This window comes from Pseudoxanthomonas mexicana (assembly GCF_001556105.1).
In the GTDB taxonomy this organism is placed as follows: Bacteria; Pseudomonadota; Gammaproteobacteria; order Xanthomonadales; family Xanthomonadaceae; genus Pseudoxanthomonas_A; species Pseudoxanthomonas_A mexicana_A.
In genome coordinates this window covers 57672-173014 of record NZ_LSIF01000034.1, presented here as the reverse complement: position 1 = coordinate 173014, position 115343 = coordinate 57672, and the positions used below count along the sequence as shown (strand labels likewise).

General features: G+C 66.5%; 106 protein-coding genes and 3 tRNA genes (2 of these 109 cut by a window edge). 39 read left to right on the top strand and 70 right to left on the bottom strand.

Features of this window, described 5'->3' with window-relative positions; genetic code table 11:
• From AX730_RS06320 to tpiA, 27 genes are all read right to left on the bottom strand, one after another.
• Positions 1-5003: the 5' portion of a DUF7507 domain-containing protein gene (locus AX730_RS06320; RefSeq protein WP_198147053.1), read on the bottom strand. It extends 1711 nt beyond the left edge of the window; only the first 5003 of its 6714 coding nucleotides appear in the window; its start codon is at positions 5001-5003; its stop codon lies off the left edge, out of view.
• A 152-nt stretch (positions 5004-5155) separates the two neighbouring features.
• The gene (locus AX730_RS06315) at positions 5156-5782 is read right to left on the bottom strand and encodes a DUF3617 domain-containing protein (protein WP_198147051.1); all 627 of its coding nucleotides are present in this window, start codon (positions 5780-5782) and stop codon (positions 5156-5158) included.
• Positions 5783-6361: 579 nt separating this feature from the next.
• Positions 6362-8470: a polyribonucleotide nucleotidyltransferase gene (pnp, locus tag AX730_RS06310; RefSeq protein ID WP_062353565.1), complete on the bottom strand. Its 2109-nt coding sequence runs from the start codon at positions 8468-8470 to the stop codon at positions 6362-6364.
• A 184-nt stretch (positions 8471-8654) separates the two neighbouring features.
• Positions 8655-8915 (bottom strand): 30S ribosomal protein S15, encoded by a 261-nt coding sequence (rpsO, locus tag AX730_RS06305; RefSeq protein WP_062353563.1) that lies wholly within the window; start codon positions 8913-8915, stop codon positions 8655-8657.
• Positions 8916-9067: 152 nt separating this feature from the next.
• Complete coding sequence (gene truB, locus AX730_RS06300; RefSeq protein ID WP_062353561.1) at positions 9068-10021, bottom strand: tRNA pseudouridine(55) synthase TruB; 954 nt, start codon at positions 10019-10021, stop codon at positions 9068-9070.
• 121 nt (positions 10022-10142) lie between these two features.
• Positions 10143-10514 (bottom strand): 30S ribosome-binding factor RbfA, encoded by a 372-nt coding sequence (rbfA, locus tag AX730_RS06295; RefSeq protein WP_062353558.1) that lies wholly within the window; start codon positions 10512-10514, stop codon positions 10143-10145.
• A 2-nt stretch (positions 10515-10516) separates the two neighbouring features.
• Positions 10517-13165: a translation initiation factor IF-2 gene (gene infB / locus AX730_RS06290; RefSeq protein ID WP_062353555.1), complete on the bottom strand. Its 2649-nt coding sequence runs from the start codon at positions 13163-13165 to the stop codon at positions 10517-10519.
• 142 nt (positions 13166-13307) lie between these two features.
• Positions 13308-14819: a transcription termination factor NusA gene (nusA, locus tag AX730_RS06285; RefSeq protein ID WP_062353553.1), complete on the bottom strand. Its 1512-nt coding sequence runs from the start codon at positions 14817-14819 to the stop codon at positions 13308-13310.
• A gap of 3 nt (positions 14820-14822) precedes the next feature.
• On the bottom strand, positions 14823-15434 hold the full coding sequence (rimP, locus tag AX730_RS06280; RefSeq protein ID WP_062353550.1) for a ribosome maturation factor RimP: 612 nt from the start codon (positions 15432-15434) through the stop codon (positions 14823-14825).
• 169 nt (positions 15435-15603) lie between these two features.
• Positions 15604-15680: transfer RNA gene (locus tag AX730_RS06275), tRNA-Met, on the bottom strand.
• Between the two features lie 122 nt (positions 15681-15802).
• Positions 15803-17266 carry an NADH-quinone oxidoreductase subunit NuoN gene (gene nuoN, locus AX730_RS06270; protein WP_062353547.1) on the bottom strand — a complete coding sequence of 488 codons (1464 nt, stop codon included), beginning with the start codon at positions 17264-17266 and terminating at the stop codon, positions 15803-15805.
• 9 nt (positions 17267-17275) lie between these two features.
• Positions 17276-18787: an NADH-quinone oxidoreductase subunit M gene (locus AX730_RS06265; protein WP_062353544.1), complete on the bottom strand. Its 1512-nt coding sequence runs from the start codon at positions 18785-18787 to the stop codon at positions 17276-17278.
• 59 nt (positions 18788-18846) lie between these two features.
• Positions 18847-21045 carry an NADH-quinone oxidoreductase subunit L gene (nuoL, locus tag AX730_RS06260; protein ID WP_062353541.1) on the bottom strand — a complete coding sequence of 733 codons (2199 nt, stop codon included), beginning with the start codon at positions 21043-21045 and terminating at the stop codon, positions 18847-18849.
• 16 nt (positions 21046-21061) lie between these two features.
• A complete protein-coding gene (gene nuoK, locus AX730_RS06255; RefSeq protein WP_056881218.1) occupies positions 21062-21367 on the bottom strand; it encodes an NADH-quinone oxidoreductase subunit NuoK in 306 nt (101 codons plus the stop codon).
• Positions 21364-22017, bottom strand: coding sequence for an NADH-quinone oxidoreductase subunit J (locus AX730_RS06250; protein WP_062353538.1), 654 nt, complete (start codon positions 22015-22017; stop codon positions 21364-21366). The genes nuoK and AX730_RS06250 overlap by 4 nt, the downstream gene beginning before the upstream one ends.
• 10 nt (positions 22018-22027) lie before the next feature.
• Positions 22028-22516: an NADH-quinone oxidoreductase subunit NuoI gene (nuoI, locus tag AX730_RS06245; RefSeq protein WP_062353535.1), complete on the bottom strand. Its 489-nt coding sequence runs from the start codon at positions 22514-22516 to the stop codon at positions 22028-22030.
• A 3-nt stretch (positions 22517-22519) separates the two neighbouring features.
• The gene (nuoH, locus tag AX730_RS06240; RefSeq protein WP_062353533.1) at positions 22520-23611 is read right to left on the bottom strand and encodes an NADH-quinone oxidoreductase subunit NuoH; all 1092 of its coding nucleotides are present in this window, start codon (positions 23609-23611) and stop codon (positions 22520-22522) included.
• Positions 23608-25842, bottom strand: a complete 2235-nt coding sequence (gene nuoG, locus AX730_RS06235) for an NADH-quinone oxidoreductase subunit NuoG (RefSeq protein WP_062353530.1) — start codon at positions 25840-25842, stop codon at positions 23608-23610. Before nuoG ends, nuoH begins: the two co-directional genes overlap by 4 nt.
• On the bottom strand, positions 25839-27209 hold the full coding sequence (nuoF, locus tag AX730_RS06230; protein WP_062353527.1) for an NADH-quinone oxidoreductase subunit NuoF: 1371 nt from the start codon (positions 27207-27209) through the stop codon (positions 25839-25841). Before nuoF ends, nuoG begins: the two co-directional genes overlap by 4 nt.
• Before the next feature lie 4 nt (positions 27210-27213).
• Positions 27214-27741 carry an NADH-quinone oxidoreductase subunit NuoE gene (gene nuoE / locus AX730_RS06225; protein WP_062353525.1) on the bottom strand — a complete coding sequence of 176 codons (528 nt, stop codon included), beginning with the start codon at positions 27739-27741 and terminating at the stop codon, positions 27214-27216.
• A complete protein-coding gene (locus tag AX730_RS06220; RefSeq protein WP_062353523.1) occupies positions 27738-29042 on the bottom strand; it encodes an NADH-quinone oxidoreductase subunit D in 1305 nt (434 codons plus the stop codon). Before AX730_RS06220 ends, nuoE begins: the two co-directional genes overlap by 4 nt.
• Positions 29039-29779, bottom strand: coding sequence for an NADH-quinone oxidoreductase subunit C (locus AX730_RS06215; RefSeq protein ID WP_062353520.1), 741 nt, complete (start codon positions 29777-29779; stop codon positions 29039-29041). The genes AX730_RS06220 and AX730_RS06215 overlap by 4 nt, the downstream gene beginning before the upstream one ends.
• 42 nt (positions 29780-29821) lie before the next feature.
• Positions 29822-30376, bottom strand: coding sequence for a NuoB/complex I 20 kDa subunit family protein (locus tag AX730_RS06210; protein ID WP_055943825.1), 555 nt, complete (start codon positions 30374-30376; stop codon positions 29822-29824).
• The gene (locus AX730_RS06205) at positions 30367-30723 is read right to left on the bottom strand and encodes an NADH-quinone oxidoreductase subunit A (RefSeq protein WP_055943822.1); all 357 of its coding nucleotides are present in this window, start codon (positions 30721-30723) and stop codon (positions 30367-30369) included. The genes AX730_RS06210 and AX730_RS06205 overlap by 10 nt, the downstream gene beginning before the upstream one ends.
• A 308-nt stretch (positions 30724-31031) precedes the next feature.
• Positions 31032-31116, bottom strand: a tRNA-Leu gene (locus AX730_RS06200).
• 47 nt (positions 31117-31163) lie between these two features.
• Positions 31164-31610 carry a preprotein translocase subunit SecG gene (gene secG, locus AX730_RS06195; RefSeq protein WP_062353518.1) on the bottom strand — a complete coding sequence of 149 codons (447 nt, stop codon included), beginning with the start codon at positions 31608-31610 and terminating at the stop codon, positions 31164-31166.
• Positions 31611-31670: 60 nt separating this feature from the next.
• Positions 31671-32429, bottom strand: a complete 759-nt coding sequence (gene tpiA, locus AX730_RS06190; RefSeq protein WP_062353515.1) for a triose-phosphate isomerase — start codon at positions 32427-32429, stop codon at positions 31671-31673.
• A gap of 109 nt (positions 32430-32538) precedes the next feature.
• On the opposite strand from tpiA, the gene AX730_RS06185 reads away from it, so the two are divergent.
• Entirely contained in the window at positions 32539-33351 is an 813-nt protein-coding gene (locus AX730_RS06185) for an SDR family NAD(P)-dependent oxidoreductase (protein ID WP_062353512.1), read from the top strand.
• A gap of 73 nt (positions 33352-33424) precedes the next feature.
• Here AX730_RS06185 and AX730_RS06180 read toward each other — a convergent pair whose 3' ends face one another.
• From AX730_RS06180 to trpB, 5 genes are all read right to left on the bottom strand, one after another.
• Positions 33425-34363: an isopenicillin N synthase family dioxygenase gene (locus AX730_RS06180; RefSeq protein WP_062353510.1), complete on the bottom strand. Its 939-nt coding sequence runs from the start codon at positions 34361-34363 to the stop codon at positions 33425-33427.
• A gap of 74 nt (positions 34364-34437) precedes the next feature.
• Positions 34438-35787 (bottom strand): phosphoglucosamine mutase, encoded by a 1350-nt coding sequence (glmM, locus tag AX730_RS06175; protein WP_062353507.1) that lies wholly within the window; start codon positions 35785-35787, stop codon positions 34438-34440.
• A complete protein-coding gene (gene accD, locus AX730_RS06170; protein WP_062353503.1) occupies positions 35784-36677 on the bottom strand; it encodes an acetyl-CoA carboxylase, carboxyltransferase subunit beta in 894 nt (297 codons plus the stop codon). Before accD ends, glmM begins: the two co-directional genes overlap by 4 nt.
• 87 nt (positions 36678-36764) lie before the next feature.
• Entirely contained in the window at positions 36765-37562 is a 798-nt protein-coding gene (trpA, locus tag AX730_RS06165; RefSeq protein ID WP_062353499.1) for a tryptophan synthase subunit alpha, read from the bottom strand.
• Positions 37559-38770 (bottom strand): tryptophan synthase subunit beta, encoded by a 1212-nt coding sequence (gene trpB / locus AX730_RS06160; RefSeq protein ID WP_062353496.1) that lies wholly within the window; start codon positions 38768-38770, stop codon positions 37559-37561. Before trpB ends, trpA begins: the two co-directional genes overlap by 4 nt.
• Positions 38771-38868: 98 nt before the next feature.
• On the opposite strand from trpB, the gene AX730_RS06155 reads away from it, so the two are divergent.
• Entirely contained in the window at positions 38869-39753 is an 885-nt protein-coding gene (locus tag AX730_RS06155; protein ID WP_062353493.1) for a LysR family transcriptional regulator, read from the top strand.
• A 1-nt stretch (position 39754) separates the two neighbouring features.
• Here AX730_RS06155 and AX730_RS06150 read toward each other — a convergent pair whose 3' ends face one another.
• The 7 genes from AX730_RS06150 to prmB form a co-directional block, all read right to left on the bottom strand.
• A complete protein-coding gene (locus AX730_RS06150) occupies positions 39755-40387 on the bottom strand; it encodes a phosphoribosylanthranilate isomerase (RefSeq protein ID WP_062353491.1) in 633 nt (210 codons plus the stop codon).
• 22 nt (positions 40388-40409) lie between these two features.
• The gene (truA, locus tag AX730_RS06145) at positions 40410-41210 is read right to left on the bottom strand and encodes a tRNA pseudouridine(38-40) synthase TruA (protein WP_062353488.1); all 801 of its coding nucleotides are present in this window, start codon (positions 41208-41210) and stop codon (positions 40410-40412) included.
• 18 nt (positions 41211-41228) lie between these two features.
• A complete protein-coding gene (locus tag AX730_RS06140; protein WP_062353485.1) occupies positions 41229-42911 on the bottom strand; it encodes a FimV/HubP family polar landmark protein in 1683 nt (560 codons plus the stop codon).
• 86 nt (positions 42912-42997) lie between these two features.
• Positions 42998-44023: an aspartate-semialdehyde dehydrogenase gene (locus tag AX730_RS06135; RefSeq protein ID WP_062353482.1), complete on the bottom strand. Its 1026-nt coding sequence runs from the start codon at positions 44021-44023 to the stop codon at positions 42998-43000.
• 77 nt (positions 44024-44100) lie between these two features.
• Positions 44101-45132, bottom strand: coding sequence for a 2-hydroxyacid dehydrogenase (locus tag AX730_RS06130; RefSeq protein ID WP_062353478.1), 1032 nt, complete (start codon positions 45130-45132; stop codon positions 44101-44103).
• Positions 45125-46228 (bottom strand): chorismate synthase, encoded by a 1104-nt coding sequence (gene aroC, locus AX730_RS06125; protein ID WP_062353475.1) that lies wholly within the window; start codon positions 46226-46228, stop codon positions 45125-45127. Before aroC ends, AX730_RS06130 begins: the two co-directional genes overlap by 8 nt.
• Positions 46229-46368: 140 nt before the next feature.
• Positions 46369-47298: a 50S ribosomal protein L3 N(5)-glutamine methyltransferase gene (prmB, locus tag AX730_RS06120; protein ID WP_062353472.1), complete on the bottom strand. Its 930-nt coding sequence runs from the start codon at positions 47296-47298 to the stop codon at positions 46369-46371.
• A 137-nt stretch (positions 47299-47435) separates the two neighbouring features.
• Between prmB and AX730_RS06115 the strand changes: the two genes are divergently transcribed.
• Complete coding sequence (locus tag AX730_RS06115; RefSeq protein WP_062353470.1) at positions 47436-48089, top strand: SCO family protein; 654 nt, start codon at positions 47436-47438, stop codon at positions 48087-48089.
• On the top strand, positions 48086-48931 hold the full coding sequence (gene asd, locus AX730_RS06110) for an archaetidylserine decarboxylase (protein WP_062353467.1): 846 nt from the start codon (positions 48086-48088) through the stop codon (positions 48929-48931). The genes AX730_RS06115 and asd overlap by 4 nt, the downstream gene beginning before the upstream one ends.
• Positions 48932-48953: 22 nt before the next feature.
• Here asd and AX730_RS06105 read toward each other — a convergent pair whose 3' ends face one another.
• Both AX730_RS06105 and AX730_RS06100 read right to left on the bottom strand, forming a co-directional pair.
• Positions 48954-49463, bottom strand: a complete 510-nt coding sequence (locus AX730_RS06105; RefSeq protein ID WP_157074119.1) for a hypothetical protein — start codon at positions 49461-49463, stop codon at positions 48954-48956.
• Positions 49464-49576: 113 nt separating this feature from the next.
• A complete protein-coding gene (locus AX730_RS06100; protein WP_062353462.1) occupies positions 49577-51157 on the bottom strand; it encodes a transglycosylase SLT domain-containing protein in 1581 nt (526 codons plus the stop codon).
• Positions 51158-51292: 135 nt separating this feature from the next.
• Between AX730_RS06100 and AX730_RS06095 the strand changes: the two genes are divergently transcribed.
• The 3 genes from AX730_RS06095 to greB are packed head-to-tail and all read left to right on the top strand — an operon-like array spanning position 51293 to position 53711.
• Complete coding sequence (locus tag AX730_RS06095) at positions 51293-52795, top strand: helicase HerA-like domain-containing protein (protein WP_062353459.1); 1503 nt, start codon at positions 51293-51295, stop codon at positions 52793-52795.
• A 41-nt stretch (positions 52796-52836) separates the two neighbouring features.
• A complete protein-coding gene (locus tag AX730_RS06090; protein WP_157074118.1) occupies positions 52837-53208 on the top strand; it encodes a copper resistance protein NlpE N-terminal domain-containing protein in 372 nt (123 codons plus the stop codon).
• Complete coding sequence (gene greB, locus AX730_RS06085) at positions 53208-53711, top strand: transcription elongation factor GreB (protein ID WP_062353453.1); 504 nt, start codon at positions 53208-53210, stop codon at positions 53709-53711. The genes AX730_RS06090 and greB overlap by 1 nt, the downstream gene beginning before the upstream one ends.
• 3 nt (positions 53712-53714) lie before the next feature.
• On the opposite strand, the gene AX730_RS06080 is transcribed toward greB, so the two are convergent.
• The 3 genes from AX730_RS06080 to AX730_RS06070 form a co-directional block, all read right to left on the bottom strand.
• Positions 53715-54341, bottom strand: a complete 627-nt coding sequence (locus AX730_RS06080) for a DUF3025 domain-containing protein (protein WP_332307603.1) — start codon at positions 54339-54341, stop codon at positions 53715-53717.
• A gap of 197 nt (positions 54342-54538) precedes the next feature.
• The gene (gene rimO / locus AX730_RS06075) at positions 54539-55900 is read right to left on the bottom strand and encodes a 30S ribosomal protein S12 methylthiotransferase RimO (RefSeq protein ID WP_062353447.1); all 1362 of its coding nucleotides are present in this window, start codon (positions 55898-55900) and stop codon (positions 54539-54541) included.
• A gap of 73 nt (positions 55901-55973) precedes the next feature.
• Complete coding sequence (locus AX730_RS06070; protein WP_062353443.1) at positions 55974-56618, bottom strand: hypothetical protein; 645 nt, start codon at positions 56616-56618, stop codon at positions 55974-55976.
• A 108-nt stretch (positions 56619-56726) separates the two neighbouring features.
• Between AX730_RS06070 and AX730_RS06065 the strand changes: the two genes are divergently transcribed.
• From AX730_RS06065 to pcp, 8 genes are read left to right on the top strand one after another with little or no spacing between them, the layout of a single operon-like run.
• A complete protein-coding gene (locus AX730_RS06065) occupies positions 56727-57386 on the top strand; it encodes a dienelactone hydrolase family protein (protein WP_062353441.1) in 660 nt (219 codons plus the stop codon).
• Positions 57383-57790 (top strand): HIT family protein, encoded by a 408-nt coding sequence (locus AX730_RS06060; RefSeq protein WP_062353438.1) that lies wholly within the window; start codon positions 57383-57385, stop codon positions 57788-57790. The genes AX730_RS06065 and AX730_RS06060 overlap by 4 nt, the downstream gene beginning before the upstream one ends.
• The gene (gene pxpB / locus AX730_RS06055) at positions 57787-58485 is read left to right on the top strand and encodes a 5-oxoprolinase subunit PxpB (protein ID WP_062353437.1); all 699 of its coding nucleotides are present in this window, start codon (positions 57787-57789) and stop codon (positions 58483-58485) included. The genes AX730_RS06060 and pxpB overlap by 4 nt, the downstream gene beginning before the upstream one ends.
• On the top strand, positions 58482-59435 hold the full coding sequence (locus AX730_RS06050; RefSeq protein ID WP_062353435.1) for a 5-oxoprolinase subunit C family protein: 954 nt from the start codon (positions 58482-58484) through the stop codon (positions 59433-59435). Before pxpB ends, AX730_RS06050 begins: the two co-directional genes overlap by 4 nt.
• Positions 59436-59450: 15 nt before the next feature.
• On the top strand, positions 59451-60203 hold the full coding sequence (locus tag AX730_RS06045; protein WP_062353433.1) for a LamB/YcsF family protein: 753 nt from the start codon (positions 59451-59453) through the stop codon (positions 60201-60203).
• Entirely contained in the window at positions 60200-60901 is a 702-nt protein-coding gene (locus AX730_RS06040; RefSeq protein WP_062353430.1) for a DUF969 domain-containing protein, read from the top strand. The genes AX730_RS06045 and AX730_RS06040 overlap by 4 nt, the downstream gene beginning before the upstream one ends.
• Positions 60888-61853, top strand: a complete 966-nt coding sequence (locus AX730_RS06035; RefSeq protein WP_062353427.1) for a DUF979 domain-containing protein — start codon at positions 60888-60890, stop codon at positions 61851-61853. The genes AX730_RS06040 and AX730_RS06035 overlap by 14 nt, the downstream gene beginning before the upstream one ends.
• A 22-nt stretch (positions 61854-61875) precedes the next feature.
• Positions 61876-62529, top strand: a complete 654-nt coding sequence (gene pcp, locus AX730_RS06030) for a pyroglutamyl-peptidase I (RefSeq protein ID WP_062353426.1) — start codon at positions 61876-61878, stop codon at positions 62527-62529.
• 9 nt (positions 62530-62538) lie between these two features.
• Here the strand turns inward: pcp and AX730_RS06025 are convergent, their stop codons facing one another.
• From AX730_RS06025 to apbC, 3 genes are all read right to left on the bottom strand, one after another.
• The gene (locus AX730_RS06025) at positions 62539-63078 is read right to left on the bottom strand and encodes an RDD family protein (protein WP_083537758.1); all 540 of its coding nucleotides are present in this window, start codon (positions 63076-63078) and stop codon (positions 62539-62541) included.
• A 28-nt stretch (positions 63079-63106) separates the two neighbouring features.
• Complete coding sequence (gene dcd, locus AX730_RS06020; RefSeq protein WP_062353420.1) at positions 63107-63679, bottom strand: dCTP deaminase; 573 nt, start codon at positions 63677-63679, stop codon at positions 63107-63109.
• Positions 63680-63770: 91 nt separating this feature from the next.
• A complete protein-coding gene (gene apbC, locus AX730_RS06015; protein WP_062353597.1) occupies positions 63771-64622 on the bottom strand; it encodes an iron-sulfur cluster carrier protein ApbC in 852 nt (283 codons plus the stop codon).
• Positions 64623-65013: 391 nt separating this feature from the next.
• Between apbC and AX730_RS06010 the strand changes: the two genes are divergently transcribed.
• The 6 genes from AX730_RS06010 (at position 65014) to rnfB (ending at position 74060) form a co-directional block, all read left to right on the top strand.
• Complete coding sequence (locus tag AX730_RS06010; protein WP_062353418.1) at positions 65014-67836, top strand: TonB-dependent receptor plug domain-containing protein; 2823 nt, start codon at positions 65014-65016, stop codon at positions 67834-67836.
• Between the two features lie 129 nt (positions 67837-67965).
• Complete coding sequence (locus AX730_RS06005; RefSeq protein WP_083537757.1) at positions 67966-69960, top strand: alpha/beta hydrolase family protein; 1995 nt, start codon at positions 67966-67968, stop codon at positions 69958-69960.
• 308 nt (positions 69961-70268) lie between these two features.
• Positions 70269-70913 (top strand): SEL1-like repeat protein, encoded by a 645-nt coding sequence (locus AX730_RS06000; RefSeq protein ID WP_062353415.1) that lies wholly within the window; start codon positions 70269-70271, stop codon positions 70911-70913.
• 90 nt (positions 70914-71003) lie between these two features.
• Positions 71004-71444: a DUF2147 domain-containing protein gene (locus AX730_RS05995; RefSeq protein ID WP_062353412.1), complete on the top strand. Its 441-nt coding sequence runs from the start codon at positions 71004-71006 to the stop codon at positions 71442-71444.
• A 119-nt stretch (positions 71445-71563) separates the two neighbouring features.
• Positions 71564-73627 (top strand): methionine--tRNA ligase, encoded by a 2064-nt coding sequence (metG, locus tag AX730_RS05990; protein WP_062353409.1) that lies wholly within the window; start codon positions 71564-71566, stop codon positions 73625-73627.
• Positions 73593-74060 carry an Rnf electron transport complex subunit RnfB gene (gene rnfB, locus AX730_RS05985; protein ID WP_083537756.1) on the top strand — a complete coding sequence of 156 codons (468 nt, stop codon included), beginning with the start codon at positions 73593-73595 and terminating at the stop codon, positions 74058-74060. The genes metG and rnfB overlap by 35 nt, the downstream gene beginning before the upstream one ends.
• Before the next feature lie 25 nt (positions 74061-74085).
• On the opposite strand, the gene AX730_RS05980 is transcribed toward rnfB, so the two are convergent.
• The 6 genes from AX730_RS05980 to AX730_RS05955 all read right to left on the bottom strand — a co-directional run bounded on the left by AX730_RS05980 (position 74086) and on the right by AX730_RS05955 (position 81468).
• Positions 74086-75021 (bottom strand): TraB/GumN family protein, encoded by a 936-nt coding sequence (locus AX730_RS05980; RefSeq protein WP_062353403.1) that lies wholly within the window; start codon positions 75019-75021, stop codon positions 74086-74088.
• Positions 75022-75041: 20 nt separating this feature from the next.
• Entirely contained in the window at positions 75042-75980 is a 939-nt protein-coding gene (locus AX730_RS05975; RefSeq protein ID WP_062353400.1) for a DUF1684 domain-containing protein, read from the bottom strand.
• Between the two features lies 1 nt (position 75981).
• A complete protein-coding gene (mutL, locus tag AX730_RS05970) occupies positions 75982-77784 on the bottom strand; it encodes a DNA mismatch repair endonuclease MutL (protein ID WP_062353397.1) in 1803 nt (600 codons plus the stop codon).
• Positions 77785-77849: 65 nt separating this feature from the next.
• Positions 77850-79364: an N-acetylmuramoyl-L-alanine amidase gene (locus AX730_RS05965; protein WP_407071474.1), complete on the bottom strand. Its 1515-nt coding sequence runs from the start codon at positions 79362-79364 to the stop codon at positions 77850-77852.
• Between the two features lie 99 nt (positions 79365-79463).
• Entirely contained in the window at positions 79464-79946 is a 483-nt protein-coding gene (gene tsaE, locus AX730_RS05960) for a tRNA (adenosine(37)-N6)-threonylcarbamoyltransferase complex ATPase subunit type 1 TsaE (protein ID WP_062353392.1), read from the bottom strand.
• A 49-nt stretch (positions 79947-79995) separates the two neighbouring features.
• Positions 79996-81468 carry a bifunctional ADP-dependent NAD(P)H-hydrate dehydratase/NAD(P)H-hydrate epimerase gene (locus tag AX730_RS05955; RefSeq protein WP_062353389.1) on the bottom strand — a complete coding sequence of 491 codons (1473 nt, stop codon included), beginning with the start codon at positions 81466-81468 and terminating at the stop codon, positions 79996-79998.
• A gap of 67 nt (positions 81469-81535) precedes the next feature.
• On the opposite strand from AX730_RS05955, the gene queG reads away from it, so the two are divergent.
• On the top strand, positions 81536-82615 hold the full coding sequence (gene queG, locus AX730_RS05950; RefSeq protein WP_062353386.1) for a tRNA epoxyqueuosine(34) reductase QueG: 1080 nt from the start codon (positions 81536-81538) through the stop codon (positions 82613-82615).
• 5 nt (positions 82616-82620) lie between these two features.
• Here queG and pgi read toward each other — a convergent pair whose 3' ends face one another.
• The 6 genes from pgi to pcnB all read right to left on the bottom strand — a co-directional run bounded on the left by pgi (position 82621) and on the right by pcnB (position 88146).
• The gene (pgi, locus tag AX730_RS05945; protein ID WP_062353384.1) at positions 82621-84132 is read right to left on the bottom strand and encodes a glucose-6-phosphate isomerase; all 1512 of its coding nucleotides are present in this window, start codon (positions 84130-84132) and stop codon (positions 82621-82623) included.
• A gap of 1 nt (position 84133) precedes the next feature.
• Positions 84134-84514: an aspartate 1-decarboxylase gene (gene panD / locus AX730_RS05940; protein ID WP_062353381.1), complete on the bottom strand. Its 381-nt coding sequence runs from the start codon at positions 84512-84514 to the stop codon at positions 84134-84136.
• Positions 84515-84596: 82 nt separating this feature from the next.
• Positions 84597-85439 (bottom strand): pantoate--beta-alanine ligase, encoded by an 843-nt coding sequence (panC, locus tag AX730_RS05935; RefSeq protein WP_062353378.1) that lies wholly within the window; start codon positions 85437-85439, stop codon positions 84597-84599.
• 36 nt (positions 85440-85475) lie between these two features.
• A complete protein-coding gene (gene panB / locus AX730_RS05930; RefSeq protein WP_062353375.1) occupies positions 85476-86288 on the bottom strand; it encodes a 3-methyl-2-oxobutanoate hydroxymethyltransferase in 813 nt (270 codons plus the stop codon).
• Between the two features lie 17 nt (positions 86289-86305).
• Complete coding sequence (gene folK / locus AX730_RS05925; RefSeq protein ID WP_062353372.1) at positions 86306-86797, bottom strand: 2-amino-4-hydroxy-6-hydroxymethyldihydropteridine diphosphokinase; 492 nt, start codon at positions 86795-86797, stop codon at positions 86306-86308.
• A complete protein-coding gene (gene pcnB, locus AX730_RS05920) occupies positions 86794-88146 on the bottom strand; it encodes a polynucleotide adenylyltransferase PcnB (protein WP_062353369.1) in 1353 nt (450 codons plus the stop codon). Before pcnB ends, folK begins: the two co-directional genes overlap by 4 nt.
• A gap of 73 nt (positions 88147-88219) precedes the next feature.
• Between pcnB and AX730_RS05915 the strand changes: the two genes are divergently transcribed.
• The 3 genes from AX730_RS05915 to AX730_RS05905 all read left to right on the top strand — a co-directional run bounded on the left by AX730_RS05915 (position 88220) and on the right by AX730_RS05905 (position 90490).
• A tRNA-Glu gene (locus AX730_RS05915) sits at positions 88220-88294 on the top strand.
• Between the two features lie 160 nt (positions 88295-88454).
• A complete protein-coding gene (locus AX730_RS05910) occupies positions 88455-89120 on the top strand; it encodes a response regulator transcription factor (protein ID WP_062353367.1) in 666 nt (221 codons plus the stop codon).
• On the top strand, positions 89117-90490 hold the full coding sequence (locus AX730_RS05905; protein WP_062353365.1) for an ATP-binding protein: 1374 nt from the start codon (positions 89117-89119) through the stop codon (positions 90488-90490). Before AX730_RS05910 ends, AX730_RS05905 begins: the two co-directional genes overlap by 4 nt.
• A gap of 15 nt (positions 90491-90505) precedes the next feature.
• On the opposite strand, the gene AX730_RS05900 is transcribed toward AX730_RS05905, so the two are convergent.
• The 3 genes from AX730_RS05900 to AX730_RS05885 all read right to left on the bottom strand — a co-directional run bounded on the left by AX730_RS05900 (position 90506) and on the right by AX730_RS05885 (position 93406).
• Positions 90506-91558, bottom strand: coding sequence for an MBL fold metallo-hydrolase (locus AX730_RS05900; RefSeq protein WP_062353362.1), 1053 nt, complete (start codon positions 91556-91558; stop codon positions 90506-90508).
• 43 nt (positions 91559-91601) lie between these two features.
• The gene (locus AX730_RS05895; RefSeq protein WP_062353360.1) at positions 91602-92183 is read right to left on the bottom strand and encodes a GNAT family N-acetyltransferase; all 582 of its coding nucleotides are present in this window, start codon (positions 92181-92183) and stop codon (positions 91602-91604) included.
• A 515-nt stretch (positions 92184-92698) separates the two neighbouring features.
• Positions 92699-93406 (bottom strand): pirin family protein, encoded by a 708-nt coding sequence (locus AX730_RS05885; protein ID WP_062353354.1) that lies wholly within the window; start codon positions 93404-93406, stop codon positions 92699-92701.
• A gap of 303 nt (positions 93407-93709) precedes the next feature.
• On the opposite strand from AX730_RS05885, the gene fdxA reads away from it, so the two are divergent.
• A complete protein-coding gene (gene fdxA / locus AX730_RS05880; RefSeq protein WP_062353351.1) occupies positions 93710-94033 on the top strand; it encodes a ferredoxin FdxA in 324 nt (107 codons plus the stop codon).
• 77 nt (positions 94034-94110) lie between these two features.
• Here the strand turns inward: fdxA and AX730_RS05875 are convergent, their stop codons facing one another.
• Together AX730_RS05875 and dapA are read right to left on the bottom strand one after the other, a co-directional pair.
• Positions 94111-94599, bottom strand: a complete 489-nt coding sequence (locus tag AX730_RS05875) for a hypothetical protein (protein ID WP_062353348.1) — start codon at positions 94597-94599, stop codon at positions 94111-94113.
• 15 nt (positions 94600-94614) lie between these two features.
• Positions 94615-95523, bottom strand: coding sequence for a 4-hydroxy-tetrahydrodipicolinate synthase (gene dapA / locus AX730_RS05870; protein WP_062353345.1), 909 nt, complete (start codon positions 95521-95523; stop codon positions 94615-94617).
• Between the two features lie 181 nt (positions 95524-95704).
• On the opposite strand from dapA, the gene AX730_RS05865 reads away from it, so the two are divergent.
• The 6 genes from AX730_RS05865 to AX730_RS05840 all read left to right on the top strand — a co-directional run bounded on the left by AX730_RS05865 (position 95705) and on the right by AX730_RS05840 (position 100661).
• Positions 95705-96265, top strand: coding sequence for a glycine cleavage system transcriptional repressor (locus tag AX730_RS05865; RefSeq protein WP_062353342.1), 561 nt, complete (start codon positions 95705-95707; stop codon positions 96263-96265).
• Between the two features lie 2 nt (positions 96266-96267).
• Positions 96268-96753, top strand: a complete 486-nt coding sequence (locus AX730_RS05860) for a peroxiredoxin (protein ID WP_062353339.1) — start codon at positions 96268-96270, stop codon at positions 96751-96753.
• Positions 96754-96868: 115 nt separating this feature from the next.
• The gene (locus AX730_RS05855; RefSeq protein ID WP_062353335.1) at positions 96869-98266 is read left to right on the top strand and encodes a PhoH family protein; all 1398 of its coding nucleotides are present in this window, start codon (positions 96869-96871) and stop codon (positions 98264-98266) included.
• A gap of 16 nt (positions 98267-98282) precedes the next feature.
• Positions 98283-98960 (top strand): YoaK family protein, encoded by a 678-nt coding sequence (locus tag AX730_RS05850; RefSeq protein ID WP_062353332.1) that lies wholly within the window; start codon positions 98283-98285, stop codon positions 98958-98960.
• Positions 98961-99003: 43 nt separating this feature from the next.
• Positions 99004-99813 (top strand): bifunctional hydroxymethylpyrimidine kinase/phosphomethylpyrimidine kinase, encoded by an 810-nt coding sequence (gene thiD, locus AX730_RS05845; RefSeq protein WP_062353329.1) that lies wholly within the window; start codon positions 99004-99006, stop codon positions 99811-99813.
• A complete protein-coding gene (locus AX730_RS05840; RefSeq protein WP_062353326.1) occupies positions 99810-100661 on the top strand; it encodes an alpha/beta hydrolase family protein in 852 nt (283 codons plus the stop codon). Before thiD ends, AX730_RS05840 begins: the two co-directional genes overlap by 4 nt.
• Before the next feature lie 6 nt (positions 100662-100667).
• Here AX730_RS05840 and AX730_RS05835 read toward each other — a convergent pair whose 3' ends face one another.
• Positions 100668-101723 carry a diguanylate cyclase gene (locus AX730_RS05835; protein WP_062353323.1) on the bottom strand — a complete coding sequence of 352 codons (1056 nt, stop codon included), beginning with the start codon at positions 101721-101723 and terminating at the stop codon, positions 100668-100670.
• A gap of 116 nt (positions 101724-101839) precedes the next feature.
• Positions 101840-102856 (bottom strand): UDP-glucose 4-epimerase GalE, encoded by a 1017-nt coding sequence (gene galE / locus AX730_RS05830; protein WP_062353319.1) that lies wholly within the window; start codon positions 102854-102856, stop codon positions 101840-101842.
• Between the two features lie 227 nt (positions 102857-103083).
• On the opposite strand from galE, the gene tviB reads away from it, so the two are divergent.
• The 7 genes from tviB to AX730_RS05795 all read left to right on the top strand — a co-directional run bounded on the left by tviB (position 103084) and on the right by AX730_RS05795 (position 110631).
• Entirely contained in the window at positions 103084-104361 is a 1278-nt protein-coding gene (gene tviB, locus AX730_RS05825) for a Vi polysaccharide biosynthesis UDP-N-acetylglucosamine C-6 dehydrogenase TviB (RefSeq protein WP_062353316.1), read from the top strand.
• A gap of 27 nt (positions 104362-104388) precedes the next feature.
• A complete protein-coding gene (locus AX730_RS05820) occupies positions 104389-105396 on the top strand; it encodes an NAD-dependent epimerase (protein WP_062353313.1) in 1008 nt (335 codons plus the stop codon).
• 84 nt (positions 105397-105480) lie between these two features.
• Positions 105481-106107 carry an XrtA/PEP-CTERM system exopolysaccharide export protein gene (locus AX730_RS05815; protein ID WP_062353310.1) on the top strand — a complete coding sequence of 209 codons (627 nt, stop codon included), beginning with the start codon at positions 105481-105483 and terminating at the stop codon, positions 106105-106107.
• Positions 106107-107696, top strand: coding sequence for an XrtA system polysaccharide chain length determinant (locus tag AX730_RS05810; RefSeq protein WP_083537755.1), 1590 nt, complete (start codon positions 106107-106109; stop codon positions 107694-107696). The genes AX730_RS05815 and AX730_RS05810 overlap by 1 nt, the downstream gene beginning before the upstream one ends.
• Positions 107697-107736: 40 nt before the next feature.
• Positions 107737-108480, top strand: coding sequence for a P-loop NTPase family protein (locus AX730_RS05805; protein ID WP_157074117.1), 744 nt, complete (start codon positions 107737-107739; stop codon positions 108478-108480).
• Positions 108481-108502: 22 nt separating this feature from the next.
• Complete coding sequence (locus tag AX730_RS05800; protein ID WP_062353306.1) at positions 108503-109807, top strand: porin family protein; 1305 nt, start codon at positions 108503-108505, stop codon at positions 109805-109807.
• Positions 109804-110631 carry an acyltransferase gene (locus tag AX730_RS05795; RefSeq protein ID WP_062353304.1) on the top strand — a complete coding sequence of 276 codons (828 nt, stop codon included), beginning with the start codon at positions 109804-109806 and terminating at the stop codon, positions 110629-110631. Before AX730_RS05800 ends, AX730_RS05795 begins: the two co-directional genes overlap by 4 nt.
• A gap of 48 nt (positions 110632-110679) precedes the next feature.
• Here AX730_RS05795 and AX730_RS05790 read toward each other — a convergent pair whose 3' ends face one another.
• The 4 genes in view from AX730_RS05790 to AX730_RS05775 are tightly spaced (at most 32 nt apart) and all read right to left on the bottom strand, a layout consistent with a single transcriptional unit that may run on beyond the window.
• Entirely contained in the window at positions 110680-111900 is a 1221-nt protein-coding gene (locus AX730_RS05790; RefSeq protein WP_062353301.1) for a pyridoxal-dependent decarboxylase, exosortase A system-associated, read from the bottom strand.
• The gene (locus tag AX730_RS05785) at positions 111897-113114 is read right to left on the bottom strand and encodes a glycosyltransferase family 4 protein (protein WP_062353298.1); all 1218 of its coding nucleotides are present in this window, start codon (positions 113112-113114) and stop codon (positions 111897-111899) included. Before AX730_RS05785 ends, AX730_RS05790 begins: the two co-directional genes overlap by 4 nt.
• 2 nt (positions 113115-113116) lie before the next feature.
• Positions 113117-114274 (bottom strand): GNAT family N-acetyltransferase, encoded by a 1158-nt coding sequence (locus AX730_RS05780; RefSeq protein ID WP_062353295.1) that lies wholly within the window; start codon positions 114272-114274, stop codon positions 113117-113119.
• A 32-nt stretch (positions 114275-114306) separates the two neighbouring features.
• On the bottom strand, positions 114307-115343 hold the 3' portion of the coding sequence (locus AX730_RS05775; RefSeq protein WP_062353292.1) for a glycosyltransferase. Its footprint extends 127 nt past the window's final position; only the last 1037 of its 1164 coding nucleotides appear in the window; its start codon lies off the right edge, out of view — the gene reads right to left on this strand; it ends in the stop codon at positions 114307-114309.

Genomic DNA, 115343 nt, shown 5'->3' with positions numbered 1-115343 from the left:
GTCACGCGCAGCTGTGCTTCACCGCTGACCACCACGATGGCGTCGGCCGTATCGCAGTTGGTCGGATTCAACACCTCGCAGAGGGTGTACGAGTAACGGTAGGTGCCGGGCGGCGTGCCCACGGCGATGGTCACCGTGCCATCGGGGTTCATCACCAGTCCCGCGCGCGGCGAACTGCCCGGCACCAGCGTGACCTGGCCGATCAGGGCGGGACCGCCGCCCAAGGTGTCGTTGCCCAGCACGCTGGGGGATGTTCCACCCGTGCCGCTGCGGATCGGGACGAACGCATCCTGCTCGGCGTTGATCGCCGTCGCCACCACGGTCAGCGTGACCACGGCATCGTCGCAGTTGTCCGGATTCAGCGATTCGCAGATGCGATAGCCGATGGTGTATACCCCGGCCGGCGTTCCCGCCGGCACGCTCACCACGCCCGATGCCGGATCCAGCACGGGTACCGGACCGCCGTTGATGGAGGTCGCAGGCGTCGTCACCGTGCCGGCGATCCGCGACGGATCCACCGCCGCACCATTGATCACGTCATTGCCGTAGGCGTTGCCGGCCGACGGGTTGCCGCTGGCGCCGTCGACGGCTGCCAGGGCATCGTCCACCGCATTCACCACCGGCAGGATGGCCGTATCGACGCTGCTGGAGGGCGTGCTCACGCCTGGCGGCTGCGTGCCTCCCGGCGGGGTCGGCGGCTGGCCTGCGGCGGTGGCGCTGTTGCGCACCTGGCCGTCCAGCACATCGTCAGGCGTCACGCTGTAGGTCGCGTTCGCCACGACCTTCTCGCCCGGCTGCAGTTGCCCGGCCACGCCCGGCCACGCATAGGTCAGCGCGCTCAGGCCGGCCATCGCGTCGGTCACGGACACGTTCGTCAGGGTCACGTTGCCGGTGTTCTCCACATCGAACTGATAGGTGATCGTGCTGCCTGCGCGATACGGACCAGTCGAAGTGACCGACTTCACCAGCGTCATCGCCGGCACCTGTTCGGTCGCCGTGTCCACCGAGCTCGGCGGGCTGGTGATCGTCGGCGGCGTCGGGCCGCCTGGCGGGGTCGGCGGCTGGCCGCTGACCGTCGCGCTGTTGTGCACGTTGCCCACCGCCACTTCCGCGGCCGTCACCGTATGCATGCCGCTGCAGGTGGTGTTCGCGCCCGGCGCCAGCGTCGTCGCCGCGCACGTGGCCGACGCATCGAGCAGCGCGTCGTTCACCACGACACCCGTCAGGATCACGTTGCCGGTGTTGGTCACCAGGAATTGATAGGCAAGCACGCTGCCTGTGTTGTACGGGCCGGTCGACGTGACCGACTTGACCACCGTCATCGCCGGCAGCTGCTCGGTTGCCGTGTCCACCTCGCCAGGCAGGCTGGTCACCACCGGCGGCATCGGGCCACCCGGCGGGGTCGGCGGCTGGCCGCTGACGGTCGCACTGTTGTGCACGTTGCCCGCCGCGACTTCCACAGCCGTGACGGTATGCGCGCCGGTGCAGGTAGTGCTGGCACCCGGCTGCAGCGTCGTCGACGGACATACCGCCGGTGCATCCAGCTGTGCATCGTTCACCACGATCCCGGTCAGAGCAACGTTGCCGGTGTTGGTCACCGCGAACTGGTAGGCGATCACGCTGCCCACGCCATACGGACCGGTGGAGCTGACCGATTTGGCGATCTGCAGGACCGGCGCCTGGGCGAGAACGTCCGTCGTCACCGGCGTGCTGGTGCAGCCGACCGAACAGCCCGGATCGCCGCCGCCGGTGACGGTCGCGGTGTTGCTCGCGCTGCCCGCGGTGGCCGGCGTGACGTTGATCGTGATTGTCGCCTGCTCACCGATCTGCAGGTCGGCCATGGCCACGGTGCAGGTCACGTCACGACCGGCGATGGCGCAGTTCGGCGTGGCGTTGTTGACCGCGACGTTGGCAGGCACGGTATCGGTCACGATCGCGTCGGCCGTCGCATCGGCAGTGCCGCTGTTGCTGACCACGATGGTGTAGTCGAACGGCACGCCGACGACGGCCGCCGCGGGGCCATGCTTGGTGATGCCCAGGGCGGGCGCACTGATGGTGGTGGTGACGGTCTGGCTGCTGCAGCCGGCAGCGCAATCGGGATCGCCACCGCCGGTGACGCTTGCCGTATTGCCTACGCTGGCGCCCGCGGCCACGGTCGGCGTCACGCGGATCGCGTAGCTCGCCACGTTGCCGGGCGCGGTATGCGACAGCCCTGCGGCGATCGTGCACACCACGGTCTGGCTGCCGGACGGATTCGTCGCGCAACCCGCGGGCAGCGTGCCGATGGCCAGGCCCGCCGGCACCAGGTCGGTGACCGTTGCCGCCGCCGACGTCGCGCCGGTACCAGTGTTGGTCACCGTGACGATGTAGTCGTAAGGCACGCCGACCACGGCGCTCGGCGGGCCGGTCTTGACGATGTCCAGGCTGGACGCGGTGATCGCGGTATCCACCGGCGCACTGACGCAGCTGCCTGCGCTCGCACACGCGGGATCGCCGCCGCCGGTCACGCTGGCGGTGTTCGACACGGTCGTGCTGTTGACGGAGGCCTGCGGCGTTACGGGAATCACGAAGCTCACCGCATTGCCAGGCGACACGTTCGACAGGCCCGCCGCGATCGTGCATTCCACGGTCTGGCTACCCGACGGATTCGTCGCGCAGTTCGCGGGCAAGGCACCGATCGTCAGCCCGGCCGGCACCACGTCCGTCACCGTCGCCGTCGCCGTCGTCGCTGCCGCACCCGTATTGCTTACCGTGATCGTGTAACTGAAAGGCACACCGACGGAAGCCGATGCGGGCGCGACGATCGACGCGGTCTTGGCGATGACCAGCCTCGGCTGGCTGACGAACGCCACGTGGAACGCGCAGTCCTGCGTCACCGGCGTGACGGAGTAGGTGTAGGCACCGGCAGTGGGACCACTCAACGTGGCCTGGCAGGTGTTGGCACCGCCCGGCGTGGTGATCACCGGAACATCGCCGGCGGTGGTTGGGGTGAGCGTGAAGCTGGTGCCCTGCCCGTCTTCGACCACCTGTGGCGACGTGGTGTTGAGCGTGCCGCCGGTGATGCTCGGCGTCACCATCCAGACCGTGGCGAATTCGGCCGTGACCTGCAGGTCCTGTGTGCCCATGCGCACATGGCATTCGTTGCCGGTGACCGTGGTGCAGCCGCCGGTCCACCCCTTGAAGATGGAACCATTGGCGGCGACCGCCGTCAGGTAGGCCTCCTGGCCTTCACCCAGGTTCTCGGAACTGCAGGCCGTCCGCGCCCCTCCGGAGGGACAGGCGTAGACGGCAGGAATGGCATTGATACGCCCGGTACCTGCGCCGATCGTGTTGGCGGTGAGCAGGTGCTGCGCGGCACTGACCGGCGTACTGATGCCGTCGGTGTTGTTGGCCGAGACGCTGTCGGACATGCCCGCAGGCGGCGCCACGCTGACCACGGTCACGACCGGCGTGCCGGCCGCCGTGGCGGTGATGCCGGTGACGGTGTAGACCAGCGACTGGCCGACCGGCAGGCTGGCGGTCGCGGTCGCGATGGGGCCAGAGCCGCTGCTGGTCGCGCCGCAGCTGGCGGCGCTGCCACCGGGCACGCTGCAGGTCCAACCCGCTGTACCCGTCGCACCACTCAGGGTCTGCGACAGCGTTACGCCGTTGGCATCGACGGGACCGTTGTTGGTCACCGTGACCGTATAGGCTACCGCCCCCCCCACCAGATAGGAGGGCACGCTGCCATTGCTGACGCTGACGCCGAGGTCAAGCAACGTCGTCGCCGCGGGCGAAATGGTGGCCTTGACGAGCGGTCCGATGAAAGGACTCACCGTGTTCGCACGAACGTCGTAGTCACCGTTGTTGATGACGTTGTTGGGCCCCGTCGTAGCGGCGCCTGCGGGCACGGTGAACGTCACCGGGAAACTGCCGCCGGCGCCGGCCACGAGATCGCCCACCGGGCATTCGATGTAATCGCCCCGCGGCGCGGTGCCGGTGAACGGGCCCGTGCACGTCGCCGGCCAGCTGCCCGGCACAAACGTCAGAGGCAGACCGTTCTCGGTGAACGGTGCGGCGAGCCGGACCGTTGAACCCAGCGCATAGACGCCGGAGTTGTTGACGTAGTTGTAGGTGTAGGTGACTTGCTGGCCGGGCTTTGTCGTCGACGGACCGACGGCGGCCACGCTGAGGCCCGGCATCTTCGAGCCGAACACGTCCATATAGACTTGGGCGGTGTGATTGGCGGCGCCGGCAGAGCAGTTGGCCACGTAGACCTTCAGCCGTATCTGATCGCCCACGTCCAGGCGACCGTTGCCCGGCGAGATGTCGAAGCCCTGCCAGTTGGTGAACTGGTAGTTGTTGGAGCCCATCGAGTACTGCTGCCAGGGGATGCCCGGCTGGTTCGAATAATTGAACGTATGGAAGAGCTGTGTATCGCCTTTGGTGAGGTTGATGACCTCGACGAAGAAGAACGGCTGCTGGCCTGCAGGATGGTTGGGGTTGTTGAGGACAGGTGCCATCGCGAAGCGCAGATGGACCTTGCCGTCGACCGGGTCGACGTCGCTCAACACCATGGTCGCTTCCTGCTCCATCGCGTAGGCAGCACGTGCGCCGTCACCGCCGAGTTGGGAGGACGCCGCGCCGGAGAACGGATAACGGGCGCCATTGCCACCGGTGTTGGCCGCGACGCCTGCGGTGGTCAGGATGCGGAGATTGCCGCCAAACGCAGTGTTGAGCGTATTGGTGCTGGGATGGGTTTCTTGTACGGCACCCAGCGTCAGCTGGCTGCTATTGGTCGGCGGCACCGTTGTCAGCGCGTTGCTCGAGCGGGTGTAGCGCTCCAGCTTCCACTCGGAGAAGCTCTGCGCCTCGAAGCCACCGTTCTTGATCTGCGCGTGTACCGTCGGGACGAACAACGCCAGCAGCGCCATCAATGCGAACGCAGCGAAGACGCCGCTCCTGCCTTTCCGTCGATCGGTCGTCCCGACCCGTCGTCCCTGTAGTGCCGCGGTAATCTGCATGATCCGTCCCGTTCTGAAGGCAAAAAGGCTAGAAAGCGACACGGGCGATAGCCGTGATGCTTGTGCAATAAGTGGTAGACATGGCGCCATCCCCATATGGCAAGGCAGATGGCACGGGGCGTTGCACGGCCCATCCACGACGCGGACGCCGCTCAATGCGCGTGCTCGCTTGCACGACGTGCGTCGTCCACCGTGTTCACCGTGATGCCGTTCGGCAGCACCATGTCACCGGCGCGCTGGCCGGGCTTGCAGCGCCCCAGCCAACGTCCTTCGAACGGCACCGATGCGGTGTTGCCCGAGGGCGTGCCTGGATGCTGGACGCGGTACGTCCCGTCGTAACGGGTCTGCATGTTGCCGCGGAGGGTCAGCTGCATGTCCGAACGCTGCCCGTGGGTCTGGCAGACGGTGCTGACATCGTGGGTCCCACCCGCGGCGTTCTTCTTGACCGTGATGCGCTGGCATCCTTCCCGTGCGGGAAGGAGGAACAGGGGAACGATGCGCTCCGCCTTGGCGTCGGTGCACTGGAGCACCGTCATCGCGGGTTGCACGCGGCCGCCCGCACCCGAGGGCGCGTGGGCCTGTAGCGTGACTTCCCACAGGCCGGCCTTGCGCACCGGCAGGTCTGCGTAGGGATTGGCGTGGACGCCGGTGGCCCGCACGGCGCCCGGCAGCAATGCCAGCGCGATCAGCAGAGTGAACAACCCGCGCGCGCAGGCGGAAGGTTGGGTGTACGCCGCGCGCACCACGCCGGCCCCGGCGCGCGCGAGCGTGCCTGACATCGCATCCATCAATTTCCCCAGGGTTCCCGAAAACCCGTTCGTTGCCGCCATCGCCTGGACTAGCCGGACGAATCCCCATTACGCGTCCACCGCGACTACCCGGCGCGGCCACTTCGCCAACTCGAGAAAGGCAGCTTTCCCCACTGCATTTCTTCGACCTTCTCTTGTTCCTTATCGGCGGACCGACCCGAAACTGAAATTCGAATTTCCCAAATTCTGTGAAGCGCATAGCCTCGTGCAAGTCCGGTGCCAGAACGACAGCGCCGCACTGCGGCGACGGCAGATGGCAACGATGCGGGTGCGCGGGAAGGACGGGAATACCGGGGATTCCCGTGCAACAGCACGGCTCGGATGCGGCCAAACCCGCCTGCGCTCAGCAAGTACGGAACCGGCGCACGGAGACCGCCTCGTGTGCGGAAGCCAGAAAAATGGCGCGCCCTCCGACAGGGGGCTGACGCGCGCGACGGGATGCAGGGCGGACAGGTGCGGGCGCGATCGGCCGCAGCGGGGCAACAAGTGACCCGAAGAAAAAGCGGGCCGAAGCCCGCTTTTCCGTCACGCATCGCGATGTCGCGCGGCTTACTCGGCCGACACGCCTTCGCCTTCTTCCACGGCCTTGATCGACAGGCGGATGCGGCCCTGCTTGTCGACTTCCAGCACCTTGACCTTGACCACGTCGCCTTCCTTCAGCGCGTCGCTGACCTTCTCGACGCGGTCGTTGGAGATCTGCGACACGTGCACCAGGCCGTCCTTGCCCGGCAGGATGGTGACGAACGCACCGAAGTCCATGATCTTGGCGACCTTGCCTTCGTAGATGCGGCCCGGCTCGACGTCGGACGTGATCTGCTCGATGCGGGCCTTGGCGGCCTGGCCGGCAGCGCCGTTCACCGAGGCGATGGTGATGGTGCCGTCGTCCTGGATGTCGATCTGCGTGCCGGTTTCCTTGGTGATCGCCTGGATCACCGAACCGCCCTTGCCGATCACTTCGCGGATCTTGTCGGGGTGGATCTTGATGGTGATCAGGCGCGGCGCGAACTCGCTCAGCTCCTGGCGCGGTGCGGTCATCGCATGGGCCATCTCGCCCAGGATGTGCAGTCGGCCGGCCTTCGCCTGCGTCAGCGCCTGCTTCATGATCTCTTCGGTGATGCCTTCGATCTTGATGTCCATCTGCAGCGCGGACACGCCGTTGGCGGTACCGGCGACCTTGAAGTCCATGTCGCCCAGATGGTCTTCGTCACCCAGGATGTCGCTCAGCACGACGAAGTCGTCGCCTTCCTTCACCAGGCCCATCGCGATGCCCGCGACCGGTGCGGTGATCGGCACGCCGGCATCCATCAGCGCCAGCGAGCTGCCGCAGACCGAGGCCATCGAGGACGAACCGTTCGACTCGGTGATTTCCGAGACCACGCGGATCGTGTACGGGAAGGCTTCCATCGTCGGCATCACGGCGAGCACGCCGCGCTTGGCGAGGCGGCCGTGGCCGATCTCGCGACGCTTCGGGCCCATCATGCGGCCGGCTTCGCCCACCGAGAACGGAGGGAAGTTGTAGTGGAACAGGAAGTGGTCCTTCCACTCACCGCCGACGGCGTCGATCACCTGGCCGTCACGGGCGGTGCCGAGGGTGACGGCGACGATCGCCTGCGTCTCGCCACGGGTGAACAGCGAGGAGCCGTGCACGCGCGGCAGCACGCTGACCTTGGAGGAGATCGGACGCACCTGGTCCAGCGCACGGCCGTCGATGCGGACCTTGGTCTTCAGGACCGAGGCGCGCATGGTCTGGTATTCCTGCTCGCTGAATTCCTTCGACAGGTCGCCGGTGCTCCACGCATTGGTTTCCGCCTGCGGGGCCAGCGTACCGATGATGGCCTTCTTCAGGCTGGAGATGGTGTCGCGGCGCTCGATCTTGTCGCGCACCTGGAACGCGCCGGCGAGGCTGTCGCCCACGGCGGTGCGCAGGGCGGCGATCAGGCCTTCGTTCTTGGCCGGCGGCTGCCAGTCCCACTTCGGCTTGCCGGCCTCGGCGACCAGCTCGTTGATCACGGCGATGACCTTCTGCATCTCGCGGTGACCGAACATCACGGCGCCCAGCATCACGTCTTCCGACAGCTCGGCGGCTTCGGATTCGACCATCAGCACGGCGTTGGCGGTACCGGCGACGACGAGCTCCAGCTTGGAGTCCTTCAGTTCGCTGACGGTCGGGTTCAACACGTATTCGCCGTTGACGTAACCGACCTTGGCGGCACCGATCGGGCCATTGAACGGCGCGCCGGTCAGGGCGACGGCGGCGGACGCACCGATCAGCGCCGGGATGTCACCGTCGATGTCCGGGTTCAGCGACATCACCGTGGCGATGACCTGCACTTCGTTGCGGAATTCTTCCGGGAACAGCGGACGCAGCGGGCGGTCGATCAGGCGGGAGATCAGCGTCTCCTTCTCGGTCGCGCGACCTTCGCGCTTGAAGAAGCCACCCGGGATGCGGCCGCCGGCGTAGAACTTCTCCTGGTAATCGACCGTCAGGGGGAAGAAGTCCTGGCCTTCGCGGGCCGACTTCGCGGCCACGGCGGTGACCAGCAGCACGGTGTCATCGAACTTGACGACGACGGCGCCGCCGGCCTGGCGGGCGACTTCGCCGGTTTCCAGGGTGACCTGGTGCTTGCCGTACTGGAAGGTTTTGGTGATTTTTGCCACGGGGGTTTCCTTGGGATGCCTTGTGCGGGTTGGACCTCACGCGACCCATGTCGCATGTGGCTGGCCGGATGCGTCCGGCCGGTGTTGCTGAGGGAGGCGGGCCCGGTGCGGCCAGCGGATGCAGCGCATTCCGTTCCCTGAAATGCAAACCGCGGCGCATCTCTGCGCCGCGGTCGGGGGTATATCAGCGACGCAGACCGAGCTTTTCGATCAGGGTCTTGTAGCGCTCGTTGTCTTTCTTCTTGAGGTAGTCAAGCAGGCTGCGGCGGCGGTTGACCAGCTGCAGCAGACCACGGCGGCTGTGGTGATCCTTCTTGTGGGTCTTGAAGTGGCCGCTGAGGTGCTCGATGCGAGCGGTGATCAGGGCGACCTGCACTTCCGGGGAGCCGGTGTCGTTGGTGCCACGGGCGTTGTCGGCAATGACTTTCTGGGTATCGATGGACATGCTTTCTCTCTGTTGATGCGTGGCCTGCAGGAACGCGGGTGTCCTCCGCGCGCACCGCCTGGCTCGCCGTTGGTGAAGCCGGGAAAATGACAGACATGCCGGTATAAAACCGGCGGCGTAGTGTAGCCGCCGGGTCCTTGTGAAACAAGGTTTTATTGACTCTTTTCGGCCTTGACCGTGGTACCGGCGACCGCCCAGGCGAACAGGCGCTGCGGCGACAGCGTGCCATCGGCAGCCACCGTACCCAGCCCAACCACCCGTCCCTCCGGCCCATGCACGGCGACCGGGCCATCGCTGACGGAGTGCCCCGGCAACCGCTGGCCCTGGGCCAACCGGCGAACGCCGACGGCATCGACATCGACGCGGGGGAAGCCAGCAAGGCCGGCCTCGATGGGCAGCAGGCAAGCGTCGAGCGCAGCTTCGCCACCCTGTTCAGCCAATGTCTGCAGGGCCTCCAGCGTATACATGCGCGGCTGCCTGAATGGATCGACCCAGAGGCGCCGCAGCGCACCGACATGGGCACCGCACCCCAGCGCTTCGCCAAGGTCGCGCACCAGGCTGCGCACATAGGTGCCGGAGCCGCATTGCACCCGCAGCGACAGCTGTCCGGAGGCGATGTCGAGAATCTCGATGCCGTGGACCTCGACGTCGCGCTCGGGCGCCTCGATGACGTCCCCGCGGCGGGCCTTCGTGTACAGCGGCTCTCCCCCCTGCTTGAGCGCCGAATAGATCGGGGCCCGCTGGCGGATGCGACCTTTCAGCGATGCCAGTGCCGCTTCGAGGGAGGCAACGTCCAACGGCGGGACCGCGCGTTCGCGCAGCGGCGCGCCTTCGGCGTCATCGGTATCGGTCGTGGTGCCGAGCACCGCCACCGTGTCGTACGCCTTGCCGGACCCCAGCAGCAGGCCGGCGATCTTGGTGGCCTCGCCGAAGCACAGCGGCAGCAGGCCGGTGGCGAGCGGATCGAGACTGCCGGTATGCCCGCCCTTTTCCGCCCGGAACAGGCGCCGCGCGACCTGCAAGGCCGCGTTCGAGCTCATGCCCTGCGGCTTGTCCAGCAGCAGCAGGCCATCCAGCGGACGGAATTTGAGCTTTGGCAGCGACATCGGTGCGCGCGCATTCCTTGGTGAGAGCGGGCGTTATGCCCCGCATCGAGTCCGCGCCCGCGATGCTGTTGTACCGGTGCCGTCTACGGCACGAAGCCGACGATGGGCGCGCGGTAACGCCTTACGCGTTGTCGTCGTCGGCCGGCGGTGGCGGCAGGTCGCGCAGCAGGTTCTCGATGCGTTCGCCGCGATCGACGGAGTCATCGTAATGGAAGTGCAGTTCGGGCACGTGGCGCATCTTCACGCGCCGCGCCAGCTCCATGCGCAGGCCCCAGGCCAGTTCCTTCAGGCCCTTGACGGCCTCGGCGGACCGTTCCTGCATCAGGGCGGTGACGAACACCTTGGCGTGCGCCATGTCGCGACTGACTTCGACGTCGGAGACACTGACCGACGGCAGGCCGTGCTCGCGCACGGCCTCGTGCACCAGCGTACCCAGCTCGCGGCGGAGCTGGGCAGACACGCGGTCGGTGCGATGGAACGACTTGGTCGGCATGATCAGAGCGTGCGCTGGACTTCGATGCGCTCGAAGCACTCGATCTGGTCGCCCGGCTTGACATCGTTGTAAGCCTTCACGCCGATGCCGCACTCGGTGCCGTTGCGGACTTCGTCGACGTTCTCCTTGAAGCGGCGCAGCGATTCCAGTTCGCCTTCGAAGACCACGGTGTTGTCGCGCAGCACGCGAATCGGCTTGTTCCGCTTCACCGTGCCTTCGATGATCATGCAGCCTGCGACCGCGCCGAACTTCGAGCTGCGGAAGACGTCGCGGACCTCGGCGATACCGATGATCTCTTCGCGGATCTCCACGCCCAGCAGGCCGGATGCCACCTGCTTCACCTGGTCGATCACGTCATAGATGATCGAGAAGTAACGCATGTCCACGCCGTTGGCTTCGACGATGCGACGTGCGGACACGTCCGCACGCACGTTGAAGCCGATGACGGTGGCCTTGGAGGTGACGGCGGAGTTGGCGTCGGATTCGGTGATGCCGCCCACGCCGGCGTGGATGATGTTGATGCGGATCGATTCGTTGGACAGCGCGGTCAGCGAGTGACGCAACGCTTCCACCGAACCCTGCACGTCGGCCTTGATGATCAGGTTGAGGCTGAGCTGGCCTTCGCCCTTGCCCAGCTGCGCCATGATGTCTTCCATGCGGCTGCCGGCGGACTGCCCCAGGCGCGACTCGCGACGCTTGGTATCGCGCTGCTGGGCCACGTCCTTGGCCAGCCGTTCGTCGGCGACCACGACGAAATCATCGCCCGCCTCCGGCACGCCCGACAGGCCGAGCACCTGCACGGGAATGGACGGTCCGGCGGAATCCGGCTGCTTGCCGGTCTCGTCGAAAAGCGCGCGCACGCGGCCGTACTGCACGCCGCACACCAGGTAATCGCCCTTCTTGAGCAGGCCCTGCTGCACCAGCACGGTCGCGACCGGGCCACGGCCCTTGTCCAGCGAGGACTCGATGACGGTACCGCTGGCGCGGCCATCGGGCACGGCCTTGAGCTCCAGCACTTCGGCCTGCAACGAAATGGCGTCCAGCAGGGCGTCGACGCCCTGGCCGGTCTTGGCCGAAACTTCGATGAACTGCGTATCGCCACCGAACTCTTCGGCGACGACGTCGTGGGCCAGCAATTCGTTCTTGACGCGCAGCGGGTCGGCACCGGACTTGTCGATCTTGTTGACCGCCACGATCAACTGCACGCCAGCCGCCTTGGCCTGCTGCACCGATTCGACGGTCTGCGGCATGACGCCGTCATCGGCCGCGACCACCAGCACCACGATGTCGGTCAGCTTGGCGCCACGGGCACGCATCGCGGTGAACGCGGCATGGCCGGGGGTATCGAGGAAGCTGATGACGCCCTTGCCGGTTTCGACGTGATAGGCGCCGATGTGCTGGGTGATGCCGCCTGCTTCGCCGGTCGCGATCTTGGTACGGCGGATGTAGTCCAGCAGCGAGGTCTTGCCGTGGTCGACGTGGCCCATGATGGTGACCACCGGCGGACGCGCGACCTTGTCGCCCTGCTGCTCTTCCGAATGCGCCAGCAGTTCGTTCTCGACGTCGTTGGCGTCGGCGTGCACGGCCTTGTGGCCGAGCTCTTCGGTGATCAATGCCGCGGTGTCGTGATCGATGGACTGGGTGATGGTGGCCATCACGCCCATCTTGAACAATGCCTTCACCACGTCGCCGCCCTTCAGCGCGAGCTTCTGCGCGAGGTCGGCCACGGTGATGGTCTCGCCGATCGCCACTTCGCGCACGATCGGCGCGGTCGGACGCTCGAAACCGTGCGCACCACTGCCGCCGCGGCTCTGCTCATGGCGGCGCTGCTGCGGCTTGGGCTTGCCGCGCGAGGCGCCGCGGCGCGCACGGTCAGCGGCGGACAGGTGCAGCTGGCCGGCGAAACGGCTGGTGTTGTCGTCATCTTCGACGCCCGCGACCATCGCGTGCGAGCCACGGGTCTTGTGCTTGGCGGCCGCAGCATTGCGGTCGTCGGTGCGCGGCGGATCCTTGCGCACGACCAGCTTCGGCACATGATGACCGGGCGTGGCCGGCTTGGCCGGGCGCGCGGGCTCGTCGCCATCCACGGCGACCGCACCGGCCGCCAGTGCAGCGGCCTCGGCATCGGCCTGCGCGCGTGCGGCTTCGGCCTCGGCACGGACGGCAGCCTCTTCCTGGCGACGCTGCTCGAGTTCTTCGGCACGCTTGGCATCTTCCCGCGCCAGGCGCTGCTGCTCATCGAGATTGCGCTGGCGGGATTCCTCCAGCTTGCGCAGGATATCGGCGCGTTCCGGATCGGCTTCGTTCTGCCAGTTGGTGCTGACGGATTCGGCGTCGGTCGGCTTCACGTACGTGCGCTTCTGGCGCACTTCCACGTTCACCGTGGTCTTGCTGCGACCCGCGGCGACGGTGACTTCCTGCACCTTGCGACGGTTCAGCGTGATCTTCTTGGACGCAGCATCATCCGCGGGCGCATCGCTCTTGCCGTGCGAACGCTTGAGGAAGCCGAGCAGCTTCACTTTTTCCATGCTGGTCACGACCTGGTCGGGACCGCTGAAGCTCATGCCGGCCTCGGCCAACTGCTCCAGGAGTTTCTCGACCGGCGTATTGACCAGTTCAGCGAGCTTGCGGATGGTGGTTTGCTGCGACATTCGGATCCTAGTTTGGGTGCTGCGCCCCCCCGGTGGTGGAGGGGCAACCCTGTTCAAGAGGGGGAATTCTAAGCCCTGCGGGTGCCAGGGCGGTGTTCATGGGTGACTCATGCGCCGGGTTCCATGCGGGCCCGGGCGGCGCTCATGCGCCGCGCTCCAGGCGAGCGATCTCTTCGGCACGGGCGGCCAGGATCAGCGTTGCGGCGCGACCCTCGTCCAGACCCTCGATGCCGAATTCGACCACTTCGTCGGCGGCCAGGTCGGACAGGTCCTCGCTGGTGCGGACGCCGTGCGAGGCCAGCGCGAACGCGGTCTCCTCGTCCATGCCATCCAGCGCCAGCAGATCGTCGGCCGGGTGGTTTTCTTCCAGGCCTTCTTCCTCGGCCAGCGCCTCGTTCAGCAGGGCATCGCGGGCACGCGAACGCAGTTCCTCGACGATGTCCTCGTCGAAACCCTCGACGGCCAGCAGTTCGCCGACCGGCACGTAGGCGATTTCCTCGACCGTGCTGAAGCCCTCGCTGACCAGGATGGCGGCGATTTCCTCGTCCACTTCCAGCTTGTCCATGAACAGCTGGCGGGCGATGGCCTGTTCGGCCTCGCTCTTGGCCTGCACCTGGTCGGCGGTCATGACGTTGAGCTGCCAGCCGGTAAGGCGGCTGGCCAGGCGCACGTTCTGGCCGCCCTTGCCGATCGCCTGCGCCAGGCGGTCTTCCGCCACGGCCAGGTCCATCGAGTGCTTCTCTTCATCGACGATGATCGACTGCACTTCCGCCGGCGCCATCGCGTTGATGACGAAGGTGGCCGGGTTGTCGTTCCACAGCACGATATCCACGCGCTCGCCGTTGAGTTCGTTGCTCACGGCCTGCACGCGCGAACCGCGCATGCCGATGCAGGCACCGATGGGATCGGTGCGCGTGTCATGCGCCAGCACGGCGATCTTGGCGCGGTCGCCCGGGTCGCGTGCACAGGCCTTGATCTCGACCAGGCCCTGGCCCACTTCCGGCACTTCCAGCTTGAACAGCTCGATCATGAATTCCGGAGCGGCGCGGCTGATGAACAACTGCGGGCCGCGCGGTTCGTAGCGCACGTCGAACAGATAGCCGCGGACACGGTCGCCGGCGCGCAGCACGTCGCGCGGGATGCCCTTGTCCTTCGGAATGAAGGCCTCGGCGTTGCCGCCCAGGTCCACGTAGATGTTGCCGCGCTCGGCACGCTTGACCACACCGGTCACCAGCTCGCCCACACGATCCTTCCAGGCGTCGACCACCTGCGCGCGCTCGGCTTCACGCACGCGCTGCACGATCACCTGCTTGGCAGCCTGCGCGGCGATACGCCCGAAATCGGGGTTTTCGATCTTTTCTTCGATCCAGTCGCCGACTTCGGCGCCTTCGGCCTCGTCCTCAGCGTCCATCAGGCGGATCTGGCGGTCCGGCGATTCCATCACCACGTCGTCGGCCACCACTTCCCAGCGACGGAAGGTTTCGTAGCTGCCGTCCTTGTGATCGATCGTGACGCGCACCTGCACGTCCTGGTCGAGGTAACGCTTCTTGGCGGCGGACGCCAGGGCAGCCTCGATGGCATCAAAGATGACTTCGCGCGGCACGCCCTTTTCATTGGCCACCGCATCCACGACCAGCAACAGTTCCTTACTCATTGATCACTCCGCGCGCGGCTTGCGGGCCGCCGGTTGGTTGGGTTTTTTCTTGGCTTTCTTGGCAGGAGCGCGCTTGGCGTCCGCTGCCTTCTTGGCACCGGTGCGGCCGCCACCGGGTTTTTCGGGTGCCAGGCCCAGTGCGGCCCAGTCCGGGACCAGTCGCCCCTTGTCGATATTGTCGAACGCCACCGTCATTTCGGTATCGTCGAACGCAAACACGATGCTGTCGCCTTCGATGCGGCTGATCGTGCCCTGCAGGCGACGACGACGGTCCTGCGGCAGCTTCAGCACGACCTTCGCCGACTCGCCGACGAAGCGCGCGTAGTGCGCCAGCTGGAACAGCGGCCGGTCCACGCCCGGCGATGACACTTCCAGCGTGTAGTTGCCGGTGATCGGATCCTCGACGTCCAGCTGCGCGGACACTTCACGGCTGACCGCTTCGCAGTCTTCGATATTGACGTGGCGCGTGGCGCGCTCCGCTTCCTGCACGTCGATGTACAGGCGCACCGTGGCGCCGCCGGGCGCCGGCAGGTATTCGATGCCGAGCAATTCCACGCCCAGTGCCTGGACGGTGGGTGCCAGCAGGTTGGCGATGTCGTTGGCCTTGTCGCTCACGGATTCGCTGCCGATGTGTGGTGGTGCCGTGCGTGCCGCTGAAACAAACAAGGGGCCCGATGGGCCCCTTGTCCGATACGCTGGATGTCGGTACAACGACGGGAACATGCGTCGTTGCGTGCCCAGGTTTTCCGTCGGCCGCCTGCACTCAGGCGACGTCGGTCAAACATGGTAGCGGGGGCAGGATTTGAACCTGCGACCTTCGGGTTATGAGCCCGACGAGCTGCCAGACTGCTCCACCCCGCAGCAGAAGCGAAATTATGATGAAGACGCCGGTGCATTGCAAGCCTTGTCATGCACCAACTTGAAACATCGCGCTCATCGCGCGCCGCCGAGTCGTCGCTCGGCGCCCCCCGTACCGTGGATCTTCAGCCGGCGAAGGCCAGCTTGCACCACGCCATGATCGGATTCCAGGCCACACCCAGCACCAGCAGGGCCAGCGCATTCACGCCGAACACCAGCGGCACCACGCGATCGGCACGCGGCGGCGGAATTTCCCCGACCGGTTCGTCGAAGTACATCACCTTGATCACGCGCAGGTAGTAGAAGGCACCAATCACCGCGCACAGCACACCAACGATGGCCAGCCACAGGAAGCCGCCATTGACAGCCGCGCCCAACACCACCAGCTTCGCCCAGAAACCGAGGAACGGCGGCACGCCGGCGAGCGACGCCATCACGCACAGCACCAGGCCGGCCTGCCAGGGGTTGCGCGCATTCAGGCCCTTGAAGTCGTCGATCCTGTCGGCCTCGAACCCCTGCCGCGACAGCACGATGATCGCGCCAAACGCTGCGGCCGACATGATGGCGTAGCTGATGCCGTAGAACAGCGCGGCGGAGTAACCCACTTCCCCGCCACCGGCGAAGCCGACCAGCAGGAAGCCGACATGGGAGACCGTCGAGTACGCCAGCATGCGCTTGAGGTTGGTCTGCGCGATGGCGATGACGTTGCCGATCACCAGCGACGCGGCCGCCAGGCCGGCCAGCAACCACTGCCACTGCTCGGCCGCCGGACCGACACCGTCCTGCAGCAGGCGGAACGCCATGCCGAACGCCGCCAGCTTGGGGGCGGCACTGATGAACATCGTCACCGGCGTCGGAGCGCCCTGGTAGACGTCGGGCAGCCACATGTGGAACGGCGCGGCACCGAGCTTGAACGCGACGCCCGCCACCATGAACACCACACCGGTGAGCAGCAGCATGCGCTGCTCGCCACCGTCGCCCAGCGCCGTACCCGTGGCTTCGAAGATCGCCGGCAGGTGCAGCGAGCCGGTTGCACCGTAGACCAGCGACATGCCGTACAGCAGCAAGCCCGAGGCCAGAGAACCCAGCACGATGTACTTCATCGCCGCTTCCGTCGACAAGCCGTCATCGCGGTTCAGGGCCACCAGCGCGTACGAACACAGCGCCAGCAGTTCCAGGCCCAGGTAGACCATCACCAGGCTGCCGGCGGACACCATCATCATCATGCCCGCGGTGGCGAACATCACCAGCACCGGCGCCTCGCCCGGATACAGGTTGCGCTCGCGCAGGTAGGGCCAGCCGTAGACCAGCGACAACGCGCTGACCGCGACGATCACGACCTTGCTGACATCGGCCAGCGTGTCGCGCACGAACATGCCGCTGAACACGGTGCCCTGCCCGCCCACGCCCGTCGCCAGCATCCAGACGACGGCGACCATGACGGCCAGCGCAATGGCATGGGTGATGAAGCGGCGGGAATTGTCGAGGAACAGGTCCAGCATCAACAGCGCGAACGCGCCCCCGATCAGGGTCAGCTCGGGCAGCAGCGGCTGCAGGTCGGCGGCGGAGATGGGCATCGGCGTCGTCATGGTTCTTCCTTACAGCTTGCTGTTGGCGAGCTGCATCGCCAGTTGCGCGATCGACGGTTCCATCAGGTCGGTCAGCGGCTTGGGATACACGCCCAGCGCCAGCACGCACACGGCGAAGCCGCCGAGCACCAGCGCTTCGCGCAGCGACACGTCCTTGAGTTCGGCCACGTGCGCGTTGGCCACGTCACCGAGGATGACGCGCTTGACCAGCCAAAGCGTATAGGCGGCGCCGATCACCAGCGTGGTCGCGGCGAAGAACGCGATCAGCGGATGCTGCTGGAAGCTGGCCAGGATCACCATGAACTCGCCGACGAAACCGCTGGTGCCCGGCAGGCCGGAATTGGCCATGCCGAACAGGATGAAGAACGCGCCGAACCACGGCATCGTGTTGATGACGCCGCCGTAGTCCTTGATCATGCGGGTGTGCATGCGGTCGTAGAGCACGCCGACGCAGGTGAACATCGCGCCGGAGATGAAACCGTGGCTGATCATCTGCACCATGGCGCCCTGCAGGCCGAGGCGCGCACCGTCCAGATTGCCGTAGTCGCGCACCAGGCTGAAGGCGATGAAGATACCGAGGGTCACGAAGCCCATGTGCGAGACCGACGAATAGGCGATGAGCTTCTTCATGTCGTCCTGCACCAGCGCCACCAGGCCCACGTAAACCACGGCGATCAGCGACAGCACGATGACGAACATGGCCCACTCGTGACCGGCGTCCGGCACGATCGGCAGGCTGAAGCGCAGCAGACCATAGCCACCGATCTTCAATGCGATCGCCGCCAGGATGACGGAACCCGCGGTCGGCGCTTCCACGTGCGCATCCGGCAGCCAGGTGTGCACCGGGAACATCGGGATCTTGACGGCGAAGGCGATCAGGAACGCGAAGAACAGCCACGTCTGCTCCTTGCTGGTGAGCGCCATCGCGTACAGGTCGGCCAACTGGAAGCTGCCGCCCTTGATGTACAGGTAGACCAGGCCGACCAGCATCAACACCGAACCGAGGAAGGTGTAGAGGAAGAACTTCAGCGACGCGTAAATGCGGCGCGGACCACCCCAGACACCGATGATCAGGAACATCGGGATCAGCATCGCTTCGAAGAAGACGTAGAACAGCATCGCATCGCTGGCGGCGAAGATGCCGTTGGTCAGGCCTTCCAGGATCAGGAACGCCGCCACGTACTGGGCCACGCGCTTGCTCACCGAACCCCACGCGCCCGCCAGCGTCAGCACGGTGATCAGCGTGTTGAGCAGCAGCAGCGCCACCGCGATGCCATCGGCACCCAGGTTGTAGTGGATGTCGAAGCTCGGGATCCAGGCGTGGGTCTCGATGAACTGCAGGCTCGGGTTCGCGTAATCGAAGCCGGTCAGCAAGCCGATGCTGACGACGAACGTCAGCACCGCGATCGCCAAGCCCAGCCAGCGAGCGGCATTCGCGTGCGCATTGCCCACGGCAAGCACCAGCGCACCGCCCAGGATGGGTAGCCAGATCAGAACACTAAGCAGGGGCCAGTTCGACACGTTGTGGTATCCGTTGAGTTCTTCGCCAGGACGTCCGCGGGAGCGGCTACGTCAGGTCGTTACTGCCAAAACTTGATGACGACGCCCAGCAGCAGGATCAGGCCGACGATCATCGCGAATGCGTAGTGGTACAGGTAGCCGGACTGGGTCTTGCGCAGCAGCTGCGCGCCCAGGTCGACCAGCTTCGCCGTGCCGTTCACCGCAGCGCCGTCGATCACGTGCGTGTCGAAAGCCCGCGACGCCTTGCCCAGCTTCACGCCACCGCCGGCGAACCCGTTGATCCACAGGTGGTCGGCCCAGTACTTCTTGTCCAGGATGTTGGTCAGGAAGGCGCCAGCGGTGCTCTGACGCGCCTTGCTCGCCAGGTCAGGCCTGAACAGGTACAGGAAGGTCGCCAGGGCGAAGCCTGCCAGCGCGAGGAAAAACGGCGGCATCGTCATGCCGTGTAAGGCAAACTCCCAAGGGCTGTGGAAATCGGCCTTCAGCGCCATCACGGTGTCGCGCGGCGACAGGGCCACGCTCGAATCGATACGCAGGAAGTCGATCGCGCCCTGGAAGAACGGCGTAGCTTCTTGACGACCCGTCCAGTCGGTGCCAAACAGCATCGGCCCGATAGTGAAGAAGCCGATGAGGATCGACGGAATCGCCAGCAGCACCAGCGGCACCGTCACCACCCACGGCGACTCGTGCGGTTCGTGCACGCCATGGTGGCCATGATCGTCATGCGTGGCACCGTGAGCGTGGTCGGCATGTGCGTCGCGGAAGCGTTCCTTGCCATGGAACGTCAGGTACAGCAGGCGGAAGCTGTAGAAGCTGGTCACGAAGACCCCCAGCAGGACAGCCCAGTAGCCGTAAGTCGCGATCCATTCGCTCGGCCCCTGGATATTCTGTGCGGCCATCATGCCCATTTCGGCCACTTCCTTGCCGACTTCGTTCGCCACCTTCTGGTGATGCTTGGCGGCCTCGATGATGGTGTCCTTCGAATAGAAGCCTGAGAAGAACGGTGTTCCGACCAGGGCAAGCGTACCGATCAGGCTGGTGATCCAGGTGATGGGCATGTACTTGCGCAGGCCACCCATCTTCCGCATGTCCTGCTCGTGGTGCATGCCGATGATGACCGAGCCAGCCGCCAGGAACAGCAGCGCCTTGAAGAAGGCGTGGGTCATCAGGTGGAACACGGCTGCCGAGTACGCCGACACACCCAGCGCCACCGTCATGTAGCCCAGCTGCGACAACGTGGAGTACGCGACGACGCGCTTGATGTCGTTCTGCACGATGCCGATGAGACCGGTGAACAGCGCCGTGGTCGCGCCGATGAACAGCACGAAATCCAGCGCCGTCTGCGACAGCTCGAACAGCGGCGACATGCGCGCCACCATGAAGATGCCGGCGGTGACCATCGTCGCCGCATGGATCAGCGCCGAGATCGGGGTCGGACCTTCCATCGAGTCGGGCAGCCATACATGCAGCGGTACCTGCGCCGACTTGCCCATGGCACCGATGAACAGGCAGATGCAGGTCAGCGTGGCCATCGACCAGATCACCGGCTGGTCGAGCAACTGGGTGGTGTGACCGAAGAAGGTGACCGCGCCAGACCAGACGGGCACTGCCTTGCCTGCCAGCAACGATGCATTGGCGAATACGGTCGCGTAGTCCAGCGTGCCGAACATGAGCAGCACGCAGCCGATGCCGAGCAGGAAGCCGAAATCGCCCACGCGGTTGACCAGGAACGCCTTCATGTTGGCGAAGATCGCCGTCGGGCGCTTGAACCAGAAACCGATCAGCAGGTACGACACCAGGCCCACCGCTTCCCAGCCGAAGAACAGCTGCAGGAAGTTGTTGCTCATCACCAGCATCAGCATGCTGAAGGTGAACAGCGAGATATAGCTGAAGAAGCGCTGGTAACCCGGGTCCTCGGCCATGTAACCGATCGTGTAGAGGTGGACCAGCAGCGACACGAAGGTCACCACGACCATCATCATGGCGGTCAGCTTGTCGATCATGAAACCGACGTGGCCGCTGATGTTGCCCACTTCGAAGAAGGTGTACAGGTTCTCATTGAACGGCGACGCGCCCTGCGCCACCAGCTGGTACAGCACCCAGCACGACAACGCGCAGCTGGTCGCCACGCCCAGGATCGTCGCCGTGTGGGCGCCGGCGCGACCGACGAAGCGGCCGAACAGGCCAGCGATGATGCTGCCCAGCAGCGGCGCCAGCACGATGGCCAGCAGCACGTTCTTGGAGAGGAGGACTTCCATACCGGTCATCGGTGCATCAGCCTTTGAGCGTGTCGACTTCGGCCACGTTGATCGTGCGCCGGGTGCGGAACAGGGTGACCAGGATCGCCAGGCCGATGGCGGCCTCGGCCGCGGCCACGGTCAGGATGAAGAAGACGAAGATCTGGCCGGCCGCATCACCCAGCTCGCGCGAGAACGCGACGAAGTTGATGTTCACCGACAGCAGCATCAGTTCGATCGACATCAGCAGCACGATGACGTTCTTCCGGTTGAGGAAGATGCCGGCCAGACTGATGCAGAACAGCACGGCGCCGAGCGCCAGCAGATGGCCTACGGAAATCATGGCTTGCCCTCCCCTTCCACCGGCGCACTGGCCGGCGTTTCGCGCACCGGCTTCTCGGCCGGCATCGACACCATGCGGATGCGGTCGGCTGCCTTGACCCGCGACTGCTCGGCAGGATCCTGCGTCTTGATGCCGGTGCGCTTGCGCAGCGTGAGCATCACGGCGGCGACCACGGCCACGGTCAGGATGATGGCCGCGAATTCGAACGGCAGCAGGAACTCGGTGAACAGCGTGCGTGCGAGCCAAGCGGTGTTCGACACGTCGGCGGCAGCGGACGCGGCGTTGTCCGGGAACGGCGCCGCCATGCGTGCCTTGATACCGATCAGCACCAGCATCTGCGCCAGCATCACCACCGCGACCAGCAGGCCCACGGGCAGGAACCTGACCCAGCCTTCACGGATCGCGACGATATCGATGTCGAGCATCATCACCACGAACAGGAACAGCACCATCACCGCGCCCACGTAGACGAGGATCAACGCCACGCCGAGGAACTCCGCGCCCACCAGCAGCCAGATGCAGGCCACCGAGAAGAACGTCAGGATGAGGCACAGCACGGCATGCACCGGGTTGCGCACGCTGATCACCGCGCCGGCGGCGACGACCGCGACGGTGGCGAAGGCGTAGAAACTGATCAGGACCCAATCCATTCTTCGGACCTCAGCGGAAAGCGGCGTCGGCGGCGCGGCGTTCGGCGATCTCGGCTTCCAGCCGGTCGCCGATCGCCAGCAGCTGCGGCTTGGTGACGATGTTCTGCCCGCGCTTGTCGAAGTGGTACTCCAGCACGTGCGTTTCCACGATCGAGTCCACCGGGCAGCTTTCCTCGCAAAAACCGCAGTAGATGCACTTGAACAGGTCGATGTCGTAGCGCGTGGTGCGGCGGGTGCCGTCCTCGCGCGGGGCCGAGTCGATGGTGATCGCCAGCGCCGGGCACACCGCCTCGCACAGCTTGCACGCGATGCAGCGCTCCTCGCCGTTCGGATAACGGCGCAGCGCGTGCAGGCCACGGAATCGCGGCGACTGCGGGAACTTCTCCATCGGGTACATCAGCGTGTACTTCGGCTTGAAGGTGTACTTCAGCGTCAGCCACAGGCCCTGCAGCAGTTCCAGCAGCAGCAGGCTCTTGAAGTAGTGCACAACCTTGCTCATGTCTTACACACCCTTCTCGAACACGCCGAAGAACACCATCAGCGCCGTCACCGCGATCCACACGATGGTCAGCGGGATGAACACCTTCCAGCCCAGGCGCATGATCTGGTCGTAGCGATAGCGCGGGAAGCTGGCGCGGAACCAGATATAGGCGCTCGCGAAGAACAGCACCTTCAGCAGCAGCCACGGCCAGCCGCCCACCCATATCCAGTTGATCCACGGCGACACGTCGGCCGTGATCCAGCCCTGCAGCGGGCTCAGCCAGCCGCCGAGGAAGAACAGCGACACCAGGAAGCTGACCAGGATCATGTTGGCGTATTCGGCCAGGAAGAACAGCGCGAATGCCGCACCCGAATACTCGACCATGTGGCCGGCGACGATTTCCGATTCGCCTTCCACCACGTCGAACGGCGAGCGGTTGGTCTCGGCGACGCCGGACACCCAGTACACGATGAACAGCGGGAACAGCGGCAGCCAGAACCACTCGAGGAAGCCGGAGTCACCGGCCTGCGCCATCACGATGTCGGTGAGGTTGAGGCTGCCGGCGGCGATCAGTACGCCGACCAGGGCGAAGCCCATCGCGATCTCGTAGCTGACCACCTGCGCGGCCGAGCGCATGGCGCCGAGGAAGGCGTACTTCGAGTTCGACGCCCAGCCGGCGATGATGATGCCGTACACGCCCAGCGAGGTCATCGCCAGCAAATACAGCAGGCCGGCATTGGCGTTCGACAGCACCAGCTGGTAATCGAACGGCACCACCGCCCACGCGGCGAACGCCGGCGCCAGCGTGATCAGCGGCGCCAGGATGTACATCGTCTTCTGCGCGCTGCTGGGCTGGATGATTTCCTTGAACAGCAGCTTGAAGACGTCGGCGAAGGCCTGGAAGATGCCCATGCCCACGTACATCGGCCCATGGCGCACGTGCATCCAGCCGATCAGCTTGCGTTCCCACACCACGTAGAACGCGACCGAGATGATCACCGGCATGGTGATGACCAGGATCTTCAGCACGATCCACAGGATCATGCCGATGTCGCCCAGCCCGAAGAACCACTCGCGCAGGGGACCGACCGCATTGATCAGCAATTCGTTCATGCGCCCACCACCGTGACACGTCCGGCACCCAGCGGCGCCGTGGCCCCGTAGCCGCTCTCGATCCAGGCGACGCCCGCGGCAACGCGGGCATCCACCACCACCGGCAACGCAGCCGTGCCGATGCCGTTGCCGACCTTCGCCATCTGGCCCTCGGAGACACCGGCAGCCTGCGCGTCGGCAGGGTTCAGCACGATGCGGTCGCCGACATTCAGCGGATGCGCCTGCAACGCTTCGGCGCGGCGGACGGTACCGTCGGTGCGGTAGATCGCTGCGGTGACGGCGAGTTCCAGGCCCTGTCCGTTGATGGCCGGCGCAGCAGACTTCACCACCGCGACCGTCCTGGCGCCGGCGACGGCATCACGCGCACCTGCGATATCGGTGAACTCGAAACCGGCCAGCTGCAGCTCGCCACCCAGGGCGCGCAGCACCTTCCAGCCGTCGCGGGCTTCGCCCGGCAGCTTGCCGGCGGCCTGCGTGCGCTGGTCCTTGCCATCCAGATTGGTCAGCGTTGCGTCGATTTCGGGCAACAGGCCGATCGGCAGGATCACGTCCGCCACGTCGCGCGTGGACTTGCAGGCGAAGTGGCTGAAGGCCACGACCTTGGCCGACGCCAGCGCGCGGCTGGCGGCCGGCGTATCGGCGAAATCCAGGCCAGGCTCGATGCCGTAAATGACATAGGCATTGAGGGGCTCGGCGAACATGCCGGCCACGTCGCGACCGGTCGGCAGCACGCCATGACGGGCCAGGCCGACCGCGTTCGCACCCTGCGGGATGCGGCACAGCGACGCGCCGGTCGCACCCGCGAACTCCGCGGCAGCAGCGCGCAGCACGGCAGCCTGCGGGTGGTTCTCGACGATGCCGCCGACGATCACGACGGCGCGGTTCGCGACCTTGGCGACGTCGCGCAACGCGGAGGCGTTCAACGCGTCACCAAGCTTCGACGGCGCGACGATGTGCTTGCCGGCGATGCCGAAGGCGAAGTCGAAGTCGACCGGGTTGACCACGTGCACCTTGGCGCCCGTGCGGACAGCCTTGCGGATGCGCTGGTGCAGCAGCGGCAGTTCGTGGCGCAGGTTGGTGCCGAACAGCACGATGACGTCGGCCTGCTCGATCTCCGCCAGCGGCAGCGCGAACGGCTCGGCGACGGCGCCGTCGGAAAAGTCGCGGTTGTTGATGCGGTGATCCAGGTTGCCGGTATCGAGGCCAGCGGCCAGTTTCGCCAGCAGGCCACCCTCCTCGTTCGAGACCGCCGGATGCACCAGCATGCCGAGGCTGTCGCCGCGGTTGGCGCGCAGGATCCCGGCGGCAGCGGCCAGGCCTTCGGCCCAGGACACCTCGCGCCATTCGCCATCGACTTTCTGCAGCGGCTTCACCGCGCGGTCGTCGGCGTACAGGCCCTGGTGCGAATAGCGGTCGCGGTCCGACAACCAGCACTCGTTGACCGCCTCGTTCTCGCGCGGCACGGTGCGCAGCACCTGGCCACGGCGCGAGTGGTAGAACACGTTGGAACCCATCGCGTCGTGGAAACCGACGGACTCGCGCGCGATCAGTTCCCACGGACGCGCGCGGAACTGGAACACCTTGTTGGTCAGCGCGCCCACCGGGCACACATCGATGACGTTGCCGGAAATCTCGGTGGTCAGCGGCTTGCCGTCGTAGGTGCCGATCTGCAGGTTCTCGCCGCGGTACATGCCGCCCAGCTCATACGTGCCGGCGACGTCCGCGGTGAAGCGCACGCAGCGCGTGCACTGGATGCAGCGGGTCATCTCGGTGGCGACCAGCGGACCGATGTCCTCGTCCGGCACCACGCGCTTGCGTTCCTGGAACCGGCTGACCGAACGGCCATAACCCAGCGACAGGTCCTGCAGCTCGCACTCGCCGCCCTGGTCGCAGATCGGGCAGTCCAGCGGGTGGTTGATCAGCAGGAATTCCATCACGTTGCGCTGCGACTTCAATGCCTTGTCGCTGCGCGTGGCGATCTTCATGCCGTCCATCACCGGCGTGGCGCAGGCCGGCGCCGGCTTCGGCATCTTCTCGACTTCGACCAGGCACATGCGGCAGTTGGCCGCGATCGGCAGCTTCTCGTGGTAGCAGAAGCGCGGGATCGGGATGCCGGCCTTGTCGGCGGCCTGGATGATCATCGAACCCTTCGGTGCCGCCATCTCCACGCCGTCGATGAAGACGGTCACGTGGTCTGGCGGCAGGTTGGCATTCACGGGCTGCGCACTCACGCGGCCACCTCCAGGTTGGAACGGACCACCGTGCCGTCGCGCTCGTCGTCGACGAGGAACCGCTTGTTGACGATCGCGTATTCGAATTCGTGCCAGAAGTGACGCAGCATGCCCTGCACCGGCCACGCGGCGGCTTCGCCGAACGCGCAGATGGTGTGGCCTTCGATCTGGCCTGCGGCCGCGCGCAGCGTCTGCAGGTCCTCGATCGTCGCCTTGTGCTCGGCCACGCGGGTCAGCATGCGGTACATCCAGCCAGTGCCTTCACGGCACGGCGTGCACTGGCCGCAGCTTTCCTTGTAGTAGAAGCGCGCGATGCGCTGGCAGGCACGCACCATGCAGGTGGTGTCGTCCATCACCACGACGGCGCCCGAGCCCAGGCCGGAGCCGGCCTTCTGGATGCTGTCGTAGTCCATCGTCAGGCCCATCATCACCTCGCCCGGCAGCACCGGCATCGAGGAGCCGCCCGGGATGACGGCCTTGAGCGTGCGGCCTTCGCGCATGCCACCGCACAGCGCCAGCAGGTCGGCGAACGAGGTGCCCAGGCGGATCTCGTGGTTGCCCGGATTCGCGACGTGGCCGGAGACCGAGAAGATCTTGCAGCCGCCGTTGTTGGGCTTGCCCAGGTTCATGAACCACTCGGCGCCGTTGCGCACGATCGCCGGCACCGACGCATAGGTTTCGGTGTTGTTGATCGTGGTCGGCTTGCCGTACAGGCCGAAGTTGGCCGGGAACGGCGGCTTGAAGCGCGGCTGGCCCTTCTTGCCTTCCAGCGACTCCATCAGTGCGGTTTCCTCACCGCAGATGTAGGCGCCCGCGCCAAGCGCGTTGTACAGGTCGATGTCCACGCCGGAGCCGAGGATGTTCTTGCCCAGCCAGCCGTGCTTGTAGGCCTCGGCGGTGGCTTCTTCCAGGTGCTCGAACGGCTCGTGGTGGAACTCGCCACGCAGGTAGTTGTAGCCCACGGTCGAGCCGGTGGCGTAGCAGGCGATCGCCATGCCCTCGATCACCGAATGCGGGTTGTAGCGCAGGATGTCGCGGTCTTTGGCGGTGCCCGGCTCGGATTCGTCCGAGTTGCAGAGGATGTACTTCTGCATGTCGCCCTTGGGCATGAAGCTCCACTTCAGGCCGGTGGGGAAGCCCGCGCCGCCACGGCCGCGCAGGCCGGACTGCTTGACCATCTCGACCACGTCGGCCGGCGGGATCTTCTCTTCGATGATCTTGCGCAGCGCGGCGTAACCGCCGGTCTTCAGGTAGTTCTCGTACGACCACGGCTTGTCGAAATGCAGCGTGGTGTAGACGGCCTGGTGCTCCTTGGGAGCGGGACCGACCGGGCCGTAGCCTTCGGAATAGTGGGAATGGCCTGCCATGCGCTTACTCCAGCCCGTCCAACAGCTCGTCGACCTTCGCCGGCGTCAGCTTCTCGTGGTAATGGCCGTTGATGACCACGACCGGCGCGCCGCAGCAGGCGGCCACGCATTCTTCTTCGCGCTTGAGGTAGACGCGGCCGTCGGCCGTCGATTCGCCCAGCTTGCAGCCGAGCTTCTTCTCGGCATGTGCGACCAGATCCTGCGCACCGTTGAGCCAGCAGCTGATGTTGGTGCAGAAGGCGACGTTGTTGCGGCCGACCTTCTCGGTCTCGAACATCGAATAGAAGCTGGCGACTTCGTACGCCCACACCGGCGGCAGATCCAGGTACTTGGCGACCGCGGCGATCAGCTCGTCGGTCAGCCAGCCATCGTTCTGCTCCTGCGCGGCATGCAGGCCCTGCAGCACCGCCGAACGCTTGCGGTCCGGCGGGAACTTGGCCAGCCAATGATCGATGTGCGCGCGCGTCCTGTCGCTCAACGCCACCAGCGGATCGACGTTCTGCGCCGCTTCGAAATTACCCGTGGCCCTCATCGGTCCACCTCACCAAATACCAAGTCATAAGTGCCGATCATCGCGACGACGTCGGGGAGCATGTGGCCGCGCACGATCTCGTCCATGGAGGACAGGTGCGCGAAGCCCGGCGCGCGCAACTTCACGCGGAAGGGCTTGTTGGCGCCGTCGGACACCAGGTAGCAGCCGAACTCGCCCTTCGGCGCCTCGACCGCGGCGTAGGTCTCGCCAGCCGGCACGCAATAGCCTTCGCTGAAGAGCTTGAAGTGATGGATCAGCGCTTCCATGTCGTCCTTCATCTCCTCGCGGGAGGGCGGCGCGACCTTGAAGTTCTGCACCATGACCGGGCCCGGGTTGGCCTTCAGCCACTTCACGCACTGTTGCACGATGCGGTTGGACTGGCGCATCTCGGCGACGCGGACCAGGTAGCGGTCATAGCAGTCGCCGTTGACGCCGACCGGGATGTCGAAATCCACCACGTCGTATTTCGCGTACGGCTGTTTCTTGCGCAGGTCCCAGGCGATACCCGAACCGCGCAGCATCGCGCCGGTCATACCCAGCGCGTGCGCCTGTTCCGGCGACACCACGCCGATGCCGACGGTACGCTGCTTCCAGATGCGGTTGTCGGTCAGCAGCGTCTCGTACTCGTCGACGCGCTTCGGGAATTCGTTGGTGAAGTCTTCCAGGAAGTCGAGCAGCGAGCCTTCGCGCGCCTGGTTGAACTGCTTCAGCGCCTTGCCCTTGCGCCAGGGCGATTCCTTGTACTTCGGCATGCGGTCCGGCAGGTCGCGGTAGACGCCGCCCGGACGGTAATACGTGGCATGCATGCGCGCGCCGCTGACCGCTTCGTAGCAGTCCATCAGCTCTTCGCGCTCACGGAACGCGTACAGCATGACGGCCATCGCGCCGAGGTCGAGCGCGTTGGAGCCGATCCACATCAGGTGGTTCAGGATGCGGGTGATCTCGTCGAACATCGTGCGGATGTACTGCGCGCGTTCCGGCGCCTCGATCCCCATCAGGGTTTCGATGGCACGCACGTACGCATGCTCGTTGCACATCATGGATACGTAGTCGAGGCGATCCATGTAGCCGATCGACTGGTTGAACGGCTTGGATTCGGCCAGCTTCTCGGTGCCACGGTGCAGCAGGCCGACATGCGGGTCGGCTCGCACGATGGTCTCGCCGTCCATTTCCAGGATCAGGCGCAGCACGCCGTGCGCGGCCGGATGCTGGGGACCGAAGTTCAATGTGTAGTTGCGGATCTCCTGCTTGCTTTCGGCAGGATTGCTGGCGAACGCGACGCCGGATTGCGGATTGCTCATGCCTTGCCCTCGCGCGCGGCCGCCTGTGAAGCGGCGAGTTCGCCGGCGGCGGTCTGGTAGCGGGCGTCGTCGCGGATCACGCGCGGCACGCCGACGCGCGGCTCGACCGAGGTGACCGGCTCATACACCACGCGCTTCTTCTCTTCGTCGTAGCGGACTTCGACGTTGCCGATCAGCGGGAAGTCCTTGCGGAACGGATGACCGACGAAGCCGTAGTCGGTCAGGATGCGGCGCAGGTCCGGATGGCCTTCGAAGATGATGCCGTAGAGGTCGAACGCCTCGCGTTCGAACCAGTTCAGGCCCGGCCACACGTCGCACAACGACGCGACCACCGGCAGGCCATCATCCGGCGCGAAGCAGCGCACGCGCACGCGACGGTTGTGCTGGTAGGACAGCAGGTGCAGCACGACGGCGAAGCGGTTCGGGCGGGCGGCGTCGCGCGGACGCTGGTCCCAGTTGAAACGGCCCGGACCGAAGCCTTCGACGCCGCGACTGAAACCCTCGGACGACACGTCGGCGGTGTCCCACTCGGCGCTGCCGTAGCCCAGGTAGTCCACGCCACTGACGTCGACGGCCTGTTCGAAACCGAACTCGTCGCGCAGCGCCAGGCAGACCGCATGCCAGGAGGCAGACGGCACTTCCAGGGTGACTTCGCCACGCGGCTCGGCGAGGCTGACCGTGGCGTCCGCAAAGCGGGCGCGCAACTGGTCGGTGAAGTTTGCAGCTTGCTCAGCCATGGGGCGTGGCGTGCTCTAGAAAGGATTCGGGGGAAAGGAGGATCAGCGCGCGATGGTCTGCGTGCGCCAGATCTTCTTCTGCAACTGCAGGATGCCGTACACCAGCGCTTCGGCCGTGGGCGGGCAACCCGGCACGTACACGTCCACCGGCACCACGCGGTCGCAACCGCGCACAACGGAATACGAGTAATGGTAATAACCGCCGCCGTTGGCGCAGCTGCCCATCGAGATGACCCACTTCGGCTCGGGCATCTGGTCGTAGACCTTGCGCAGCGCCGGGGCCATCTTGTTGACCAGCGTGCCGGCCACGATCATCACGTCGGACTGGCGCGGCGACGGGCGGAACACCACGCCGTAGCGGTCCAGGTCCAGGCGCGAAGTGCCGGCGTGCATCATCTCCACCGCACAGCAGGCCAGGCCGAAGGTCATCGGCCACATCGAACCGGTACGCGCCCAGTTCATCAGCGCATCGACGCTGGTGGTGACATAGCCCTTTTCCAGCAGCGGGTTGTCGCCTTCGGGGCGCAGGATGTCGTCCACCCGCCCTTCCGGGATCGGGTTGTTCATCAGACGGTCGACGGTCTGGATCACTCCCATTCGAGCGCTCCCTTTTTCCAAACGTAAATGAAGCCGAGGAACAGCATGCCCACGAACAGGCCCATCGTGACCAGCGCACGCGGACCCAGTTCCTGGAACACCAGCGTCCACGGAACAATGAAGATGATTTCCAGATCGAAGACGATGAACTGGATGGCGATCAGGTAGTAGCGCACGTCGAACTTCATGCGCGCGTCTTCGAAGGCTTCGAAGCCGCATTCGTACGGGGACAGCTTCTGGGCGTCGGGACGACGCGGGCCGAGGAAGCGACCCGCCACCATCAGCGCGATGCCGATGCCGGTGGCGACGATCAGGAACAACAGGGTGGGCAGGTAATTGGCCAGCACTCGCTCGTCTCTTCTTGTCCTATCCGCCGGCACGCAGCTCTGCGGCACGGCATGAATGGGGCTCTCGTCACCCGCCCGGCCGTGGCATCCGCCGCGACCGGCCCGGTGGCGAAGCCGTCCGGGCCCACCTTCCGCGGGAGCCCTTCCGCAACACGTACCGGGCACCCGATGAATCGGCGGGATTGTAACGGTTTGTGAACTCGCTAGTAAACGATTACGCGCGCGTATCGCCGCAGTCGGCAAAAGAAAAAACCCGCCGGAAGGCGGGTTTTTCATCGCGGAACGACGTGACCGTCGACCGCTGCGGTTGGTGCCCAAGAGGGGACTCGAACCCCTACGACTTTCGCCGCTACCACCTCAAGGTAGTGCGTCTACCAATTCCGCCACCTGGGCTTTGAAACGTATGCGACGCGTTGCGCGCGCCGCCATTGTAGCCGGGCTCAGCCGCCCTGCGGCGGCGTTACCGGCGGCTGCTCCGCGGCGGGCGCGGCGCCCTGCGGTGCGGCCGGCACGCTGTCAGCCGGCGCGGGCGCAGGCTGGATCGGCGTGCTGGGTACGGTCGACGGCTTCGGCAGCTCACCCGCGGGTGCCGCTGGCGCGGCCGGCAGCTCGGACATCACGCCAAGGTTCTGCTGGGTGGTCGGGCGCGCACTGTGCGTCGCATACCAGGCCATGAACAGGCTGATGCCGAAGAACGCGATAGCCAGCCACTTGGTGCTCTTGGACAGGAAGTTGGACGCGCCGCGCGCGCCGAACACCGTACCGGAAGCGCCGCCGCCACCGAAGCCCGAGCCGGCCTGCGCGCCGGAACCCCGTTGCATCAGCACCAGCGCGATGATGGCGATGGCCACCAGCACGTACACCACATTCAGGATCAACATCCACATTTGGAATCAGTCTCAACCGGTTGAGTCGTCCGACCCCGAAGAGGCCGGTCTTGCCGGGGGCTATCCCCGACCGGCCGCCGCCTGCGCGATGGCCAGGAAATCCCGGGCGACCAGTGATGCGCCACCCACCAGCCCTCCATCGACATCGGGCTGCGAGAACAGTTCCGCGGCGTTGTCGGGCTTCACGCTGCCGCCGTACAGGAGGGGCAACGAGCCGGCGATTCTAGCATCGCGTGCGGCCACTTCGCCACGGATGAACGCGTGCACGGCCTGGGCCTGGGCCGGCGTGGCCGTCAGGCCGGTGCCGATCGCCCAGACCGGCTCGTACGCGACCACGGCATTCTCGAAGGCCTGGGGACCGGCCAGGTCGAACACCGCCTGCAACTGCTTCTGGATGCGGAACTCGGTCTGCCCGTCCTTGCGCTGCTGCTCGGTTTCGCCCACGCACAGCACCGGGATCAGGCCGGCGTTCTTGGCGGCGACGAACTTCTTCGCCACCAGTTCGCTGCTTTCGTTATGGTACTGCCGTCGCTCGGAATGCCCGACCAGGCCGTAGCGCGCGCCTACATCCAGCAGCATCGCGGCACAGACTTCACCGGTGTAGGCGCCCTTCTCGTTGCTGCTGACGTCCTGTGCGCCGAAGGCCACGCCACGGTTGGCGTAATGCTCGATCAGCTCGCCCAGATAGGGAAGCGGCGGCAGGATCAGCAGGTCCACCCCGTCCAGCGGCAAGCCTGCAACCAGTTCATCCATCAGCGCCGTTGCAAAACCGCGAGTGCCATGAAGCTTCCAGTTGCCGGCCACGAGCTTGCGGCGCATAAGACCAATTCCTGTCCAGTTCGAGGGCGCGCAGTCTAGCCGATGTTGGGCGGTACACCTATCTGCCGCGCTATCGTGCCGGCATCCCCTCGCCCGCTCTGGAGCCGCCATGCCCGATACCACCCCTGCCCCGTCGACCGGCTATGCCCTGGTCACCGGCGCCTCCAGTGGTATCGGCGAGCAGATCGCACGGGAGTATGCGAAGCGCGGTGTCCCGCTGGTGCTGACGGCCCGGCGTGCCGACCGCCTGCAGGCCTTGGCGGCAGAACTGCAGGCGCAGGTGCCGGTGGAGATCGTGGCGGCGGACCTGGCCGACCCCGGCGCACCCGCGGCCTTGGTGGCCGAACTGGAACATCGGGGCCTGCAGATCCGGATCCTCGTCAACAACGCCGGCTATGGCGTGCCGGGCCGCTACCGCAGCAGCGCCTGGGCCGACCATGCCGCGTTTCTCCAGGTCATGGTGACCGCTGTCGGCGAACTGACGTGGCGACTGCTGCCCTCCATCCGCGCCTCGGGCCAGGGCCGCATCCTCAACGTGGCGTCGTTCGCCGCGTTGATGCCGGCGGCGGATGGCCAGACGCTGTACGCACCGGCCAAGGGCTTCCTGCTGAAGTTCAGTGAGGCGCTGGCGCTGGAGAACGCCGACCGTGGCGTGCACGTCACCGCGCTGTGCCCGGGCTTCACCTATTCCGAGTTCCATGACGTCACCGGGACGCGGTCACGCATGCGGGTGTCGCCGACGATGTGGCTGCAGGCGGCGGACGTGGCGCGTGCCGGTATCGACGGCAATGAGCGCGGCGATGTACTGGTAGTGCCCGGCTGGCGCTACCGGCTGCTGCACGCCATCGTGAAGGTGCTGCCGCACCGGCTGGCGCTGGGCATGATGGCGCGCAACTCGCGCAAAGTGCGGCCGCTGGACTGAGACCACGCCCTGAAACGCATGACGCCGGAACTCCCGGCGTCGTGTGTCGCGCGACGGCGGGCCTGGGCCCGCCCTATTTCAGCTTGATCTCGCGCAGGCGCTCTTCCAGGTAACCCTGTGCCGTGATCGGCTCCGGGTAGCGTGTCGGGTTCTCCGGCGTGATCGTGGACGGCAGCACGTCGATCAGGAAATCCGGATTCGGGTGCAGGAAGAACGGCACCGAATAACGCGGCTGGCGCGCCTGTTCGCCCGGCGGATTGGTCACGCGGTGCGTGGTCGACGGATATACATGGTTGGTCAGGCGCTGCAGCATGTCGCCGATGTTGACCACGATGGTGTCGGCGTCCGACGTGAACGGCACCCACTCGCCCTGCTTCGACCGCACTTCCAGGCCGGCCGCGCTGGCGCCGACGAGCAGCGTGATCAGGTTGATGTCTTCATGGGCACCGGCGCGCACGTTCGGGATGTCGTCGGCGGTGATCGGCGGGTAATGGATCGGACGCAGGATCGAGTTGCCTGAATCGGTCTTGTCGGTGAAGTAGGTTTCCGGCAGGCCGATGTGCAGCGCCAGCGCCGACAGCACGCGCGAACCCAACTGGTCCAGCGCCTCATACAGGCCATAGCCATGCTCGCGGAAGCCGGGGACTTCGTCGGGCCACAGGTTCGGCGGCATCACGTCGCGGTACTTGGAGTCGTCCGGGATCTCGCGACCGATGTGCCAGAACTCCTTCAGGTCGAAATGCTTGGAGTCTTTCGCGGTTTCCACGCCGAACGCCGTATAGCCACGGGCGCCGCCGCTGCCTGGTAGGTGATAGCGCGTCTTGGCGTCGTCGGGCAGTGCGAAGAAGCGCTTGAACACGTCGTAGGCCGCATCGATCCGCGCCTGCGGGATGCCGTGGTTGCGGATGCCGGCGAAACCCCATTCGCGATACGCGGCGCCGAGTTCGGCGACGAAGGCCTCGCGGTCGGTATCGAAACGGGTGATGTCCAGCGTGGGGATTCGGGCACTCATGCAATCTGCTCTAACAAGGGAAAGGCGCGGGAGGCCGTAGGACCGTCACCGCGCCGGAAGTTCAGTGGTCCGGCTTACGCCGCGGCAGCGGCGCGCACGGCCTCGGCCAGGGTTTCCAGCGTGTTCTTCACCAGCGCGTCGTCGTCCGCCTCGACGGTGACGCGCACCACCGGCTCGGTGCCGGACGGCCGCAGGAACGCACGCCCGCGCCCGGACACCGCCGCCTGCGCCTGCGCCAGTGCGGCCTGCACGCTGGCCGCCTCGGCCGGACGCGCGCCGTTGGCCAGCTTCACGTTGATGGTCTTCTGCGGCAGCATCGTCAGGCCTTCCAGCGCACCACGCAGCGTCACCTTGCCGCGCTTCAACGCCTCCAGCACCTGCAGCGCCGCGATGATGGCATCGCCGGTCGTCGTGCGGTCCAGGCACAGCAGGTGGCCGGAGGCTTCGCCACCGAGCACGGCGTTACCCTCGACGAGCGCCTGGTGCACGTAGCGGTCGCCGACCTTGGTGCGGACGAACGGAATCTCGAGCTGGCCGAGCGCGCGTTCCAGGCCGTAGTTGGTCATCAGCGTGCCGACCACGGGGCCGCGCAGGCGTCCGATGGTCTGCCAGTCGCGCGCCAGCAGGTAGATCAGCTGGTCGCCGTCCACCGGCGTGCCCTGCCCGTCCGCCATCAGCACCCGGTCGCCGTCGCCGTCGAAGGCGATGCCCAGGTGGGCGCCGGTCTCCCGCACTTTCGCGGCCAGGTTGTCGATGTGCATGGAGCCCACGCCATCGTTGATGTTGATGCCGTTCGGCTCCGCGCCGATGGTGACCACGTCCGCGCCCAGTTCGCGGAACAGCAGCGGCGCGATGTGGTACGTCGCGCCATGTGCGCAATCCAGCACCAGTTTCATGCCCTTGAGGTCGAAGCGGCGCGGCACGCTGGCCTTGCAGAATTCCATGTAGCGGCCGACCGCGTCGCGCGTGCGGATCGCCTTGCCGAGCTTTTCGGATTCCGCGGTGAAGAACGGCGCGTCCAGCGCGGCTTCGATCGCCAGTTCGGTGGCGTCGTCGAGCTTCTCGCCCTCGGCCGAGAAGAACTTGATGCCATTGTCGTAGTGCGGATTGTGCGAGGCGCTGATGACGATGCCGGCATCGGCACCCAGCGTACGGGTCAGGAAGGCGACCGCCGGCGTCGGCATCGGACCCATCAGCTGCACATCGGCGCCCGCGGCAACCAGACCGGCTTCCAGCGCGGCTTCGAACATGTAGCCGGAAATACGCGTGTCCTTGCCGATCACCACCACCGGACGGGTGTCACCGGCCTTCTCGCACAGCACGCGACCCAGGGCATTGCCCAGCCGCAGGACGAAATCCGCCGAGATCGGGCTGGTGCCGACGCGGCCCCGGATGCCATCGGTACCGAAATACTTGCGGCTCATGCGGTCACCAGTTCGCTGTCCTCGGGCTTGGGCTGTCGCATCATCAACGCCAGCAGGTCCGCCAGGCGGTCACGCAACTCGCGACGGTCGCAGATCTGGTCGATCGCGCCATGTGCCACCAAGAACTCGGAGCGCTGGAAACCCTCCGGCAGCGTCTCGCGCACGGTCTGCTCGATCACGCGCGGGCCGGCGAAGCCGATCAGCGCTTCCGGCTCGGCCAGGTTGATGTCGCCCAGCATCGCGAAGCTGGCCGACACGCCGCCGGTCGTGGGGTGCGTCATCACCGAGATGTACGGCAGGCCGGCTTCGCGCAGGCGACCCAGCGCGGCCGACGTCTTCGCCATCTGCATCAGCGAGAACAGACTTTCCTGCATGCGCGCGCCGCCGCTGGCGGAAAAACACACGAACGGCGAACCGATCTCCAGCGCCTTCTCCGCGCCCAGCGAGAAGCGTTCGCCGACCACAGAACCCATCGAGCCGCCCATGTAGGCGAAATCGAAGGAACTGGCGACCAGGTCGCGGCCCTTCAGCGTGCCCTGCAGCGTGATCAGCGCGTCGCGCTCGCCGGTGCTCTTCTGCGCGGCCTTGATGCGGTCGGCGTACTTCTTCTGGTCCTTGAACTTCAGCACGTCGGTCGGGCCGAGCGTGGCGCCGATTTCACGCGTGCTGCCCGGGTCGAACAGGGCCGCCAGACGCGCGCGGGCACGGATCGGCATGTGGAAGCTGCACTTCGGGCAGACCTCCAGGTTCTCTTCCAGCTCCGGCCGGTACAGCACCGCGCCGCAGCGATCGCACTTTTCCCACAGTCCTTCCGGAACGCTGCGTTTGCTCTTGCCCGCGTTGCCTTCGGTGCGGATGCCCGACGGCATCAGTTTGCTGAGCCAGCTCATGCGTGGTCTTGCTGCCTGCCCCTGGCGGGGCCTCATGGATTAGCGCGGCAGTTTAGCTCAGTCGTCCATGCACAGCCGTACGGTGGCTCAGCCGTCCAGCGCCGCCCTCAGCGGGGCCAGGAACGCGGCTGCCCGCACCGGGGCATCGCTGCCGGCCTCCGCCAATGCGGCCACCAGCGCACTACCGACCACGACGCCATCGGCATCGGTCGCCATCGCGCGGGCGCTGTCGGCGTCCTTGATGCCGAAACCGGCCACCACCGGCACGCGTGACCCGGTCCGCAGCAGCTTCAGACGTTCGCCCGCCGCTGCTGTGTCCAGTCGCTCCGAGGCACCGGTGACGCCGGCGAAGCTGACGTAGTAGAGATAGCCCTGCGCGGTGTCGCACAGCATCCGCAGGCGCTCGGGCGAGGTCGTCGGCGACGCCAGCGCGATCAGGGCCAGCCCTTCCCGGTCGAACACCGCGCGCGTCTCTTCGGCCTCTTCCGGCGGCAAGTCGACCAACAGCACGCCGTCGACACCGGCGGCGACCGCCTCGCGCGCGAAACGCTCGGCGCCGTGGATCTCGACCGGGTTCAGATAGCCCATCAGCACGATCGGCGTACCGTCGTCCTGCTGGCGAAATACCTCGACCGCCTCCAGCACGTAGCGCAGGCCGGCCCCGCGCGCCAGCGCGCGCTCGGAGCTGCGCTGGATGACCGGACCGTCCGCCATCGGGTCGGAGAACGGCACACCCAGTTCGATGACATCGGCGCCGGCCGCGACCAGCGCATGCATCACCGGCACGGTCGATTCCAGCGACGGATCGCCGGCGGTGATGAACGGCACCAGCGCCTTGCGGCCCGTGGCTTTCAGTTCGGCGAATTTCGATTCGAAGCGGTTCACAGGCTGATCCCCTCGCGCGCGGCGATCGTGTGCACATCCTTGTCGCCGCGGCCGGACAGGTTGCACAGCACCAGCTGGTCCTTGGGCAGCTCGCGCGCCAGCTTGATCGCCTGGGCGACCGCATGGCTGGATTCCAGCGCCGGCAGGATGCCTTCGGTGCGGGTCAGGCGATGGAAGGCGGCGAGTGCTTCGTCATCCGTAATGCCGACGTACTCGGCTCGGCCGCTGTCCTTCAGGAAAGCATGTTCCGGCCCGACACCCGGGTAATCCAGGCCGGCGGAGATCGAATGCGTTTCGATGATCTGCCCGTCGTCGTCGCAGATCACGTAGGTGCGGTTGCCGTGCAGCACGCCCACGCGACCAGCCGACAGAGACGAGGCGTGACGGCCGGTCTCGATGCCGTCGCCCGCGGCTTCGGCACCGACGATGCGCACACCGGGATCGTTGAGGAAGGCGTGGAACAGGCCAATGGCATTGCTGCCGCCACCGACGCAGGCAGTGATCGCGTCCGGCAGGCGGCCGTAGTCGGCCAGCATCTGCGCCCTCGCCTCGCGACCGACGATGGCGTTGAAGTCGCGCACCATGCGCGGATACGGGTCCGGACCGGCGACGGTGCCGATGATGTAGAACGTGTCGTGCACGTTGGTCACCCAGTCGCGCATCGCTTCGTTCAGCGCATCCTTCAGCGTGGCCGATCCGCTGGTCACCGGCACCACCGTCGCGCCGAGCAGCTTCATGCGGTAGACGTTGATCTTCTGCCGCTCGATGTCGGTGGCACCCATGTAGACCACGCATTCCAGGCCGAGTCGCGTCGCGACGGTGGCACTGGCGACGCCGTGCTGGCCGGCGCCGGTCTCGGCGATGATCCGCTTCTTGCCCATCCGGCTGGCCAGCAGCGCCTGCCCGATGGTGTTGTTGATCTTGTGCGCGCCGGTGTGGTTCAGGTCTTCGCGCTTGAACAGGATCTGCGCGCCGCCGACGTCGCGGCTCAGGCGCTCGGCGTGGTAGATCGGACTGGGCCGGCCGACGTAATGCTTCAGATCCTTGTCGAACGCGGCGATGAAGGCCGGATCGACCCGCGCCGCGTCGTAGGCGGTCGACAGTTCCTGCAGCGGCCCGATCAGGGTCTCGGCGACGAAGCGACCGCCGTGCCGGCCGAAATGGCCGCGGGCGTCAGGATAGGCGTGATAGTCGGCGGGTGCGGCCATGGCGGGTCGGATAGGAACGGATGAGCCGTCACTCTAGCGCACAGGTTCCACCCGTGAAATCGATGAAATATCACCGATCCGTGACTTAAACTCACGCCATGTCCCGCCCCCTGCCCCCGCTCAATGCCCTGCGCGCCTTCGAGGCCGCTGCCCGCCTCGGCAGCGTCAGCCGCGCCGCTGGCGAACTGCATGTCACCCACGGCGCGGTCAGCCGGCATATCCGCACGCTGGAAGCCGCGCTAGGCCGGCCGCTGTTCGTCCGCGACGGGCGCGGCCTGGCGCTGACCGCCGACGGCCAGCGCCTGCGCGACCTGGCGGGCGATGCCTTTTCGACGCTACAGACCGGCTGGGCGGCGCTGCAGCGCGACCGGCGTCCCGCCGCTTTCGTGCTGGGCTGCCCGGGCAGCCTGTTGGCGCGCTGGGTGATCCCGCGGCTGGAACGGTTGGCAATCGACCTGCCCACATTGACGGTGCATCTGTCGGCACAGGAAGGCGGCTTCGACGATGCACTGACCGGACTCGATGCCGCGCTGTTGGTCGGCGAAGCGCCCTGGCCGTCGGGTTGGGACGTTTATCCGCTGGGTCCGGAGCGGATCGGCCCCGTGGTCAGCCCCCGCCACGCCGGTTTCGCGAAGCTGGAGCATGCGCCGCCCGGTGTGCTTGCAGGCGAAGCCGTGCTGCATACCGCCTCCCGACCGCAGGCCTGGCCGCGCTGGTTCGAGGCCCAGGGCGTGGACACCGACCAGCTTCGCCTCGGCGCCGGCTTCGATCACCTGACCTACCTGCTGGAGGCCGCCGTCGCCGGCCTGGGCGTGGCCATCGCGCCACACGAACTGGTGCAGGCCGACCTGGACAGCGGCCGCCTGGTCGCGCCCTGGGGTTTCGTGGACACCGGCGGGGCATGGGCGCTGTGCGCCCGGCGCGGCAATCCCGATCCCCGCACGCCGGCGCTGGCCGCGTGGCTACGCGCAGCGCTGGCCTGATTCAGCCGCGGGCGTCGGCCTGGCGTACCGCGTCGACGAAACGACGCATCTTGTCGCCATCCTTCGCGCCCGGCGCTGTTTCGATGCCGCTGGACACATCCACGCCGGTCGGCCGCGCGGTGCGCACCGCCAGCGCCACGTTCTCCGGCGTCAGCCCGCCGGCCAGCAGGAAGGGCTTGTCGGTCGCACGCGGCATCTGCCGCCAGTCGAACCGCTGGCCGCTGCCGCCTTGTTCGCCCGCCGCATGGCCATCGAACAGGAAGCCACTGGCGCTCGGATAGTCCGCGAGACTGGTGAACGCGCTGTCCTGCTGGCCGCCCATCGCGATCGCCTTCCAGAACGGCCGGCCGAACGAGCCGGCGACCGCATCGTCCTCGGCACCATGGAACTGCAGCAGGTCGGGCTGCAGCGATTCGACGATGTGCTCGATATCGCCGCGCGTGTTGTCCATCACCAGGGCGACGACCGCGATCTCCTCGGGCACCAGCGCGCGCAGCATGCGTGCCTGCCCCAGCAGAAGCCGGCGTGGACTGTGCGGCGCGAACACCAACCCCACGTAATCCACGCCCAGCTCCACTGCCAGGCGGACGTCCTCGGCGCGGGTCAGGCCGCAGAACTTGATGCGCGTATGCATGGCCGCAGGGTAACCCGCCCGCTCAGCCTGCGGAGGCCGGCAGCGTCACTTCCGTCGGCAGACCCCATTCGGCCGGATACAGGGGGCTGACGAACACGAGGCCGTCGGACGGTGCCGTGGGGCCAGCCACGGTGCGATCGCGCCCGGCCAGCAGTTCGGCGATCCATGCCTCCGGCCGTTCGCCCCTGCCCACCAGCAGCAAGGAGCCGACGATGTTGCGGACCATGTGGTGCAGGAACGCATTGGCCTGCACCTCGACCACGACGCGCTCGCCCTGCCGCGCCACCGAGATCGCATGCAGGTGGCGGACCGCATGCGGCGCCTGGCAGTGGACGGTGCGGAAGGCGTTGAAATCGTGCTCGCCGAACAGGTGTTGTGCGGCGCGGTGCATGCGGTCCGCATCCAGCGGCAGCCGCTCCCAGCTGAGGTAGTGCCGCTGCAACGCCGGGCGAACGCTCCGGTTCACCAACGTGTAGCGGTAACGGCGCGCACGCGCGGAAAAGCGCGCATTGAAATCCTCTGCCACGGGCTGGCACCAGCGCACGCAGACGGCGGGTGGCAGACGCGCCGTCGTGCCGAGCAGCCAGTTGCGCGGCGAGCGCATGGTCTCGCTGTCGAAATGCACCACCTGGCACTCCGCATGCACGCCGGCATCCGTGCGCCCCGCGCAGATCGTGTCGATGCGCGCGTCGGCGACCGACGACAGCGCGCCCTCCAGCGCCGCCTGCACGGTGGTGGTGTCCCGCGTACCGGACTTGGTCAGTCGTTGCCAGCCCTGGAATTCGCTGCCGTCGTACTCGACGCCCAGCGCGTAGCGCGTCACTGCATCGCTCCGCGCCTGTCAGCCGATATCGCGCAACAGTTGCAGCGCTTCTTCACGTGCGACTGGGTCGTTGCCGGCCGCGACCTCGTTCAACAGGTCGCGGGCGGTCGCCACGTCGCCGAGATCGAGGTAGGCCACCGCCAGTTCCAGACGATCGCGACCGGCGGGGGCCGGCGGCGATGCGACCTGAGCCGCCGGAGCGGCGCTGCCGCCCGCGTGCCAGGTGGGTCCCGGTGCAGGCGAGGCCTTCTGCGCGGGCCTGGGTGCTGCGACCGGCGGCACGACGACGGCAGGTTCCAGTACGGGACTCGGCGTGCGCACCGGTTCGGGTTCCGGCATCGCCGCGGCGAGCTCCGCGGCACGACTGTCCACCGGCGCCTTGTCGAATACCGGATTGCGCGGCACCGGGGCCGGTGACACACGTTGGCGGCGCTGGGCGAAACCCCAGGCCAGCGCGCCCACGAACAGCAGGCCGAAGCCCGCCCACGCCCACACCGGCACCCCACCGTCGCTGCCATTGCTCTGCGCCAGCCGCTGCTGCGCGGCAGCGAGGTCGCTGTCCTTCATGGCCAGCAGCTTCTCCTGCTGCGCCTTCAGCTTCTCCAGGTCCGCGACCTGCGAGCGCAGTTCCTGCACTTCGGCTTCGCGCGCGGCCAGGTCTTCCTTCGACTGCTGCAACTGTTCGTTCGCCAACATCTCGCCCTCACCGCCGGCGCTGACGCCGGACTGCGTTCCAGAACCCGACGTGCTCGTGGCCGCGGGTGCGATTTCCAGCCGTGCATCCGCCACTGCCGGTGCGCGCGACGGCGCGGCTGGCGTGGGGGTGGCCGCCGGCTCGACCACGGCCGCCGGCTGCGGGATCGGCGCACGTGCGCTGCGCCACTCGGCGATCTGGCTGCGCACCAGCGCGGCGGCTTCGCTTTCGAGGATGGTCTGCGCTTCGGCCGCGTCCGGCACGCGCAACACCGCGCCCTGCTTCAGCAGGTTGAGGTTGCCGTTGATGAAGGCCTCGGGATTGGCGCGCAGCAGCGCGACCATCGCCTGGTCCAGCGTGTAGCCCTGTTCGCGGGCCAGCGGCGCGGCGATCTGCGACAGCGACTGGCCGCGTCGCACGGGTGCCAGCGTGCCATCGGGTGCAACGGGAGGCGTCGGTGCTGCCGCCACCGCAGGTGCCGGTGCAGGCGCGGGTCGTGCAGGCGCTTCCGGTGCAGGTTGCGGTGTCGGTTCAGGCGGCGTAGTGACCACCGGCTCGACCGGCCGGCTGATGGTGTCGGTCGGCGCGGCCGTCGGTGCATCAATCACCGGCTGCCCGGCGGCCGCCAGCGTGCCTGGCGCGCTGACCAGCGCCGAGTACTCGCGCACCAGCCGGCCCTGCCCCCAATCCACCTCGATCAGGAAGTTCACCGCCGGCACGTCGACCGGCGTGCGGCTGGTGACGCGCACGACCGGGCGGCCGGCATCGTCCAGGGCGACGGCGAAATCCAGCTCGTTGACCAGTCCCTGCGGGCGCGGCAGGCCGACGCGTTCGAACGTCATCGGCGACGCGAGGCGCGCGCGCAGCTGCTCCAGCTCACCAGGCTCGCTGGAGATGACTGGAATCTCGGCCAGCAACGGCTGGCCGGGTTGCGATTTGACCCTGATCTCCCCCAGGCCGAGCGCCAGGGCGACGTTGCTCAGCAACGCCAGCCCCAGCCCGAACATGCCGGCCAGGCGGAGTCTTGCCGTCCGAGGTCTATGCGTCGGTTTCACGGCCCTTCCCCAAGTTTCCCGGGCACGACTATAGCCGCTCAGCCGTTTTTCGCCACCAGCTCGGCCACCTGCACCGCATTCAGGGCGGCGCCCTTGCGGATGTTGTCGGACACGATCCACAGGTTCAGGCCGCGCGGATGCGAGATGTCCTCGCGGATGCGGCCGACGTACACCGGATCGGTGCCGGAGGCATGCGTCACCGGCGTCGGGTAGCCACCCGGGGCACGGTCGTCCACCACCTCGATGCCCGGCGCGGCTTCCAGCAACGCGCGCGCTTCAGCCGCGGTGATCTTCTCGCGGGTCTCGATGGCGACGGCTTCGGAGTGGCCGTAGAACACCGGCACGCGCACCGCGGTCGGGTTCACCTGGATGCTGTCGTCGCCGAGGATCTTGCGCGTCTCCCACACCAGCTTCATTTCTTCCTTGGTGAAGCCGTTGTCGAGGAAGTCGTCGATGTGCGGGATCAGGTTGAAGGCGATCTGCACCGGGAAACGCTGCGGATCCGGGTCCTGGAAGTTCAGCAGCGCGCCGGTCTGGCGGCCGAGTTCCTCCAGCGCCGAACGGCCCGCGCCCGACACCGACTGGTAGGTCGCCACGTTGATGCGTTCGATACCGACCTTCCGGTGGATCGGCGCCAGTGCCACCAGCATCTGCATGGTCGAGCAGTTCGGGTTGGCGATGATGCCGCGCGGTCGGTTCTGCACCTGCTCCGGATTCACTTCGCTGACGACCAGCGGGATATCGGCGTCGTAGCGGAAGGCCGAGGAGTTGTCGATGACGACCGCACCGGCCGCCGCGAACTTCGGCGCGAATTCCTTGGAAATGCCGCCGCCGGCGGAGAACAGCGCGATGTCGATACCGCTCGGGTCGAACGTGGCGAGATCCTGCACGGTGATTTTTTCGCCCTTGAACTCGACGCTGCTGCCAGCGGAGCGCTCGGAGGCCAGCGCGACGAGTTTGCCGATCGGGAACTCGCGCTCGGCGAGGATGGACAGCATGGTTTCGCCGACGGCGCCGGTGGCGCCCACGACGGCGACATTGAAGGTACGGTTCTGGTTGCTCATGGAAGATGGTGTTCGCGAGAAAGGAATGAAGACAGCAGACAGGAGAAGGCTGTGTTCGGGGAACCTGCGGGCGTGCCTCAGGCTCCCTGTCGTTTGGCGGCGATGGTTTTGATGGTGGTCAGCGCATCGGGATTGACCGGCGTCGGCGGGTTGCCTGCATCCGGGCCTTCGTCCAGCGCGGCGATCAGGTTGTCCACCGCGAGCGACACCATGGCGCGGCGCGTGGCCAGGCTGGCGCTGGCGATGTGCGGGGTCAGCACGACGTTGCGCAGCGCCAGCAGTTCAGGGCGAACGGCAGGCTCGCCTTCATAGACGTCCAGGCCGGCGGCGGCCAGGCGACCGTTCGCCAGCGCATCGGCCAGCGCGACCTCGTCGACGATGCCGCCGCGCGCGATGTTCACCAGCGTGGCGGTCGGCTTCATTTTCGCCAGCGCCGCAGCATCGACCAGATGATGGACCTGCGGCGAGTACGGCAGCACCAGCACCACGTGATCCGCCTGCGCGAACACGTCGTCGAAGCTGGCGTAGGCCGCACCGCACTCCTGTTCGACCGCATCCGGCAAGCGGCTGCGGTTGTGGTACAGCACGCGCATGTCGAAGCCGCGCGCACGGCGCGCGATGCCCTGTCCGATCCGGCCCATGCCGACGATGCCCAGCGTGCTGCCGTGCAGGTCGGCGCCCAGCAGCGTACCGAACGACCATTGCTGCCATTGCCCCTCACGCAGCCAGCGTTCGGCTTCGGTGATCCGGCGAGCGGTCGCCATCAACAGGGCGAAGCCGAAGTCGGCGGTCGTCTCGGTCAATACGTCCGGCGTATTGGTCGCCACGATGCCGGACTGCGTCAGCGCAGCGACATCCAGGTTGTTGTAGCCCACGCCGACATTGGCGATGGCGCGCAGCGATGCGGCCTCCGCGATTTCCTGCACGCCGATGCGCTCGTTCAAGGTCACCAGCGCGCCGGCGCTGTCGCGCAGAGCATCGGCGATCGCCTGCGGCGTGTACTCGGTGACGTCGGTCGTCGACCGCACGTCGAAGTGCGCCGCCAGCCGTTCGACGATGTCGTCGAACAGCGGCTGCGACACCCAGACGCGCGGCCGCGGCTCAGCCATCGACACTGCCGGGAACCCGCGGCGGCACGTCGCCGACGTCGCCGCATTGCGCGCGATGGCGCAGCGCCTGGTCCATCAGCACCAGCGCCATCATCGCCTCGGCGATCGGCGTGGCGCGGATGCCGACGCAGGGATCGTGGCGGCCGGTGGTGATGACATCGACGGTGTTGCCGTCCACATCCACCGTCGCGCCCGGCAGGCGCAGGCTGGAGGTGGGCTTCAGCACGATGGACGCGGTGACCTGCTGGCCGGTGGAAATGCCACCGAGGATGCCGCCGGCATGGTTGGACAGGAAGCCGTCCGGCGTCATCAGGTCGCGGTGTTCGGTGCCCTTCTGGGTAACGGCGGCGAAACCGTCGCCGATCTCCACGCCCTTCACCGCATTGATGCTCATCAGCGCAGCGGCGAGATCGCCGTCGAGCTTGCCGTAGATCGGCTCGCCCCAGCCGGCGGGTACGCCGTCGGCGACGACATTGACGCGCGCACCGATGGAATCGCCTGACTTGCGCAGCGCGTCCATGTAGGTTTCCAGCGCCGGCACCTGCGCGGCATGCGGCCAGAAGAACGGGTTGTCTTCCACCGCGCTCCAGTCGAAACCGTCCGGCGTAATCGGCCCGAGCTGCGACAGGTAGCCGCGCACGGTCACGCCATACCGTTGCTGCAGCCATTTCTTGGCGATCACGCCGGCCGCCACGCGCGTCGTCGTCTCGCGCGCGGAGGAGCGTCCGCCGCCGCGCGGATCGCGGATGCCGTACTTCTGCCAGTAGGCGTAGTCGGCATGGCCAGGGCGGAATTGCCGCGCGATGTCGGCATAGTCCTTGCTGCGCTGGTCGGTGTTGCGGATCAGCAGGGCGATTGGCGTGCCGGTGGTGCGGCCTTCATACACGCCGCTGAGGATCTCGACCTCATCGGCCTCGCGGCGCGCGGACGTATGCCGCGACTTGCCGGTCGCGCGGCGCTCCAGGTCGTGGCGGAATTCCTCCGGCGCGATCTCCAGCCCGGGCGGGCAGCCGTCGACCACGCAGCCGATCGCCGGCCCGTGCGATTCGCCGAACGTGGTGACCGTGAGGAGTTTTCCGAAACTGTTGCTGCTCAAGCGCCGCTCCGCGGATGGGAACTACCGGTGCCGGGCGTCGAAGCATCGCACACCGGCCACCCTATTGTGCAGTGCGCCAACGCCGGCCGCGACGGTTGCGTTCGCAACCGCCGAAGGTGCCGTGCGGCGCGCGAGCGGCCTTATTTCCGGGCGGCGGCGAGCGCGCTGATGTGCGCGTTGTGCCGGATCAGTTCCGCGCATTCGACGGCGAAGATGCCCATCTGGCCGACCTTGAACTCGATCCAGGCGAACTCGACATCCGGCAGCAGCTTGACCAGTGCGCGTTCGGACTCGCCGACTTCGCAGATCAGCAGGCCGTCCTGGCTGAGGTGCAGCGGCGCATCGCGCAGGATCTTCAGCACCAGGTCCAGGCCGTCATCGCCCGCACGCAGGCCGAGTTCCGGCTCGAAGGAGTATTCCTTCGGCAGCGCATCGGTCTCGTCGTTGGTGACGTAGGGCGGATTGGTGACGATCAGGTCGTAGTGCCTGCCCGTCAGGCCGGCGAACAGGTCGGATTTGAGGAACTGCACGTTGTCGGCCAGCAGGCGTGCCTTGTTCTCGGCCGACAGGGCCAGCGCGTCGTCGCTGATGTCGACGCCGTCGACCTGCCAGTCGGGGTTGTAGTGGCCCATCGCGATGGCGATGCAGCCGGAACCGGTGCACAGGTCCAGTGCATGGTTGACCTCGCGGCCGCCCAGCCAGGGCTCGAAGCCGGCTTCGATCAGCTCGGCGATCGGCGAACGCGGCACCAGCGCGCGCGCATCGCTCTTGAAGCTGAGGCCGGCGAACCAGGCCTCGCCGGTCAGGTAGGCGACGGGAACGCGCTCGTTCACGCGGCGCTCGAACAACGCCAGCACCTGCGCCTTTTCCGCCCCCGTAACGCGCGCCTGGCCGTAAGCCGGACCGAGGTCCGGCGGCAGGTGCAGCGTGTGCAGCACCAGGTGCGACGACTCATCCAGCGCGTTGTCGTAGCTGTGCCCGAAGGTCAGGCCGGCGGCATTGAAACGGCTGGCGCCGTAGCGGATCAGGTCGATGATGGTGTGCAGTTCGGCGGCGACGTCGGCGGTCATGGCAAGGCTTGTGAAGACGCCGGAACGGCGAAGGCCGCCGATTATAGGGGCTGCCCCGGTATCATGACCGGCTCCTGCCGCGCCCATGCGGCCCCGGCCCACCGGCCGTGACCCTCCTTCGTGGGAGTCCCAAGCGCATGTTCAACAAGAAGATCGGCCTCATCCTCGTCCTGGCGCTCGCTGCCGGCCTCGGCCTGCTGGCCGCACAGAAATTCTTCGGCCCCGTCACGCCGGCTACCGTGTGGCCACCGACGCAGACAGTCAGCCTGTTCCCGCAGGCGCGCCCGCTGGCGCCATTCTCGCTGCGCCAGTCCGATGGCACCCAACTGACCGATGGCGAACTGAAAGGCCACTGGACGCTGGTCTTCCTCGGCTTCACCTTCTGCCCGGATGTCTGCCCGACCACGCTGGCCGAACTGGCCCAGGCCCAGGCGCAGTGGAAGGACCTGCCCGACTCCACCCGCCCGCGCGTGCTGTTCATATCGGTGGACCCGGAGCGCGACACGCCCACCCGCATTGGCGAATACGCCCACGCGTTCCATCCCGACACGATGGCCGCCACCGCCGACGTACCGACGCTGGAAAACTTCGCCAAGTCGCTGGGCTTCGTCTTCATGAAGGTGCCGGGCGATGGCTTCGAACAGAACCCGAACGACTACAGCATGGACCACTCCTCGGCGATCGGCGTGCTGGACCCGCAGGGTCGCCTGGCCGGCCTGATCCGTCCGCCGTTCCAGCCCAAGGCGATCGCCGCCGACATGCGCGCGTTGACCGAGGCGTCGACGAAATGAGCCTGCTGACCTCGCTGACCTATGTCCTGCCGCACCGCTTGCTGTCGTCGCTGGCGCGGCGGCTGGCGTATTCGACCTCGCCGGGCACCAGCCGCTGGCTGATCGACACGGTGACGAGGAAGTTCAACGTCGACCTCGGCGAGGCCGCAAACCCTGATCCGCGTTCCTACCCCAGCTTCAATGCCTTCTTCACCCGCGCGCTGAAGCCGGGCGCCCGCGTCGCCGACGCGGACCCGCGCGCGCTGCTGATGCCGGCCGACGGCCATATCAGCCAGTGCGGCCCGATCGAGGACGGCCGCATCTTCCAGGCCAAGGGCCAGTCGTTCACCGCCGCCGAACTGCTGGGCGATGCGGCGGCCGCGGAGCCGTTCCGCAACGGCCTGTTCGCCACCGTCTACCTGTCGCCGCGCGACTACCACCGGGTGCACATGCCGTGGACCGGCACGCTGCGCGAGACCGTGCACGTGCCCGGCCGGCTTTTCAGCGTGGGCACCGACGCCGTGGCGAACGTGCCGCGCCTGTTCGCCCGCAACGAGCGCCTGGTCTGCCACTTCGATACCGATTTCGGCCCGATGGTGTCGGTGATGGTCGGTGCCCTGCTCGTCTCCGGCGTGGAAACCGTGTGGAGCGGCGAGGAGATCCCCGCCTACGGCACCGCGATCACCCGCAAGGATTACCGCGGCAAGGGCATCACGCTGGAACGATTCGGGGAGATGGCGCGTTTCAATTACGGATCGACGGTCATCGTGCTGCTGCCGCCGGGCGTGGCGGAGATCGCGCCGGAGTTGAAGGCGGAATCGCCGGTGCGGCTGGGCCAGGCCTTGGCGCGCCGCACAGGCTGACCGATTGCCTGCTCGCGCCTCGTCAGGGCGCGACCGCGTATTCCACGTCGTACAGGCGCACCTTGGCCAACGTCTTGTCCGTGCAGTCGAAGCGCATCTCGACCTTGAGCTTGGCCTTCGCCGGCACCGTGAATTCGTCGCCCGCCTGTAACGTGGTGCAGGCATAACCTTCGCCGTCCAGTCCGGTGACGTGTCCGCCCTGCGACAGCTCGGTGACGCGTACCGGTGCGGCACCCTCGTTGGCGAAGCCCAGGGTCACCAGGGTCGCGTCGTCCTTCTGCGCCGCCAGCACGCCGCCGGTGAGCGATGCCTTCAGCTCTGCGCCGCTGCTGACGATCACCGCCCCATCGATGCTGGTGCTCGCCTTGCGCCCGTCGTCCACCCCTTTGCTGGCGCCGGTAGCGGCACCTTTCGCCAGTTCGACCGCTTTCGACACCGCGCCTGACGCAGCCTTCTCGGCGTTCTCGCCCGAACAGGCGGCCAGCATGATCGACATGACCGCCATGGGCAGCAGATTTGTGGAAACTCTCATCGCCTTCCTCCTGAAGTAAGGCGAGAGTCTAGCGGGTGGATTCCTTCGAATGCAGCTGAAACTGCGGGCTTTCGGCTCACATTAGCGACACCGGCACCCGTACCGCGAAGCGCCTACTTCCTGCAGCTTTCCAGCTTCAGTTCCTGCCCTGGCCGCACCGCGTACGCCGGCGCCTTCAGCCTGTTGGCCTGCGCCAGTTTCTTCAGGTCGCACTGGAACCGCTGCGAGATGCGGCCGAGCGTGTCGCCCTTCGCCACGCGGTAATCACGCGCCTGCTTCGCTTTGGGCTCTGCCGGCTTCGGATCACCGGTGGCCACCGTGGTCGGCACGCCGGCCACCGGGGTCACGTCGCCCACGGCCACGTTGCCCGACCGCGATACGTGCCGGATGGCGGCAGCGGGATCGGCGTTCACCAGCGTGCGCGCCAGTTCGGCACGCGGCCCGTTGACGCAGTAGCGCGTGTACAGGCCCACGATGCGCGCATTGGCCTTGAGCGTGGTGCCGGCCGGAATCCAGGCCTCCGGCGGGTAGCGTGGATTGAGGTTGCGCAACGTGCGCATGTAGCCCTCGCGCGTACCGCCGTTGCCGAGGCAGATGGTCAGCTCGTAGAGCGATGCGTCGCGTGCCAGCTTCAGCGATGCGGGTTGCGCGGTGATCTTCGGGAACTCCAGCCCGTACTGGCGCGGATGCAGGAACAGCCACGCCCCCGCGATCACCATCGGCACGTAGTCGCGCGTCTCGCCGGGGAACTGGCTGTAGACCACGTCGTCCCAGAAGCCCAGGCCGCTGTTCTCGCGGTAGACGCGCGCCGCGCGTCCTTCGCCGCCGTTGTACGCGGCCAGCGCCAGCTCGATGTTGTTGTTGAGGCCGCGCATGCGCTCGTTCATGTACTCCGCGCTGGCCTGTCCGGACGCGTACGGGTCGTAGCGCGTGTCGAAGCCGCTCGCATCACGGCCCAGGCCGAACCGCGCGCCGGTATGGAACATGAACTGCATCGGCCCTGCCGCGCCGGCGCGCGAAGTCGAGTGCACGCGGCCGTTGGATTCCTTCGCCATGATGCCGAACAGCAGCGCTTCCGGCAGGCCGCTGCGCTCCCACGCCGGGTACAGCTCGGCGCGCATGTTCTGGTAGTTCTCGTAGCTGTCGATCAGCGCGGGGCGCATGTCGGTGAGCCAACGGCGGATGCCGGCCTGGATGGCCGGGTTGTACTCCACCATGCGGTCGAAGGCGTGCCGCTGGTCATTCATCAGTGCGGCGGTACGCGCGGTTTCCGGGATCGGGACACCGCTTGAGGTCGCGTGGTCGGTGCCATCGTCGAGGGCATCGATGACATCCCCCGCGCCCTCTCTGTCGTCGCCCTGCGCATCGGCATTGCCTTTCAGCAGGCGCTTGTACGTCGCCAGCAACGTAGGGACCTGGCAACCGCGTTGCTGGGAGCAGGCGGCCAGTACGTCTTCCATGTCTTCCAGCGCGGCATCGCTCTCGGTGGCGCCACGCGGATCGCTGTTGGCCACCAGGACCAGGCCATCGCGATAGCGCTTCTCGGCGGCGGCCATCCGCTGTTCGAGCGCTTCGGACGCGGCACGGTCACGGGCGGAAACACGCTGGGCCAGCGAGGCCGGTGATACCAGCAGCAGGGACAGGGCGACCGCAACGGGCCAGTGGCGCAGACAGGCAGGAACCGCAAACGACATCAGGTATGCATCCAGAGTGTGAGCCGGGAGGGTAGCCCCGGGCCGCTGCCGCGGGCAAGGTCATGCGTCATGGAATATTGCCCCCGGTGCAGCCTCCAGCCGCTAGAATCCGGCCATCATCACGCGAGGTTGCACATGGATCCGATCCTGCTGGGCAAGGGCGTCACGGACGATATCCCGGTCACGCTGCTGCCGAAGTTCGGTAATCGTCATGGTCTGGTGGCCGGCGCCACCGGCACCGGCAAGACGGTGACGGTGATGACGCTGGCCGAAGGCTTCTCGCGCATGGGCGTACCCGTGTTCATGGCCGACGTGAAGGGCGACGTGGCCGGCCTGGCCACGGCCGGCGACGGCAGCGCGCGTGTCGTGCAGCGGGCGAAGGACATCGGCATCGCCGACTACGCGCCGATCGCCAGCCCGGTCCTGTTCTGGGACCTGTACGGCAAGCTCGGCCACCCGGTGCGTACCACCGTCAGCGAGATGGGCCCCACCCTGCTGTCGCGCATCCTCGAATTGAACGACACCCAGAGCGGCGTGCTGGACATCGTGTTCAAGCTCGCCGACGACCGCGGCCTGCTGCTGCTCGACCTGGAAGACCTGCGTGCGTTGCTGGGCCTGGTCGCCGCAGAGCGCAAGGACATTTCCACCAGCTATGGCCTGGTCAGCACGCAGTCGGTGGGCGCCATCCAGCGCGCGCTGCTGCGGCTGGAGCAGGAAGGCGGCGAAATGTTCTTCGGCGAGCCCGCGCTGGAACTGGCCGACCTGATGCGCACCAACACGGATGGTCGCGGGGTCATCGGCATCCTCGCCGCCGACCAGCTGATCCTGAAGCCGCGCCTGTATTCCAGCTTCCTGCTGTGGCTGCTGTCGGAGTTGTTCGAGACGCTGCCGGAAGTCGGCGATCTGGACAAGCCGAAGCTGGTGTTCTTCTTCGACGAAGCGCACCTGCTGTTCAACGACGCACCACCGGCGCTGCAGCAGCGCATCGAACAGGTCGTGCGCCTGATCCGCTCCAAGGGCGTGGGCGTGTATTTCTGCTCGCAGTTCCCCGACGACGTGCCCGACAACATCCTGGGCCAGTTGGGCAACCGTGTGCAGCACGCGCTGCGCGCGTTCACCCCGCGCGACCAGAAAGCGGTGAAGACGGCCGCACAGACCTTCGTGCCGAACCCGAAGCTGGACGTGGCGCAGGCCATTTCCACGCTGGGTACCGGCGAGGCGCTGGTATCGACGCTGCAGGACAAGGGCATTCCGTCGCCGGTGCAGCAGACGCTGGTCTCGCCACCACGCTGCCGCATGGGCGCGATCAACGAGGCCGAGCGCCAGCAGGTGCGAAGCGGCAGCCCCGTCGGCGGCAAGTACGACACGGCGGTGAACCGCGAATCGGCGGCGGAGATGCTGGCCAAGCGGGCGGAGACGGCTGTTCAGGCCGCCAACGCGCCGGCCGCGAAGACGGAGAAGGACGACCCCGATGCCGGCGGCTTCGGCCAGGCGGTCAAGGACGCGGTGTTCGGCACCAAGCGCCGCCAGGGCATGATCGAGACGATGGCCAAGCAGACCACCCGCACCGTCGGCACGAAGCTGGGCAACCAGATCGTGCGAGGCATTCTGGGCAGCATCTTCGGCGGACGACGCTGATCGCACGGATGAAACGGCTGATCGCGCTTCTGGTTTGCTCGATGCCGTTTGTCGCCGCCGCCACCAACCCCACGCCCGCGACCTTCGCTGGCCAGTTCTTCGGCACCGTGGCGGACCGCGCCTGCGCATCGCAGGATGCGCTGCTGTCCCTGCATGCCGATGGCCAGTATGTGTTGCAGACGCATTGTCAGGATGATCTGCAGGCGACGCCGGCGCGGCGCGGACGCTGGTCGGTGACCTGGAATGGCACCTGCGTACAGCTCACGTCCGACAGCCTGCCGGCGCAGCCGCTGGAATTCGCGATCCACGACGGCGACCTGCTGGTGCTGACGACCGGTAGCTGCATCGAACCGATCGAGGATCCTCGCGGCCGCACGCTGCGCCGCGCACTCGACGACACCGGAAACGACTGATGTCCCGCTGGCGACCGCCGGGTGAGAAAAGCACCGCCCTGATCACCCGCGAAGGCCACGACCGCCTGAAGGCGGAGCTGGACGATCTGTGGCGCGTCCGCCGTCCCGAGGTGGTGAAGGCGCTGGCCGCCGCCGCCGCCGAAGGCGACCGCTCGGAGAACGCGGAATACACCTATCGCAAGAAGCAGCTCGGCGAGATCGACCGCCGCGTGCGCTACCTGAGCAAGCGGCTGGAAGTGCTGCGCGTGGTCGACACCGCGCCCAGCGACCCGGAAGCCGTGTTCTTCGGCGCCATGATCGAACTGGAGAACATCGCCAGCGGCGAGACGTCGCGCTACCGCATCGTCGGTCCCGACGAGACCGACGCGGCGCGTGGCTGGATCAGCATCGATTCGCCCATGGCGCGCGCGCTGCTGAAGAAGCGCATCGACGACGAGTTCACCGTGGAGCTGCCCGGCGGCCCCACCCGGTTCGTGCTGGTGGATGTCGGCTACGCGAGCTGAAGATTACAGCGGTCGCGGGTAGACACGTCCTTCGCGCAGCGGCCGGAAGTAGTCCGCCTGCTTGTAGAAAGCCTCGCCCTGTTCCGCGTGCCACCCAGGGATACCGGACAGTGGCAACGGACGCAGTTCCGTCGGCGTGACGAGACTCGTCCCCGCCACGATCGAGTCGACCACGTGCGCGACCGCATCCACCGGATCACCCAGTACGACCAGACATTTGCCGACCAGCAGTCGTCCCGGCACCAGCATCTGCTCCATCAGCGCATGCCCGACCACGGCAGCAACACTGATGCCGCCATCGCTCCATCGCCCGGCGTGCTGATGGAACAGTGCCACCCAGTCGTGCCTGTCCCACAGATCCAACAGCGCCTTGTCGCGCACCTGCACGACAACACCGCTTTCGTCGAACTGGGTCAGCGCCTGCTGGGCGGGACTGCGCTCGCGCGGACCCATCCGTTCGATATGCAGGCACTGCTGCCGGTTGAGGGTGCGCTTGAGCGCCGGGTGGCGCATCCAGACCATCGCATTGAACAGGTCATGCCAGCTCTCCGCCCGCGTGGCGATGCGCCCCTGCGCAATGCGTGCCTCGTAATGCAGGCCGTCGGCGAGCAGGGTCGTATCCTGCTGCACGAATCGGGGCCCGGAAGCGTGTATCCGGGCATTCAGGGATTCGATCTCCGGCCACCGTTCGGCCGTCACCAGATCCAGATACTCGCCGTATCCATCAAAAAGTGGATGCCGGAAACACACGGCACCCACCTGCCCGCGTAGCGGCGCGACGAAACGACGCCGATCATTCCCGGCGCGGAGCGCGTCCGGTGACGCGGTCACAGCACCTTGACGTCGAGCGGCCTGCCGGCCGTCTCGACGATGGCATCACCGATCAGGTCGTGCTCGTCGCTTTCGGTGATTTCCACATCGACGAACTGGCCGACGCGCAGGCCCAGTTCACCGCCGTTCTGGATGTGCACCAGGCCGTCGATCTCCGGCGCATCCGCCTTGGAACGCGCTACGGCGATGTCGTCTTCGATCAGGTCGACCAGGCATTGCTGCACCGTGCCGATCTTCGCTTCGAGGCGCGCAGCGGAAATCTCCGCCTGCTTCTCCATGAAGCGCGCCAGGCGCTCCTGCTTGACCTCTTCCGGCACTGGATTCGGCAGCAGGTTGGCCGCGGCGCCTTCGACCGGCGAATAGGCGAACGCGCCGACGCGGTCGAGCTGCGCTTCGTCGAGGAACTGCAGCAGGTCCTCGAACTCCTGGTCGGTCTCGCCGGGGAAGCCGACGATGAAGGTCGAACGCAGGGTGATGTCGGGACAGATCGAGCGCCAGCGCTTCACGCGTTCCAGCGTCTTGTCGACGGCACCCGGGCGCTTCATCAGCTTGAGGATGCGCGGGCTGGCGTGCTGGAACGGGATGTCCAGGTACGGCAGCACCTTGTTCTCCGCCATCAGCGGGACGATATCGTCGACGTGCGGATACGGATACACGTAGTGCAGGCGCACCCAGGCATCGAGTTCGCCCAGGCCTTCGCACAGCGCCTTCATGCGGGTCTGGTACGCCTTGCCGCGCCACTCGCGCTCGGCGTACTTCACGTCGACGCCGTAGGCGGAGGTGTCCTGCGACACCACCAGCAGTTCCTTCACCCCGCCGCGCACCAGGCGCTCGGCTTCGCGCAGCACGTCATCGACCGGACGCGACACCAGGTCACCGCGCATGGACGGAATGATGCAAAAGCTGCAGCGGTGGTTGCAGCCTTCGGAGATCTTGAGATAGGCGTAGTGGCGCGGGGTCAGCTTGATGCCGTAGTCCGGCACCAGGTCGACGAAGGGATCGTGCTTCGGCGGCAGCGCTTCGTGCAGCGCCTCCATCACGCTCTGGTAGTCCTGCGGACCGCTGATCGCCAGCACGTCGGGATACTGCTCACGGATCTGTTCCGGGCGCTTGCCCAGGCAGCCGGTGACGATGACCTTGCCGTTCGCGCTCATCGCCTCGCCGATGGCGTCCAGCGATTCGGTCACGGCGGAATCGATGAAGCCGCAGGTGTTCACCACCACCACGTCCGCCGCATCGTAGGTCGGCACGATGTCGTATCCCTCCACGCGCAGCTGGGTGAGGATGCGCTCGGAATCGACCAGGGCCTTCGGGCAACCGAGGCTGACGAAGCCGACTTTGGGGTTCTGCAGGGACATGGGACAGTACGGCGGCGGCGTGTACGGGGCGCGGATTATAGCCGCCCGGCCCCGCCGGACCCGGACGGGCCGTTCAGCCTCCGATGCCCAGTTGCTCGTCTGCGGAGGGCGTCTGCTCCATGTAGACCGGTCGGGTGGACACCTTCGCCCGTGTTTCCACGGGTGCCGCGTAGCCGCCTTCGCCGTCTGATTCGGCGCTGCGGCGAATCTGCAATCCGGTCAGCCGGTTGCTGCTGATCTCCTGCCAGCCGTGCATGTTCGTGCGGCTGTACAGCTTCAGGTCCTCGCCGATCAGGCGCATGCGTGAGGCCTTGGGATCGTAGCGGTAGCGCCAGGTCGAAGAGATGGCGGTGGTTCCGCCGGTCAGGTCCTCGACCACCAGCACCCCCTTGCGCAAGGACAGCCCCGCGGCCCCCAGTGCATCGAGCGACAGCTCGACGCTGCCGACCGGCGTGAGGCCGATATCCACCTCGCTGCGATAACCCAGCAGCACGCCGAGCACCCGGTTTTCGTCGTCCACGGCCACGAACGCGACATCCATCAGGCCGTCGCCATCGAAATCCGCATCCAGGCGCGTCTCCACCCGCGCATCGTCCGAAGGATTCGCTCCCTCGAACCGCTGGCCATGCAGGAGGACATCGTCCGGTGGCGCTGCATGCGCAGCGCCCACAAGGAAAGCGCAGGCAACGGCCAGCACGACGGACATCATGTTGCGCATAACGCCTCCTCACATCCGCTGCCGGGATCTGCGCGCAATCTAGCACCCGCGCGTCGGCGAACGGTGCTTGCGCATACACTTCATGCCACCCCGCCTCAGGACGCCTGCATGGGCCACTGGACCCACCTGGACACCCCGCACGGGCGGATCGCCGCCTGGCGCGCGGACTCGCCCGGGACGCCGCGCGGCGCGCTGGTCGTCGTGCAGGAGATCTTCGGCGTCAATGCGCATATCCGCAGTGTGGCCGAGAGCTACGCACTGGAAGGCTATGCCGTCCTGGCGCCGGCCTATTTCGATGTGGTCGAGCCCGGCGTGGAATTGGGATACGACGGCAACGGCGTCGAGCGTGGCCGCACACTGAGGGACGCCGTGGGCATGGAGCGCGCGACCGACATCACCCGCATCGCCGCGGAGGCGCTGGCAACACGGGGTCCCGTTGGCACGGTCGGCTACTGCTGGGGTGGCACCGTCACGTTGCTGGCCGCGCAGCGGATCGGCCTGCCGTCGGTGAGCTACTACGGGGCCCGCAACCTTCCTTTCCTGCACGAGACGCCGCGTGCACCGGTGATGTTCCATTTCGGCGAACAGGACGCCTCGATCCCGCCGGACATGGTGCAGGCCCATCGCGACGCACTGCCCGGGATGGAGGTCTTCACCTATCCCGCCGGCCACGGTTTCAACTGCGACCTGCGTGCGGACTACGAGCCGTCCAGTGCGCGGCTCGCACGCCAGCGCACGCTCGACTTCTTCACCCGGAACCTCGCATGACCGACTTCACCCTCGACCCACGGCTGGCCACTGACAGCGCCTTCATCGCCGACGGCCCGCTGTCGCAGGTACGGCTGATGGACGACACCCGTTATCCCTGGCTGGTGCTGGTGCCGCGCGTGAACGGTGCCAGCGAATGGCTGGACCTGGACGGTGGCCAGCAGCGCCTGCTGCTCGCGGAGATCAACCAGGCCGGTCAGCTGATCCGCGCGCAACACGGTGTGGAGAAGCTCAACATCGGCGCGCTCGGGAACATCGTGCGCCAGCTGCACATCCATCTGGTCGGACGCCACGACGGCGATGCGGCGTGGCCGGGACCGGTGTGGGGCAACGGCCATGCCGTCCGCCATGCGCCGGACCACCTCGCAGCCGAGATCGAACGCTGGCGCACGCGCCTGGCATGAGCACGCCGCACTTCGAGCCGCTGGGCGACGATGCCTTGCTGGTGCGCTTCGGTGAGCGCATCGGGGCCGATACCAATGCGCAGGTGCACCGGCTGGCGGCGCGGCTGCGCGACCGTTCGCCCTGCTGGTTGCGCGACCTGGTGCCGGCGTACGCCAGCCTCGCGGTGTTCTTCGATGCGGATCGTCTGCCGAACGGCGATGCCCATGCCGCCGTCGGTGACACCGTGGCCGCGCTGCTATCGGATCCGTCATCACGTCCCTCAGCCGATAGCGTCCTGCATGAAGTTCCCGTGTGCTACGGCGGCGAGTACGGCGAGGACCTTGTCGAGGCGGCGCAGGCGCTCGGCCTTGATGCCGGCACGCTGATCGCACGCCACAGCGGTCCGCTCTACACGGTGGCGATGATCGGCTTCGCTCCCGGCTTTCCCTATCTGCTGGGACTGGATTCCGCACTGGCGCTGCCACGCCTGGCGACGCCGCGGACGCGGGTGCCTGCGGGTTCGGTCGCGATCGGTGGCGCACAGGCGGGCATCTATCCGCGCGCGAGCCCGGGCGGATGGCGGTTGCTCGGACGTACGCCGCGCGTGCTGTTCGATGTCGCGCGTGCGCAGCCTGCGCTGCTGCAGCCGGGCGACCGCGTCCGCTTCGTGCCGATCGATGAGGCCACCTTCCGCGACATGGCAGGTTCGCCGTGAGCTTCTGGCACGTCCTGTCGCCAGGGGCGCAGACCACCGTGCAGGACCAGGGGCGTCACGGTTGGCGGCACCTCGGTGTGGCGCGCACGGGCGCAACGGACCCGGCCGCCCTGGCGATGGCGAACCGGCTGGTCGGCAACGACGAGGGCGACGCCGGACTGGAAATCGCACTGCAAGGTCCGCGCCTGCGTTTGATGCGTGCGGGCCGCATCGCGCTGACCGGCGCCACGGTGCAGGCACGGTGGAACGATGTCCCGCTGCCGATGGGGCGACCCATCGATCTTCCGGCAGGCGAGCTCACGCTCGGCCCCTTGCGAGACGGTGCACGCGCCTGGCTCGCCGTGGCCGGCGGCATCGCATCACCCATGGTGCTCGGCAGCCGCAGCACCGATCTCCGTGGTGGGTTCGGTGGCGTTGACGGACGCGCGTTGGCCGCCGGCGATCGCCTGCCCGTCGGCGAGGTCCGCAGGGACCTCGCCATCGCGCGGCAACCCGCCTTCCCCGCATGGTGGATCGACGTGGACGACCCGTGGACGGTGGACCGCCACGTCCTGCGCTACGTGCCGTCTGCGCATCCTGCCGCCCTCATGCTGATCGCACAGGGCTGGCGTACCCACCCCAACAGCAATCGCCAGGGACTGCGGCTGAGTGGCGCCGGATTGCCCGCGGGAACCGGCGACGGCGTGTCCGAACCGGTCGCCGTCGGCACGCTGCAACTGCCGCCCGACGGACAGCCCATCCTGCTGCTGGCCGACGCACAGACCGTGGGCGGCTATCCGCGACTGGGTCATGTGATCGCCTGCGACCTGGGGCGCGCCGCGCAGTTGCGCCCCGGCGAACCGGTGCACTTCGAACCGGTCACGCTGCAGCGAGCGCGATCGCTGGCCAGGGAACACGCGCACCGCCTTGCGCGGCTGCGCATCGCCATCGCCCAGCGCGTGCGGGCCTGAGGTAGGCTCGCGGACATGCGTACCATCGATTTCAACTGCGACCTCGGCGAAGACTGCGGCGACGATGCGGCGATCGTGCCGTACATCAGCTCCGCCAGCATCGCCTGCGGTTTCCACGCCGGGTCACCGGACACCATGCAGCGCACCGTCGCGCTGTGCCTCGCGCACGGCGTCGCCATCGGCGCACACCCGTCGCATGCGGACCGCGAGCATTTCGGACGCGTCGCACATGCCCTTTCTTCCGAAGAGGCGTATGCGCTGACGCTGTACCAGGTGGCCGCGCTGGACGGGTTCGTCCGTGCCTCCGGTGGGCGCCTCCACCACGTCAAACCACACGGCGCGCTGTACAACCAGGCGGCGCGCGACGCCAGCCTCGCCGATGCCATCGCACGCGCCGTGCGCGACCACGACGCGGGGCTCGTGCTGTACGGCCTGTCGGGCAGTGCGTTGACCGGTGCCGGCGAGCGGCAAGGCCTGGCGGTGGCGCATGAAGTCTTCGCCGAGCGCCGTTACGAAGCCGATGCCACGCTGACGCCGCGTTCGCAAGTGGACGCCAGCATCGAGGATCTGCCCACCGCCGCCACCCAGGTCACGCAGATGCTGGACCGTGGCATCGTGGTCGCGCGCACGGGCGAATCGGTGCCGCTGCGCGCGGACAGCATCTGCCTGCATGGCGACAGAAACGATGCCGTCGCGTTCGCGCACGGACTTCGGCAGGCGATCGAATCCGCCGGGTTCACCATCCGCACCATGGAGCGACGCACATGAGTTACTGGCCCCTGCTGGGCATCGTCGTGGTGGTCGCAGGTTTCGTACTGCGCTTCAACCCGGTGATCGTGGTGGTCACGGCTGGCCTGGTCAGTGGACTGGCAGCGGGCAAATCGATTCCCGACCTGCTGGCGCTGCTGGGCGAGAGCTTCGTGTCCAACCGCGCCCTGCTGATGTTCGCGCTGACGCTGCCGACCATCGGCTTGCTGGAGCGTGCCGGCCTGCGCGAGCACGCGCTGCGCTGGATCGCGCGGCTGCGCGGCCTGACGCTGTCGCGCCTGCTGGCGGGCTACCTGCTGGTGCGGCAAGGGCTGAGCATGGTGGGCCTGATCGACATCGCCGGGCATGCGCAGACCGTGCGGCCGCTGCTGGCGCCGATGGCAGAGTCCGCCGCGGGCAAGACACGGGCCCCGCTGTCGCGGGAGGAAACACAGCGCGTGCACGCAATGTCGGCCGCGACCGACAACATCGGGCGCTTCTTCGGCGAAGACGTGTTCCTCGCCTTCGGCGCCGTGCTGCTGATCCAGGGCTTCTATGCCCAGCACGGCATCCAGCTGGAGCCGCTGCAGATCGCGCTGTGGGCGCTGCCGACGGCGATCGCCGCCTTCATCATCCATGCCGTGCGTATCGTCCTGTTCCAGCGCCGGCTGGACCGTGCGGTGCCGGCGGCGGAGGCGAAGACCGATGCTGTCGATTGAGCACTTCTACTGGGTACTGGCGGCCTTCCTCGCCTATGCCGGTTGGCGCAACCTGCAGCAACGGCGCTACGCGCACGCTGCGTTCTGGACGGTGATCGCGGTGCTGTTCGCGGGCGGCGATGTCGTACTGCGCGCGAGCAAGGCCGGCGACGCCCTGCCGGCGCAACTCGCCGGCGGCGCGGTGCTGGTGCTCGCCCTGCTGGCCACGCGCATGCGCCGCGAACCATTGGACGAGGCGCCGGAATCGGAACGGCTGGCGTCCGCGCTGCGGCTGGGCCACCGGCTGTTCCTGCCGGCCCTGCTGATTCCCGCACTGACCATCACCGTCGTGCTCGCCGGCCCACACCTGTCCTTCGGTAGTACCCCGCTGTTCGCGCCCACCGGCATGACGCTGGTCGGCCTGGCCTTGGCCTGCGTGGTCTCGGCCATCGCGGCGATCGCGGTGACGCGGCAACCCCCGCTGCGGGCGGCCGATGAGGGACGACGCCTGCTCGACACGATGGGCTGGGCAGCGCTGCTGCCGCTGGTGCTGGCGACACTCGGCGGCGTGTTCGCGGCCAGCGGGGTGGGCGAATCCGTCGCTTCACTGGTCTCGATGGTGATCCCGGCCGACAACCGCATGGCCTGCCTGCTGGCATTCGCGGCGGGCATGGTGGTGTTCACCGTCATCATGGGCAACGCGTTCGCCGCCTTCCCGGTGATGATGGCCGGCATCGGCCTGCCCCTTCTGGTGCAGCGCCACGGCGCCGACCCGGCCAGCCTCGGCGCCATCGGCATGCTGACCGGCTACTGCGGCACGCTGCTCACGCCGATGGCGGCGAACTTCAACATCGTGCCCGCGGTACTGCTGGAACTGGACGACCAGTACGGCGTGATCCGCGCGCAGGCCGCGACCGGCCTGTGGCTGATGGGCACCAACGTGCTGTTGATGGCGTGGCTGTGCTTCCGCTGATGATTCTTCCCCGAGACTTGCCATGCCAACGACACGTACCGTCCTGCTGACCGGCTTCCAGCCCTTCGGCGGCGAGCAGGTCAATCCCAGCTGGCAGGCCGTGTCCGCGCTGCATGGCGCACGCATCGCCGGGCATCGCGTCGTGGCCCGCGAGTTGCCGGTCGCCTTCGGCACCTCGCTCAAGGTCCTGCGTGCGGCGCTGAAGGAAACGCAGCCATCGCTGGTGATCGGTGTCGGCCAGGCCGGTGGTCGCGCACAGCTGTCGCTGGAGCGCGTGGCGATCAACGTCGACGACGCGCGCATTCCCGACAACGCAGGCTCGCAACCGGTCGACCTGCCCGTCATCGACGGCGGTCCTGCCGCCTACTTTTCCACCCTGCCGATCAAGGCCATGCGTGAAGCCCTGCGTGGTGCCGGCTTTCCCGCCGAGGTGTCGCAGACCGCAGGCACGTACGTCTGCAACCACGTGTTCTACGGATTGATGCACGCGCTGCGCGCGCGAAGGGGCGTACGTGCGGGCTTCATCCACATCCCCTACTCGCCGGCCCAGGCGTCAGGGCATGCCGGTGCGGCGAGCCTGCCGGTGGAGACGGTGACAACCGCCTTGCGCCTGGCGGTGAAGGTGGCCCTGAAGACGTCTATCGACATCCGCACCGCTGCGGGTGCGGAACACTGACACCGCGCGCTACTTCGCGCGCACGACGCGGGTGCCCGCGATCAGGTCATGCAGGCAGCGCTGTTCCTGCCGGAAGATCATCAGCGAATCGACGAGCACGTAGATCGTACCCAGGCACGGGATGTTGGCGATGGCATGCGTCGGCAGGTAGCGCTTGCCCAGCAGGTCCACCAGGGACGGCTTGTTGCCTTGCAGGTCCACGATCCTGATGGACACCACCTTCTTTCCCCAGGTCTGGCCATTGGCATGAAGCGGATAGCCCTGGATCAGCGCGAATACGGCGAAGCCGATCACGGCCCACAGCAGCGTCGTGCCCAACGGCATGATGCCGAAGCCGCCTGAGCGACCGGCTTCAAACGCAGCCTCCCAGTAACCGCCCACATACATCATCGGCACGATCACCGCGAAGCCGATGCAGGCGTCGATCAGGATCGCCGCCAGCCGCAGCCAGCGGATCGCGGGATCCGGCACGCCCTGTTCCTGGACATCCGCGACATTCGCATCGGGAGTGCGGTAAGGATCCTGCGGCATCGGCGGCGGTGCTTGCATGGTGATTCCTTTCGGTAAAGGGGTCGGATCAGGTACGCGGCAACGTCACGCCCGTCTGCCCCTGGTACTTGCCGCCACGGTCCTTGTAGCTGGTCTCGCAGACGTCGTCGGCGTCGGACTGGAAAAACAGCATCTGCGCCACGCCCTCGTTGGCGTAGATGCGCGCCGGCAGCGGCGTGGTGTTGCTGAACTCCAGCGTCACGTGGCCTTCCCACTCCGGCTCCAGCGGGGTGACGTTGACGATGATGCCGCAGCGCGCGTACGTGCTCTTGCCCAGACAGACCACCAGCGTGTCGCGCGGGATGCGGAAAAACTCCACCGTGCGCGCGAGCGCGAAGCTGTTCGGCGGGATGATGCACTCGTCGGCCTCGATGTCCACGAAGCTCTTCGGGTCGAAGTGCTTGGGGTCGACGATGGTGGAGTTGATGTTGGTGAACACCTTGAACTCGCGCGAGCAGCGCACGTCATAGCCGTAACTGGACGTGCCATAGCTGACAATGCGTTCGCCATTGACCTGCTTGACCTGTCCAGGCTCGAACGGCTCGATCATGCCCTGCTGTTCGGCCATGCGGCGGATCCAACGGTCGCTTTTGATGCTCATGCAAATCCTGGTCTGGGGAACGAAACCGCGCGGCCGGCGCGGCGGAGGGGGATTGTAGGGCGGGCCCCGGCCCGCCGTCTGCGTCTGGCAGTCAGACCAGCGACGAAGCGATCGGCACGCTTGCCCGTGGCCGCTGCGCCAGCGTGGCGGCCATGACCCGTGCGGTCTGCCGGTAGGCCTGCGCCACGGCCGAATCCGGTGCCGCGACCACGACCGGCTGACCGGCGTCACCCTGCTCGCGGATGGTGATGTCCAGCGGCAGCGAGCCCAACAGGGGCACGCCGTACTGCGCCGCCATCCGCTCGCCGCCACCCTGGCCGAACAGGTGCTCGACATGGCCACAGCTGGAACAGGTATGGACCGCCATGTTCTCGACAATGCCCAGCACCGGCACCTCGACCTTCTCGAACATCTTCAGCGCCTTCTTCGCGTCCAGCGTGGCGATGTCCTGCGGCGTGGTGACGATGACCGCCCCCGCGACCGGGATCTTCTGCGCGAGGGTCAGCTGGATGTCGCCCGTGCCCGGCGGCAGGTCGACCAGCAGGTAGTCCAAGTCGCCCCAGAGGGTGTCGGTGAACAGCTGCATCAGCGCGGACGTGGCCATCGGCCCCCGCCAGATCATCGGCGTGTCCTGGTCGACCAGCAGCCCGATCGACATGGCCTCCACCCCGAACGCCCGCATCGGCTCGATGGACTTGTTGTCCGGACTGTCGGGCCGCCCCGACAGGCCCAGCATCGCCGGGATGCTGGGACCGTAGACGTCGGCATCCAACACCCCCACCCTGCCACCCTCGGCCGCCAGCGCCAGCGCCAGGTTCACCGAAGTGGTCGACTTCCCCACCCCGCCCTTGCCCGAACCGACCGCGATGACGTTGCGGATACGGGGATGGGGGGAAAGAGCGCCCTGGACCGCATGAGACGCGATGCGGGTAACCAGGGACAGGGACGCCAGGCGTTGCCCGTCAGCCGCCAGCGCGGCCGCAACCTGTCGCTCGATGTCATCGCGCAGGTCACTCAAAGGGAAGCCGGACTGCAGCGATACGTCGATGCCAGCACTCTTCAAGGACCCCTGCCACCTCAATCCTCCATTCAGGTTCGTGGGCAGGCCGGCAAGCCGAATTTGCGACAGATATTCCAGTTCCACGTCCACTCCGGTTGATTTTTGTGAATCGCGTCACGTTTTAAGCCGTAACGTCTGTAACATCTCTTCGTGGTATGGGCAGCGACGTTAATCCCATGTTAACGTCGGGTCACGAGGACGTTTATGTGCGGCTGGGACTGACGGATCAGTCCAGTGGGGGCCGCATCCATCGACAGTTTAGGGGATTCACCACATGTCAGTTCGCAATACGAATGCGCTCAAGCGCAGCCGCCTGAGCGCGGCATTGATCACCGCTCTGGTTGTGCCGTTCGCGGGCAGTGCGGTTGCGCAGGAAGCCAGTCAGACGACTCAACAGGCACCGCAAGCGACCTCCACGCTGGACAAGGTTACTGTGACCGGCTCCCGCATCAAGAAGGCTGAGATCGAAGGCCCTGCACCGGTAACGGTCATCACGGCTGCGGACATTGAGAAGCAGGGCTTTTCGACCGTCTACGATGCGCTCAACACTCTGACCCAGTTCACTGGCTCCGTCCAGAACGAACTGAACCAGAACGGTTTTACGCCGAACGCCAGCTTCCTCAATCTGCGTGGTTTGGGCCCCGGCTACCAGTTGGTGCTGATCAACGGACGACGTGCCGCCGACTATCCCCTGCCTTACAACGGTCAATCCAATGCGGTGAATCTCGCCAACATTCCGGCGGGCGCCATTGAGCGCATTGAAGTCCTGTCCGGCGGCGCTTCGGCCATTTACGGCTCCGACGCGGTCGCGGGTGTCGTCAACGTCATCATGAAGACGAATTTTGAAGGCGACCAATTCAATCTTCGCGTCGGCACCACGACCATGGGTGGTGGCGACTCCGGTCGCCTGCAATGGGTGGGCGGCAAGATCGGTGAGCGAGCCAGCCTGACTTACGCCTTTGAAATCCTTGAGCGCGAAGCGATCTACGGTCGCCAGCGTGAGTTTATGGACTCTTACCGCGACGATCCGTCGATCGATCCAGCCAATGCAACTGCGCTGCCCGGCGTGCGTTACACCATGTGGGTGGATGCGAATGGCAATCCGACCTCCAATCCGAGCGCTCCAGGTCGCCGTTTGGGCTGGCCAATGGCGGGCAATCTGAATACCACCTGCAGTCGCTTCTCCGAGTTCGAGCCCGTTGCGGTTAACGGACAAGCCTTCTGTGGCTACTACGGGTATCCAGCGGGCCAAGCCATCCGAAACTCCGACAAAAACTTCAACGCGTACCTGTATGGCACCTACGAGTTGACCGATACGATTCAGGCTTGGGCGCAATTGGGATACAGCAACAGTGAGGCCAAGCTCGCATCGAGTTCCCGCACGTTCACCAGCGCATCCGTGACCGGCGCGAACAATTTCTACGACCCGAATGTTGGCGCTGTAATCGGCAACGTGTATCGCACCATCGCCCCTAGCGAAATCGGGAACGGTGGTGGGGCGCCGACTCTCTCCAATGAACAATCGCTGGATTTTGCTACGGGACTGCGCGGCACCGTATTCGATGGTCGCTTTGACTGGGATGCAACCCTGTCTCACTCCCGCTACAAGTCTGAAACGAAGTACAACTGGCTGGTCCAATCGAAAGTACGTGATTTCTTCTTCGGTCAGCGACTTGGCACGCATGCCGGCACGGGTTATGCGATTTACGCCTTGAACCTGAATCGCCTGACCAACCCGCTGTCGTCAGCGGACTACACATCGATCACTTCGTCCTACAGGGATGAGGCGTCATCCCAGGTAAGTCAGGGATCGTTCGTGCTCAGTGGCGATTTGTTCGAGATGCCGGCCGGTAGTCTTGCCATGGCCGCCGTCTTGGAAGCCGCTTCCCAGAAGTACGATGTCAGCCCGGATGCTCGCGCACGACTTAACTACACTGGCAACGATGCTCCGATGGGCCTCACGTCCACCGGTGGTGGTGGCAGCCGCGATCGCTATTCCGTCGGCGTCGAATTCAGCATCCCGCTGCTGAGCACCTTGAAGGCCAGTTTGGCCGGTCGCTATGACAAGTTCGATGATGCGAGCGCCATCAATGGAGCCTTCACCTGGTCCTCGGGCCTGGAATGGCGTCCTGTTGACAGCCTGCTGCTGCGTGGTTCGTATGCCACAAGTTTCAAAGCACCGGACATGCACTACATCTATGCAGGTGAATCTGGCTTCTATACGTATGCATTTGACGAATATGCATGTCGCGCAGCGGGTCTGAATCCAACATCAACCGCAGATTGCGGCGGCTCGCTCTACAACCCTCAAGTTTTCGGTACCCGCAAAGGCGACCCGCGTTTGAAGGCAGAAGAGGGCAAGTCTTATACCGCGGGTGTTGTGTGGGACGTCATGGACGACCTGTCCCTGACCGTTGACTACTACAACATCAAGCTTGAGGGCGCCATCAGTGACCTGACCGGACGGCTCTATCGTGAGGAAGCAGCCTGCCGCCTGGGCACCAACCGCGACGGCTCGGCAGTGGATCCGACCTCAGCACGATGCATTGAAATCATCAGTCGCGTCATGCGTGATGGCAACGGCGACATCGCCGAAATCGCTACCTACCCGCAGAACCAGGCTCAGACCAATACATCGGGCGTCGACTCGCGCATCTCGTACAGGGTCGACACCGACCGCATGGGCGACTTCATCGCCGAATTGGGCTGGACTCATGTACTCAAGTTTGAGGCACAGCAATACGTTGGCGAAGAATTCGAGAACCAGCGCGACAACCCCCAGTTCTTCAATTTCCGCAGCCGCGTGAACTGGCAGGTTGGCTGGAACAAGGATGATTGGAACTTCAACGTTAACGGCTATCGCTGGGGCTCGCTGCCAAACTGGGCCGAGACGGGCCGCATCGCTCCCTACATCATCTGGAATGCAAGGGTCGAGAAGAAGATCACCGAGAAAGCAACCGTGGGTCTAGCGGTTAACAATGTACTTAACAAGCTGCATCCGAACGACGATACGTTCAATAGCTATCCGTACTTCTGGCGCGCGTTTAGCCCGATCGGCCGCGAGGTGTTCGTAAGCTTCAACTACAAGTTCAATTGATTCGCTGACTGAACCTTGCGCTGGCCCGGCGGTGACGCCGGGCCTTCTTTTTGAGGTACCTTCGGTTTCGAACACCGACGCCCACGGCTCGTGGGCAAAAATACTAGGGGGCTTTTAGTGCAGTTCTCAATGAAACCCATGCTCGTCGCATGCGTACTTTCGATTCCTTCGCTTGGAGCGGCCGCAGCAACCCAGTCGCTCCAGCCCGTGCGCGATTTCGTGTCTCATGCCGCCTACGGGACGGTCAGGATCTCGCCGAATGGCGAGTACTTGGCGATCACGGTGGACAAAGGCGAACAAGACGTTTTGGCGGTCATGCGAACAAGTGACCTCAGCTTGGTCAAGGTCAACCAGCTACCTGACAACAAAAGCGTCGGAAGCTTCTTCTGGACAAGCCCCAATCGGCTAATGTTCAATGCTGTCAAGAAACTCGGCGGATATGCGCAGCCGTTCAATACAGGAGAATGGTTTGCCGTCAATGCGGATGGCAGCCAGCCGCGCCCACTGATCTTCTACGGCACGCGCGATGCAACGCAGCGAGGCAAGGCGGTAGGTTCCGAACGTTTCTCGCTTCTGGATACGCTTCGGGACGATGACCAAAGCGTCATCATGCAAGCTACTAGTCCACGTTCCTCCGAAGGCGTGGGAACGGAGGTATATCGTATGGACACGGTTAGCGGCCGCCGTGTATCAATGGGCCGTGCCCCGAAGGAAAATTGCAGCATCGCACTTGACGCAGGCAAGCAGCCACGGTTTGCCGTTTGCTCTTCGAGCAGGGACGAAGAAGGTGAGTACGATGAACGCACTGAACTCTACCGCCGCGACGAAAAAGGCTGGACGCTGGTCAATGCATCGAAGTCCGGCGGCAAGCACCTCTCGGTGATTCGCACGACTCCGACAGGCACGGTATACGCCGAGCAGGACGATGGGAAGTCTCCCGCGGCTGTAGGCACGCTCAGTACCGCGACCGGCGAATTCACGCCATTGTTCCAAGACAAGATCGCCGAAGTGTCCAACTACATCTGGTCGACCGATGATTCCACGCTGATCGGCGTTGTAACCGAAGCTGGCGCGCCGGCAGTGAAGTTAATCGACGAGAGCAGCCCCGATGCCGAGATCTACGCATCGCTGGCGGCCGCCTTCGAGGGACAGATGGTTGATTTTGCAAGCCAGACACAGGATGGCAAGAAGATCATCGTCAGTGTTTACAGTGACAGTAATCCCGGAGAGCTTTACCTCTACGACCGAGATACTGGCAAGGCGCGGTTCCTGATGCAGCGCAAGCCGGAGTTGGACAAGAAGAAAATGGCGTCCGTCAAGCCATTCAACTTCACATCTCGCGACGGAAAACTGATCCATGGATACCTTACCCTGCCCAACGGTTCCAATGGCAAGAATTTGCCGCTGATCGTCAATCCGCACGGCGGACCGATCGGTCCGCGCGACAACTGGGGCTTCAATGGGGAGGCGCAGTTGCTGGCCAGTCGCGGTTACGCCGTACTCCAGATGAACTACCGCGGCTCAGGTGGATATGGCAAGGCATTCCAGGACGCTGGTCACCTGCAGTGGGGACAGGGCATCCAGAACGACATCATCGATGCCACCCAGTGGGCCATCGGCCAAGGCTATGTCGACAAGGACCGCATCTGCATCTACGGCGGCAGTTTCGGTGGATACTCGTCATTGATGGCACCCATTCGCGCTCCCGGACTGTTCAAGTGCACGTTCGGCTATGTGGGCGTCTACGACGTGGACATGATGTTCAAGAAGGGCGACATTCCGGAGCGGGAGTCCGGCCAACGCTATCTTCGCCGTACACATGGCAGCGACACGAAATCCTGGGCACAGAATTCTCCAGCACGTCGCGCCAGCGAAGTGAAGATTCCAGTCTACCTAGCCGCCGGTGCCCGCGACGTTCGTACGCCGCCCGAGCAGACCGAATTGATGAACAAAGCGCTGATCGCGGCGGGCAACCCGCCGGAAGGCATGATCATCCAATCGGGCGAAATGCATGGCTTCTACGATGTCGAGAATCGAGTGAAGCTCTATACGACCATGCTCGATTTCTTCTCGCGTCACATCGGTGGCACCGTGAAAGTCGGCGAAGTCAGCGGCGCCAACTGAGTCGACAACAACAGTACCGTTCACGGCCGGCACTAGTGCCGGCCGTTTTTTTGGCTTTCCCCTTGTGACTTTCGATACAGGCACGCGGGCCGGCGAATCACCAGAATGATCGTCATCCTATCCGGACGAAATGGAAACTCATGAAATCGTTAGGTACTTGGGGACTTCTTGTTTTCCTGTTCTTGTTGGGCGTAATGCGGCCGTCAGTTGCTCAGAATGCTGCCCCACCTGACCCGACTCAGGATAAACAGATGCTCTCGGCCGGGTTCCTGACTGCTCATCCGGACTTGCGTTATCGACTGCATGGCATGGAAGAGTTCAAGCAGGGGCGATACGAGGATGCACTGAAATTCTTCCGGCGTGCCGCTTTTTATGCTGACAAGCCGTCGCAAGGCATGATCGCGGAAATGTTCTGGAATGGCCACGGAGCGCCGAAAGATTCTGCGCTGGCGTATGCATGGATGGATCTCGCCGCAGAGCGCGGCTACGCCGGATTTCTCGGACTACGTGAGCGGTACTGGAACGCGCTGACTGAAGCAGATCGCCAGCGCGCGCTGGATGAAGGCGCGATTCTGTATGCGAAGTACGGTGATGCCGCCGCGCAACCTCGTATCGCCATAGTACTCCGGCGTGAACGACGGAACATCACCGGCAGCCGCACCGGCTTCACCGGAAACGTGCAGATCTACGTGCCCGGCCCAAATGGCTTCGAACAGATCGATGGCAGCAAATTCTTCGATGAGCGGTACTGGGATCCGAAGAAGTACCAAGCCTGGCACGACACAGTATGGATGAAGCCGCGTATCGGACGGGTCAACGTGGGTGAACTGGAGCAGCTCCCACCCACACAGCCCGCATCCCGGATCCCGAATGCCTCTCCGGACGTTGATGCAGTCGAGCCAGAAACGCCTGAACGCAATGAAAGCCAACTGGGAACGCAGAAGGACGGCTGAGCTCTTCCATACGCCAGCGGATGCGGTATAACGTCCGTCATCCCGCCGACTCCTGTTGGCGGGCCTGACCTACATCCCTGGGAGGGGAACATGCGCAAGACCCTGATGGCCGCGATCCTGGCCACTCCGTTGATGGCCGTCTCGATGATGGCGTCCGCCGCCGATCCGGTGGTCGGCCGCTGGAAGACGATCGACAGCGATACCGGCAAGCCCAAGTCCTTCGTCGAGATCACCCAGGCCGCGAACGGCACGATCACCGGCCGCATCGTCGAACTGATCAACCCGAGCAAGCCGAATCCGACCTGCGACAAATGCAAGGATGACCGCAAGAACAAGCCGATCACCGGCATGGAAATCATCCGTGGCATGAAGGCAGAGGGTGGCGGTGATTACGCTGGTGGCACGATCCTCAAGCCTGACGAAGGCAAGATCTACAAGTCGAAGATGGAACTGCTCGACGGCGGCAAGAAGTTGGAGGTGTCGGGCTGCATCGCCTTCATCTGCAAGTCGCAGACCTGGCTCCGCCAGTAAGGCTTCGCGAATCCGATACCGCACAGGCCCGGCAATGCCGGGCCTGTTGCGTTTGGCCCATGGGAAAAGGCATCCATCCGAGCATGCGATAATCGCTCCCCCCCGTCGCGAAGTCCGTCATGAGCCGTACTGCCCTCGTCACCAACGCCCTGCCCTACGCCAACGGCCCGCTGCACCTGGGCCACCTGGTGGGTTACGTCCAAGGCGACATCTGGGTGCGGGCGCGGCGGATGCACGGCGACACGACGTACTTCGTCTGCGCCGATGACACCCACGGCACGCCGATCATGCTGGCGGCGGAAAAGGCCGGCGTCACGCCGGAAGCCTTCATCGCCGGTATCCAGGCCAGCCATGAGCGCGACTTCGCCGCCTTCGGCGTGGCCTTCGACCATTACGATTCGACCAACTCCGCCGCAAACCGCGAGCTGACGGAACAGCTCTACCAGCGGCTCGACGCCGGTGGCCACATCAGCCGTCGCACAGTGGCGCAGTTCTACGATGCGGCCAAGGGCATGTTCCTGCCCGACCGCTACATCAAAGGCATCTGCCCCAACTGCGGATCCGCCGACCAGTACGGCGACAACTGCGAGGTCTGCGGCGCGACGTATTCACCGACGGACCTGAAGGAACCGAAGTCGATCCTGTCCGGCAGCACGCCGGAGATCCGCGACTCGGAGCACTATTTCTTCGAGGTCGGCCACTTCGATGCCTTCCTGCGCGAATGGCTGGCCGGCGATGTCGCGCTGCCCGGCGTGAAGGCGAAACTGCGCGAATGGCTGGATGCCGAGGGCGGCCTGCGCGCGTGGGACATCTCGCGCGATGCGCCGTACTTCGGTTTCGAGATTCCCGGCGCGCCCGGCAAGTATTTCTATGTGTGGCTGGATGCACCGATCGGCTACCTGAGCAGCTTCCGCAACCTGTGCACCGAGCGCGGCTTCGACTTCGCCTCGCACCTGGAAGCCGGCACCGACGTCGAGCTGCACCACTTCATCGGCAAGGACATCGTCAACTTCCACGGCCTGTTCTGGCCGGCGGTGCTGCATGGCACCGGCCATCGCGCGCCGACGCGCCTGCACGTCAATGGCTACCTGACCGTGGACGGCGCCAAGATGTCGAAGTCGCGAGGCACCTTCATCATGGCCCGCACCTACCTGGATGTCGGCCTTGAACCCGAAGCGTTGCGCTATTACTACGCAGCCAAGTCATCCGGCGGCGTCGATGATCTCGACCTGAACCTGGGCGACTTCATCGCGCGCGTCAATGCGGACCTGGTCGGCAAGTTCGTCAACCTGGCCAGCCGTTGCGCGGGTTTCATCGACAAGCGCTTCGCCGGCCGTCTGGCCGACGCGCTGCCCGATCCGGCCATGTACCAGCGCTTCGTCGACGCGCTCGGCCCGATCGCCGACGCCTACGAGCGCAACGAACCGGCCACCGCGCTACGCCTCACGATGGCGCTCGCCGACGAAGCCAACAAATACGTGGACGAGACCAAGCCGTGGGTGATCGCCAAGCAGGAAGGTGCGGATGCCGAGCTGCAGGCCGTCTGCACGCAGGGGCTGAACCTGTTCCGCGTGCTCGCCGCAGCGCTCAAGCCGGTGCTGCCGCGTACGGCGGCCGAGGCGGAGGCGTTCCTCAGTGCGCCCGTCATTACCTGGGGTGATGTAGCCGCACCGCTGCAGGGGCACACCATTCAGCCGTATTCCCCGCTCTTCACCCGTATCGACCCGAAAATGATCGACGCCATGATCGACGCCTCCAAGGACACCCTCGCCGCTGCGCCTGCACCTGTTGCCGCCGAGAAGAAAGCCGAGCCGAAATCCGCCACGCCGACCGAAGCGAAAGACGCCGGCGGCACCATCGGCATCGACGACTTCGCCAAGCTCGACCTGCGCATCGGCAAGGTGCTGGAATGCGGCTTCGTCGACGGCTCCGACAAGTTGCTGCGCTTCCTGCTGGATGCCGGCGACCTGGGCCAGCGGCAGATCTTCTCCGGCATCCGCGCCAGCTACGGCGAGCCGGACACGCTGGTCGGCCGCAACGTGGTGTTCATCGCCAACCTGGCGCCGCGCAAGATGCGCTTCGGCCTGAGCGAGGGCATGATCCTGTCGGCCGGTTTCGACGGCGGCGCGCTGGCGTTGCTGGACGCGGATGCCGCTGCCCAGCCCGGCATGCCGGTTCGCTGACGCTACCAGCCGCTCAACGGCGATGAACGCCGATCTCGTCGAACGCCTCGACCGCCTGTTGCCGCAGACCCAGTGCGGCCAGTGCGGTTACGAAGGCTGCCTCCCCTACGCACAGGCGATGGCACAGGGCACCGCAGGCGTGGATCATTGTCCGCCTGGCGGCGACGAGGGTGCGCGGGCGCTTGCCCGCCTGCTGGAGGTGACGCCACTACCCTACGACCGTTCGCGCGGCACGCACAAACCGGCCATCGTCGCCGTCGTGGTCGAAGCCGATTGCATCGGCTGTACGAAGTGCATCCAGGCCTGCCCGGTGGACGCCATCATCGGTGGTGCCAAGCACATGCACGTAGTGATCGATCCACTCTGCACGGGCTGCGAACTCTGCGTGCCCGCGTGCCCGGTGGACTGCATCGTGATGGAACCCGGGCCCTGAGCGACGTCTTGCGGCCTGAGATCCGTCAGCGCGCTGGCGTCGCACACACCGAGCACACGCGTTCGACCGTGTAGCCCTGCGCGCGCAGCTTCTCGACCACGCCGTCCTTGCCCAGCAAGTGCAGCGCACCGACAACCACCAGTACATCGTCATCGCCAGGCTGGTCGAGGATGGCGCGGATCTTCGGCACCCATGCGTCGTTGCGATCGACGTTGATGCGCTGGTACAGGCGCGGGTATTGCTGCTTCATGTCCGCCGCCATGCCATGCCACAGGCCTTCCGCGTCGCCACGTCGCCACGCCTGGTGCAGGCGCTCGGTTTCCACGGAACCCTTGTCTGCCTGTTCCAGCGCCTCCACCACGAACTGGCGCTGTTCGGTCGCGTCCATGCCGTCCAGCACGCCGATCTGTTCCTGCGCACGCTCCAGCCCGCCAGTCGGCTTGCCGGCGGCCTGGGCCTTGTCCATGAAGTGATTGTCCAGTCCCAACTTCGGATCCAGCCCCTGCTTGGTCATCTCGACAATGCTGATGCTCAGGCCGACGAACCAGGGCTCGAAGCTGTTGAACGACACCAGCGGCACGCCGTTCTTGCCGGCCCATGCCTCCAGCCGCGTCCACGTCGTTGCGTCCAGCTCCTGCTGGAGGGTCTTGCCGTCCGTGCGGATCGCGGCCTGCATCATCAGCTGCGACAACGCCGGCGAACGCATCTCGTCCGGCGACAGCTCGAACACCACCCGCTCCGCGTCGGCAAACGCCGCATCGATGTCGGCGGACAGCGGATAGTCGGTGCTACGGAGAAGATGGAACGAACCAAGCAGGTACACCGCGTTGTCCTTGTCGGACACTTTCCACAGCAATGGCACCGGCGTCGCGCCCGTCGTGGGTGTATCCGCCGCCAGGACGGTCGCGCTGCCGAGCAGCGCAGTGGCGACAAGGGCTTTCAGCGAAGCGCGCAATGACATTCGGTTCGTTCCTTTCTGGCTCAGAGCACTTTGATGGGCTTGGCGTAGGCTTTTTCGCCCGCCTCGACCAGCAGGTCGAGGCGGTTTTCCGCTGGTGGCAGCGGACACGTCGCATACGGCGTGAACGCGCACGGCGGGTTGTAGGCGCGGTTGAAATCCAGCAGGACCTTGCCGTCCTTCGGCCCTTCCGCGTCCAGGAAACGTCCTGCGGAATAGCTGCCATGGCCACTGGTGCGATCGGCAAGCAGGAAGAACAGCGGGCCTTCAGGCGGCCCGAGCGCCTCTAGGCGGAATGTCTTGCCGTCGCGCTCGAACTCGACCGCGGCGGGATTGGGGGATTCATTGGCCACGCCGATCACGTCGACGATGGTCAGCGTCTTGCCCGGGGGATGCGGAATGTAGCGACCTTCGATACGCCACGCTTCCTGCGGTGCCCAGTAATCCAGTCCCACGAACTGCGTGCGTGATTCGGCGTCGGCATACTTCACGCGCAGGGCGTGGCGACCACCGCGCTCGATGACCGTCAGCAGGCCCTTGCCGTCATCGAAGCCGACCACGCCCGGCGCAGGATCGCGATCGCTTTGCAGCTCGACGCGACCCTTCAATGGTTCGCCATTGAGGGTCAACTGGGCTCCGGCCTCCGGCGTGAGGAAGATGCGTCCGGACTGCTGCGTCACCATCCCCATTTTTGCCGGTCCGACGGCCAGTTTGATGCCGCTGCCCGGGCCACTGCCGATGAAGTGCGACTTCAGTTCGATCCAATGCAGGCCGACCAGGCTGGTCCAGCCATCGGGAGCAAGCAGTTCGCTCTTGCGCTGCTCACGCCACGCCGCGTTGTCGGCCAGGAAATTGACATCGGCCACCTTGCCGCTCGCCGTGTCCTTTCCATCACCGCCACCACATCCGGCCAGCAGCCCCACCAGCATGGCCATCCCCAGCCACCCCGTGTTCTTCCCCATGTCAGCGTCCTCGCAGGAACCAGCGGTCGATCTCGTTCAAGGAAAAGCGCGCCCAGGTGGGGCGGCCGTGGTTGCATTGCCCGGAGCGTTCGGTGGCTTCCATCTCGCGCAGCAGGGCATTCATTTCGGGCAGCGTCAGGCGCCGGTTCGCGCGCACCGCGCCGTGGCAGGCCATCGTCGCCAGCAGTTCGTCGCGCGCCGCCGCGACGCGCCGGCTTTCGCCGTGCTCGCGCAGGTCGGCCAGCACATCGCGCAACAGCGCTTCGGGTTCGGCGTTCGACAGCAGCGCGGGGATGCTGCGCACGTTCAACGATTGCGGACCGCTGCGGGTGATATCGAAGCCCAGCGTCGCCAGCGTGGCGGCCTCGCGTTCGGCCACGTCCGCCTCGCGCTCGGCCACCGCCAGTACCATCGGCACCAGCAGCGGCTGCGAGCGCAGGCCGATGCTGTCGTGCGCCCACTTCAGCTTCTCGTAGCCGATGCGCTCGTGAGCGGCATGCATGTCGACCACGATCAGGCCGTCCGCGTTCTCCGCCAGGATGTAGATGCCGTGCAGCTGCGCGATGGCGAAACCCAGCGGCGGTATGCCATCGGTGTCGCTCGCCGGCATCGCCGGTGTGGACGCCTGAGCATACGTTCCACCATCCACCGCATCGATGGGCGGGCGTGCATACAGCGCAGCGTAGGCGGCGGGTGCCTCGGCGACATTGAGTCCCAGCGGCGACTGCTGCGTGGGCATCCAGGCGGAGGGCACGGGCATGGCAGGCCGCACCGCGAACGGCGATGGCGCCGTGTCCTGCGGCAAGGTACCGGCGCGTGTTTCCGCCAGTGCTTCGTGCAAGGTGCGATAGACGAAATCGTGGATCAGCCGCGTATCGCGGAACCGCACTTCGTGCTTGGCCGGGTGGACGTTGACGTCGACGCGGGTGGGATCGAGCTCCAGGAACAGCACATAGGCCGGCTGGCGCCCATGGAACAGCACGTCCTGGTACGCCATCTTCACCCCGTGCGCGATGTTGCGATCGCGCACTGAGCGTCCGTTGACGTAGACGTACTGCTGGTCGGCGCTCGCGCGCGAATAGCTGGGCTGCGCGATCCACCCGTGCAGGCGCAGGCCGGCCGCCTCGTGGTCGACGCGCAGCGCACTGCGGGAGAACTCGTCACCGAGGGTCTCGCTCAGGCGAGCAAGCGATTCCAGTTCGTCCGCCTTGTAGCGACGGGACGGGCGGCCGTTATGCGAGACGCGCAGCTCGATGTCGGGACGCGCCAGTGCCAGCGAACGCAGCCACTCTTCGATGTGCCCCATCTCGGTACGTTCGGCACGCAGGAACTTGCGTCGCGCCGGCACGTTGTAGAACAACTCGCGTACTTCCACCGTGGTGCCGACGGCGTGCGGTTTGGGTGCCACTTCGCCGACCTTGCCGCCTTCCACGAGCAACGACGCGCCATGCTCGTCCTGCGCACGCCGCGAGGTCAGTGCAAAGCGGCTGACGGAGGCGATCGAGGGCAGGGCTTCGCCACGGAAACCGAGTGTGGCAACGGCTTCCAGGTCGTCGAGCGAGGCGATCTTGCTGGTGGCATGGCGCGACACCGCCAACGGCAACTCGTCCGGTGCGATGCCGCCACCGTCATCGCGGATACGGATCAGGCGGACGCCGCCCTCTTCCAGGTCGATGTCGACGCGGCGCGCGCCAGCATCCAGGGCGTTTTCGACCAGTTCCTTGACCACGGACGCAGGTCGTTCGACGACTTCGCCGGCCGCGATCTGGTTGATGAGGGTGTCGGGAAGCTGGCGGATCGGCACGTGCTGGCGACGCAGGCGCGCCGTCTCGGGGAATCAGCCGTGATGATAGCCGAGCGGGCGCGGGATCAGGGCGCGCCGGCAGCGCCGCCAGCGGCGACGGTTCGCGCATCGGCTTCGGCTTGCGCGCGCGCCGCGAACAGCGTGCCCGGCGGTGGCTGGCGGGTGAAGTAGGACTGGATGCCTTCCAGCACCGCGCCGGCGACCTTGCGCTGGTGACCGGGATCGAACAGGCGCTTTTCCTCGTCGGCGTTGGAAATGAAGCCGGTTTCCACCAGCATCGCCGGCATGTCGGAATTGCGCAGCACTTCGAAATTGGCGAACTCGATCTGCGGCTTGTGGGTCTTGCCCAATCCCTTCAGCGACGTCAGCACGTGGCCGGCGGCATCCTGCGAGGCGCGCATATGGCCGCTCTGGGCCAGGTCGAGCAGCACGTTCGACAACGTGTCCTTGGTCAGTCGCACGCCTCCGACCAGGTCCGACGCGTTTTCCTTGTCGGCCAGCCAGCGCGCGTGCTGCGACGACGCGCCACGCAAGGACAGCACGTAGACCGACGAACCCCAGGCGCTGCGGTTTTCCGCAGCATCGGCATGGATCGACACGAACATGTCGGCCTTGGCGCCACGCGCCTTGCGGGCGCGCTGCGGACGTTCGACGTAGACGTCGGTATCGCGAACCAGGTAGGCCTTCATGCCGGGCGTGGCATTGATCTGGCGGGCGAGTTCCTTCGAGATCGCCAGCACGGCATGTTTCTCGTAGCGGCCGCTCGGACCTATCGCACCCGGATCCTGTCCGCCGTGACCGGGATCGATGGCGACCACCAGTGGACGCATGCCTGCGGTTGCCGCGACCGGCGGCTTCTGGGCCTCTATCGTCGTGACGGCCTCGACGGCGGGCGCAGTGGCGGCGTTCGCTACCGGCGCTGGCTGCCCCGTCGCGATGGTGTACGCCGGACGCTCACCGGCATTACCGGTGGCGGGTACCTGGGCTGCGGTCGACTGCCCGTTGAGGATGGCCTGCGGCGACGGTGAAGATGTCGTGGCAACAGCAGCAGGAGACTGGGTGGCGCCCGCCTGCACCACCTTCGCCGTCAGCAACGCCGTCGCGCGGGCGGCGTCCGCCTGTGGCGATACCGTCGGGGGCGCTGCCGTGGCGGCGGGTGCGGTGGTCGGCGTAGCCGTCGCGATCGAGGCAGGAGGAGCGACGCCGTCACCCGGCCACTCGATTACCAGGCGCGAAGTGTCGCCGCCCTGTTCCATGCGTGGTGCCAGTGCGGCGACCGGCGAAGCCAGGTCGAAGACGATGCGCAGCGTGTTCGCGTCAGGCTGTCCCGTGCGCACGGCGCGCACGATGCCGGCCGGCACGGGCAGCCGCAGGCCAGCTTTCGCCTTCGAGGCCGGCAGGTCGACGACCAGCCGATCGGGGCCTTTCAGTGAAATGGTCTTGTATTGCCCGGTGCCCGCGAGCTGGATCTCCGCCCGGGTCCCGGTGCTGCCCTGCGCCAGCGTCACGCCGGTCACCTCGCCTGCCGTCAGCGCTAATGGCGACAACGCGAGCAGGCTCGCGAACGCGAGACGCAGCATGGTGGTGGGCTTCCCCGAGGTCATGCCGCGGATTCAAGCACCATCAGACCGCGAATGCAAGGCATTTTCCCTTAATAATCCGTAGCCTGGCGGATGTTCCTAACCAGTCTGGCGAGCTGATGCCTGCAACTCACCCTCCAGCGCCAGCCGCGCCAGCCAGTCGCTGCCGCCCGCTGACACCCCGGTCAGTCGGGCTGAACGTCCTTCGCCGTCGACATCGAGCGCCACATGCAGATCGGCTGGCGGCAATGACGCACCACCACGTTCCGGCCATTCCACCAGCCAGAGCACGGCCGATCCTTCGTCCAGACCGAGGAATTCCAGCTCGCCGGCGTCACCGATCCGGTACAGGTCCAGATGCCAGGCTTCGCCGCCCTCCACCGGATAGCGCTCCACCAGCGTATAGGTCGGACTGCGGATCGCGCCACTGACGCCCAGCGCGCGCAGCAGGGCACGAGCCAGGGTGGATTTTCCTGCACCGAGGTCTCCCTGCAGATGCACGACGGCGAATGCAGGCCGTGTGCGCGCGAGTGCGTGGCCCAGCGTTTCGGTGGCGTCACTGTCGGGAAGAAAGGCGTGCATGCGCCAATTCTATGCGCTCAGTGGAAACGCGCGCGAGGAAACCGGGTGCTTACGGATTCGCCAGCCGACGCAGATGCGCGAACAGATCGGATGGCAGCAGGCCGCGCTCTCCATCCCAGGCGGCCGCGTCTCCCGCGAGTCCATGCAACAACGCGCCAGCGCTTGCCGCATCGAAGGCGGACAAGCCCTGCGCACGCAAGGCGGCGATGACGCCCGTGAGCACGTCGCCCATACCGCCCACGGCCATGCCGGGATTGCCGGCACCGATCACGCGCAGCGTCCCGCCGGGTGCGGCGATGACGGTGCCCGCGCCTTTCAGCACGACGACCGACGCATAGCGCTCCGCCATCGCCTGCGCGGCTCGGAAGCGATCGCCCTGCACGTCGCGCGTCGCGCAATCGAGCAAGCGCGCAGCCTCGCCAGGATGCGGCGTGAGGATCGCCTGCTGCACGGTATGCGGCGAGGCTGCGAGCAGGTTCAGCGCATCCGCATCCATCACCATCGGTCTCCCGCTGCGCAGGGCGCGCTGGAACAAGGCTCGCGCCCATTCGCCCTGCCCCAATCCGGGACCGATGGCGATCACGTCCGCACGAGCGAGCAGCGGCTCGAGGTCATCCGACGATTCCACCGCACGCACCATCGCCTCGGGTCGGCGCGCCAGCAGCGACGCCACATGCATCTGCCGCGTGGCCACACTGGCGAGGCCGGCACCAGCACGCAACGCGGCTTCCACACACAAGGCGATCGCGCCACCGCTGCCGTCGTCGCCACCCATGCACAGCACATGCCCGGACTCGCCCTTGTGGGTATTACGGCGACGTGGAAGCAGCCAGCGCGCCAGCGCATCGTGCTGCAGCAGCGACGACTGCACGGCGACCCCGTCGAAGGTCCCGACGGACACGCCGAGATCATCCAGATCGAGCGTGCCGGTGTACTCCAGCGCATCGCCGGTATGCAGTCCGGCATGCCGGGCGATGAACTGCAGCGTGCGTGTCGCCACCACGGCCGCACCGGGCGCAGCGCCACGCTCGGCATCGACGCCACTGGGCACGTCCAGCGAGAAGACCGGTCCGCTCTGCGCGTTGATGGTATCGATCAGCGCATGCACGTCGTGCTCCGGTGCACGCGACAGGCCAATGCCGAACAGCGCATCCACCACGACATCGGCCTTCGGCAACGCGCCTTCGAACAGCGTCACGCGGCCGCCGCCCGCCACGTAGCCGGTGCACGCGCGTTGTGCGACCGGATTCCCCGGCACATGCGCGGGCAGATGGACGACCTCCACGTACCGGCCTGCACGATGCGCCTGCCGCGCCAGCACGTAACCGTCGCCGCCATTGCTGCCCGGGCCGCACACCACCACGATGCGCTGGGCGTCGGGCCAGTGTTGCAGCAGGTGCTGCCAGGCCATCTGCCCCGCGCGCTGCATCAGGACGTAGGCGTCGCCTCCCAGCGCGTGCGTGGCGCGCTCATCCAGCGTGCGCGCCGCATGCGTGGAATACAGGGGCAAGGTGCCTGACATGGGCGGATTCTAGGACCGGCCGGGGTTGCGGAGAAGTGAATCCGGCCCCGCCTCCTATAATTCCCGCATGTCACTCCCCGACCCGGCAACATCCCTGCCCGATCCACCCGCGCTCGCCCGGCGCGTGCGGGCGTTGGCGCGCGAGTTCGGATTCCAGCGCTGCGGCATCGCCGGCATCGAGCTTGGCGACGACGAGGATCACCTGCGCCGCTGGCTGGCGGAGGGACTGTACGGCTCGATGGCGTGGATGGCGCAGCACGGCGACAAGCGGTCGCGGCCGCAGGAGCTGATCCCCGGTACGTTGCGGGTCATCTCCGTGGGGCTGGACTACGGACGCAATGACAGCAACGACGCCTGGGACACGCTGCACGACGGCGAGCGCGCCTACGTGGCCCGCTATGCGCTCGGTCGCGACTACCACAAGCTGATGCGCAACCGCCTGCAGAAGCTGGCCGAACGCCTGCAGCAGGAGGTTGGCGCATTCGGTCACCGCGTGTTCGTGGATTCGGCACCGGTGCTGGAGCGTGCGCTCGCGCGCAACGCCGGCCTGGGCTGGATCGGCAAGCACACCTGCCTGATCGACAAGGACGGCGGCTCCTGGTTCTTCCTTGGCGAGATCTACGTGGATCTGCCGTTGCCGGTGGACGCGCCTGCGACGGCGCATTGCGGCACCTGCACGCGCTGCATCGACGTCTGCCCGACACAGGCCATCATCGCGCCGTACCGGCTCGATGCACGCCGCTGCATTTCGTACTTGACCATCGAGCACGAGGGCGTCATTCCCGAAGACCTGCGGCCCGCGATCGGCAACCGCATTTTCGGCTGCGATGATTGCCAGCTGGTCTGTCCATGGAACAAGTTCGCCCAGCGGACGGACGAACCCGACTTCCGTGCCCGCAACGATCTCGACGTGGCCACGCTGCCGGCGTTGTTCGCATGGGACGGCGACGAATTCCTGCGCCGTACCGAAGGCTCGGCGATCCGTCGCAGCGGCCATGAACGCTGGCTGCGCAACATCGCCGTGGCGCTCGGCAATGCGCCCGGCACGCCCGAGGTGATGACGGCGCTGGCCAGCCGTCGCGACGATCCGTCAGCGCTGGTGCGGGAGCACGTGGCCTGGGCCCTGGCGCAGCACGCGAAGGCCTGACGTCGTCAGCCGCGCGTTTTCAGCTCCGCCAGCAACGCGCGCGTGACCGGATCCTGCGCTTCACCCTGCCCCTTCAGTGCCGGCAGCAGGCCGTTGGCCAGTTGCTTGCCCAGCTCCACACCGAACTGGTCGAAGGCGTTGATACCCCACAACACCGACTGCGCGTAGACGCTGTGCTCGTACATGGCGATCAACCCACCGAGCGACTGCGGCGTCAGCGCATCCAGCAGGATCATCGTGCTGGGACGGCCACCGGCGTAGCTGCGATGCGGATCGTCGCTGGCCTGTCCGTTGGCGAGCGCTTCGCTCTGCGCCAGCAGGTTGGACATCAGGGCGAGATGGTTCTCGGTGTAAGGGTCGTCGTTGCGGATGGTGCCGACGAAATCCAGCGGCACGATCTGCGTGCCCTGATGCAGGGCCTGGAAGAAGCTGTGCTGCACGTCGGTGCCCGCCCCGCCCCACCACACCGGCACCGTGTCGACCTCGACCGCACTGCCGTCCAGCGTGACCGACTTGCCCAGACTCTCCATCACCAGCTGCTGCAGATACGCCGGCAGCAGCGCCAGGCGCTGGTCGTAGGTCATCACGCCCTGCGCGGCGTGGCCGAGCCCGTTGCGGTTCCACACCGCCGTCAGCGCATGGCGGACCGCGATGTTGTCGGCGATCGGCGTGCCGATGACGTGCGCATCGAACGCCGAGGCACCCTCCAGCAGCTGCTCGAAACGCTCGAACCCGATCGCCAGCGCGATCGGCAGGCCGACCGCGGACCACAACGAATAGCGGCCACCCACCCAGTCCCACATCGGCAGCACGCGCTCGGCGGCAATGTCGAACGCCGCCGCCGCGCGCGCCGGATTGGCGCTGACGGCATACAGCCGCTCGCTGCCACCCAGCCAGTCGCGCAGGATGCCGCCGTTGAGCAACGTTTCCTGGGTACCGAACGTCTTGGAAATCAGCACTGCCGCCGTGCGCGCCGGATCAAGCGTCGCCAGTGTGCGTTGTGCCGCCGCACCGTCGACGTTGGACAGGAAGTGCACGCGGAAGCGGCCCGGCAGCGGATCGCGCAACGCATCAGCCACGAGACGCGACCCGAGATCGGAGCCGCCGATACCGACACTGACGATGTCGGTGACGTCGCTCGCTTCGAGCTGCGCGATCAGAGTCGCCATGCGCTGACGGACATCGAGCGCCGTGGCATAGGCCTCGCGTGCGACGACGGCCTCGGAATTCTGTCCGCGAAGCGCGGTATGCAGCGCCGCACGCCCTTCGGTGACGTTGACGGTCTCGCCATCGAACAGCCGACGGAAGGCCGCTGCCAGGCCTTTGGCTTCGCCCTGACCCAGCAGCGCCTGCCACGCCGACGCGTCGTACGACTGGCGCGCGAAATTGAAGTACAGCGGACCGGAGCGCAACGTGTGGGCGGCAATGCGATCCGGCTCGCGCGACAGCAGGGTGCTCAACGAAACGCCACTCAGGCGCGTGGCGTGGGACGACAGTACGTCGAAATCCTGGCTCATGTCAGGCGGCCTGCTTGGGGATGCTGTGGTTGGTATGGGTGATGCGATTCTGGCTGTCCACGTAGACCAACGTGGGCTGGAACGCATCGGCTTCCTGCTCGCTCATCGACGCGAACGCGGCGATGATGATCAGGTCGCCGACCTGTACGTGGCGCGCGGCGCCACCGTTGAGCGAAACCACACCGCTGCCTTCGTCGGCACGGATCGCATACGTCGAGAAGCGCGCCCCGTTGGTCACGTCCCAGATATGCACCTGCTCGAACTCGCGGATGCCGGTGGCATCCAGCAGCAGGCCGTCAATGGCGATGGAGCCTTCGTAGTTCAGCTCCGAATGGGTGACGGTCGCGCGGTGGATCTTGGTCTTGAGCAGGCTGAGATGCATGTCGTCGGGGCGAAAAGCGGGAAGGCGGAGTTTATCCGCTCATGCCCGACTTGCGCGCACCACGTGCGGCCCTTGGTTGCGATCAGAATTCCAGGTTGTCGATCAACCGCGTACGTCCGAGCTTCGCGGCGATCAGCGCGACACGCGCACCCTGTTCACCGTCCTGCGGCTCACTGAGGTCATGGCCACGGATGACCGTGTAGTCGACCACGTACCCCATGTCGCCGAGCTGGCGGGCCGCCTCGGCCTCCACCTGCGCGCGAGGGGTTCCGGCCACCAGGCTTTCACGCATCGCGATCAGGGTCTTGCGGATCTCGGCGGCGCGCGGACGCTCGTCCTCCGACAGGTACTGGTTGCGCGAGCTCATCGCCAGGCCGTCGGCCTCGCGTACGATGCTGCCGGCGAGGATCTGGATCGGGAACGCCAGATCGGTAACCAACTGGCGGATCACGGCGAGTTGCTGGTAATCCTTCTTGCCGAACGCGGCCACGTCGGGCTGCACCTGGTTGAACAGGCGGCTGACCACGGTGCACACGCCATCGAAATGACCCGGGCGATGCGCGCCCTCAAGCACACTGCTGACGCCGGGGACGTGCACGTTGGCCGCCAGTTCGACACCGAACGGATACATGGATTCCACCGTCGGCAACCACAGGACATCGCAACCGGCCCCTTCGAGCCCGCTCATGTCCGCTTCGGGCGTACGCGGGTAACGGGTGAAGTCCTCGTTGGGACCGAACTGGGTTGGATTGACGAACACGCTGGACACCACGCGGTCCGCGTACTGCCGCGCCAGCATCACCAGCGAGTAATGGCCGGCATGCAGGTTGCCCATCGTCGGCACGAACCCGACCCGCAACCCTTGCTGCCTCCACTCCCTGACGCGTGCACGCAGCGCGTCAAGTTCGGTGATGGTCTCGATCATCGTGGCCCCTGTGGCGAGTCGGTGCGCGCGGCGCGGTCAGTAGGAATGGGCGTCGTCGGGGAACGCCCCGCTGCGCACGGCATCGGCGTAGGCGCGCACCGCGCCGGCCACGGACCCGCCATCGGCCAGGAAATCCTTGACGAACTTCGGCCGGCGATGGCCGGTGTCCAGCCCAAGCAGATCGTGCAACACCAGCACCTGGCCGTCGCAGCCGGGGCCCGCGCCGATGCCGATGGTGGGGATCGCGAGATCGGCGGTGATGGCGGCTGCCAGCGATGACGGCACGCACTCCAGCACCAGCAGCTGTGCGCCGGCGTCGGCGACCGCGCGGGCCTCTTCGCGCAACCGTGCAGCCGCCGCTTCGTCGCGACCCTGCACGCGGTAACCGCCGAACTTGAGCACCGACTGCGGCGTCAGGCCGAGGTGCGCACAGACCGGGATATCGCGCTCGACCAGGAAGCGGATGACGTCGAGCTTGTGACCCGCACCTTCCAGCTTGACCATCTCCGCACCCGCCTGCAGCAGCGCGATGGCAGCGTCCAGTGCACGCTCCGGTGTCGCATCGGACTGGAACGGCAGGTCGGACACCAGCAATGCACGGTTGAGTCCGCGGGCGACGACACGCGTGTGGTAGACGATGTCGTCCACCGTCACCGGCAGCGTGGAGTCATGGCCCTGCACGACCATGCCCAGCGAATCGCCAATCAGCACCAGGTCGATGCCATTCGCATCCAGCACCCGGGCGAAGCTGTTGTCGTACGCGGTCAGCATCACCAGCTTGCGGCCCTCGCGCTTGGCGTCGGCGAGGGCGGGAACTGTCCAGGGTTTGCTGTCGGCGTGCGTGCTCATAGCGCCGTATTATCCACTCATAACGGATGGATGTTGGACATTTCCAGCACGGACACAGCATCCCGCGCATCGCCGTAGCCGGGAATCCGGGCATCCGGCAGCACATCGAGCAACGGGACGAGTGCGAACGCGCGCTCATGCAGGTGCGGATGCGGCACGCGCAACCCGGGCTCGTCGATCACCGCGTCGCCGTAGAGCAGCAGGTCGAGGTCCAGGGTACGCGGCCCCCAACGCTCGCCATCGATGCGATGGCGACCAAAATCGGCCTCGACGGACAGCAGCAGCGCCAGTAGTGCGTGCGCGGACAGCGTGGTGTCGATCAGCACGACCGCGTTGATGAAGTCCGGCTGGTCTTCCCTGCCCCAGGCTGGCGTGCGGTAGAGGCGTGATACCTGGCGCATGACCACGCTCTCACGGCGTCCCAGCGCTTCAATGGCCTCCCGCAACGTATCTGCAGCGTCCCCGAGGTTGGCTCCCAGACCGACGCAGGCCTGGACGTGCGCGGTCATTCCGGCGAAGGCCCCGTGCCGCGACTGCGCCGCCGGCGGCGACGCTTGGATGGCGGTGCGTCTTCGGCGAAGCTGTCAGCCGAGGCCGCTACACCCAATGTCGCCGACAGCTCATCGCCGGACTGCGTTTGCGCTTCGCGCCAGAAGTCCACGTCCTCGGCGTGCTCCGGCGACGCCGCCAACCGCAGGACCAGGAAATCGAACGCCGCACGGAAACGCGGATGCGACAGCAGGCGCGTTACGCGCTTGCGCTGGCGGTTGCCGAAACGCGTCTGCAGCAGCCATATCTCCTGCATCGGCAGCGAGAAGCGGCGCGGCAATGCCACGGTATTCAACTGGTGCAGGGTGACGCGGTCGGCAGCGCGGCGCTGCGCCTCTTCCGCCTGCATGCCCTGCGCCTGCAAGCCCATCAGTGCGCGGCAATACGCCGGCCACAGCAGCAGCGCAAACAGGAATGCCGGCGATACCGGTTCGTCATTGGCGACACGCTGGTCGGTGCCGGTCAGGCCGGCCAGCACCATCCGGCGCAACGCCCCGCTGCGGTTGGACGCCAACGCGGCGGCACTCTCGGGAAACAGCACCTTCAACAAGCCGAAGCGCTCCAGCCCTTCGAAGCTGGCGACGCCGTTGCCCGACAGGAACAGCTTCAGGATTTCTTCGAACAAGCGCGCCGGTGCGGCTTCCGCCAGCAGCGGCGCCAGCGGCGCGATGGGCGCGGCCGTGTCGACCTCGATGTCGAAGTCCAGTTTGGCGGCCAGCCGGACCGCACGCAGCATGCGCACCGGATCTTCCCGGTAACGCTGCTCGGGATCGCCGATCAGCTTCAATCGACGGGCCATCACGTCCTCGAAGCCGCCGACGTAGTCGCGTACGGAAAAGTCGTCGATGGCGTAGTACAGCGCGTTGGCAGTGAAATCACGACGCACCGCATCGTCTTCCACCGTGCCGTAGACGTTGTCGCGGACCAGCCGACCATTGTCCATCTCGCGGTCGCCACTGCCGTCGTCGCTGTTCGCGCGGAACGTGGCGACTTCGATGATCTCGCGACCGAACACCACGTGCGCCAGCCGGAAACGGCGGCCGATCAGGCGGCAATTGCGGAACTGCTGGCGGACCTGTTCCGGCGTGGCGTCGGTGGCGACGTCGAAGTCCTTGGGGTGGCCACCGACCAGCAGGTCGCGCACCGCGCCGCCCACCAGATAGGCCTGGAAACCGGCATCCCGCAGGCGGTAGAGCACGCGCAGCGCGTTCGGGCTGATGTCCTTGCGCGAGATGGTGTGCTGGTCGCGCGGGATGGTTCGCAGAGCGGTAGGCGGCGTAATAGCGGCAGTTCCATGCAGGAGGGTCACGCGGCCGCCACATGGATTGCCCTTGGCTTGGCCGCCACCTATACTAATCCGCTACGCCGGTTTCACCAAAAATGCTCCCTTCGTCTAGAGGTTAGGACGTGGCCCTCTCAAGGCTAAAACAGGGGTTCGAGTCCCCTAGGGAGCGCCATCCGGCCAAGGCTGCGGGTTGAGATCCACAGCAAGGTGCAGCGACCAGGACCCCGCCCCGGCGGGGTCTTGCGTTTCCGGGGCCGTACCCGCGCCGCATTAAAGACGGTTTAATCGCGTGGCCCTAGCATGGTGGACTCCGCTCTCCGCAAGGTTCGCCCGTGTCGCGCCTGCTCCTGGTTGAAGACGATCGCATGCTGGGCGATGCCCTGGCCGCCGCGCTGGCGCAGGATGGCTGGTCCATCGATCGTGCGGAGGACGTCACCGCCGCGCGCCTGGCGCTGGTCGACCATGGCTACACTGCGGTCCTCCTTGATCTGGGCCTGCCGCGCGGTTCTGGCCTGGACGTCCTCACCGGGCTGCGCCAGCGCTACGACACCACGCCGGTGCTCATCATCACCGCGCGCGACCAGCTCAGCGACCGCATCCGAGGCCTGGACGCCGGTGCCGACGACTACATCGTCAAACCCTTCGAGGCCGGCGAACTCAGCGCGCGGCTGCGCGCCGTGATCCGACGCACCCAAGGCCGCGTCTCGCCGGTGCTGCGCCATGGCGAGATCGTGCTCGATCCGGCTGACCGTTCCGTACGCGTGGGTGACCGACCGATCCGGCTGGGCGTTCACGAGTACCGCACCCTGCTGGCACTGATGGAGCGGCCAGGACGCGTGATCGCGCGCGAAACGCTGGAATCGCTGGTCTATGGTGGCGACAGCGCGATCGAAAGCAACACCATCGCGGTGTACATCCACCAGTTGCGCAAGAAGCTCGGCGATGGCGTGATCGCCACCGTTCACGGCTTCGGCTACCGGCTGGGAGAGGAGACATGAGCCACTCGCTGAAGTCGAAGCTGTTGCTGGCCGTCATGACGCCGCTCGCACTGGGCTGGACATGCTGGCTGGGTGGCCAGTATTTCCAGATGACGCGGCAGCAGCAGGGGCACGACGACCTGTTCCTGCAGGAAGTCAGCGAACAGATCCTCCTGTCCATGCCGGCCAACCTCGATGCGCTGGACGCCGGGCCACGCCTGCAGTTGCCGACTCAACCCAGCAGTGCAGGTCGCAAGTTCGATGCGCTGCGCTATCAGGTCTGGATCCTCGGACGCCGCGCACCCGTCGTCCGGTCTGACGGCGCACCGGCGCAGCCCTTGCGGTCGGACTTCAAGCCCGGCTTCGTTCTTACCGAGGTCGGCGGCGAGCCCTGGCGCGTCTACACCGTCTCCGATGCGCGCGGCCGCATCCAGGTGCAGGCGGGCATGTCGCTGTCCGCGATGCGCACGGAACTGGCGTACTGGGTGAAGGTCAGCGTGTGGAGTGGTATCGGCATCCTGCTGGTGTTGGGTGCCTGCGTCGGCTTCGCCATTCACTGGAGCCTGCGCCCGATGAACCGCCTGCGCCGCGGCATGGCGGAGCGTGCGGCGCATGATCTGGCGCCGCTGCCTGTCGCGGGCCTGCCGCGCGAGATCCGCCCGCTGGTGGATTCGTTCAACCTGCTGCTCGAACGGCTGTCGGACGCCATGCGCGGCGAACGCCAGTTCCTGGCCGATGCGGCGCATGAACTGCGCACGCCGCTGGCGGCGCTCCTGACGCAGACGCAGGTCGCACGGCGCGCCGGCACGCAGGCGGACGCGCAGGCGGCGCTCGACCAACTGGCGCAGGGGGTCCAGCGCACGTCGCGCCTCGCGCAGCAGTTGCTCGATTCCGCGCGTGTCGATGCGTCGCCGCTCAGCGAAGAGCGCCCGGAGGTCGCGCTGCCGGACGTGGTCGCCATGGTCGCGCGCGAGTTCGAATCGATGGCGGCACGCCGGAAGCAGACCATCGTCGTCCATACGGAACCCGCCAGCGTCCATGGCGACCTGGACGACCTCGGCATCCTCGCGCGCAACCTGCTCGACAACGCGTTGCGCTACAGCGGTGAACAGGCCCGCATCGAGATCGCCTGCGGCCTGGATGCCGACGGTGCGACGGCCTGGTTGGCGGTGCGCGACAACGGTCCCGGCGTACTGCCGGACGAACGCGAGCGCGTCTTCGAACGCTTCTTCCGCGGCAGCCAGGGCAATGGCGAGCGCGGCAGCGGCATCGGCCTGTCGCTGGTGCAGCGCATCGCGCAGGCGCACGGGGCGACGATCAGCGTGGGCGACGGCATCGGTGGCCGTGGCTTCGGCTGCCGGGTGGCGTTTCGCGCGACACCCGACCGTTGAGTGACGGCCAAAGCCTTACTCGCTGCGCCACCATGGCTGCGTACCTTCCGGCCGGGCGATCGTCAGCGGCTGGCCGATCGTCGGCGTGACGATCTGCACGCCGTGCTGGTTCGACAAGATGTACAGCGATTCCAACGGCTCGCTCCAGCCATGGAACGCCAGGTCGAACGTGCTGTTGTGGATCGGCAGCAACCACTTTCCGCCCAGATCCACGTGCGCCTGCAGCGTCTGGGTCGGCAGCATGTGGACGTCCTGCCAGCGGCGGTCGTAGGCACCGCATTCCAGCAGCGTGATGTCGAACGGGCCCATCCGCTCGCCGATGGTGCGGAAGCCATCGAAGTAGCCCGTGTCGCCGCTGAAGAAGATGCGCAGTCCCTCCGCCTGGATCACCCACGACGCCCATAGCGTCGCATTGCGGTCGAACAGCGTACGGCCGGAGAAATGTTGCGACGGCGTCGCGGTGAAGCGGACGCCGCCGAGTGCCACATCGTCCCACCAGTCCAGCTGGCGAATCTTCTCGCGCGGCACGCCCCAGCGGACGAGGCGATCGCCAACGCCCAGTGGCGTCAGGAACATCTCGGTCTTCGCGGCCAATGCACGCACGGTCTCGCGATCCAGATGATCGTAGTGGTCGTGCGACAGCACCACCGCCGCGAGCGGCGGCAGTTGCTCGAGGTCGATCGGAGGCGCATGGAAGCGCTTCGGTCCAGCCCATTGCACCGGCGAGGCGCGCTCGGAGAATACGGGATCGGTCAGCCAGAAGCGTCCATCCAGCTTCAGCAGGATGGTGGAGTGTCCCAGCCGGTACAGCGTGCCGTCCGACGCTTCATCGAGCTGCGCCCTCGTCACCGCCTGCACCGGGATCGCTTGGGCCGGAGTGGTGCCCGCGGGCTTCCCGCCGACCAGGAAATCCCACCAGAGCTTGCTGGTTTCGCGCCATCCCATCGGGCGCGGCTTGCGTGCGTTCTGGAAGCCGTCCTCGCCGAACTGCGGCGATTGCGGATACGACACCGTGCTGCAGCCGGCATACGCGAACGCCGTCGCCGACACGCATGCCGCAGCCGCCATGCGCCGCCAGCGCCTGCCACGCAAAGCGGGCTTGGTCACCCTGTCATTCATCCTGGCCACTCCGCAGTGCGGGAAATACATACTGGATCATCGTGGCCGCGCCGGCCTGGCCGGGCAGCGCGATCTGTCCGCCCCCCTGCCCCACCGGCACCTGCCAGCGCAGGTCGATGCAGCCGAGTTCCGCCGCCATCCGCCGTGCTTCGGCGAACAGGCCGGCCGCGATGCCGGAAGGTCGTGCGCTGGCCGGAACGAACAGCGCTTCCAGATTGAAATAGTACGCACGCTCGATCATCGAGAAGCCGACCGTGGCAAAGGCATAGCCGGCTGGTTCACCGCGATGCTGAGCGATCCACGCCCATGCACGCAGCGGCGGTTCGAACAGTGCCTCCATCAGTTCCAGCACGCCGGCACTCGCACGTACCCGCGCCGCCCCCGGCAACTCCGCCATCTGCCGGTCGCACAACTGCATCAACGGAGCAGCGTGTGCACGCGTGACGCGGTGGATACCGACGCCGTCATCGACAGGCGCGGTAGTCCAGGAGGGATCTTCGGGTGCGGGCAGATAGGCCACCGGTGCCAGGCGAAGTGGCGTCGCCGTTTCGGCATGGGAAAGTCGGACGTTCATGGGGAACTCCATGGAAAGACGTGGGAACGGACGGTCGAAAGCCGTGCAGGATGCCGACGAACAGGCGCGCTGCGGCGTGCCCATTCGGCGATACCGGAATCTTCGGCATCCAGGCCATCCATCCGCCCGGCCACGAAAGTCCGCAGTGCGACACGGCCATGGGCGCGGGCGCGATAACCCGGCGCCACGCCGCGCGGACGACAGCGATCACTGCCATAGGCAACGACGGCAGACAGGCGCGTGCGCGTTCCTGCGCCTGCGCACCCGCGGTGGCGGTGGGCGACCGCCAGGCCGGCGCTCCACCGCGACGGCAACTGGTCCTGCGCGTTCGCGCCGGTACGCTCGCCGACCTGGACGAAGGTGGAAAACGGCGACAACCGCAACAGCGGCATACGGGCGCGCAACAGACTCACGACAACCTCGGCAATGGGGGACCGGGATGCCCGGCCCACCCATGCTCGCGTGCGCGCTTTAAGAACTCCTTAAGCGCCGATCAAACCGCACAACCACGCGATTCACTGCATCCGCGGCAGATCGAATACCAGCACTTCGGCCCCGATGCCACGCTCGACGCTGACCAGTGGCTCCGCGTCGTAGAGCAGCGCATCGCCGGCTTTCAAGGCTTGCCCGTTGACAGTGGCCTCGCCACGCGCCACGTGCACATAACCTAGCCGGCCTTCGGCGAGGCGAAGCTCGGCCTTCTCGCTGCCATCGAACAGACCGGCGTACATGCGCGCATCCTGGTGGATGCTGACCGAGCCGTCGGCGCCGTCGGGACTGACCACCAGGCGCAGGCGACCCTGCTTCTCGGTGGCGGGAAAGGCTTTCTCTTCGTACGAGGACGGGACGCCCTGTCGGTCGGGAATGATCCATATCTGCAGGAAATGCGTGGTACCGGATTCGCTGTAGTTGAATTCGGAATGCTGCACGCCGGTGCCCGCGCTCATGCGCTGGACATCGCCCGGCACGATGCTGGAACTGTTGCCCATCGAATCCTTGTGCCCCAGCGCGCCTTCCAGCACGTAGCTGATGATTTCCATGTCGCGGTGGCTGTGTTCGCCGAAGCCGCGGCCGGCGGCCACGCGGTCCTCGTTGATCACGCGCAGCGGGCCCCAATGGACGTGCTTGTCGTCGACGTAGCTGGCAAAGGAAAAGCTGTGCCATGAATCCAGCCAGCCGTGGTTGGCATGGCCGCGGGCACCGGCGGGACGCAAGGTAATCATGGCGGAACTCCTTCTGTGGTGAGGCGCGCAGCATGATCCCGCGCATGGATGGAATAAATCAGCCGGAAACCAACTGATTGTTCCAATTTTGACCCTTCGCGCCGACTGCGCCCGGCTGTCTTGCGGTTCTGGAACGATGCCCGTCCCCACCATGCGGCACCCGCATCGCCGGACAGGTCACCCATCCGGCACCGAGTACGTCGGCGCGCTCCTCCGACCCAGGCGGCAAGCAAGAAAGATTCCCAACTCGAATCACGCGGTGATTTAAACTTGCGCGGTTCTCTCCGTTGCACATCGAGTCTCATGCCCTTCGTCGTCACCGAAAACTGCATCAAGTGCAAGTACACCGACTGCGTGGAGGTCTGTCCTGTGGACTGTTTCCACGAGGGCCCGAACTTCCTGGTGATCGATCCGGACGAGTGCATCGACTGCACGTTGTGCGAACCCGAATGCCCCATCAACGCCATCTACCCCGAGGACGACGTGCCGGCCGGACAGGAAGGCTATGTCGCGCTCAACGCCGAACTGTCGCGTGCCTGGCCGGTGATCACCACACGCAAGGACCCGCTGCCGGATGCCAAGGAGTGGGAAGGCAAGACGAACAAGTTGCCGCTGCTGGAGCGCTGACCGGGCGACAGGCAGTGACCCGCCATGAAAAAGGGCGCCGTGAGGCGCCCTTTTCGTTTCCGGTATGCGGGGGCGTTTCAGCCGCCCAGCTTGGCCTTCAGCGCGGCCAGCAACTTGGTGGCGGCCGGCGAGGTGGCCGGCAGGCCGCGCGGATCGACGGCCGATACGTAGGCACCGGCGTCCACGGCCGACACACGCACCAGGAAGCTCGCGCCTTCGTAGCCCACGTCATAGGTACCGAGCAGCTGCGCGCGGCTGGCGATGGTTGCACCCTCGATGCCCGCCAGGGCTTCACCGACGCGCGCGAACGCGTCGTCACGGGAACCCGCGACATTGAACCCGCCGGCTGTCGGCGCAGCCGACGAGCTGGCCTGCGCGGCGGCGGGCACCTGCATGGCGCCGCTGGCATTGGGCAGGTTGAGGTCCGGCGGCACTTCCAGCGGACGCGCTTCGGGGGCCAGCGCGTAGTCGCCCTTCGCTCCCTTCTTGAACCACGAGCAGCCGGCGACGGACACGACCAGCAGCGCGAGGGCAAGCGGACGTACGAGGGAAGACGAAAGACGCATGGGGTTCTCCTGGGTTCAGGCCGCGAGGCTGTCGCGGCTGGATTGTGCTTCCAATGCCTGCGCCAGGGCGGCGAGACGGTCGGCAGTATCGGTATGGGTGGCGGACAAGGAAAGCAGCGGCAGGCGCAGGCCGTGGCCGACGCCCGCGCGTTGCAGCAGCGCCTTCACGGGAATGGGATTGGATTCCACGCCGAGGAAGCCGTAGATCTCCTGCAACGCGTCATCCAGCGCGGCGGCTGCAGTGGCGTCGCCACCACGCGCGAGGTCGCACAGGCGACGGAATGTACGCGGCAGCGCGTTGGAGCCGACCGAGATCAGGCCATCGGCGCCGGCAAGCATCGCGCGCGACGCGGTCGGATCGTCGCCGCTGAGGATGGCGAACCTCTCCGTGCGCAGTGCCAGCAGCGCGGCCATGCGCTCGGGCTCGGCACGCGCCTCCTTGATGCCGACGATGTTCGGATGGTCGACCAGTTCCGCCACCGTCTCCGGCAGCAGATCGCAGCCGGTGCGGCCCGGCACGTTGTAGAGCACGACGGGCAGCCCGCCCTGATCGGCGACGGCACGGTAGTGCGCCACCAGCCCGGCCTGCGTCGGTCGGACGTAAGGCGGTGTCACCACCAGCGCGAACTGCGCACCGCCGGCTGCCGCACGGCGCGTACTGGCGATGGTCTTCGCGGTGTTCATCTGCCCTGTGCCGGCGAGTACCGGCACCCGGCCACGCACCTCTTCCACGGCGATGCGCAGCACGGTGTCGTACTCGTCGTCGGACAGCGCCGCGGCCTCGCCGGTCGAACCCGCCACCACCACGCCCTGGGTGCCGCCGTCGAGCTGCTGTTTGAGCAGCGCGCGCCAGGCTTCCAGGTCGAGTTCGCCCGACGCCAGGAACGGCGTGGCCAGTGCGGTGATGCTGCCGGAAAGGTGCAAGGGAATGGCTCTCGGTGGAGGGATCCGGCGGTCCGGGGCGCCGTAAGCGCAGTTATCCCGGCCTGCCTGCAATAACGGCCGCATGTTACTTGCGGGCTCAAAGGGCGGGCAAGTATGCTGCCGATGTCGCAGGGCCATTGCCCGGACGCCATTCAGCCTGACCGCAACGCCGGAAGCTCTCTTGACCGATTCCACGCCCCGGCCTTCGCCGACCGAAAACCACCTCCTGATCACCGCCTACACGACGCATCCGGAATCGCCGCTCCTGTCGGTGACGCGCCGGATTTCGGACAGTGGCTGCAATCTGGTGGATGCGCGCTTGTCCACGGTGGGGCGCGACGTGTCCGTCACGGCGCTGGCGACCGGCTCGTGGGACGCGGTGGCCAAGCTGGAAACGATGTTGTCGCGCCTGGAGCGCGATGAAGGCCTGAAGCTGGTGTTCTACCGCACCGGCCCGAAGGTCGTGCAGTCCAACCTGCTGCCCTACATCGTGGAAGTGGTGGCCGCCGACAAGCCGGGCATCCTGTTCCAGCTGGCCGATTTCTTCGACCGCCAGGGCATCACCATCGAGAACCTGCAGAGCACGCGCTACCGCGCCATGCAGACCGGCGCGGAGATGTTCTCGGCACAGGTCACGATCGGCGTGCCGGCCAACATGCACATCGCCGCGCTGCGCGACGATTTTCTCGAATTCTGCGACCATCTGAACCTGGACGCGATCATGGATCCGATGAAGTTCTGACGATGACGGCGAAAAGCGCAAACGCTCTGCCAAAATCGACATTGAACCTGCCGCTGGCGCTGTCCGGCGGCGACACCACCACCCTCGCCGCTCACGCCGGTACCTGGCTGGTGCTGTACTTCTACCCGAAGGACAGTACGCCCGGCTGCACCACCGAGGGCCTGGACTTCAACGCCCTGCTGCCCAAGTTCAAGAAGCTCGGCGCGACCATCCTCGGTGTCTCCCGCGACTCGGTGAAATCGCACGACAACTTCTGCACGAAGCAGGGATTCAAGTTCCCCTTGGTCAGCGATGCCGACGAAGCGCTGTGCAAGGCCTTCGACGTGATCCACGAGAAGAACATGTACGGCCGCAAGGTGCTCGGCGTGGTCCGCAGCACCTTCCTGATCTCACCCGATGGCCGCATCGCGCAGGCATGGCGCGGCGTGAAGGTCGCCGGCCATGCCGACGCCGTGCTGGACGCCCTGAAGGCTCACCAGGCCCAGTGACGGAATCCTCTTCCCTTTCACCCACCATCCCGCGCCGCGGCGGGTCATGGTGGTTCGCTGCTGTCCGCGGAAAAGTGGCCCGTGTTCACACATCTTCCTCGATGAGGTTGCCCGAATGACCCGTAGCAAGCGTATCTATGTGTTGGACACCAACGTGCTGATGCACGACCCCACCGCGTTGTTCAAGTTCGAGGAACACGATGTCTACCTGCCGATGCAGGTGATCGAGGAACTCGACAACGGCAAGAAGGGCACCTCGGAGGCGAGCCGCAATGCGCGGCAGGTCAGCCGCTTCCTCAACGAACTGGTCGAAACGTCCGGCCTGGACAACCTGGTCGTCGGTATACCGCTGATCCAGCCCAACAGCCTGCAGCTGCGTGGCTCGCAGAGCGCCGGCCTGCTTCGGTTCCAGACCAGCCACTTCGAGGCCGGCAAGAGCTTCGGCGCGGTGATCCCGGACAACGCCATCCTCGGCGCCATCCTCGCGTTGAAGGAACAGGAACCCGATATCCCGGTGGTGTTCGTCTCCAAGGACATCAACCTGCGGATCAAGGCCGCGATCGCCGGCATCGTGTCGGAGGACTACGAGAACGACCGCGCGCTCGACGATTTCAGCCTGCTCTACACCGGCGCGGATCCACTTCCGGAAGATTTCTGGCAGCGCCACGGCAAGGACCTGCGCTCGTGGACCGACAAGGGCCGCACCTACTACGAAGTGACGATGGCCGAAGGTGCCGGCTGGTATCCCAACCAGTTCCTGTACCTGCCGGGCGACGACGAATCCGAGTTCCGCGTCAGCAAGGTGGACGGCGACAAGGCGACGCTGCAGATCGTCGACGATTTCCGCCACAGCCAGCATGCGGTGTGGGGCATCAACGCGCGCAACCGCGAACAGAACTTCGCGCTCAACGCGCTGATGGATCCGGATATCGACTTCGTCACCCTGCTCGGCACCGCCGGCACCGGCAAGACCCTGCTCGCACTGGCGGCCGGTCTGGCGCAGACGATGGACCAGCAGCGTTACCGCGAGATCATCATGACGCGCGCCACCGTCAGCGTGGGCGAGGACATCGGCTTCCTGCCGGGCACCGAGGAAGAGAAGATGACGCCGTGGATGGGCGCACTGACCGACAACCTGGAAGTGCTGACGCACAACCAGGAAGGCGGCGCCTGGGGCCGTGCGGCGACGAACGACCTGCTCGCCTCGCGCATCAAGATCCGTTCGATGAACTTCATGCGTGGCCGCACCTTCCTGTCGCGCTACCTGATCCTCGACGAGGCGCAGAACCTCACGCCAAAGCAGATGAAGACACTGATCACCCGTGCCGGCCCCGGCACCAAGATCGTCTGCCTCGGCAACGTGGAGCAGATCGACACGCCCTACCTGACCGAAACGACCTCCGGCCTGACCTACGCGGTGGACCGCTTCAAGAACTGGGCGCACAGCGCGCATATCACGCTGCGGCGCGGCGAGCGTTCGCGCCTGGCGGATTACGCGTCGGAAGTGCTGTAGCCCCGCGTCCGGTGCCGTGAACCTCCATCTGCCCCGCTGGGTCTGGGTCGGTGCGGTGACATTGGCCTGCGTGGCCGGCATGGTCAACGTCATCGGCTACCTGGGGTTCGAGCACCAGGCGGTCAGCCATCTCACCGGCACCACCAGCTTGCTGGGAGCTGCGATCGCGCAGGGCGACCTGCGCGCGGTGATGCATCTGTGGGGCGTGCTGATCGCGTTCTGCCTGGGCGCGATGCTGAGCGGCCTGATCATCCAGGACCAGACCCTGCAACTGGGCCGCCGCTACGGCGTGGTGCTGGCGCTGGAAGCCGCACTGCTGCTGGCGGCGATCCCGCTGTTCAAGCAGGAACAGATCTGGGGGGCGCTGCTTGCCGCCGTCGCGTGCGGCCTGCAGAACGCGATGGTCACCACCTACAGCGGCGCCGCCGTGCGTACCACGCACCTGAGCGGCATGTTCACCGACCTCGGCATCGGACTGGGCCACCTGCTGCGGGGCATGCCATTGCCGGTGCGCCGGCTGACGCTGAGCGGACTGATCATCAGCGGGTTCCTCGGCGGTGGCGTGCTGGGCGCGTGGCTGTACCGACACGTCGGTTACGACGCCTTGTTGGCGCCTGCCCTGCTGACCGGCAGCACCGGCATCGGTTACGTGGTGTATCGCCAGTGGCAGCGGACGAAGCCACCCGCAGTCTGACCTGTCGCGCCACACGCCCGCGTACGGATGGCACAATCCACGCATGACAGTTCCTTCCGTGGTTTCCGCCCTCACCATCGCCGGTTCCGACTCCGGCGGCGGCGCCGGTATCCAGGCCGACCTCAAGACCTTCGCCGCGCATCGGGTGCATGGCCTCTCGGCCATCGCCGCGCTTACTGCGCAGCACACCCGTGGCGTGACCGCAGTGAACGTACCGCCGATGGATTTCCTGCGCGCGCAGCTCGATGCCTGCTTCGACGACTTCGACATCCGCGCGGTGAAGCTGGGCATGCTGGCCACCGCCGAGGTGATCGGCGTGGTGGCGGATGCCCTGCGCGCGCATCGCCCGGCCACGGTGGTGGTCGATCCGGTGATGGTCGCGACCAGCGGCGCCAAGCTGCTGGAAGACAGCGCGCTGCACGCCCTTCGCACGCAGTTGCTGCCGCTGGCCGATGTGGTGACGCCCAACCTGCCGGAAGCCGAGTTGCTGCTGGGCCGCGCTATCCCCGATGCCGACGCCATGCGTGCCGCGGCGAACGATCTGTTGGCGCTGGGCGCTCGCGCGGTGTTCCTCAAGGGTGGTCATCTGCCGGAGGGTGCCGACGTGGTGGATCTGTATGTCGATCAGGACGGCCTGACGGAAACCTCGCATCCGCGCCTGGCGCTGGAAGCGCACGGGACCGGCTGTACGCTGGCGTCCGCCATCGCAGCGCGACGCGCACAGGGCATGCCATTGAAAGACGCCTGCCTCGCCGCTTCCGACTACGTGCATGCCGCATTGCGTGGAGGCTACCGCCCCGGGCGCAGCGACATCGTCGTGCTCGACCACATGGGAGCCGCACCGGCCGCATGAACACCCTCGACCCTGGCATCCTGGCTGAAGAGGTTGCGCTGCAGTCGCAGGACGGGCACGCGTATACGCTGATCGCCCGCATTCCCGCGACCCCTTCCAGCGCACTGCTGTGGGTGCCGGCGCTTGGCGTCGCGGCGCGCCATTACCTGCCGTTCGCGGAAGCCCTCGCCGCGCGTGGCGTGGCGGTGTTCGTGCACGAATGGCGCGGCAACGGCAGTAGCGCGTTGCGCGCCAACCGGCGCACCGACTGGGGCTACCGCGACCTGCTGGGCACGGACCTGCCGCTCAGCCATGCCGCTGTGCGAAACCGGTTGCCCGACGTTCCGCATCGCATCGGCGGCCACAGCCTTGGCGGGCAGTTGGCGGCCTGCCACGCGGGCCAGGATCCGGATGCATTCACCGCCCTCTGGCTGGTCGGCAGTGGAACGCCCTATTGGCGCACGTACCCGGCGCCGCGCGGCTACGCATTGCCGTTCTTCTACCAGTTCGCCCCGTGGCTGGCGCGGGCCTGTGGCGCGTTGCCGGGCCGGCGACTGGGTTTCGGCGGTGATGAAGCACGTGGACTGATCCGGGACTGGGCGCGCGTGGGACTCAGCGGTCGCTATCGCGCCGCCGGCTGGCCGGTGGATCTGGAAGCCGGTATGCGCGCAGTGCATGCCCCGGTGCGCGGCGTGCTGTTCGACGACGACTGGCTGGCACCGGAACGTTCGCTGCGCGCCCTGATGGCCAAGCTGCCGAACAGCCCTGCGCATGTCACCGTGCTGGATCACGTCCGCCTGGGCGCGCGCGCCGACCATTTCGCCTGGATGAAGCAACCGCAGGCCGTGATCGACGCCCTGAGTGCCTGATCGCGCTCAGCAACCCACGACGATGCAGTCGCGGCCCTGTGCCTTCGCCCGGTAGAGCGCGCTGTCGGCACTGTTGATCCAGTCCGATACCGTGGCGATGCCGGCATGCGATTCGGCCAGTCCGATACTGACCGTGCAGCGCAAACCGCGCGCGGAGAACGCGCACGCCGCCACCTGGCGCCGCAGGCGCTCCGCCGCCACGATGGCCTCTTCCCAGCGCGTGTCCGGCATCACCACCCCGAATTCGTCGCCACCGTAGCGCCCGCCCGTATCCACGTCGCGCAGGCAGGCCTTCAGCAAGCGCGCGAATTCCTCGACCACTTCGTCGCCGACGGTGTGTCCGTAGCCGTCGTTGATGTCCTTGAATCGGTCGATATCGATCAGCACCAGCACGGCGGTACGTCCCACGCGCTGGTAGCGCTGCAGCTCGGCGGTCGCCGCATGCAGCCATTGCTGGCGGTTCATCAGCCCGGTGGCGGCATCGAAGCGCGCCATCTTCTCCAGCAGGTCCTTCTGCTGGCGTGCCTTGCGCGCCAGCGAATGCGTGGCGATGCCGATCGCCATGGGATAGATGGCCAGGAACGGCAAGCACGCCAGCACCACCGGATAGCTGGTGTAGGGCTCGAAGGCGAATCCCCACGCCGCGCTCGCCGCCAGGCAGGTCAGCGCCATCGCACCCAGCGTGCGCATGCCGAAACGCCCGCCGCCGATGATGACCTTGTCCATCGTCAGCATGACCGCCAGCAGCACGCTGGGCAGCGCGTCGAAGTGCATCGCTGCGATCCAGAAGCCACCCATGGCGGCATCGAAGGTCAGGTTCTGGAATTCCGCCCGCAACGGCTCGCTGTGCTGCGCCTTGACGCGCAGATACGCCAGGTGCGGCCACAGGAATCCGTTGACGAGCAGCAGCGCCCACAGCGCCGGCGATGCGGAATGCTCGTAGAGCACGGCGCCCACGCACAGCGACCCGAGCCCCAGTCCCAGCGCGCGCATCCGGTACATGCGCAGGCCGTAGCGTGAGCGGTTCTGTTCCGCCATCGTGTGCGCGGCATCGGAAGGCACGCGGATCCTGACGATGTGAGGTGGCAGAATTTTCTGCCAATCACGCCCGGCACGCCAGCCCGATGCGCGGGGTCATGCCCGTGCTTGTGCGAACACGATCACGTTCGGGACACCCCTTACGCGGCCGGATAGCCCTGCGGATTCTGCGATTGCCAGCGCCACGCATCGCGGCACATCGCATCGACGCCCAGTTCGGCACGCCATCCCAACACGTCGTTGGCCAGCGAGGGATCGGCGTACACCTCGGCGACATCCCCCGTGCGGCGCGCCACGATCTGGTAGGGAATCTCCCGATCCGACGCCCCGGCGAATGCCTTCACCAGTTGCAGCACGCTGACGCCCTGCCCGGTGCCCAGGTTGACGGTCAGGCTGCGGCGTTCGCGGGCTAGGAAATCCAGCGCATCCGCATGCGCACGCGCCAGGTCCACCACGTGGATGTAGTCGCGCACACCGGTACCGTCGACGGTGGGCCAGTCGCCGCCGAATACGCTGAGGTGCTCGCGCCGTCCCACGGCCACCTGGCAGATGTAGGGCATCAGGTTGTTGGGAATGCCGGTCGGGTCCTCGCCGATCAGGCCGGAGGCATGCGCCCCGACCGGATTGAAGTAGCGCAGGTTGGCGGCGTGGAAGGCGGGATCGCTGGCGCAGAGGTCACCGATCAGTTCCTCCATCACCAGTTTGGTACGGCCGTAGGGATTGGTGACCTGCAGGCGCGCATCCTCGCGAACGGGCACGCTGGTGGGGTCGCCGTAGACCGTCGCGGACGAGCTGAACACCAGCCGCTTGACGCCGGCAAGCTGCATGCCGTGCAGCAGGTTGAGCGTGCCGCCGATGTTGTTGTGGAAATAGTCCAGCGGGCGTTCGCACGATTCGCCTACCGACTTCAGCGCCGCGAAATGGACCACGGCATCGAACTGCTGCCTTGCGAAGAAGCCCACCACCGCGTCGCGGTCGCGCAGGTCCAACGGCTGGAACGGCACCGGGTGGCCGGTGATCTGCTGCAGGCGGGACAGCACGCCCGGCGAACTGTTGCTGAAATTGTCGGCCACCACCACGTCGTGGCCACGCTCGACGAGCACCACGTAAGCATGCGCGCCGATGTAGCCGGCGCCACCGCACAACAGGATCCGCATGTCGACTCCCCGGTCGCTGGCCGTCCACCCTCCTGGTGGCCGGTCATGGTTATGGTACGCAGGCAACGCCTCGATCAGGCCATTCGCGCGCCCTGTCCTCTGCGCGTGGCATTGCACGTTCATCAACGCGATGCCGGGCGGGGGCCGTAACACCCCTGCACCGCGGCGCCCTTTAGACTCTCCATCCTAGTGCAGCACGCAGGGGACCCATTTTGACAAACGCTCCATTGCCCACCCTGGACCAGGTCAGGATCGCCGTGATCGGACTGGGGTACGTCGGGCTGCCGCTGGCCGTCGCCTTCGGCCGCAAGTTCCCCACCCTCGGCTTCGACATCAACAGCAAGCGCGTGGCGGAACTGCGCAACCACCAGGACCACACGCTGGAAGTCAGCGCGGACGAACTGCGCGACACGCCACAACTCGGCTTCAGCGACGATCCCGCCGCACTGGCCGGCTGCAACGTGTTCATCGTCACCGTCCCCACCCCGATCGACGACTACAAGCGGCCCGACCTGCATCCGCTAGAGTCGGCCAGCCGCACCGTCGGCCGCGCCATCGGCACGGGCGCCGTCGCCATCTACGAATCGACGGTCTATCCGGGTGCCACCGAGGAAACCTGCGTCCCGATCATCGAACGCGAATCCGGCCTGCGCTTCAATCAGGATTTCTACGCCGGCTACAGCCCCGAGCGCATCAATCCCGGCGACAAGCAGCACCGCCTGGAGACCATCATGAAGGTTACCTCCGGCTCCACTCCCGAGGTCGCCGACTTCGTCGATGCGCTGTACGGCAGCATCATCGTCGCCGGCACCCACAAGGCCAGCAGCATCCGCGTGGCGGAGGCCGCCAAGGTCATCGAAAACACCCAGCGCGACGTCAACATCGCGCTGATCAACGAACTGGCGCTGATCTTCCACCGCTTGGGCATCGACACCCACGAGGTGCTGGAAGCCGCCGGGACCAAGTGGAACTTCCTGCCCTTCCGGCCCGGCCTGGTCGGTGGCCACTGCATCGGCGTGGATCCGTACTACCTGACCCACAAGGCGCAGCAGATCGGCTACCACCCGGACGTGATCCTGGCCGGCCGTCGCATCAACGATGGCATGGGCAGCCACGTCGCGCGCCGCGTGGCGAAGCTGATGGCCAAGCAGAACCTGCCCACCGCCGGCGCGAAAGTGCTGGTGCTGGGCCTGGCGTTCAAGGAGAACTGCCCCGACGTGCGCAACACGCGCGTGGTGGACATCGTGGCCGAGCTGCGCAGCTACAACGCGCAGGTCGACGTGCACGATCCGTGGGTCGATGCCGACGAAGCCCGCCACGAGTACGGACTGGACCTGGTGGCCGAACCCAAGGCGGGCCAGTACGACGCGGTCATCCTGGCCGTCGCGCACCGGGAATTCACCGAGCGCGGTGCCGATGGCGTGCGCGCCCTCGGCAAGCCCGGCGCCGTGGTCTTCGACGTGAAGCGGGCCCTGCCCCGCCACGCCGTCGACGACTGCCTGTAAACGCCCCCTTCTGCACGAGACTTCCTGATGCGCGTCCTGGTCACCGGTGCCGCCGGCTTCATCGGCTCCCATCTCAGCCATCGCCTGCTCGACCGCGGCGATGAGGTGCTGGGATACGACAACCTCAACGATTACTACGACCCTGCCCTCAAGGACGCGCGCCTCGCGCGGCTGTTGCCGAAGGCCGGGTTCCGTTTCATCCGCGGCTCCCTCGAAGACCGCGCCGCCATGGAGGCCGCGTTCGACGAGTTCAGGCCGCAGCGCGTGGTGAACCTCGCTGCGCAGGCCGGCGTGCGCTATTCGCTGGAGAATCCGCACGCCTACATCGACAGCAACATCGTCGGCTTCACCAACATCCTCGAGGCCTGCCGCCACGGTGGCGTCGAGCACCTGGTGTACGCCTCGTCCAGCTCCGTGTACGGGGCGAACCGCAAACTGCCGTTCGCGGTGGAGGACAGCGTCGACCATCCGGTCAGCCTGTACGCCGCCACCAAGAAAGCCAACGAGTTGATGGCGCACACGTACAGCCACCTGTTCGCGCTGCCCACCACCGGCCTGCGCTTCTTCACGGTGTACGGGCCCTGGGGCCGCCCGGACATGGCGCTGTTCCTGTTCACCAAGAACATCCTCGAAGGCAAGCCCATCGATGTGTTCAATCACGGGCGCCATACGCGCGACTTCACCTTCGTCGACGACATCGTCGAAGGCGTGATCCGCACGCTCGATACCGTGCCCGGGCCGGACCCGAGCTACGACCCGCTGCTACCGAATCCGGGCTCGTCCAGCGCGCCATGGCGCGTGTACAACATCGGCAACCACCAGCCCGTCGAACTGCTCCGCTACATCGAGGTGCTGGAAGACTGCCTGGGCCGCAAGGCCGAGAAACGCCTGCTGCCCATGCAGCCCGGCGACGTGCCCGACACCTGCGCCGATGTCGAAGCGCTCCGCCGAGACACCGGCTACCAGCCCTCGACGCCGATCGAAACCGGCGTCCGCCGGTTCGTCGACTGGTACCGGGAGTTCTACCGCGCGTGATCGCGATCCCCTGTGCCCGGTGGCCGGGCACGGGCGTTGCCTGCGTTATATGAGGCAATCCGCAACAACATCAGGGGATGTACCATGAACCGCACCTTCGCCGGCCTTTGCGCCGTCGTTCTGGCGCTCCTACTCGCCGGCTGCGCCTCCGGCAGCGGCGGCGGCAAGTCCGCTCCACCCCAGCAGGCGAGCGCCGCCGTCGACAACTACCTGATCGGCGTTGACGATATCGTCCAGGTGTCGGTGTGGCGCAATCCGGAACTGGGCATCACCGTTCCGGTCCGCCCGGACGGCAAGATCTCCGTGCCCCTGGTGGGTGACGTGGCCGCCGGCGGCCGCACGCCGGCCGACGTCGCCGGCGACATCCAGCAGAAGCTGGCCGATTACGTGCGTGACCCGCAGGTCGCCGTGATCCTGACCGAACTGCGCAGCCACGAGTATCTCTCGCGCGTGCGGGTGACCGGTGCCGTGCGCCAGCCGATCTCGATCCCCTACCGCCAGGGCATGACGGTGCTCGACGCGGTGCTGGCCGCAGGTGGCATCAACGAGTTCGCCGCGCCCGACCGTTCCGACCTCTTCCGCAGGAACAAGGACGACACCAACGCCACCTATCCGGTGCGCCTTGACCGCATCCTCAACCGCGGTGATCTGTCGACCAACTACACCGTCGCTCCCGGTGACGTCATCGTGATCCCGGAGCGGACGTTCTGATGGGCTCCACTACGACCCTGCCACCGCCGCGCACCGCCGCACAGGCACGCAAGGCGGAAGAGCTGACGCCCCAGGAGCTCGCCCTCGTCCTGCTGAAGGAAGCACGCAAGCGCGTCCTCGCGATCGCGGCGACGTTCAGCGCCATCACCCTGCTGACGCTGGTCGTGGGCTTGCTGGTGATCCCGCGCAACTACATCGCTTCCACCACGATCCTGGCCCAGGACAGCGACATCATCCAGCCGCTGCTGGAGGGACGCGCGGTGCCCACCGGCGTGGCCGACCGCGCCGGCATGGCGCGCCAGATCGTCTACAGCCGCAAGGTGCTGCAGGAAGTCCTGGCCGTGGGCAAGTGGACGGAAAAGAACCTCAGCCCTGTCGCGCAGGACAAGCTGATGGAGGACATCCGCAACAACACCACCATCAGCAGCCCGCGCAACGATCTGGTGCAGATCAACTACCGCGACACCAGCCCCGAACGCGCGTACCGGGTGACCGAGGCGTTCGGCACGCTGTTCATGCGGGAGGCCCTGGCCGCCAAGGAACGCGAGAGCCGCGAGGCCTACGAGTTCATCGACAAGCAGGTGCAGGAGTATCACCGCAAGCTGACCGACGCGGAGAAGAACCTGCAGGACTACCGCTCGAAGAATGCCGACGCCCAGCCCGGCAGCGCCACCGACGTGAACACCCGCATCAGCTCGCTGCGCACGCAGGTCGAGCAGACGCGGATGTCGCTGCTGGAGCAGGAGTCGCGCGCGGTCGCCATCACCGACCAGCTGTCCGGCGAATCCGCCGTCACTGCGGTGCAGACCCGCGAGAGCCTGTACCGCACGCAGCTCATCGAACTGCGCGCGGAGCTCGACCGGTTGATGCTGACCTTCACCGAGCGCCACCCCGACGTGGTGCGCGTGCGCCACCAGATCGAAGACGTCCAGCGGGCGATCGTGCAGGAACAGGAACGCCGCCAGCAGCCGACGCGCAACGTGCTGGCCTCCGAGGACGCACAGCTCAACCCGCTTTACAACGAACTGCGCAGCCAGCAGGCCCAGGCCCGTCACGAGGCGGCCGCAACGCGATCGCGCATGGGCATCGCCGAATCGATGCTCGGTGCGGAACTGGACCGCAGCCGTCGGATCGCCGAATCGGAAAGCGCGCTCGCCGAACTCACGCGAGACTACGAGGTCAACCGCGAGATCTACCAGGACCTGCTTCGCCGCCGCGAGAACGCGCGCGTGTCGATGGGGCTGGACCAGGAAAATCGTGGCCTGACGCTGCGTATCCAGGACCCGGCCACCATGCCGCTGCGCCCCAGCGGCCTGCGCTTCATGCATATCGCGGCGGCCGGCTTCGCCTTCGCCGTGGCATTGCCGCTCGGACTGATCTTCCTGCTGGTGCGCTTCGATCCGCGCGTACGCGTGGCGCGCCAGATTGCGCAGAAGACCAGCTATCCCCTGCTGACCGTGATCCCGACCTATCTCACCCCGAAAGAGCGGCGCCGCCAGTCCTTGAGGCTCATGGCCAGCGCCGCGATGGTCTGCGGTGTGTTCATCGTGTATGGCCTGGTTTTCGCCTTCAAACTCACCAGCGCCTGATGCAACGCCCATGCACGAGGTCCGTCGCCAGGAAGACGCCATGAATACAAATACGAACCCGCACAACGACGGCAGCCAAGACGCCGCCGCATCCTCGGCACGCTCCATCGTGCGCGCCGTCGAGCCGCCATTGCTGAGTCCCCGTGCCCTCGAGGACCGTCGACTCATCCACCGCAACGACTCCACGCGCCTGCAGGCGGACGCGTTCCGCGACCTGCGCACACGGCTGCTGGCACTGGGAGGCGATCGCAACTTCGTCACCCTGGTGGCACCGGTGGTGCCGGGGTGCGGGGCCAGCTTCGTGGCCCGCAACCTTGCCGCCGCGTTCGCGTTCGACGAGACCAAGACGGCGACCCTGATCGATTGCGATACCTTGCGCCCGGCGCAGCACGGTGCGCTCGGCGTGGATGCCGCCGACGGCGGCCTGATGGACTACCTCGACGGCCGGATCACCGAGATAGCGCCCGTGCAGTACCGGACAGTGCTGCCGCGCATGTACCTGGTCCCCACCGGCGGCGTGCGCGAGATCACCGGCGAATCGTTTTCCTCGCTGCGGATGCGCAGTCTGGTCGACTCGCTGCGCAGCACGTACGGCAACCGCTACCTGGTGCTGGACAGCCCGCCCGCGCTCAAGTCGCCCGATGCGCGCATCCTCTCCGATCTCGCCGACCTCGTCGTGCTGGTGGCCGGATACGGGCGCGTGACCACCGAGCAGATCGAGAAGGCTGCGGCGAATTTCGCGCCTGAAAAGCTGGTCGGCGTCGTCTTCAACGACATCCAATAAACGCACTCCCCGGGGAGCCCGCATGAAACGGCATGCACGTCGCACGACGCTGATCGCCACCGCGATCGCAGCCACCCTGCCAATCACGGCGCACGCCGTCCGCATCGGTTATACGCTGGATACGGGCATTGAGCGCAATGACAACGTCACCCTGTCCGAAACCGCGCAGGTCGAGCAGGACATCTTCCGTGCGGGTCTTGGCTTCGCCATCACGCAGGAATCGTCGACCGTGCAGGCGAGGGTCAGCGGGCGACTCGACCACCGCCGCTACGAAGACATCTATGCGAGCGCGACGGAGCGCATGCTTAACGGGCGTTTCAACTGGATGGTGGTCCCCGACCGGTTGGGCCTCGTCGTCGAAGACAGTTACGGCGTGCAGACCATCGACCGTTTCGAGCCGGATTCGCCCAACAACCGCCAGCAGATCAACGTGCTGTCACTGGGCCCGGACTTCCATTTCAACGTGGGCGGTACGCTGCGGGGCCGTGCCGAGCTGAGATTCATCAATAGCAACGCCGAGGTCACCCAGGATTTCAACTCGGATCGCATCGCGGCGGCGCTGCGCATGGTCAAGGACCTCGACGCGACGAGCGCGTTGTCGTTCAACCTGCAGATGCAGGATGTCGATTTCGACAACAACCGGTTCGCGCGCGACCACAAGCGATATGAAGGCTACGCCAGCTACACCAGTCGGCTCAACCGCCTCGACCTGCTGCTGGATGCCGGTTACGCGCGCCTCGACTACGACGATGGCCAGTCCCGCAACAACCCGTTGTTGCGGGCGGAAGTGGGCTGGCGGATGAGCGAGCGCAGCCGCTTCCGCGTGAACGCCGCCAACCAGTTCTCCGATGCCGCGACGAATGCGCTCACCGCCATCGCGGGCGCGCCCCCGGGCATCCCGGGATCGGTCCTCACCGGGCGCTCCACCATCACGCCGTCCGCCTATGAGCAACGCAGCGCCATCATTGGCTACGAATACACCGGGGTGCGCACCACGTACTCGATCTTCGGCAACACGCAGAAGATCGATTATGTCGACCCGGGTTCGTCCAACCAGGAAAGTCGCGGCTTCGCTACCCAGCTCAGCTACCGTCTGCGGCCCTCGCTGACGATCCGCGGCGCTGCCTCGCGGGACCGCACCGAAGCGGCACCACCCGTGTCGCGTATCGAACACAACCGGCTGTATTCGCTCGGGCTGGAAAAACAGTGGTCGCGCCGCTGGTCTTCCTCATTGCAGTACAACCGCTATGAGCGCACCAGCACCATCGCGACCGGTGAGTTCAAGCAGAATGTGATCTACCTCAGTATCGCTTACACCAATCGATGAACGACCAGCACCCGGCGACCAAGCCTTCCATGCGGCACTGGATCGCCACGTCGCAGCATCCATTCGCCGCGACCCTGCGCAAGGTCCGTCGTGGCGTGCGCGGCTTCACCCTGCCGGCGCCGCGGGTGCTCGTACTGCCCTACCTGTGGCTGTTCCTGGCCGGCCGTGGCGCGATTTTCTTCGTCCGCCGTGCGTTCATTGCCGAGCCGCTGTTCAAGGCGTACTGCACCCGTGTCGGCAAGGGCGTCACCACCGGCATCTACGTGCCGTGGGTTCAAGGCAAAGGCGACATGATCGTCGGCGACCACGTGCGCATCAGCGGCAAGCTGTCGATCAATTTCGCCGCGCGCTTCGCCAAGCGTCCGCGGCTGGAAATCGGCCATCACACCGACATCGCGCACGACTGCCGGCTGGTGGTCGGCAAGGAAGTGAAGATCGGCGCGCATGTGGAGATCGCCGGCGCAGTGACCATACGGGATTCCGGCGGCCATCCCGCAGATCCCGCCCGGCGCGCTGCCGGTGCCCCGCCGGACGAAGCCGACGTCAAACCGATCGTCGTCCACGACAACGTCTGGATCGGTTCGCACGTGTTGATCCTGCCGGGCAGCGACATCGGCGAAGGCAGCATCGTCTCTGCGCATTCCGTGGTATCCGGCGTGGTCGCACCCTATACCGTGGTCGCCGGCAATCCCGCCCGGCGCATCGGCACGCTGACGCCGCCGCCCGAGCGCGCCCACCTGGCACCGGTGGCCAAGTCCCCGGCAGTGGCCAAGCCGGATATCGCGCCGGCCCCGTCGACTGACGGTGCCGCGACGGCCGGCTGACACGCACGCAGGCATTCACCGTTCGCCGTCGGCGAACGGCGACGTCCTTCAGACCAGGGCTTCCACCGCCTCAGGGTGGCTGAGGAAGGCGCGCGGGCTGGCACTGTGGCCGTACGCGCCGGACTGGAACACCACCACCAGGTCGCCCGGCTCGGCCACGTCCAGCTCCATGCGATCGGCCAGCAGGTCCAGCGGCGTGCACAGCGGGCCCACCACATTGGCCGTCTCGCGCTCGCCACGTCGCCCGTTGACCGCCACCGGATAGTTGCGACGAATCACCTGGCCGAAGTTGCCGGATGCGGCGAGATGGTGGTGCATGCCGCCATCGACCACCAGGAACACCTGGCCGCGGGAGATCTTGCGATCGATCACGCGCGCCACGTAGATGCCGGCCTCGCCCACCAGGTAGCGACCCAGTTCGATCACGATATGGGCGCCCGGGAAATCACCGACCAGCCGGTCCGACAGCCTGGCGAGGTTGTCGATGACCGGCGATGCATCCAGCGAGGTTTCGCCCGGCGAATACGGGATACCGAAGCCGCCCCCCAGGTTCAGGCTGCGTATCGGCGCCGGCAACAGATCCTGCCACTCCAGCGCCTGTTCGTAGCACTTGCCCTGCGCCTCGACGATGGCGGCATGCCGCAGGTTCTGCGAACCGGCGAACATGTGGAATCCCTCGAACGCCAGGCCGGCACCGGCGATCTCCCGCAGCAATTCCGGCACGCGCTCGGCATCGACACCGAATTGCCGTGCCCCGCCGCTCATCTTCATGCCGGACGCCTTCAGCTCGAACGGCAGGTTCACCCGTACCGCCACGCGCGCCGGCACACCGCTTCGCTGCCCGGCATCGGCCAGCGCCTTGATCTCGCGGAACGATTCGACGTTCACCAGGATGCCGGCCGCAGCGGCCTGCCGCAGTTCGTTGTCGGATTTGCCAGGCCCGGCGAAGCTGATGTGCTGCGGCGACATCCCGGTGTCCAGCGCGACACGCAGTTCGCCGGCGGAAGCCACGTCGATGCCGTCCACCAGTCCTGCCATGTGGCAGACCAGCGCCGGCATCGGATTGGCCTTCATCGCATAGTGCAGCAGCACCGCCTCGGGCAGCACCGCGCGCAGGCCTTGCGCGCGTTCGGCCAGCCGGCTGCGGTCGTAGACGTAGCAAGGCGTGCTGCCGACGGCCTCGACGACACGCGTCAGCGGTTGTCCGCCGACCAGGATTTCGCCAGTGGCGTCACGCGGCCATTCCCAGCTCGGGATTGATGCATTCATGCGGTGCGGGTGTCCGTTTGTGCTGAAGTGCCCCGTCCGATCGCGCGATGGAAGTCGATCAGTTGCAGGATGTTGTTGCGCCACTGCCGGTGCTGGGTGATGTACGCGCGGGCATTGGCGCCGATGCGCTGCAGCGATTCCGCATCGCGACTGTACTTCAGCACGCTCGCCACCGCTGCCTCCATGTCGCCGGCCGGGAACATCCAGCCAGTCCGGCCTTCGTCCAGCACCTCGCGGATGGGCTCGAAGTCGGGCGCCACCGGCGGCACGCCGCAGGCCATGAATTCGAACAACTTGACGGGCGAGGTGTAGTCGCCCGCACTCGGCAACACGGCCATGTCCATGGCCGCCAGCAGGCCCGGCACCTCGTCGTGCGACACGCGGCCCGTCAGCACCACGCGTTCGGACAGGCCACGATCTTCCACGAACGCATGCAGTGCCGGATAGGTCGAACCATCCCCTACCAGCAGCAGCTTCAGATGCGGTTCCTGCTGCAGGCGGTCGGCGATCTGGTACACGAAACGGTCGATCGCGTGCCAGGGCACGAACGCCCCCAGGTAGCCGCAGACCACGTGGCCTTCCAGCCCGTAGCGGCGACGGGCATCGTCGCGCTGCGCCTGGGTGAAGGTGAATTTGTCGATGTTGGCGGCATTGGGAGTGACGATGGCCGGTGCCATCCCGGGATGTGCCGCCAGTGCGCGATCGCGGAACACGCCGGACACGAATACCAGGCCGTCGGCGTTGCGGAACGTCCAGCGTTCGATCGCCATCGCGAGCCGCTTGAAAAACAAGGGACGCACGCGCTCGACCGTCGCCGAGTCGTTGACCTCCAGGATCATCGGCATGCCACGCATGCGCGCCAGCCAGGTCGGCAGGAACATGAACAACGAATAGCGTTCGTAGATGAAGGCCAGGTCCCGGTGCTGCCGCAGGTAGGCGAGCAGGCGCCAACCGGCGACCAGGTTGTAGAGCACCTCGACCAGTTCGAACAACGGCTCCGGCAGTTTGTTGATCACGCCCATCCACGGCCGCGCCTGCCTGGTCGGTGACATGGCCTTCGGCGACGAGTACGGATCCGCCCCCGGCACGGAGATGATGTCCACGGTCACGCCTTCGGCCCGCAATGCGTCGGTGACGCCACGGATATGCACGCCCTCGACGGCCTTGCCCTGGGTGCGGTGGTGGTAGAGCACGCGCTTGACGGGGGTTTCCATGTTCACTCGCTGGAGGAAGTCGTTGGCGTCTGCAACGCCAGGGGTTGTCCGAAGGTTGCGGTACCCAAGGCCTGGGCGATCAATCGCTCACTGTCGTGGGCCAGTCCTCGTCGTCGCACGTCGATCCACTCCAGCGTGCGCGCATGGTCGGAAAGCCGGCGCTTGTAAGGCTGCGCGCCGGCCAGGAAATCGAAGGTATCCAGCCCCTCGTCGAGGCACTGCTGGATGCAGGCGGCCAGCGCGATCGAGCCAGGGCTGTCGTAGCGGGGCAGCGCGCCGTAGTTCAGTCCGCAGTTGTAGAAGTACACGGTGCCGCGCCAGTACAGGTTGTAGAGATACCCGACCACGAGCGGGCCTGCACTGATGCGCGTCATCCGGACGTAGCCGTCCGCCAGCCCCTTCCGCACCAGAGTGTCGTGGAAGGCATGGAAGAAGCCGCCGGCGAACGCGCCCTCCTCGCCCTTCGAACGCCATCGACGCTCGTGCAGGATCCTCAGTTCATCCAGCCAGGCCAGCGCGCTGTCGATGCTGGCGGCGACCTCGACCTGCAATGCGCCATGCGCCCCGTAGGCCCGCTGGCTCTGCCGCAGGTGGTGCCGGAAGTTGCGCTTGAGCGAATCCATGTACCCCTTGCCGCTGGCCCGCAAGCGGGTCAGGTCGACCCGGTAGCATGGCTGGGTATGCACGCTGTAGCAGTGCAGCCCCGGGGACAGCGCGGCGGCGATGTGCGGGCCATCGGCGGTTGCGCTGATGCGGAAGCGCCGCCAGCCGTCCCAGTGCTGTTCGAGCGCGCGGAACAGCGCGGCGTAGGCCGCGACTTCGCCGCCACGCCGGGTCAACAGGCCGGAATACTCGACGCTGATCTCGTCCAGTGCCTCGATCCCGGTTTCCTGCAACCGCAGCGAATGGCGCCCGAAGAGTCGGCCGTTGCCGCGTTCCCGTGCGTCAACCGCCAATGCCAGCGCGAGCAGACCCTGTTCGTCTTCGACCCGGAACACCCGTGGCACGATCTGCGCCGGCAGGTGATCCAGCCAGGTCGATATCCAGTGCCAGTGCGTGAACGGCGTGCCATCGGCCTGGGCCTGCAGGCGACGCCAATCGCCTGCAAGATCCGGATACTCCGTCAGCGCCAGCCATTCGCCACGCGGGTCACTCGCCACTCGCGACGCCACGCCCCCCACGGCGCCCCTCATCAGGCACGACCCAGGCAGACGTCTTGGCTGCGCACCGCCAGCACCTGCCTGCATACCGCCAGCGTATCGCTGGCGACATCGTCCCAGCCGCGGCTGACAGACGCAGAGAGCGCCTCGGCGTCCCATGACCTGGCCAGCGCATCGGCCAGGCCGCGCTGCAGTGCCTCCGCATCGCGCGGCGGCACCATGATGCCGTTGCCGGCATGGATGATTTCACCGGTACCACCCACCGCCGTGGCCACCACCGGCCGGCCGCAGGCGATGCCTTCGACGACCACGTTGGGATAGCCCTCGGACCAGCTCGGCAGGGTCAATACGTCGGCAGCGCCGATCCATTCGGCGACCTGCACCGGTTCCAGTCCGCCGGTCATGGTCACGCGTCCGCCCAGGCCGGTGGCCTGCACCAGGCCCGACAGTTCGTCACGCATCACACCGTCGCCGATCAGCGCCAGGCGCAACGTCGGGTCCCCTTCGGCCAATGCCTGGAAAGCCTTCAACAATTCGCGCATGCCCTTGGCTTCGACGAAGCGGCCGACGTAGGCGATCAGCCGTGCATCCGCCGGCACTCCCAGCGTGGCACGCATCGTCTTCTGGTCGCGCGGATGGAACACGTCCGTGTCGATACCGTTGACGATCGGATGCACGCGCTCGGGATCGGCGCCGAACGTCGCGATGGCGGTGTCGCGCATCGCATGGCTGACGGTCAGCGTTGCATCCAGGCCCCGCAGCGTGTGCCGTGTCATGTGGGCGTTGAGGCCCGAACGCACGTGGATATCGGAACCGCGCGCACCGACGATGCACGGCACGCCGAGATGCCTCGCCGCCCGCTTGGCCGCAAAGCCATCCGGGTACACCCAATAGGCCAGCACGATGTCCGGCGCGAAACGACGCAGCCGCGGCACCAGCGCCCGGCTTGCCATCCAGCCATTGGTGGCGCGCGATATCCCCGGCAACGCCGGGTAAGTGAAGGCCTCGACATCCACGCCATCCAGCGTGTAGTCGGGGCCCACCTCGCCACGCAGGAAGCTGCGCGGCG

Bases quoted from the DNA above. Each gene is read 5' to 3' on its own strand.
- AX730_RS06315 (WP_198147051.1), bottom strand. From the start codon at position 5,782: ATGTCAGGCACGCTCGCGCGCGCCGGGGCCGGCGTGGTGCGCGCGGCG.
- rpsO (WP_062353563.1), bottom strand. From the start codon at position 8,915: ATGTCCATCGATACCCAGAAAGTCATTGCCGACAACGCCCGTGGCACC.
- truB (WP_062353561.1), bottom strand. From the start codon at position 10,021: ATGTCGCTGCCAAAGCTCAAATTCCGTCCGCTGGATGGCCTGCTGCTG.
- rbfA (WP_062353558.1), bottom strand. From the start codon at position 10,514: ATGCCGACCAAGTCGTTCCATCGCACCGACCGCGTGTCTGCCCAGCTC.
- infB (WP_062353555.1), bottom strand. From the start codon at position 13,165: ATGTCGCAGCAAACCACCATCCGCAAGCTCGCTGAACTGGTCAATACG.
- nusA (WP_062353553.1), bottom strand. From the start codon at position 14,819: ATGAGTAAGGAACTGTTGCTGGTCGTGGATGCGGTGGCCAATGAAAAG.
- nuoN (WP_062353547.1), bottom strand. From the start codon at position 17,266: ATGACGACGCCGATGCCCATCTCCGCCGCCGACCTGCAGCCGCTGCTG.
- nuoL (WP_062353541.1), bottom strand. From the start codon at position 21,045: ATGGAAGTCCTCCTCTCCAAGAACGTGCTGCTGGCCATCGTGCTGGCG.
- nuoK (WP_056881218.1), bottom strand. From the start codon at position 21,367: ATGATTTCCGTAGGCCATCTGCTGGCGCTCGGCGCCGTGCTGTTCTGC.
- AX730_RS06250 (WP_062353538.1), bottom strand. From the start codon at position 22,017: ATGGATTGGGTCCTGATCAGTTTCTACGCCTTCGCCACCGTCGCGGTC.
- nuoI (WP_062353535.1), bottom strand. From the start codon at position 22,516: ATGAGCAAGGTTGTGCACTACTTCAAGAGCCTGCTGCTGCTGGAACTG.
- nuoH (WP_062353533.1), bottom strand. From the start codon at position 23,611: ATGAACGAATTGCTGATCAATGCGGTCGGTCCCCTGCGCGAGTGGTTC.
- nuoF (WP_062353527.1), bottom strand. From the start codon at position 27,209: ATGGCAGGCCATTCCCACTATTCCGAAGGCTACGGCCCGGTCGGTCCC.
- nuoE (WP_062353525.1), bottom strand. From the start codon at position 27,741: ATGAGGGCCACGGGTAATTTCGAAGCGGCGCAGAACGTCGATCCGCTG.
- AX730_RS06220 (WP_062353523.1), bottom strand. From the start codon at position 29,042: ATGAGCAATCCGCAATCCGGCGTCGCGTTCGCCAGCAATCCTGCCGAA.
- AX730_RS06215 (WP_062353520.1), bottom strand. From the start codon at position 29,779: ATGGCTGAGCAAGCTGCAAACTTCACCGACCAGTTGCGCGCCCGCTTT.
- AX730_RS06210 (WP_055943825.1), bottom strand. From the start codon at position 30,376: ATGGGAGTGATCCAGACCGTCGACCGTCTGATGAACAACCCGATCCCG.
- secG (WP_062353518.1), bottom strand. From the start codon at position 31,610: ATGTGGATGTTGATCCTGAATGTGGTGTACGTGCTGGTGGCCATCGCC.
- tpiA (WP_062353515.1), bottom strand. From the start codon at position 32,429: ATGCGCCGCAAGCTCGTGGCCGGCAACTGGAAGCTTCATGGCACTCGC.
- AX730_RS06185 (WP_062353512.1), top strand. From the start codon at position 32,539: ATGCCCGATACCACCCCTGCCCCGTCGACCGGCTATGCCCTGGTCACC.
- AX730_RS06180 (WP_062353510.1), bottom strand. From the start codon at position 34,363: ATGAGTGCCCGAATCCCCACGCTGGACATCACCCGTTTCGATACCGAC.
- glmM (WP_062353507.1), bottom strand. From the start codon at position 35,787: ATGAGCCGCAAGTATTTCGGTACCGATGGCATCCGGGGCCGCGTCGGC.
- accD (WP_062353503.1), bottom strand. From the start codon at position 36,677: ATGAGCTGGCTCAGCAAACTGATGCCGTCGGGCATCCGCACCGAAGGC.
- trpB (WP_062353496.1), bottom strand. From the start codon at position 38,770: ATGGCCGCACCCGCCGACTATCACGCCTATCCTGACGCCCGCGGCCAT.
- AX730_RS06155 (WP_062353493.1), top strand. From the start codon at position 38,869: ATGTCCCGCCCCCTGCCCCCGCTCAATGCCCTGCGCGCCTTCGAGGCC.
- AX730_RS06150 (WP_062353491.1), bottom strand. From the start codon at position 40,387: ATGCATACGCGCATCAAGTTCTGCGGCCTGACCCGCGCCGAGGACGTC.
- AX730_RS06140 (WP_062353485.1), bottom strand. From the start codon at position 42,911: ATGTTCGGGCTGGGGCTGGCGTTGCTGAGCAACGTCGCCCTGGCGCTC.
- AX730_RS06135 (WP_062353482.1), bottom strand. From the start codon at position 44,023: ATGAGCAACCAGAACCGTACCTTCAATGTCGCCGTCGTGGGCGCCACC.
- AX730_RS06130 (WP_062353478.1), bottom strand. From the start codon at position 45,132: ATGGCTGAGCCGCGGCCGCGCGTCTGGGTGTCGCAGCCGCTGTTCGAC.
- prmB (WP_062353472.1), bottom strand. From the start codon at position 47,298: ATGACCGCCGACGTCGCCGCCGAACTGCACACCATCATCGACCTGATC.
- AX730_RS06115 (WP_062353470.1), top strand. From the start codon at position 47,436: ATGTTCAACAAGAAGATCGGCCTCATCCTCGTCCTGGCGCTCGCTGCC.
- asd (WP_062353467.1), top strand. From the start codon at position 48,086: ATGAGCCTGCTGACCTCGCTGACCTATGTCCTGCCGCACCGCTTGCTG.
- AX730_RS06105 (WP_157074119.1), bottom strand. From the start codon at position 49,463: ATGAGAGTTTCCACAAATCTGCTGCCCATGGCGGTCATGTCGATCATG.
- AX730_RS06100 (WP_062353462.1), bottom strand. From the start codon at position 51,157: ATGTCGTTTGCGGTTCCTGCCTGTCTGCGCCACTGGCCCGTTGCGGTC.
- AX730_RS06095 (WP_062353459.1), top strand. From the start codon at position 51,293: ATGGATCCGATCCTGCTGGGCAAGGGCGTCACGGACGATATCCCGGTC.
- AX730_RS06090 (WP_157074118.1), top strand. From the start codon at position 52,837: ATGCCGTTTGTCGCCGCCGCCACCAACCCCACGCCCGCGACCTTCGCT.
- greB (WP_062353453.1), top strand. From the start codon at position 53,208: ATGTCCCGCTGGCGACCGCCGGGTGAGAAAAGCACCGCCCTGATCACC.
- rimO (WP_062353447.1), bottom strand. From the start codon at position 55,900: ATGTCCCTGCAGAACCCCAAAGTCGGCTTCGTCAGCCTCGGTTGCCCG.
- AX730_RS06070 (WP_062353443.1), bottom strand. From the start codon at position 56,618: ATGCGCAACATGATGTCCGTCGTGCTGGCCGTTGCCTGCGCTTTCCTT.
- AX730_RS06065 (WP_062353441.1), top strand. From the start codon at position 56,727: ATGGGCCACTGGACCCACCTGGACACCCCGCACGGGCGGATCGCCGCC.
- AX730_RS06060 (WP_062353438.1), top strand. From the start codon at position 57,383: ATGACCGACTTCACCCTCGACCCACGGCTGGCCACTGACAGCGCCTTC.
- pxpB (WP_062353437.1), top strand. From the start codon at position 57,787: ATGAGCACGCCGCACTTCGAGCCGCTGGGCGACGATGCCTTGCTGGTG.
- AX730_RS06045 (WP_062353433.1), top strand. From the start codon at position 59,451: ATGCGTACCATCGATTTCAACTGCGACCTCGGCGAAGACTGCGGCGAC.
- AX730_RS06040 (WP_062353430.1), top strand. From the start codon at position 60,200: ATGAGTTACTGGCCCCTGCTGGGCATCGTCGTGGTGGTCGCAGGTTTC.
- AX730_RS06035 (WP_062353427.1), top strand. From the start codon at position 60,888: ATGCTGTCGATTGAGCACTTCTACTGGGTACTGGCGGCCTTCCTCGCC.
- pcp (WP_062353426.1), top strand. From the start codon at position 61,876: ATGCCAACGACACGTACCGTCCTGCTGACCGGCTTCCAGCCCTTCGGC.
- AX730_RS06025 (WP_083537758.1), bottom strand. From the start codon at position 63,078: ATGCAAGCACCGCCGCCGATGCCGCAGGATCCTTACCGCACTCCCGAT.
- dcd (WP_062353420.1), bottom strand. From the start codon at position 63,679: ATGAGCATCAAAAGCGACCGTTGGATCCGCCGCATGGCCGAACAGCAG.
- AX730_RS06010 (WP_062353418.1), top strand. From the start codon at position 65,014: ATGTCAGTTCGCAATACGAATGCGCTCAAGCGCAGCCGCCTGAGCGCG.
- AX730_RS06005 (WP_083537757.1), top strand. From the start codon at position 67,966: ATGAAACCCATGCTCGTCGCATGCGTACTTTCGATTCCTTCGCTTGGA.
- AX730_RS06000 (WP_062353415.1), top strand. From the start codon at position 70,269: ATGGAAGAGTTCAAGCAGGGGCGATACGAGGATGCACTGAAATTCTTC.
- AX730_RS05995 (WP_062353412.1), top strand. From the start codon at position 71,004: ATGCGCAAGACCCTGATGGCCGCGATCCTGGCCACTCCGTTGATGGCC.
- metG (WP_062353409.1), top strand. From the start codon at position 71,564: ATGAGCCGTACTGCCCTCGTCACCAACGCCCTGCCCTACGCCAACGGC.
- rnfB (WP_083537756.1), top strand. From the start codon at position 73,593: ATGCCGCTGCCCAGCCCGGCATGCCGGTTCGCTGACGCTACCAGCCGC.
- AX730_RS05980 (WP_062353403.1), bottom strand. From the start codon at position 75,021: ATGTCATTGCGCGCTTCGCTGAAAGCCCTTGTCGCCACTGCGCTGCTC.
- AX730_RS05975 (WP_062353400.1), bottom strand. From the start codon at position 75,980: ATGGGGAAGAACACGGGGTGGCTGGGGATGGCCATGCTGGTGGGGCTG.
- AX730_RS05965 (WP_407071474.1), bottom strand. From the start codon at position 79,364: ATGCTGCGTCTCGCGTTCGCGAGCCTGCTCGCGTTGTCGCCATTAGCG.
- tsaE (WP_062353392.1), bottom strand. From the start codon at position 79,946: ATGCACGCCTTTCTTCCCGACAGTGACGCCACCGAAACGCTGGGCCAC.
- AX730_RS05955 (WP_062353389.1), bottom strand. From the start codon at position 81,468: ATGTCAGGCACCTTGCCCCTGTATTCCACGCATGCGGCGCGCACGCTG.
- queG (WP_062353386.1), top strand. From the start codon at position 81,536: ATGTCACTCCCCGACCCGGCAACATCCCTGCCCGATCCACCCGCGCTC.
- pgi (WP_062353384.1), bottom strand. From the start codon at position 84,132: ATGAGCCAGGATTTCGACGTACTGTCGTCCCACGCCACGCGCCTGAGT.
- panD (WP_062353381.1), bottom strand. From the start codon at position 84,514: ATGCATCTCAGCCTGCTCAAGACCAAGATCCACCGCGCGACCGTCACC.
- panC (WP_062353378.1), bottom strand. From the start codon at position 85,439: ATGATCGAGACCATCACCGAACTTGACGCGCTGCGTGCACGCGTCAGG.
- panB (WP_062353375.1), bottom strand. From the start codon at position 86,288: ATGAGCACGCACGCCGACAGCAAACCCTGGACAGTTCCCGCCCTCGCC.
- folK (WP_062353372.1), bottom strand. From the start codon at position 86,797: ATGACCGCGCACGTCCAGGCCTGCGTCGGTCTGGGAGCCAACCTCGGG.
- AX730_RS05905 (WP_062353365.1), top strand. From the start codon at position 89,117: ATGAGCCACTCGCTGAAGTCGAAGCTGTTGCTGGCCGTCATGACGCCG.
- AX730_RS05900 (WP_062353362.1), bottom strand. From the start codon at position 91,558: ATGGCGGCTGCGGCATGCGTGTCGGCGACGGCGTTCGCGTATGCCGGC.
- AX730_RS05895 (WP_062353360.1), bottom strand. From the start codon at position 92,183: ATGAACGTCCGACTTTCCCATGCCGAAACGGCGACGCCACTTCGCCTG.
- AX730_RS05885 (WP_062353354.1), bottom strand. From the start codon at position 93,406: ATGATTACCTTGCGTCCCGCCGGTGCCCGCGGCCATGCCAACCACGGC.
- fdxA (WP_062353351.1), top strand. From the start codon at position 93,710: ATGCCCTTCGTCGTCACCGAAAACTGCATCAAGTGCAAGTACACCGAC.
- AX730_RS05875 (WP_062353348.1), bottom strand. From the start codon at position 94,599: ATGCGTCTTTCGTCTTCCCTCGTACGTCCGCTTGCCCTCGCGCTGCTG.
- AX730_RS05860 (WP_062353339.1), top strand. From the start codon at position 96,268: ATGACGGCGAAAAGCGCAAACGCTCTGCCAAAATCGACATTGAACCTG.
- AX730_RS05855 (WP_062353335.1), top strand. From the start codon at position 96,869: ATGACCCGTAGCAAGCGTATCTATGTGTTGGACACCAACGTGCTGATG.
- thiD (WP_062353329.1), top strand. From the start codon at position 99,004: ATGACAGTTCCTTCCGTGGTTTCCGCCCTCACCATCGCCGGTTCCGAC.
- AX730_RS05840 (WP_062353326.1), top strand. From the start codon at position 99,810: ATGAACACCCTCGACCCTGGCATCCTGGCTGAAGAGGTTGCGCTGCAG.
- galE (WP_062353319.1), bottom strand. From the start codon at position 102,856: ATGCGGATCCTGTTGTGCGGTGGCGCCGGCTACATCGGCGCGCATGCT.
- AX730_RS05820 (WP_062353313.1), top strand. From the start codon at position 104,389: ATGCGCGTCCTGGTCACCGGTGCCGCCGGCTTCATCGGCTCCCATCTC.
- AX730_RS05815 (WP_062353310.1), top strand. From the start codon at position 105,481: ATGAACCGCACCTTCGCCGGCCTTTGCGCCGTCGTTCTGGCGCTCCTA.
- AX730_RS05810 (WP_083537755.1), top strand. From the start codon at position 106,107: ATGGGCTCCACTACGACCCTGCCACCGCCGCGCACCGCCGCACAGGCA.
- AX730_RS05805 (WP_157074117.1), top strand. From the start codon at position 107,737: ATGAATACAAATACGAACCCGCACAACGACGGCAGCCAAGACGCCGCC.
- AX730_RS05800 (WP_062353306.1), top strand. From the start codon at position 108,503: ATGAAACGGCATGCACGTCGCACGACGCTGATCGCCACCGCGATCGCA.
- AX730_RS05795 (WP_062353304.1), top strand. From the start codon at position 109,804: ATGAACGACCAGCACCCGGCGACCAAGCCTTCCATGCGGCACTGGATC.
- AX730_RS05790 (WP_062353301.1), bottom strand. From the start codon at position 111,900: ATGAATGCATCAATCCCGAGCTGGGAATGGCCGCGTGACGCCACTGGC.
- AX730_RS05785 (WP_062353298.1), bottom strand. From the start codon at position 113,114: ATGGAAACCCCCGTCAAGCGCGTGCTCTACCACCACCGCACCCAGGGC.